Annotated in this window: 93 protein-coding genes, 1 other RNA gene and 1 pseudogene (1 of these 95 running past the window's edge); 52 read left to right on the top strand and 43 right to left on the bottom strand. The window is 65.4% G+C overall.

The window, feature by feature from the left end; genetic code table 11:
* Positions 1-126: 126 nt before the first annotated feature.
* Genes AC58D2_RS04695 through AC58D2_RS04685 form a run of 3 tightly spaced genes read right to left on the bottom strand, consistent with a single transcriptional unit; the run spans position 127 to position 1,773 of the window.
* Complete coding sequence (locus AC58D2_RS04695) at positions 127-537, bottom strand: DUF2141 domain-containing protein (RefSeq protein ID WP_497387813.1); 411 nt, start codon at positions 535-537, stop codon at positions 127-129.
* Positions 482-1,243: a sterol desaturase family protein gene (locus AC58D2_RS04690; protein ID WP_497387811.1), complete on the bottom strand. Its 762-nt coding sequence runs from the start codon at positions 1,241-1,243 to the stop codon at positions 482-484. The genes AC58D2_RS04695 and AC58D2_RS04690 overlap by 56 nt, the downstream gene beginning before the upstream one ends.
* The gene (locus tag AC58D2_RS04685) at positions 1,240-1,773 is read right to left on the bottom strand and encodes a GNAT family N-acetyltransferase (protein WP_497387809.1); all 534 of its coding nucleotides are present in this window, start codon (positions 1,771-1,773) and stop codon (positions 1,240-1,242) included. Before AC58D2_RS04685 ends, AC58D2_RS04690 begins: the two co-directional genes overlap by 4 nt.
* Positions 1,774-1,959: 186 nt before the next feature.
* Here AC58D2_RS04685 and crtY point away from each other — a divergent pair, with 186 nt between their 5' ends.
* The 7 genes from crtY to AC58D2_RS04650 are packed head-to-tail and all read left to right on the top strand — an operon-like array spanning position 1,960 to position 7,437.
* Positions 1,960-3,117, top strand: coding sequence for a lycopene beta-cyclase CrtY (gene crtY / locus AC58D2_RS04680; RefSeq protein ID WP_497387807.1), 1,158 nt, complete (start codon positions 1,960-1,962; stop codon positions 3,115-3,117).
* Positions 3,114-4,592, top strand: coding sequence for a phytoene desaturase (locus AC58D2_RS04675; protein ID WP_497387805.1), 1,479 nt, complete (start codon positions 3,114-3,116; stop codon positions 4,590-4,592). Before crtY ends, AC58D2_RS04675 begins: the two co-directional genes overlap by 4 nt.
* An 11-nt stretch (positions 4,593-4,603) precedes the next feature.
* Positions 4,604-4,795, top strand: coding sequence for a hypothetical protein (locus AC58D2_RS04670; RefSeq protein WP_497387803.1), 192 nt, complete (start codon positions 4,604-4,606; stop codon positions 4,793-4,795).
* Positions 4,796-4,797: 2 nt separating this feature from the next.
* A complete protein-coding gene (locus AC58D2_RS04665; protein WP_497387801.1) occupies positions 4,798-5,379 on the top strand; it encodes an LOG family protein in 582 nt (193 codons plus the stop codon).
* On the top strand, positions 5,379-6,350 hold the full coding sequence (locus tag AC58D2_RS04660; protein ID WP_497387799.1) for a phytoene/squalene synthase family protein: 972 nt from the start codon (positions 5,379-5,381) through the stop codon (positions 6,348-6,350). The genes AC58D2_RS04665 and AC58D2_RS04660 overlap by 1 nt, the downstream gene beginning before the upstream one ends.
* Positions 6,347-6,919: a nicotinamide riboside transporter PnuC gene (gene pnuC, locus AC58D2_RS04655; RefSeq protein ID WP_497387797.1), complete on the top strand. Its 573-nt coding sequence runs from the start codon at positions 6,347-6,349 to the stop codon at positions 6,917-6,919. Before AC58D2_RS04660 ends, pnuC begins: the two co-directional genes overlap by 4 nt.
* Positions 6,916-7,437 carry an AAA family ATPase gene (locus AC58D2_RS04650; RefSeq protein ID WP_497387795.1) on the top strand — a complete coding sequence of 174 codons (522 nt, stop codon included), beginning with the start codon at positions 6,916-6,918 and terminating at the stop codon, positions 7,435-7,437. The genes pnuC and AC58D2_RS04650 overlap by 4 nt, the downstream gene beginning before the upstream one ends.
* A gap of 34 nt (positions 7,438-7,471) precedes the next feature.
* Here the strand turns inward: AC58D2_RS04650 and AC58D2_RS04645 are convergent, their stop codons facing one another.
* The gene (locus AC58D2_RS04645) at positions 7,472-8,551 is read right to left on the bottom strand and encodes a DUF2332 domain-containing protein (RefSeq protein ID WP_497387793.1); all 1,080 of its coding nucleotides are present in this window, start codon (positions 8,549-8,551) and stop codon (positions 7,472-7,474) included.
* A gap of 38 nt (positions 8,552-8,589) precedes the next feature.
* Between AC58D2_RS04645 and hisG the strand changes: the two genes are divergently transcribed.
* From hisG to AC58D2_RS04605, 8 genes are all read left to right on the top strand, one after another.
* Positions 8,590-9,252, top strand: a complete 663-nt coding sequence (gene hisG / locus AC58D2_RS04640) for an ATP phosphoribosyltransferase (RefSeq protein ID WP_497387882.1) — start codon at positions 8,590-8,592, stop codon at positions 9,250-9,252.
* Entirely contained in the window at positions 9,239-10,543 is a 1,305-nt protein-coding gene (gene hisD, locus AC58D2_RS04635) for a histidinol dehydrogenase (protein WP_497387791.1), read from the top strand. The genes hisG and hisD overlap by 14 nt, the downstream gene beginning before the upstream one ends.
* 107 nt (positions 10,544-10,650) lie before the next feature.
* Positions 10,651-11,097, top strand: a complete 447-nt coding sequence (gene nusB, locus AC58D2_RS04630; RefSeq protein ID WP_497387789.1) for a transcription antitermination factor NusB — start codon at positions 10,651-10,653, stop codon at positions 11,095-11,097.
* Positions 11,098-11,267: 170 nt separating this feature from the next.
* A complete protein-coding gene (gene thiL, locus AC58D2_RS04625) occupies positions 11,268-12,200 on the top strand; it encodes a thiamine-phosphate kinase (protein ID WP_497387787.1) in 933 nt (310 codons plus the stop codon).
* A 182-nt stretch (positions 12,201-12,382) separates the two neighbouring features.
* Complete coding sequence (locus tag AC58D2_RS04620; RefSeq protein ID WP_497387785.1) at positions 12,383-14,563, top strand: sodium-translocating pyrophosphatase; 2,181 nt, start codon at positions 12,383-12,385, stop codon at positions 14,561-14,563.
* Positions 14,564-14,905: 342 nt separating this feature from the next.
* The gene (gene msrA / locus AC58D2_RS04615; RefSeq protein ID WP_497387880.1) at positions 14,906-15,574 is read left to right on the top strand and encodes a peptide-methionine (S)-S-oxide reductase MsrA; all 669 of its coding nucleotides are present in this window, start codon (positions 14,906-14,908) and stop codon (positions 15,572-15,574) included.
* Positions 15,575-15,707: 133 nt separating this feature from the next.
* Positions 15,708-16,850, top strand: a complete 1,143-nt coding sequence (locus AC58D2_RS04610; RefSeq protein WP_497387783.1) for a serine hydrolase — start codon at positions 15,708-15,710, stop codon at positions 16,848-16,850.
* A gap of 9 nt (positions 16,851-16,859) precedes the next feature.
* Positions 16,860-17,171, top strand: coding sequence for a hypothetical protein (locus AC58D2_RS04605; protein WP_497387782.1), 312 nt, complete (start codon positions 16,860-16,862; stop codon positions 17,169-17,171).
* Between the two features lie 5 nt (positions 17,172-17,176).
* Here AC58D2_RS04605 and AC58D2_RS04600 read toward each other — a convergent pair whose 3' ends face one another.
* Complete coding sequence (locus AC58D2_RS04600; RefSeq protein ID WP_497387780.1) at positions 17,177-17,401, bottom strand: hypothetical protein; 225 nt, start codon at positions 17,399-17,401, stop codon at positions 17,177-17,179.
* Between the two features lie 180 nt (positions 17,402-17,581).
* Between AC58D2_RS04600 and AC58D2_RS04595 the strand changes: the two genes are divergently transcribed.
* On the top strand, positions 17,582-18,751 hold the full coding sequence (locus AC58D2_RS04595) for a DUF481 domain-containing protein (protein ID WP_497387778.1): 1,170 nt from the start codon (positions 17,582-17,584) through the stop codon (positions 18,749-18,751).
* Here the strand turns inward: AC58D2_RS04595 and AC58D2_RS04590 are convergent.
* From AC58D2_RS04590 to AC58D2_RS04570, 5 genes are all read right to left on the bottom strand, one after another.
* On the bottom strand, positions 18,748-19,203 hold the full coding sequence (locus AC58D2_RS04590) for a VOC family protein (protein ID WP_497387776.1): 456 nt from the start codon (positions 19,201-19,203) through the stop codon (positions 18,748-18,750). The genes AC58D2_RS04595 and AC58D2_RS04590 overlap by 4 nt on opposite strands.
* 23 nt (positions 19,204-19,226) lie before the next feature.
* Positions 19,227-19,721 carry a hypothetical protein gene (locus AC58D2_RS04585; RefSeq protein WP_497387774.1) on the bottom strand — a complete coding sequence of 165 codons (495 nt, stop codon included), beginning with the start codon at positions 19,719-19,721 and terminating at the stop codon, positions 19,227-19,229.
* Positions 19,722-19,814: 93 nt separating this feature from the next.
* Entirely contained in the window at positions 19,815-21,338 is a 1,524-nt protein-coding gene (locus tag AC58D2_RS04580) for a fumarate hydratase (protein ID WP_497387772.1), read from the bottom strand.
* A 102-nt stretch (positions 21,339-21,440) separates the two neighbouring features.
* Positions 21,441-21,905, bottom strand: coding sequence for a Fur family transcriptional regulator (locus AC58D2_RS04575; RefSeq protein ID WP_497387770.1), 465 nt, complete (start codon positions 21,903-21,905; stop codon positions 21,441-21,443).
* Between the two features lie 90 nt (positions 21,906-21,995).
* The gene (locus AC58D2_RS04570; RefSeq protein ID WP_497387769.1) at positions 21,996-22,427 is read right to left on the bottom strand and encodes a MerC domain-containing protein; all 432 of its coding nucleotides are present in this window, start codon (positions 22,425-22,427) and stop codon (positions 21,996-21,998) included.
* Between the two features lie 285 nt (positions 22,428-22,712).
* Here AC58D2_RS04570 and AC58D2_RS04565 point away from each other — a divergent pair, with 285 nt between their 5' ends.
* The 3 genes from AC58D2_RS04565 (at position 22,713) to AC58D2_RS04555 (ending at position 29,306) form a co-directional block, all read left to right on the top strand.
* Entirely contained in the window at positions 22,713-25,748 is a 3,036-nt protein-coding gene (locus tag AC58D2_RS04565) for a TonB-dependent receptor (protein WP_497387767.1), read from the top strand.
* Between the two features lie 227 nt (positions 25,749-25,975).
* Positions 25,976-26,536: a PraA/PraB family alkane oxidation protein activator gene (locus AC58D2_RS04560; protein ID WP_497387765.1), complete on the top strand. Its 561-nt coding sequence runs from the start codon at positions 25,976-25,978 to the stop codon at positions 26,534-26,536.
* A gap of 175 nt (positions 26,537-26,711) precedes the next feature.
* Positions 26,712-29,306, top strand: a complete 2,595-nt coding sequence (locus tag AC58D2_RS04555; protein ID WP_497387763.1) for a hypothetical protein — start codon at positions 26,712-26,714, stop codon at positions 29,304-29,306.
* A gap of 27 nt (positions 29,307-29,333) precedes the next feature.
* Here the strand turns inward: AC58D2_RS04555 and AC58D2_RS04550 are convergent, their stop codons facing one another.
* Positions 29,334-29,960 carry a TetR/AcrR family transcriptional regulator gene (locus AC58D2_RS04550; protein ID WP_497387762.1) on the bottom strand — a complete coding sequence of 209 codons (627 nt, stop codon included), beginning with the start codon at positions 29,958-29,960 and terminating at the stop codon, positions 29,334-29,336.
* Between the two features lie 202 nt (positions 29,961-30,162).
* On the opposite strand from AC58D2_RS04550, the gene AC58D2_RS04545 reads away from it, so the two are divergent.
* Positions 30,163-31,014 (top strand): metal-dependent hydrolase, encoded by an 852-nt coding sequence (locus tag AC58D2_RS04545; RefSeq protein WP_497387760.1) that lies wholly within the window; start codon positions 30,163-30,165, stop codon positions 31,012-31,014.
* On the top strand, positions 31,011-31,439 hold the full coding sequence (locus tag AC58D2_RS04540; RefSeq protein WP_497387758.1) for a DUF2147 domain-containing protein: 429 nt from the start codon (positions 31,011-31,013) through the stop codon (positions 31,437-31,439). Before AC58D2_RS04545 ends, AC58D2_RS04540 begins: the two co-directional genes overlap by 4 nt.
* Before the next feature lie 2 nt (positions 31,440-31,441).
* Here the strand turns inward: AC58D2_RS04540 and AC58D2_RS04535 are convergent, their stop codons facing one another.
* Genes AC58D2_RS04535 through AC58D2_RS04520 form a run of 4 tightly spaced genes read right to left on the bottom strand, consistent with a single transcriptional unit; the run spans position 31,442 to position 34,071 of the window.
* A complete protein-coding gene (locus AC58D2_RS04535) occupies positions 31,442-32,131 on the bottom strand; it encodes a TPM domain-containing protein (RefSeq protein ID WP_497387756.1) in 690 nt (229 codons plus the stop codon).
* 11 nt (positions 32,132-32,142) lie between these two features.
* Positions 32,143-32,964, bottom strand: a complete 822-nt coding sequence (locus AC58D2_RS04530; RefSeq protein WP_497387754.1) for a TPM domain-containing protein — start codon at positions 32,962-32,964, stop codon at positions 32,143-32,145.
* Positions 32,961-33,473: a TPM domain-containing protein gene (locus AC58D2_RS04525; protein ID WP_497387752.1), complete on the bottom strand. Its 513-nt coding sequence runs from the start codon at positions 33,471-33,473 to the stop codon at positions 32,961-32,963. The genes AC58D2_RS04530 and AC58D2_RS04525 overlap by 4 nt, the downstream gene beginning before the upstream one ends.
* Position 33,474: 1 nt before the next feature.
* Complete coding sequence (locus tag AC58D2_RS04520) at positions 33,475-34,071, bottom strand: LemA family protein (protein WP_497387750.1); 597 nt, start codon at positions 34,069-34,071, stop codon at positions 33,475-33,477.
* 122 nt (positions 34,072-34,193) lie between these two features.
* Here AC58D2_RS04520 and mscL point away from each other — a divergent pair, with 122 nt between their 5' ends.
* The 3 genes from mscL to AC58D2_RS04505 all read left to right on the top strand — a co-directional run bounded on the left by mscL (position 34,194) and on the right by AC58D2_RS04505 (position 38,144).
* Positions 34,194-34,625, top strand: coding sequence for a large conductance mechanosensitive channel protein MscL (mscL, locus tag AC58D2_RS04515; RefSeq protein WP_497387748.1), 432 nt, complete (start codon positions 34,194-34,196; stop codon positions 34,623-34,625).
* A gap of 60 nt (positions 34,626-34,685) precedes the next feature.
* Positions 34,686-35,040: a transfer-messenger RNA gene (ssrA, locus tag AC58D2_RS04510) on the top strand.
* Between the two features lie 302 nt (positions 35,041-35,342).
* Entirely contained in the window at positions 35,343-38,144 is a 2,802-nt protein-coding gene (locus AC58D2_RS04505; RefSeq protein ID WP_497387746.1) for a TonB-dependent receptor, read from the top strand.
* Between the two features lie 75 nt (positions 38,145-38,219).
* Here AC58D2_RS04505 and AC58D2_RS04500 read toward each other — a convergent pair whose 3' ends face one another.
* The 6 genes from AC58D2_RS04500 to AC58D2_RS04475 form a co-directional block, all read right to left on the bottom strand.
* Positions 38,220-38,498 carry a hypothetical protein gene (locus tag AC58D2_RS04500; RefSeq protein ID WP_497387744.1) on the bottom strand — a complete coding sequence of 93 codons (279 nt, stop codon included), beginning with the start codon at positions 38,496-38,498 and terminating at the stop codon, positions 38,220-38,222.
* Positions 38,499-38,572: 74 nt separating this feature from the next.
* Entirely contained in the window at positions 38,573-40,168 is a 1,596-nt protein-coding gene (locus AC58D2_RS04495) for an acyl-CoA dehydrogenase family protein (RefSeq protein ID WP_497387742.1), read from the bottom strand.
* 142 nt (positions 40,169-40,310) lie between these two features.
* On the bottom strand, positions 40,311-41,525 hold the full coding sequence (locus AC58D2_RS04490) for an acetyl-CoA C-acetyltransferase (protein ID WP_497387740.1): 1,215 nt from the start codon (positions 41,523-41,525) through the stop codon (positions 40,311-40,313).
* A 160-nt stretch (positions 41,526-41,685) separates the two neighbouring features.
* Positions 41,686-42,882: a CoA transferase gene (locus AC58D2_RS04485; protein WP_497387738.1), complete on the bottom strand. Its 1,197-nt coding sequence runs from the start codon at positions 42,880-42,882 to the stop codon at positions 41,686-41,688.
* 123 nt (positions 42,883-43,005) lie between these two features.
* Positions 43,006-44,175 carry an acyl-CoA dehydrogenase family protein gene (locus tag AC58D2_RS04480; protein WP_497387736.1) on the bottom strand — a complete coding sequence of 390 codons (1,170 nt, stop codon included), beginning with the start codon at positions 44,173-44,175 and terminating at the stop codon, positions 43,006-43,008.
* A 10-nt stretch (positions 44,176-44,185) separates the two neighbouring features.
* Positions 44,186-45,103: an SDR family NAD(P)-dependent oxidoreductase gene (locus tag AC58D2_RS04475; RefSeq protein WP_497387734.1), complete on the bottom strand. Its 918-nt coding sequence runs from the start codon at positions 45,101-45,103 to the stop codon at positions 44,186-44,188.
* A 103-nt stretch (positions 45,104-45,206) separates the two neighbouring features.
* Here AC58D2_RS04475 and AC58D2_RS04470 point away from each other — a divergent pair, with 103 nt between their 5' ends.
* Positions 45,207-45,950 (top strand): helix-turn-helix domain-containing protein, encoded by a 744-nt coding sequence (locus AC58D2_RS04470; protein ID WP_497387732.1) that lies wholly within the window; start codon positions 45,207-45,209, stop codon positions 45,948-45,950.
* Here the strand turns inward: AC58D2_RS04470 and AC58D2_RS04465 are convergent.
* The gene (locus AC58D2_RS04465; RefSeq protein ID WP_497387730.1) at positions 45,947-46,507 is read right to left on the bottom strand and encodes a peroxiredoxin; all 561 of its coding nucleotides are present in this window, start codon (positions 46,505-46,507) and stop codon (positions 45,947-45,949) included. The genes AC58D2_RS04470 and AC58D2_RS04465 overlap by 4 nt on opposite strands.
* Before the next feature lie 267 nt (positions 46,508-46,774).
* Between AC58D2_RS04465 and AC58D2_RS04460 the strand changes: the two genes are divergently transcribed.
* The 12 genes and pseudogenes from AC58D2_RS04460 (at position 46,775) to AC58D2_RS04405 (ending at position 63,000) form a co-directional block, all read left to right on the top strand.
* The gene (locus AC58D2_RS04460) at positions 46,775-48,064 is read left to right on the top strand and encodes a tetratricopeptide repeat protein (RefSeq protein ID WP_497387728.1); all 1,290 of its coding nucleotides are present in this window, start codon (positions 46,775-46,777) and stop codon (positions 48,062-48,064) included.
* 30 nt (positions 48,065-48,094) lie between these two features.
* A complete protein-coding gene (locus AC58D2_RS04455) occupies positions 48,095-52,738 on the top strand; it encodes a hypothetical protein (protein ID WP_497387726.1) in 4,644 nt (1,547 codons plus the stop codon).
* A 111-nt stretch (positions 52,739-52,849) separates the two neighbouring features.
* A complete protein-coding gene (locus AC58D2_RS04450; protein WP_497387724.1) occupies positions 52,850-53,731 on the top strand; it encodes an SH3 domain-containing protein in 882 nt (293 codons plus the stop codon).
* Positions 53,732-53,810: 79 nt separating this feature from the next.
* Entirely contained in the window at positions 53,811-54,497 is a 687-nt protein-coding gene (locus tag AC58D2_RS04445) for a response regulator transcription factor (protein WP_497387722.1), read from the top strand.
* Positions 54,498-54,583: 86 nt separating this feature from the next.
* The gene (locus AC58D2_RS04440) at positions 54,584-55,840 is read left to right on the top strand and encodes a sensor histidine kinase (protein ID WP_497387720.1); all 1,257 of its coding nucleotides are present in this window, start codon (positions 54,584-54,586) and stop codon (positions 55,838-55,840) included.
* Entirely contained in the window at positions 55,837-56,412 is a 576-nt protein-coding gene (locus AC58D2_RS04435; protein WP_497387718.1) for a hypothetical protein, read from the top strand. The genes AC58D2_RS04440 and AC58D2_RS04435 overlap by 4 nt, the downstream gene beginning before the upstream one ends.
* Positions 56,413-56,435: 23 nt before the next feature.
* A complete protein-coding gene (locus AC58D2_RS04430) occupies positions 56,436-59,270 on the top strand; it encodes a CHAT domain-containing protein (RefSeq protein ID WP_497387716.1) in 2,835 nt (944 codons plus the stop codon).
* A 158-nt stretch (positions 59,271-59,428) separates the two neighbouring features.
* Positions 59,429-59,602: a DUF1328 family protein gene (locus AC58D2_RS04425; RefSeq protein ID WP_497387714.1), complete on the top strand. Its 174-nt coding sequence runs from the start codon at positions 59,429-59,431 to the stop codon at positions 59,600-59,602.
* Between the two features lie 157 nt (positions 59,603-59,759).
* Positions 59,760-60,344, top strand: a complete 585-nt coding sequence (locus AC58D2_RS04420; RefSeq protein WP_497387712.1) for a superoxide dismutase family protein — start codon at positions 59,760-59,762, stop codon at positions 60,342-60,344.
* A gap of 105 nt (positions 60,345-60,449) precedes the next feature.
* Positions 60,450-60,722, top strand: coding sequence for a YrhK family protein (locus AC58D2_RS04415; protein WP_497387710.1), 273 nt, complete (start codon positions 60,450-60,452; stop codon positions 60,720-60,722).
* A 104-nt stretch (positions 60,723-60,826) separates the two neighbouring features.
* On the top strand, positions 60,827-61,576 hold the full coding sequence (locus tag AC58D2_RS04410; RefSeq protein WP_497387708.1) for a hypothetical protein: 750 nt from the start codon (positions 60,827-60,829) through the stop codon (positions 61,574-61,576).
* Positions 61,531-63,000, top strand: a pseudogene (locus tag AC58D2_RS04405) (glycoside hydrolase family 97 catalytic domain-containing protein). The gene AC58D2_RS04410 and the pseudogene AC58D2_RS04405 overlap by 46 nt, the downstream one beginning before the upstream one ends.
* A gap of 123 nt (positions 63,001-63,123) precedes the next feature.
* Here the strand turns inward: AC58D2_RS04405 and AC58D2_RS04400 are convergent.
* Positions 63,124-64,806 carry a sulfatase-like hydrolase/transferase gene (locus tag AC58D2_RS04400; RefSeq protein ID WP_497387706.1) on the bottom strand — a complete coding sequence of 561 codons (1,683 nt, stop codon included), beginning with the start codon at positions 64,804-64,806 and terminating at the stop codon, positions 63,124-63,126.
* Positions 64,807-64,997: 191 nt separating this feature from the next.
* On the opposite strand from AC58D2_RS04400, the gene AC58D2_RS04395 reads away from it, so the two are divergent.
* Entirely contained in the window at positions 64,998-65,996 is a 999-nt protein-coding gene (locus AC58D2_RS04395) for a glycoside hydrolase family 43 protein (protein ID WP_497387704.1), read from the top strand.
* Between the two features lie 62 nt (positions 65,997-66,058).
* Here AC58D2_RS04395 and AC58D2_RS04390 read toward each other — a convergent pair whose 3' ends face one another.
* From AC58D2_RS04390 to AC58D2_RS04370, 5 genes are all read right to left on the bottom strand, one after another.
* Positions 66,059-68,794, bottom strand: coding sequence for a TonB-dependent receptor (locus AC58D2_RS04390; protein ID WP_497387702.1), 2,736 nt, complete (start codon positions 68,792-68,794; stop codon positions 66,059-66,061).
* Between the two features lie 112 nt (positions 68,795-68,906).
* Complete coding sequence (locus AC58D2_RS04385; protein WP_497387700.1) at positions 68,907-69,872, bottom strand: formylglycine-generating enzyme family protein; 966 nt, start codon at positions 69,870-69,872, stop codon at positions 68,907-68,909.
* 6 nt (positions 69,873-69,878) lie between these two features.
* Complete coding sequence (locus AC58D2_RS04380) at positions 69,879-71,825, bottom strand: glycoside hydrolase family 2 protein (RefSeq protein WP_497387698.1); 1,947 nt, start codon at positions 71,823-71,825, stop codon at positions 69,879-69,881.
* An 84-nt stretch (positions 71,826-71,909) separates the two neighbouring features.
* Complete coding sequence (locus AC58D2_RS04375; protein ID WP_497387696.1) at positions 71,910-73,373, bottom strand: sulfatase-like hydrolase/transferase; 1,464 nt, start codon at positions 73,371-73,373, stop codon at positions 71,910-71,912.
* Positions 73,374-73,401: 28 nt separating this feature from the next.
* A complete protein-coding gene (locus AC58D2_RS04370; protein WP_497387694.1) occupies positions 73,402-74,034 on the bottom strand; it encodes a 2-dehydro-3-deoxy-6-phosphogalactonate aldolase in 633 nt (210 codons plus the stop codon).
* 143 nt (positions 74,035-74,177) lie between these two features.
* On the opposite strand from AC58D2_RS04370, the gene AC58D2_RS04365 reads away from it, so the two are divergent.
* Complete coding sequence (locus tag AC58D2_RS04365) at positions 74,178-75,911, top strand: arylsulfatase (RefSeq protein ID WP_497387692.1); 1,734 nt, start codon at positions 74,178-74,180, stop codon at positions 75,909-75,911.
* A gap of 121 nt (positions 75,912-76,032) precedes the next feature.
* Here AC58D2_RS04365 and AC58D2_RS04360 read toward each other — a convergent pair whose 3' ends face one another.
* From AC58D2_RS04360 to AC58D2_RS04350, 3 genes are all read right to left on the bottom strand, one after another.
* A complete protein-coding gene (locus AC58D2_RS04360) occupies positions 76,033-78,825 on the bottom strand; it encodes a TonB-dependent receptor (protein WP_497387690.1) in 2,793 nt (930 codons plus the stop codon).
* A gap of 205 nt (positions 78,826-79,030) precedes the next feature.
* The gene (locus AC58D2_RS04355; RefSeq protein ID WP_497387878.1) at positions 79,031-79,909 is read right to left on the bottom strand and encodes a 2-dehydro-3-deoxygalactonokinase; all 879 of its coding nucleotides are present in this window, start codon (positions 79,907-79,909) and stop codon (positions 79,031-79,033) included.
* Positions 79,900-81,522, bottom strand: a complete 1,623-nt coding sequence (locus tag AC58D2_RS04350; RefSeq protein ID WP_497387688.1) for a sodium/sugar symporter — start codon at positions 81,520-81,522, stop codon at positions 79,900-79,902. Before AC58D2_RS04350 ends, AC58D2_RS04355 begins: the two co-directional genes overlap by 10 nt.
* Positions 81,523-81,663: 141 nt before the next feature.
* On the opposite strand from AC58D2_RS04350, the gene AC58D2_RS04345 reads away from it, so the two are divergent.
* Positions 81,664-82,389 carry a FadR/GntR family transcriptional regulator gene (locus AC58D2_RS04345; RefSeq protein WP_497387686.1) on the top strand — a complete coding sequence of 242 codons (726 nt, stop codon included), beginning with the start codon at positions 81,664-81,666 and terminating at the stop codon, positions 82,387-82,389.
* A gap of 10 nt (positions 82,390-82,399) precedes the next feature.
* Here the strand turns inward: AC58D2_RS04345 and AC58D2_RS04340 are convergent, their stop codons facing one another.
* From AC58D2_RS04340 to AC58D2_RS04320, 5 genes are read right to left on the bottom strand one after another with little or no spacing between them, the layout of a single operon-like run.
* Entirely contained in the window at positions 82,400-83,347 is a 948-nt protein-coding gene (locus AC58D2_RS04340) for a family 43 glycosylhydrolase (protein WP_497387684.1), read from the bottom strand.
* Positions 83,344-84,486, bottom strand: coding sequence for a glycoside hydrolase 5 family protein (locus AC58D2_RS04335; RefSeq protein ID WP_497387682.1), 1,143 nt, complete (start codon positions 84,484-84,486; stop codon positions 83,344-83,346). The genes AC58D2_RS04340 and AC58D2_RS04335 overlap by 4 nt, the downstream gene beginning before the upstream one ends.
* Complete coding sequence (locus tag AC58D2_RS04330) at positions 84,483-85,667, bottom strand: aldose epimerase family protein (protein WP_497387680.1); 1,185 nt, start codon at positions 85,665-85,667, stop codon at positions 84,483-84,485. The genes AC58D2_RS04335 and AC58D2_RS04330 overlap by 4 nt, the downstream gene beginning before the upstream one ends.
* 14 nt (positions 85,668-85,681) lie before the next feature.
* Entirely contained in the window at positions 85,682-86,536 is an 855-nt protein-coding gene (locus AC58D2_RS04325) for an SMP-30/gluconolactonase/LRE family protein (RefSeq protein ID WP_497387678.1), read from the bottom strand.
* Positions 86,536-88,338, bottom strand: a complete 1,803-nt coding sequence (locus AC58D2_RS04320; protein WP_497387676.1) for an IlvD/Edd family dehydratase — start codon at positions 88,336-88,338, stop codon at positions 86,536-86,538. The genes AC58D2_RS04325 and AC58D2_RS04320 overlap by 1 nt, the downstream gene beginning before the upstream one ends.
* Before the next feature lie 129 nt (positions 88,339-88,467).
* Between AC58D2_RS04320 and AC58D2_RS04315 the strand changes: the two genes are divergently transcribed.
* Positions 88,468-89,385 (top strand): Gfo/Idh/MocA family protein, encoded by a 918-nt coding sequence (locus tag AC58D2_RS04315; RefSeq protein WP_497387674.1) that lies wholly within the window; start codon positions 88,468-88,470, stop codon positions 89,383-89,385.
* Between the two features lie 47 nt (positions 89,386-89,432).
* A complete protein-coding gene (locus tag AC58D2_RS04310) occupies positions 89,433-90,851 on the top strand; it encodes a sulfatase family protein (protein ID WP_497387672.1) in 1,419 nt (472 codons plus the stop codon).
* Between the two features lie 15 nt (positions 90,852-90,866).
* Here the strand turns inward: AC58D2_RS04310 and AC58D2_RS04305 are convergent, their stop codons facing one another.
* Positions 90,867-92,675 (bottom strand): sensor domain-containing diguanylate cyclase, encoded by a 1,809-nt coding sequence (locus AC58D2_RS04305; protein WP_497387670.1) that lies wholly within the window; start codon positions 92,673-92,675, stop codon positions 90,867-90,869.
* Positions 92,676-92,745: 70 nt separating this feature from the next.
* Entirely contained in the window at positions 92,746-93,786 is a 1,041-nt protein-coding gene (locus AC58D2_RS04300; RefSeq protein WP_497387668.1) for a rod shape-determining protein, read from the bottom strand.
* A 356-nt stretch (positions 93,787-94,142) separates the two neighbouring features.
* Between AC58D2_RS04300 and AC58D2_RS04295 the strand changes: the two genes are divergently transcribed.
* Positions 94,143-96,758, top strand: a complete 2,616-nt coding sequence (locus AC58D2_RS04295; protein ID WP_497387666.1) for a TonB-dependent receptor — start codon at positions 94,143-94,145, stop codon at positions 96,756-96,758.
* Between the two features lie 229 nt (positions 96,759-96,987).
* On the opposite strand, the gene AC58D2_RS04290 is transcribed toward AC58D2_RS04295, so the two are convergent.
* Positions 96,988-99,954, bottom strand: coding sequence for a TonB-dependent receptor (locus AC58D2_RS04290; protein WP_497387664.1), 2,967 nt, complete (start codon positions 99,952-99,954; stop codon positions 96,988-96,990).
* 411 nt (positions 99,955-100,365) lie between these two features.
* On the opposite strand from AC58D2_RS04290, the gene folE reads away from it, so the two are divergent.
* Positions 100,366-100,992, top strand: coding sequence for a GTP cyclohydrolase I FolE (gene folE / locus AC58D2_RS04285; RefSeq protein ID WP_497387662.1), 627 nt, complete (start codon positions 100,366-100,368; stop codon positions 100,990-100,992).
* A gap of 634 nt (positions 100,993-101,626) precedes the next feature.
* Here folE and rplI read toward each other — a convergent pair.
* From rplI to AC58D2_RS04265, 4 genes are all read right to left on the bottom strand, one after another.
* Positions 101,627-102,268: a 50S ribosomal protein L9 gene (rplI, locus tag AC58D2_RS04280; RefSeq protein ID WP_497387660.1), complete on the bottom strand. Its 642-nt coding sequence runs from the start codon at positions 102,266-102,268 to the stop codon at positions 101,627-101,629.
* Between the two features lie 13 nt (positions 102,269-102,281).
* Complete coding sequence (gene rpsR, locus AC58D2_RS04275) at positions 102,282-102,506, bottom strand: 30S ribosomal protein S18 (protein ID WP_089217216.1); 225 nt, start codon at positions 102,504-102,506, stop codon at positions 102,282-102,284.
* Positions 102,507-102,518: 12 nt separating this feature from the next.
* Positions 102,519-102,884, bottom strand: coding sequence for a 30S ribosomal protein S6 (gene rpsF, locus AC58D2_RS04270; RefSeq protein WP_497387658.1), 366 nt, complete (start codon positions 102,882-102,884; stop codon positions 102,519-102,521).
* 157 nt (positions 102,885-103,041) lie between these two features.
* Entirely contained in the window at positions 103,042-104,430 is a 1,389-nt protein-coding gene (locus AC58D2_RS04265; protein ID WP_497387656.1) for a Mur ligase family protein, read from the bottom strand.
* 171 nt (positions 104,431-104,601) lie between these two features.
* Between AC58D2_RS04265 and AC58D2_RS04260 the strand changes: the two genes are divergently transcribed.
* The 8 genes from AC58D2_RS04260 to AC58D2_RS04225 all read left to right on the top strand — a co-directional run.
* Positions 104,602-105,429: an LD-carboxypeptidase gene (locus AC58D2_RS04260; RefSeq protein WP_497387654.1), complete on the top strand. Its 828-nt coding sequence runs from the start codon at positions 104,602-104,604 to the stop codon at positions 105,427-105,429.
* 128 nt (positions 105,430-105,557) lie between these two features.
* Positions 105,558-106,496: an ACP S-malonyltransferase gene (fabD, locus tag AC58D2_RS04255; RefSeq protein ID WP_497387652.1), complete on the top strand. Its 939-nt coding sequence runs from the start codon at positions 105,558-105,560 to the stop codon at positions 106,494-106,496.
* 68 nt (positions 106,497-106,564) lie between these two features.
* Positions 106,565-106,981 carry a GxxExxY protein gene (locus AC58D2_RS04250; protein WP_497387650.1) on the top strand — a complete coding sequence of 139 codons (417 nt, stop codon included), beginning with the start codon at positions 106,565-106,567 and terminating at the stop codon, positions 106,979-106,981.
* Positions 106,982-106,998: 17 nt separating this feature from the next.
* The gene (gene fabG, locus AC58D2_RS04245; protein WP_497387648.1) at positions 106,999-107,742 is read left to right on the top strand and encodes a 3-oxoacyl-[acyl-carrier-protein] reductase; all 744 of its coding nucleotides are present in this window, start codon (positions 106,999-107,001) and stop codon (positions 107,740-107,742) included.
* 25 nt (positions 107,743-107,767) lie between these two features.
* Entirely contained in the window at positions 107,768-108,310 is a 543-nt protein-coding gene (locus AC58D2_RS04240; RefSeq protein ID WP_497387646.1) for a hypothetical protein, read from the top strand.
* A gap of 106 nt (positions 108,311-108,416) precedes the next feature.
* The gene (locus AC58D2_RS04235) at positions 108,417-109,397 is read left to right on the top strand and encodes a cysteine synthase A (protein WP_497387644.1); all 981 of its coding nucleotides are present in this window, start codon (positions 108,417-108,419) and stop codon (positions 109,395-109,397) included.
* Complete coding sequence (locus tag AC58D2_RS04230; RefSeq protein WP_497387642.1) at positions 109,394-109,795, top strand: hypothetical protein; 402 nt, start codon at positions 109,394-109,396, stop codon at positions 109,793-109,795. The genes AC58D2_RS04235 and AC58D2_RS04230 overlap by 4 nt, the downstream gene beginning before the upstream one ends.
* On the top strand, positions 109,792-110,633 hold the 5' portion of the coding sequence (locus tag AC58D2_RS04225) for a Gldg family protein (protein WP_497387640.1). It continues 298 nt past the right edge of the window; 842 of the gene's 1,140 nt are visible here — the first part of the coding sequence; its start codon is at positions 109,792-109,794; its stop codon lies off the right edge, out of view. Before AC58D2_RS04230 ends, AC58D2_RS04225 begins: the two co-directional genes overlap by 4 nt.

The raw sequence follows: 110,633 nt of genomic DNA, 5'->3' as shown, positions 1-110,633 counted from the left end.
CGCAAGGCCGCGGGACCCCACCCGCTGCGACTAGCGAACGAGTTCGCAAGTCTCGCTGCCCTCCCCTGAAGGGGAGGGCGTGATTTTGCCCGAACGTCCGCTCCCCGCTCCGCCGCTACCGTGCCCCTAAAGCATATATTTCATCTTGATCGCCTGTTGCACCTCGCCGGTCACCGCGAAACTCGCCGCCTTGAAGCTCGGCGGGCCGGTGGTGATCGCGGGGTTGCGCGAAAAGCCGAAGCCTTCGCGCGGCAGGAACAGCATCTTGTCCATCCGGTTGTTGCCGTTTTCGTCGTGGACGATCGCGATCGCATAGGTTCCGTTCGCGGGGGCGGGGATGGCGAAATTCGCCGCGTCGGCGGCCTTGACCGCCATGCGGACCGATGCCTTGTCCTTGCTGCAATCGGGAAAGGCGCGGGGGCTGGTCGTCAGGCAGACGAGGATCTGTCCCTTGGTGCTGCGCAGCCCGGTGACGCTGACGTCAACGCTCGCCGGCGGTGCGCTCGCGGCGGCGCCCAGCAGCGGCAAAATCGCCAAGCCCAAGATCGGTGCCGCAAAGCCTGTCCCAGACGCGGAAATAGAGGCCATAATTCCCCCGATAGGCGGCATGATGCCGCTCATGATGTGTTGCCGTTATCAGCCAGCGTCCTGCCGGTCCATGAACGAGTGCGCGCGGAAACATCTCCCACCCCATATGATTGCCGACCCCCATGACCGTCATGATCGCCAGCACGAGGCCGAGCACCGCGACGTGGATCGGGATCAGAAAGACCAGCGCCGGGATCACGACCGCGCCGGTCACCGCTTCGATCGGGTGAAAGCTCATCGCCGCCCACGCGGTCGGCGGCCGGCTTTCGTGATGCACGGCATGCGCGATGCGGAAACACGCCGGGCGGTGCATCAGCCGGTGGGTCCAGTAGAACCATGTGTCGTGCAGCAACAGATAGGCGAACAGGCTGACCGGCAGATACCAGAGCGGCCAGGCGCCGACGTCGTCATAGATGCGCGTCCAGCCATGCGCCTGCCACCCCCAGGCGACGATGCCCGCGGGAACGCCGTAGATGGCGGCGCTCGCGAGGCTCCATCCGATTTCGCGCCGCATCTGGCGTTCGAGCCCGCGATAGAGGCCGGGCTGCCGGAGCCGCGTGGCGAAGGCAAAGGCGCCGCTGGTCAGCAGGTAGCGGACCCCGACGATCGCGGTCATCGCAAGCGCCGATAGCGCAATGGCGATCGTCGCGCTCATGCCGGGGGTGTCGCGCTGCCTTCGCCCAGCGCGCGCTGCATGAAGACGGTGTCGAGCCAGCGGCCATGTTTCCAGCCGGTCGCGGCGAGACGGCCGGCGTCGGTAAAGCCGCACGCGGCATGGACCGCGATCGATCCCGGTTCGGCACCGCCGATTACCGCGATCATCGTTCGGAACCCGGCGTCCTCGGCCGCCGCAAGCAGGGCGCGCAGCAGCGCGCGGCCGATCCCGCGCCGCTGGGCGTGCGGGGCGATGTAGATGCTGTCTTCGCACGTCCAGTCATAGGCGGGACGCATCCGGAACTGTCCGGCATAGGCATAGCCCGCAACCCCGGCTTCTTCGTCGCGCGCGACGAGGAAGGGCCAGCCGCGTGCGCGATAGTCTGCGATCATTGCTGCGGTCGCCGCGACGCTGCGCGGTTCGGTGTCGTAGGTCGCGGTCCCGCGCGTGACGTGATGCGCGTAGATGGAGGCGATCGCCTTTGCGTCGTCGACGGTCGCGGCTTCGATGCGGGGTAGGGGGCCGGGCATCGGAAGATTCTGCCGGAAGCGCGGCGGTTTGTCATCTGAAACTCCGCTCGTGCCGGGCGTGTCGAAACGCCGTTCCGCCTCTTTCGTCCGAAGAATCGAACGGTCCTTCGACAAGCTCGGGACGAGCGGCGTGAAAAGGAAGGCAATTGGCTTCCCCGCCGCGTCTTGCTCGGCTAGGCACGGCCGATGACCGACGCCCTCTCTTCGCGCTGCGACATCGCCATCGTCGGCGGTGGCCTGGCCGGCGGGCTCGCCGCGCTGGCGCTCGCGGCGAAGCGGCCCGATCTCGACGTGCGGCTGATCGAACCCGGCCCCGTCGGCGGCAACCATGTCTGGTCCTTCTTCGATGCCGACATCGCGCGCGGCGACCGCTGGCTCGTTGCGCCGCTCGTCCGGCATCACTGGTCCGCCTATGACGTCCGCTTCCCCGCTTACGCCCGGACGCTGCGCATGGGGTATAAAAGCATCACCGGCGAAGCGCTGGCCGATGCGGTCGCGGCGGCGCTGCCCGCGGGGCACCTAGTCGCCGACCGCGCGCTCCACGTCGCGCCCGACCATGTGCTGCTCGCCGCGGGCGGGCGGCTCGATGCGCGCCATGTGATCGATGCGCGCGGGGCGGGCAATCTGTCGGCGCTGACCTGCGGCTGGCAGAAATTCGTCGGACAGGCGCTCAGCGTCAAGGGCGGCCACGGGCTGACCGAACCGGTGGTGATGGACGCCACAGTCGAACAGCTGGACGGCTATCGTTTCGTCTATCTGTTGCCGTTCGATGCCGAGACGATCTTCGTCGAGGACACTTATTACAGCGACGACCCCGATCTCGACGTTCCGGCGATCCGCGATCGCATCCGGGCCTATGCCGCGGCGCAGGGCTGGAAAGTGAAGAAGGCGGCGTCGCGCGAGGAAACCGGCGTCCTGCCCGTGGTGATCGCGGGCGATTTCGACCGATATTGGCCCCCGTCGGACCGGACCGCGCGCATCGGCGTGCGGTCGGGCGCGTTTCACGCGACCACCGGCTATTCCTTGCCCGACGCCGTGCGGACGGCCTGCGCGCTTCCCGGGCTGATCGGTCCCGATCTGCCCGCCCGGTTGCGCGCGCGCGCGGCCGACAGCTGGCGCCGGCAGCGTTTCTATCGCATGTTGTCGGCGATGCTGTTCCGGGCGGCCGATCCGGCGATGCGCTATCGGATTTTCGAGCGATTCTATCGCCTGCGCGCGGGTCTTGTCGCGCGTTTCTATGCCGGACGGTCGCGGGGCGGCGACAAGCTGCGCCTGCTGTCGGGCAAGCCGCCGGTGCCCATCGGCCGCGCGATCGCGGCGCTCCGGAGCTTCGACTGGAAATGACCCGACGCGCCATCGTCATCGGCGCCGGCTTCGGCGGTCTCGCGCTTGCGATACGCCTCCAGTCGGCGGGGGTGAAGACCATCGTCGTCGAGGCGCGCGACAAGCCCGGCGGCCGGGCATATCACTGGAAACAGGACGGCTTCACCTTCGATGCGGGGCCGACGGTGATCACCGACCCGCCGTGCCTCGATGCGCTGTGGGAGCTCAGCGGACAGGACAGGGCCGCCGATGTCGAGCTGGTCCCGGTCGCACCCTTCTATCGCCTCGACTGGCCCGACGGGTCCACCTTCGACTATTCGAACGACGAAGCCGCGCTGCGTGCAGGGATCGAACGGCTGAACCCCGCCGATGTCGCGGGCTACGAACGCTTTCTCGACTATTCCAGGGGCGTGTACGAGGAAGGCTATGTCAAGCTCGGTTCGACGGCCTTCCTCGATTTCGCCTCGATGCTCCGCGCCGCGCCGTCGCTGATGAAATATCGCGCATGGCGCAGCGTCTATTCGGTCGTCTCTTCCTATGTGAAGGACGAACGGCTGCGGCAGGCGCTGTCGTTCCACACCTTGCTCGTCGGTGGCAACCCGATGACGACGAGCGGCATCTATGCGCTGATCCACACGATCGAGAAGGACGGTGGCGTCTGGTTCGCGCGCGGGGGGACCAACGCCCTCGTGAAAGCCATGGTCGCCCTGTTCGAACGGCTCGGCGGTACCCTGCGCCTCGGCGATCCGGCGGTGCGGATCGAAACCGACGGCGACCGCGCGACCGGCGTCGTCACGGCAAGCGGCTGGCGCGGAGAGGCCGACAGCGTCGCGTGCAACAGCGACCTGATGCACAGCTATCGCGACCTGCTGGCGGGGCATCCGCGCGGTCCCGGCGCGGCACGACGCCTTGCGCGCAAGCGGTGGTCGCCATCGCTCTTCGTCGTGCATTTCGGGGTGAAGGGCGACTATCCCGACATCGCGCACCACAGCATCCTCTTTGGCCCGCGCTACAAGGGCCTGCTCGACGACATTTACCGCGGCGGCGTCGTCCCCGACGATTTTTCGCTCTATCTGCACCACCCGAGCGCTACCGATCCCGGCATGGCACCGCCGGGGCATGCCAGCCTCTACGCGCTCGCGCCGGTCGCGCATCTCGGCAAGGCGCAGGCCGACTGGGACGGCGATTTCGGCGCCCGCTTTGCCGACGCGATCCTGGACGAAGTCGAGCGGCGCGTGCTTCCCGGGCTGCGTGCGAACCTCGTCACCCGCTTTCACTATACGCCCGCCGACTTCGGCCGCGACCTTGCGGCGCATCTCGGCAGCGCGTTCAGCCTCGAGCCCGTCCTGTGGCAGAGCGCCTGGTTCCGGGCGCATAATCGCGACGATGTGCTTTCGAACCTTTACTTCGTCGGCGCGGGCACCCATCCCGGCGCCGGTATTCCGGGTGTCGTCGGCAGCGCCAAGGCGACGGCGGACTTGATGTTGGCAAATTGAAGGAGAAGGTGATGGCGTTTTTTCAATACACCAACGGCCGCGTGGAAGTTATGGTACAAGAAGGTGATATGCTTACCAACGAAGAAGCGTCATTGATTGCGCTGATCGGCGTGTCGGACACCCTGGAGGAAATATCAAATCATCTCAGCGGGATATCGTTCGCGCTCAACGATGGCGAATTGAAGGTTCATAGAACTCAATGACAATGAAACGCCTCGCCGTCTATTGCGGGTCCGCGACCCCGGAAGATCCCGTCTATATCGAAACCGCGCGCCTCGTCGGCCGAACGCTCGCCGAACGCGGCATCGGCGTCGTCTATGGCGGCGGCCGGCTGGGCCTGATGGGCGCCGTCGCCGATTCGGCGCTGGCGGCCGGGGGAGAGGTGATCGGCGTGATTCCCGACGCGCTGGTCGGAACCGAGGTCGCGCACCGCGGCTGCACCGAACTCCACGTCGTTTCGGGGATGCACGAGCGCAAGCGGATGTTCACAGACCTGTCCGACGGATTCCTGACCATTCCCGGCGGCGTCGGGACGATGGACGAATTGTGGGAAGCGATCAGCTGGGCGCAGCTCGGCTATCATGCCAAGCCGGTCGGATTGCTCAACGCCGCGGGCTTCTACAACGACCTGATCGCGTTCAACCGGCGGATGATCGAGGTCGGCTTCATCCGGCCCGCCCATGCGGGAATCATGATCGTCGATGCCGGCATCGACGAACTGCTCGACAAGATGGCGGAGTATCAACCGCACGAGCCCATCTTCGCGATGAAGGCCGACGACCTCTGATGCCGGAGCCGGGGGGCTATGACGCGCCGGCCCTTCACGGCTTCGCGCACGACAGCATCGCGCGCGGATCGCGCAGCTTTGCGCTCGCGAGCCAGCTCTTCGACCGGCTGACGCGCGAGCGGGTCTGGCTGCTCTATGCCTGGTGCCGCGCCGCCGACGATCTTGTCGACGGACAGGATCATGGCGGCACGATGGCCGGGGGGCATGATGCCCATGCCGCGCTCGCCCGCATCCGCGCCTTGACCGACCGTGCCTTTGCGGGCGAGCCGACGGGCGAACCCGCATTCGACGCGCTCGGCCTCCTGCTCGCCGACGTCGCGATCCCGCGCGCGGTGATCGACGACATCATCGCCGGTTTCGAACTCGACGCCGACGACTGGCGACCGCGCAGCGAGGCCGACCTGCTGCGCTATTGCTACCACGTCGCGGGGGCGGTCGGGGTGGCGATGGCGCTGGTGATGGGAATCGACCCGGCGGACGAGCGCACGCTCGACCGGGCTTCGGACCTCGGCATAGCCTTCCAGCTCGCCAATATCGCGCGCGACGTGGCAGAGGATGCCGCCGCCGACCGCTGCTATCTTCCGGTCGACTGGCTCGTCGAACTCGACATTCCACCCGGCCAGCACATGCACCCCCGGTATCGCGGGCGGCTCAGCGTGATGGCGGGCTGGCTCGCCGAGATGGCGGAGGAATATGAAGCGTCGGCGCGCTGGGGCGCGCGCAAACTCCGTCCGCGCAGCCGCTGGGCGGTGCTGGCGGCGATGGGAATCTATGGCGACATCGCGCGCGCCGTGCGCCGCCGGGGCGACCATGCGTGGGACCATCGCACCGCGACGTCGATCGTCGCCAAATTGGGGTGGGTCGCGCGCGCCGGCTGGTCGGTTCTGCGCCGCCCGCCGCTACGACGGATCGATCGCGACGGCCTGTGGACGCGCCCGCGCGCCGGACCCCCCGCCGGAATCGCCGGATGAGCCAGCTCGAATGGCTGGCGGCGGCGCTCGTCCTCGTCAACGTCGCGCTCGTCGCGCTGCGCAGCGTCTGGAACTATCCCTTCGCGCTCGTCGCCGTCAGCCTCTATGCGATCGTCTTCTATGACGCGCGGCTGTACAGCGACATGCTGCTTCAGGGCTTCTTCTTCGCGCTCAACCTTTATGGCTGGGCGAACTGGCTGCGCGCCCGCGATGCCGCGGGAATCCCCGTCGGCTGGATGGCCGCGCGCGACCGGCGGGTGTGGGGCGCGCTTACGCTTGCCGCGTGGATAGCGTGGAGCATGGCGATGCACCGCTACACCGATGCCGCGGCGCCGTGGATCGACGGCGCGATCGCGATGATCAGCATCACCGCCCAGTGGTTGCTGGCGCGGCGGCGCGTCGAAAGCTGGTATCTGTGGATCCTGGTCGACTTGATTGCGGTGCCGCTGTTCGCCTGGCGCGGCCTCTATGCGACGAGCGCCGTCTACGTCGTCCTGCTCGGGCTTTCCATCGACGGCTTGCTCCAGTGGCGGCGCGCGGCGGCCGGCCGGCCGGCGGTCGCGGCATGACGCGCCACATCTGCCTGCACGGTGCCGAAAGTACGGGAAAGTCGACCCTTGCCCCGCGCCTTGCCGCGCGGCTTGGCGGTATCGTCGTGCCCGAATATGGCCGGACCTATTGCGAGGATCATGGCACCGACCTTGATGCCGATGACCTTCTCGCGATTTTCGAGGGGCATGTCGCCGCGACCCGCGCGGCCTGCGCGCAAGCGCCTGCCTGGCTGATTTCGGATACCGACCCGCTGATGACACAGGCGTGGGCGGTGATGCTGCTCGGCCGCCGCCTTCCCGAAATCGACGCCTGGGCCGACGTCGCCGACCTCTATCTGGTTCCCGCGATGGACCTGCCGTGGGAAGAGGATGGCACCCGCCTGTTCGGCAGCGACCTTGCCCGGCGTCAGTTCATGGATGTTGCGCTCGGCGAACTCGACCGCCGCAAACTTCCCTGGGCATGGGTCGAAGGCGAAGGGCAGGCCCGGATCGACAATGCGTTCGCGGCGATCGGGGCGGCGGGGCTGCATCGATAGCCGAAGGGGCCCGGCGCGGCATCCGCGCCCGGCCTTACACGATCCATTCGATCCAGGCGCCGTGCGGATGCGAATGGGCAAGCGTGAGTGGCTCCCCGCCACCGGGCCAGTACCGAACGACGAGTTCGTGCCGGTGCAGCGTGCGGTTGGCCTCCAGCGCGATCCACGCGAGCGGGCGGGCCGCGGTGGCGCGCGCGCCCGCTGCTTCCATCGCCGCGGTGACGCGCGCCTGCTGGGCGGCGGGGACATATTGCCACACGATCGAGTGCATCAGCACGCGGGTCGTCCCTGTCGCTTGCGGCTTTGCCAGCTCGGCCTCGACGAAATCGGCCGCGGTCATCCGGACGAGGTCGGGCGGGTCGGCTTCGGCCGCGGCAATCGCGGCCTCCAGGCGGCCGAACCGCACGTGATGCTCGGGCCAGATATAGGCTTTCAGGCGGAGCGCCTGCGCCGGGTCGGCCAGGTCGACGGGTGCGACGTCGCAGCCCCTGGTGCCGGCGAAGCCGATCCGGTGCTGGGGCGGGTGGCGACCGCGCCAATCGGGGGTAAAGCTCATCGCGCCCGGCTGCGGCCCGACCTGCACCCCCGCCAGATCGTAATGGTAGCGATCGAGCATCAGGTTGATCCCGGCGCTCGATCCGATTTCCAGGCATTCGAATTGCGGGGGCAGGCCCTGGTCGGCAAGCCACAGCATCGCGGCGACGAAGTTCGCCGAGCGTCCGGCCTCGTTCGTCTGCGGCGGGCCGTCGAGCCACGGCAGCAGGGCCGCGTCGTGGCGCCGCACCACCCCCGCGACGACGGCGGCGTCGTTGATATCCTCGGCATCGGCATAGATCGGCGCGAGTTCGGGGGCCTCGCCCGAAAGATGCAGTGCGTGGAGCCCTCCGGCGGCCCGCAGCGGCAGCGCATCGGCGAGCGGCGCGCCGTCCCAGGCCGCGATGCGGCGAGCAAATTCGCTTGCCGGTTGTTCGAGAAGCCTCGCCAGCGCGGCGACGATCCGCGCGGTCACGGGCGCCTCGGAGCTGCGGCAATAGGCGACCTGGTTGGCAAAGGCGGTGCCGACCGCCGCCGATCCCGTTTCGGCCATGTCGACAAACTGGTACCGGTCGCTCATTGCCCTTTCTCCTTCTGGCGCTTATGTGCGCCTCGCTTATGCCCGAACCGATCATCTTTGCCATCCCGAAGGGACGCATCCTCGACGAGGCGCTGCCGCTGCTCGCGGCCGCCGGGATCGAGCCTGCGCCGGATTTCTTCGACAAGAAGAGCCGCGCGCTGGTGTTCGGGACGAACCGGCCGCATATTTCGCTGATCCGCGTGCGCGCCTTCGACGTCGCGACGTTCGTCGCGCATGGCGCGGCGCAGCTCGGTATCGTCGGGTCCGACGTCGTCGACGAGTTCGATTATTCGGAGCTGTACGCGCCGGTCGACCTGGGCATCGGCCATTGCCGCCTGTCGCTCGCGGGGCCGGCAGGCAGCGCGCCGCCGGGGCTTGGGGAGAGCCATATCCGCGTGGCCACCAAATATCCCGCGACGACCCGCCGCTGGTTCGAGGGTCAGGGCATCCAGGCCGAGTGCATCAAGCTGAACGGCGCAATGGAGATTGCCCCGAAGCTGGGTCTTGCGTCGCATATCGTCGATCTCGTCTCGACCGGGCGCACGCTGGTCGAGAATGCGCTCGAAGAGCAAAAGATCATCAGCGAGGTGTCGGCGCGGCTGATCGTCAACCGCGCGGCGTTCAAGCTGCGTTCGGCCGAGGTGCCGGCGCTCGTCGAGCGCTTCCGCGAAATCGTGGGGCAGGGCGATGCGGCGGCTTGACGCTTCGGCGCCCGGCTTTGCGGCCGATTTCGACGCGCTGGTGAGCGACCGGCGCGAGAGCGCATCCGACGTCTCGGCCGACGTCGCCGCGATCGTCGCGCGCGTGAAGGCCGAGGGCGACGCAGCGCTCGCCGATTACACCGCCAAGTTCGACCGTTTCGATCTCGACGCGAGCGGCTGGCGCATCTCTGGCGAGGATTGCGCGGCGGCTTATGCGGCGCTAGCGCCCGAACTTCGCGACGCGCTCGACCTCGCCGCGACGCGCATCCGTGCCTATCATGCCGCGCAATTGCCCGAGGACCGCGACTATCGTGACGCGGCGGGTGCGCGGCTCGGGGCGCGCTGGCGGGCGGTCGATGCGGCGGGCGTCTATGTCCCCGGCGGGCGCGCCGCCTATCCCTCGTCGGTGCTGATGAACATCCTGCCCGCGAAGGTTGCCGGGGTCGAGCGCATCGTGATGGTCACCCCGACGCCGGGCGGCGAGGTCAATCCGGTCGTCATGGCGGCGGCACATATCGGCGGGGTCGACGAGATCTGGCGCGTCGGCGGCGCGCAGGCGATCGCCGCGCTCGCCTATGGCACCGACCGGATCGTGCCGGTCGACGTCGTGACCGGCCCCGGCAATGCGTGGGTCGCCGAAGCGAAGCGCCAGCTCTATGGCGTCGTCGGCATCGACATGGTCGCAGGGCCAAGCGAGATCGTCGTCGTTGCGGACAGCAGGAACGAACCGCGCGTCATCGCCGCCGACCTCTTGAGCCAGGCCGAGCACGACCCGACGAGCCAGTCGATCCTGTTCACCGACGACGGCGATTTCGCCGACGCCGTTGCCGCGGCGGTAGAGCATCAGATTCCTAATCTGACGACCAAAGAGACTATGCGGGTAAGTTGGGATACTAACGGGGCGATCATCGTCGTGCCGCGCCTCGCCGATGCGATTCCGCTGTGCGACCGGCTGGCGCCCGAGCATCTCGAACTCGCGGTCGACGCGGCGGAGGCCGATGCGTTGTTCGCCGAGGTCCGCCACGCAGGCTCGGTCTTTCTCGGCCGCCAGACCCCCGAGGCGATCGGCGATTATGTCGCCGGTCCCAACCACGTCCTTCCCACCGGACGCCGCGCGCGCTTTTCGAGCGGGCTGTCGGTCACCGACTTCATGAAGCGCACCAGCTTCCTCGCGCTCGATCGTGCCAGCCTCGCCGCGATCGGACCCGCCGCGGTCGCGCTCGCCGGGGCCGAGGGGCTTCCCGCCCACGCGCTCAGCGTCCAGAACAGATTGCAGAAAACAGACCTTTGACCCCGTTCGTCATTCCGGCGAAGGTCGGAATCCCGCCGGTACCTCCCGATGCGAGGTCGAGATCCCCGGCCTTCGCCGGGATGACGATTTGAGATAAAGCGAAAGCCATGAACAAACGCGCCCAATCCCGTTCCGCCGCCCGCCTTGCCGCCGTGCAGGCGCTCTATCAGCACGAGATGGAGGGCACGCCCGTCGCGCAGCTGATTCACGAGTTCCACCAGCACCGCATCGGCGCGATCATCGAGGACGCCGAATATGCGGAAGCCGACGTTCCCTTCTTCGACGATATCGTGAAGGGTACGCTCGCGCGGCAGGAAGAGCTCGACGCCGCGATCGTCGCGCGGCTCGCGAGCGGCTGGACGATGGACCGGCTCGATCGCACGATGAAGGCGATCCTGCGCGCGGGTGCATACGAACTCCTCGCGCGCGGCGACGTGCCGGTCGGCGCGGTGGTCAGCGAATATGTCGATGTGGCGAAGGCGTTTTTCGACGGGCGCGAGGCGGGGTTTGCGAACGGCCTGCTCGACGCGATCGGCAAGGATGTGCGAAAATAGGGGCTGATCCTCCCTGTCGCGCAGCGATGGGGAGGTGGCAGCGCGCAGCGCTGACGGAGGGGCTGAGCGCGAAGCGCTCGCTTGCGCTCGCCGCCCCTCCACCATGCTGCGCATGGTCCCCCTCCCCATAGCCTGCGGCCACGGGGAGGATCGGCAAACGGAGTTTGGGTTTGAACGAAGCCGATTTCATCGCCCGCTTGCGCGGCATCGCGATCGATCCGGCGGCGCGCGGGCTTGCCGACGATGCGGCGGTGCTCGATGGGCTGGTGCTTACGCACGACATGATCGTGGAGGGCGTTCATTTCCTGCCCGACGAAGCCCCGCAGGATGTCGCTTGGAAGCTCGTCGCCGTGAACCTCTCCGATCTTGCCGCGAAGGGCGCGGCGCCGGTCGGCGTGCTCCTCGGCTACAGTCTGACCGGCGACACCGGCTGGGACGAGGCGTTCGCCGCCGGGCTCGAGGTCGCGCTGCGCCGTTTCGGAGTGCCGCTGCTCGGCGGCGATACGGTGCGCGTACCCGCCGGAGCGCCGCGCAGCTTCGGACTGACCGCGCTCGGCCGCGCGCCCGGCAGCGGCGTGCCCGCGCGCAGCGGCGCACGTCCGGGCGACCAGCTATGGGTCACGGGCACGATCGGAAACGCCGGCGTCGGCCTCGCGATGCGGTTGGGCGAGATCGAGCCGAACGAAACCTGCCTGGCCGCCTATTGCCGTCCGCAGCCGCAGATGACGCTGGGACAGGCGCTGGTGCCGCATGTCCATGCGATGATGGATGTCTCCGACGGCTTGCTGATCGATGCCGAGCGCATGGCGGGGGCGAGCGGGTGCCAGTTCACGCTGATGCTGGAAGCGGTACCGCTCTCCGCCGCGCTGCTCGCGGTGCGCGCCGACGTGCTCGACACGCGGCTCGCGGCCGCGACCGCGGGCGACGACTATCAACTGCTCTTTGCCGCGGACCCGGGCGAGGCGGACACCATCCTGACGATCGCCGAAGGTCTGAACATGGCCGTCACCGCGGTCGGTCATGCCGGGGTCGGCGACGGGCTGGTGCTGATCCACCGCGCGCGCCGCGTCGCGCTGCCCGATCGCCTGGGTTTCACGCATTGATGTTAAAACCGGCGGAATTCCGAAGAAAAACCGGGGTTGCCCTGCGCCGCCATTCTTCCCATAACTCGGCGTCCAAAATTTGGGGCGGTCGCATCAGGGAGAGAGCGAACCGGCAACAATAAGTCGGACGTGCTCGACTGCTACGCTGTGACCCCTCGTCAATGGGGAAGGAACAGACACGCATGAATCCGGTCTTGATCGCGATAGCGTGCGGCCTTTTGGCCGTGCTCTATGGATTCATTACCTCGCGGCAGGTGCTCGGCGCCTCGGCGGGGAATGAAAAAATGCAGGAAATCGCCGCCGCCATCCAGGAAGGCGCACAGGCTTATCTGAAACGTCAATACAGCACGATCGCCATCGTCGGCGTCGTTGTCGCGGTCATCGTCGCCTGGGCGCTCGGCCCGGTTTCGGCGGCCGGTTTCGTCATCGGGTCGATCCTTTCGGGCGTCGCGGGATTCATCGGCATGAATATCTCGGTGCGGTCGAACGTACGCACCGCCGCAGCTGCGCAGAAAGGGCTGCAATCGGGCCTGACGCTGGCGTTTCGCGCCGGCGCGATCACCGGCCTGCTGGTCGCCGGCCTGGCGCTGCTCGCGATCTCGGTTTTCTATTGGGTGCTGACGACGCAGATGGGCAAGACGGTGGGCGGCGACGATCGCACGGTCGTCGACGGGCTCGTCGCGCTGGCGTTCGGCGCCTCGCTGATCTCGATATTCGCGCGTCTCGGCGGCGGCATCTTCACCAAGGCCGCCGACGTCGGCGCCGACCTGGTCGGCAAGGTCGAGGCGGGCATTCCGGAGGACGATCCGCGCAACCCCGCGGTGATCGCCGATAACGTCGGCGACAATGTCGGCGACTGCGCCGGCATGGCCGCCGATTTGTTCGAAACCTATGTCGTCACCGTCGGCGCGACGATGGTGCTGACCGCGCTGCTGCTCAAGGGCGCCGGCGAGATGCTGCCAGGACTGATGGCCTTGCCGCTGCTGATCGGCGGTGTGTGCATCGTCACTTCGATCATCGGCACCTATTTCGTCCGCCTCGGCGGGTCGAACAACGTCATGGGCGCGATGTACAAGGGCTTTCTTGTCTCCGCCGTGCTTGCCGTGCCGGCCATTCTCGCCGCGATCCATTATACGCTCGGCGGTTTTGATACGGTGATCGGCGGCGCGCTCGTCGATGCGGGCGAAGCGACCGCGATCGGCGGGCAAGTGGTCGCGGCCGAAGGCGTTTCCGAAGTCGTCGGCGGTTTCACCGGCATGGACCTCTTCTGGTGTTCGCTGCTCGGGCTCGTCATCACCGGCCTGATCATCTGGATCACCGAATATTACACCGGCACCAACTTCCGCCCGGTGCGCTCGATCGCCAAGGCGTCGGAAACGGGCCACGGGACCAATGTGATCCAGGGCCTTGCCATCAGCCTCGAGGCGACGGCGCTGCCGACGCTGGTGATCGTCGCGGGGATCATCATCGCCTATCAGCTCGCAGGGCTGATCGGTATCGCCTATGGCGCGACCGCGATGCTGGCGCTTGCGGGGATGGTCGTTGCGCTCGATGCCTATGGTCCGGTAACCGACAATGCCGGCGGCATCGCCGAAATGGCCGGACTCGACGACAGTGTGCGCGAAAAGACCGACCTGCTCGACGCGGTGGGCAACACGACGAAGGCGGTGACCAAAGGCTATGCGATCGGTTCGGCGGGGCTCGCAGCGCTGGTGCTGTTTGCCGCGTACACCACCGACCTCAGGGAATTCTTCCCCGACCTGACGGTCAATTTCAGTCTCGAGAACCCCTATGTCATCGTCGGGCTGCTGCTCGGCGCGCTCTTGCCCTATCTCTTCGGGGCGATGGGCATGACCGCGGTCGGCCGCGCGGCGGGCGATGTGGTCAAGGACGTGCGCGAGCAGTTCGCGAACGACCCCGGCATCATGGCGGGCACGTCGAAGCCCCAATATGCGCGCACGGTCGACCTTGTCACCAAGGCGGCGATCAAGGAAATGATCGTCCCCTCGCTGCTGCCGGTGCTCGCGCCGATCGTCGTCTATTTCGTGATCTCGGCGGTTGCGGGTCAGGAGAACGGCTTTGCCGCGCTCGGCGCCCTGCTGCTCGGCGTGATCGTCGGCGGCTTGTTCGTCGCGCTCTCGATGACGTCGGGCGGCGGCGCGTGGGACAATGCCAAAAAATATATCGAGGACGGCAATCACGGCGGCAAGGGCAGCGAAGCCCACAAGGCGGCCGTGACGGGCGACACCGTCGGCGATCCTTACAAGGATACCGCGGGTCCGGCCGTCAACCCGATGATCAAGATCACCAACATCGTCGCATTGCTGCTGCTCGCGGCGCTGGCGGGACACGCCGTCGGCTGACCCCGCCCTCGGGTGGCAACGAAGCCCCGCCGGAGCGATCCGGCGGGGCTTTTCGTGTGTGGAGGATGCACGGTCGCGATGAACGCCGGACGACCGGCCGGTTCACGCGAAAGTAAGCCTTTGCTGCTAGACGTGATCGCCGTCACTGCGCAGATGGTCGGGGCGTGCCATGGCCAGTGTAACCGGGATGCGATGTGTCCCGAATGACAGGCTATGAACGAAAGAGGCTATCATGCTCGCCATGCTCCGCTCCGACTGGCTCCCGACCATGCTCACCGGCTTTGCCATCGGCACGCTGTTCGTCGTGCTGAGGGCGCAGGACATTCCGCTGCCGCTGTGAGGCTGCGCCGCGGCCTTGCCGCCTTGCTTGGCGCCGCCGCCCTTGCCGGCTGCGCACCCGCGGCGCAGGCCGAAAGCGTCGTCAAGCTGCCCGCGGCGGCGGTCGACCCCGCGGTGAAATCCGGCCGCGCGACCGCCATCCTGGCCGGCGGCTGTTTCTGGGGCGTCGAAGGCGTTTTTTCCAACGTGAAAGGCGTGATCGCGGTCGAATCGGGCTATCACGGCGGAAGCAAGGCGACCGCCAGCTACGATCGCACCTCGACCGGCACGACCGGCCATGCCGAATCGGTCCGCATCACCTATGATCCCCGCGTCGTCAGCTATGGCGACCTGCTGCGCATCCTGTTCTCGGTTGTGGCCGACCCGACCCTGAAGAACCGGCAGGGCCCCGACAGCGGGACCCAATATCGGGCGGCGATCGTCCCGCTCGACGCGGTGCAGCGCCGGGTCGCGACCGCCTATCTCGCGCAGATCGGCAAGGGCAGCTATTTCGCCCGGCCGATCGTCGCGCGCGTCGAGGGGTACAAGGGATTTTACCCCGCCGAAGCCTATCACCAGGACTTCATGCAGCGGCATCCCGGCCACGCCTATATCGTTCGCTGGGACGCGCCGAAGCTCGCGGCCTTCAAGCGGCTCTATCCCGCCATGGTCCGCGCGACGCCCGCGCCATAAGGCGCCGGTTCCGCTGCTCGTCGCGCGGGCAGAATCGTTCGTCGCAAATCGCTGGCCCGCACGCCTGCCGTGCGGGACGACGGGCCCCGACCGACAAGGTCGGGGAGACGAGACGACTGCGTTCGGGGTTGTGATGACGATTGATGTTTCGGGCAGGCGACTGCTCGCCGTGACGACAAGTGCGCTGATGCTGGCCGGGTGCGTCGGCAGCAGCATGATTCCGCCCGCGCCGCAGGCGGGGACGGCGCCGCGCGCGGCGGCGCGCCCGGCAACGGTGCCGATCGGCACCCCGGTTCGCACCGTTCCGCCGCCGGCCCCGGCGAATGTCGTCGATCCGGGTTTCCAGCGCCCGCCGGCGGGGCTTGAGGCGCGCATCCACAGCCTGTGGCAAAGCTTTCCCGGCAAGACCGGCATCGCCGTCCAGCGGATCGACGGCGACTGGGCCTTTTCGGAGCGCGGCGACCAGCTATTTCCCCAGCAAAGCGTGTCGAAACTGTGGGTGACGCTGACGGTGCTCGACGCGATCGACCGCGGCGAGTTGAGCTTTGACCGCAAGGTGGAGATCGGACCCGAGGATCTGACGCTGTTCCACCAGCCGCTCGCGGCGCGGGTGCGCAGCCAGGGTGCGGTGACGATGACGGTGCGCGACCTTATCGAAACCGCGATCACGCACAGCGACAACACCGCCAACGACAGCCTGCTGCGCACCGTCGGCGGACCGGAGGCCGTGCGCAGCTTCATCGCGCGCAAGGATCTGGGATCGATCCGTTTCGGACCGGGCGAGCGGCTGTTGCAGAGCGGTACCGCGGGACTGAAGTGGCAGCAGGCCTATTCCTCGGGCTATGCCTTTCAAAAGGCGCGCGCCGAACTGCCCGACTGGGTCCGGCAAAAGGCGATGGATTCCTACCTTGCCGATCCGCCCGATGGCGCGAGCCCCGCGGCGATCGCCCGCGCGCTGACGCGGCTGGCGCGCGGCGAATTGCTCTCGGCCGAATCGACCAAATATGTGCTCGGCGTGATGAGCCGGACCCACAGCGGGCCAAAACGGCTGAAGGCCGGGCTGCCCGGGGGCTGGGCGTTCATGCACAAGACCGGTACCGGACAGGATTACAAGGGCATGACCGCGGGCTATAACGACATCGGCATTGCGACCGCTCCCGACGGCACGCGCTATGCCATCGTCGTATTGCTGGGCACCACCACATCGACCATCCCGAAACGCATGGCGCTGATGCAGGCGGTTTCGGGCGCGGTCGCCGAATTCCACGGACGATAGGATCGCGATATGCAGCGCGCGGCGCTCTTGCTCTTTCTGGTGCCGCTGGCGCTTGCCGGCTGCGCGACCCCGGAGACGCGGCTGCGCAACGGCCTGGCGGAGGCGGGCCTGTCCGATGCGATGGCGTCGTGCATGGCCGAACGGATGGTCGACCGGCTTTCGCTGGTGCAGCTTCGCCGCATCGCCTCGCTCGGCAGCTTGAAGGATCGGCGGATCGCCGATCTGACGCTGACGCAGTTCCTGCACAAGGTTCGCGCGTTGAAGGACCCTGAAATCCTGGCGGTTTCGACGAGTTCGGCGGCGGTCTGCGCGCTGCATTAGGGGCGTCAGTCGCCGCGATGCCTGATCCAGCTGAAGGCCATCGCATTGAAGATGGTATAGAGGCCATAGAGCATCAGGCCGGTGAACCAGTTTTTCGTGGCGATCGCCATCGCGCCGACGAGGAGCAGATATTCGAAGACATAGGTGATGTGCGGCCCGACCCGTTCGGCCAGCGGCCTGACCATCTGCTGTACCAGCGGGTCGTCGCTCTCCATGAAAGCCCGGTGCATCGCGAAATTGCCGACTCCAGCGCAAAAAATGGCAAAAAGGGCGATCAGCATAGGTTTGCACATGGGGGGTTAAGGGTGGAAATGCCAGTGGCTTTGCGCCTATGACCGGTGCCGGGGGGAGGCGAAGCCCCTCTATCCGATCGAAAATCCTCACCTCCTCCCCGGCGAAGGACCCGTTCGATGAATAAATTTGTGCGCCTGTCGGCTCTCACGCTCCCTCTCGTGGCGGGGGCCTCGCCCCTGTGGGCGCAGGGCGCGGCGCCGACCGTGTCGCCGATGCTGATCCCGGCGGTCGTCCCGTCGCTGGTTCCCGAAATCGTTCCCCGGCCGCTTCCCAACCCCGTCCGCGCGATGATCGCGGCGGCGCTCGAGGGCGGCAAGAAGAGCGAGGTCGAAACGGTGGTATCGCTCGCCAAGGCGACCAATCCGCGCTCGATCGGCGACATCGATGCGATGCTTGCCGCCGACGAAGCAAAACGGAACGGCGGGTTACAGGCCGATCCCGACCCGGTCCGCGATATGCTGGCCGCCGCGATGGTGAGCAAGAAGGACGGCGATGTCGAGGCGGTGGGCAAGCTCGCAAAGAAGGCGACCCCCGACAAGAGCGCCGAGATCGACGCGCTGCTGACCGACTATCGCCAGAAGCGCGCCGCGGAAAAGCGCGCCGCCGCCGCCGCCGAGCGCGAACGGCTTGCCCGCGCGAAATTCTGGGAGAATTGGAAGGGCGAGGGACAGATCGGCGCGTCGCAGGCGACCGGGAACACCGACTCGGTCGGGCTCAGCCTGGGGGTCGCGCTGACGCGCAAGGGGCTCAACTGGAACAACCGGGTGATGGCGCAGGCCGATTACCAGCGCACCAACGGCAAGACGACCACCGAGAAATTCATCGGCGAATATGAACCGCAATACCGGCTCAACGACCGCACCTTCGTCTATGGTCTCGGCCGCTGGGAGCGCGACCGGATGCAGGGTTTCGATGCGCGCTGGAATCTGTCGGGCGGGCTCGGCTACAAGGTGATCGACGGCAAGGCGATGACGCTGAACCTGAAGGCCGGACCGGCCTGGCGCCGGACGAACTTCGTCGTCGAACCCGACGACAGCGAACTGACCGGACTGGCGGGCGTCGACTTTGGCTGGCAATTGTCGCCGGCGCTGAAGCTGACGTCGACCGCATCGACGATCGTCGGCGAAACGACGACGTCGACCAGCTCGCTGACCGCGCTCAATGCCAAGCTGTCGGGCGCGCTCACCGCCCGCATCGCCTATCTGGCGGCCTATGACACGCACCCGGCGCCGGGGGTCGAAAAGCTCGACACGCTGACGCGCTTCACCCTCGTCTATGGCTTTTAGTCGAAGACGTCGGCGCCGCCGATCTCCTGTCCTTCGGCGAGCAGGCCGGCGCCGGGGACGTGGTTGAATTCGATGCGGATGCCGTCGGGATCCTCGAACAGGATCGAATAATAGCCGGGCGCCCACGGCTCCTCCTGCGGTCCGTGGACGAAGGCGATGTCGCCCCGATCCTTCAAAAAGGCATAGAGGCGATCGACCGCGTCGCGATCGCGCATCCGGAAGCAGGCATGGTGCAATCCCGGCGCGCCCTGGTCGAAGCGTTTGCCGGCGTTGTCCGGACTGCCGGTGCGGATGCCGATCGCCGTGCGCCCACCGACGCCGTAAAGCATTGCATCGCTGTCGAGCACCAGCTTGAGCCCGAGGTAGCGGATGACGTCGCGCCAGAAGGTCGTCGAACGCCGAAAATCGCCGGCGGTCAGGATGACGTGCGCGACGCCGTTCAAGTCCGACATGGGCGTTTCCTCCTTCTGGTGCGTCATTCCTGCCCGATCGCCGGACGCGCGTCGAGTTCGTGCTTCAGGAAGGCCAGGATGCGGTCGCCGTCCCCGCTCTGGTCAGGGGTCAGGCGAAAGACGAGAGCGCCGATCGCCATCATCAGGATCGGGATACCGGCGAACGCCATGCCGAACATCAACATGTTCGGCACCGCCGCCGCGACGGCGATGCCGACGACGACGAAGACCGACAGGAAACCGAACCAGAGAAGCGGGAAATATTTGGCCATCGCCGGTGCGCCCACTGCGCCGGTGATCCTGGTGCCGCCGCGACAGGCCGTCATGTCGGCGGTCAGCACCGGCGACAGGCTGCTGCGGAAGTTTCGCCGGACGTACCGCAGCATCATCTTATACTGCGTGCCGCCGCCATAGACGCGGGCCTTCGCGTCCGTCATCGGGTCGTCCATGATCGCCTTGAGCTTGCGGGCGATCGCCTCGGGCGGAAGCGGGGAGTAAAGGTCCACCGGTTGCTTCATCGATAACGCCTTGTCCTTTCGCGCGTCATCCCGCCTCGGACATTCCGGACCGCGCGGGTAACAGAAGGAGTCGCACAGCGACGTCGCCGGATATCACGCCCTTTCCAGCAGCCCCTCGTCCTTGATCCGCTTTTGCCAGATTTTCGGCGCGTTGACGTGGACATTCTGGCCTTCGCTGTCGACCGCGACGGTGACGGGGAAATCCTTGACCTCGAATTCGTAGATCGCTTCCATGCCGAGGTCGGCGAAGCCGACGACCTTGCTGCCCTTGATCGCGCGCGCGACGAGATAGGCGGCGCCCCCGACCGCCATCAGATAGGCGCTCTTGTGCTTGGCGATCGCCTGCGTCGCGGCGGGGCCGCGTTCGGCCTTGCCGACACAGGCGAGCAGGCCCTGTTCGAGCATCATGTCCATGAACTTGTCCATGCGCGTCGCGGTGGTGGGGCCGGCGGGACCGACGATTTCCTCGCCGACCGGGTCGACCGGACCGACATAGTAGATCACCCGGCCCTTGAACTCGACCGGCAGTTCTTCACCCTTGGCGAGCATGTCGGCGATGCGCTTGTGCGCGGCGTCGCGGCCGGTGAGCATCTTGCCATTGAGGAGGATACGGTCGCCCTGTTTCCAGCTCGCGACGACCTCGGGCGTCAACGTGTCGAGGTCGACGCGCTTCGCGGCGCTGTCGGGCGCCCAGTCGATCTGCGGATAGTCGGCGAGCACCGGCGGCTCTAGGAAGGCGGGGCCGCTGCCGTCGAGCGTGACATGCGCGTGGCGCGTCGCGGCGCAATTGGGGATCATCGCGACGGGTTTCGACGCGGCGTGGGTCGGCCAGTCCTTGATCTTGATGTCGAGCACGGTGGCGAGGCCGCCGAGCCCCTGCGCCCCGATGCCGAGCGCGTTGACCTTTTCATACAGCTCGATGCGCAGCTCCTCGAGCGGCGAGGCCGGGCCGCGCGCCAGCAGTTCGGTCATGTCGATCGGATCCATCAGCGATTGCTTGGCGAGCAGCATCGCCTTTTCGGCGGTGCCGCCGATACCGATGCCCAGCATTCCCGGCGGGCACCAGCCGGCGCCCATCTGCGGCACCATGTCGAGGACCCAGTCGACGATCGAGTCCGACGGATTGAGCATCTTGAACTTCGACTTGTTTTCGCTGCCGCCGCCCTTGGCCGCGACGTCGATATGCACCTTGTCGCCGGGCACCATCTCGACGTTGAGTACCGACGGGGTGTTGTCCTTTGTGTTGACGCGGCTGAACGCCGGGTCGGCGAGGATCGAGGCGCGCAGCTTGTTGTCGGGGTGCAGATAGGCCTTGCGCACGCCTTCATCGACGACCTGTTGCAGGCTGCGCGGACTGTCGAGGCGGCAGTCCATGCCCCATTTGACGAAGACGGTGACGATGCCCGTGTCCTGGCAGATCGGGCGGTGCCCCTCGGCGCATAGGCGGCTGTTCGACAGGATTTGCGCCATCGCGTCCTTCGCGGCGGGCGACACTTCGCGCTCATACGCTGCGCCGAGCGCGCGGATATAGTCCATCGGGTGAAAATAGCTGATGTACTGGAGCGCGTCGGCGACCGTTTCGATCAGGTCGTCCTCGCGAATGATGACGGTGTTCATATGCAGCCCTCTTGCCCGTGTTTCGGATTCGGGGCTTCCCCTAGACCCGCTGGGGGGCCACGAAAAGGGGGCTTGCCGGGCGGCGGGCCGGTCCGTGCGTCGCTATTGGCACTCGGCGCATTTGCCGCGCACTTCGATCACCGGGCGTTCGGCCGAAAAGCCGGTCGCTTCGGCCGCGGCGCGCACCCCGCCGGCGAGCGTGTCGTCGTCGACATGCACGGCGCTGCCGCAGCTGTCGCAGATCAGGAAGATACAGTCGTGCAGGCAGCCGGGGTGGCTGTTCGCAACGAAGGCGTTGGCGCTCTCGACCCGGCGGACGAGGTTGTTGGCGACGAACAGGTCGAGGATGCGATAGACGCTGTTCGGGGCGACCCGCTTGCCACGCTTCTGCGATACGATGTCGGCGATTTCATAGGCGCTCGCGGGCTTGCCGATTTCGGCGACCGCGTCGAAGATTTCGGCGCGCATGCCGGTCCAGGCCTCGCCCGCCTTTTCCAGCGTATCCTGGGCCGCGCGCGCGAGCGACGCGCCGCTGGCTTCGACATGCTGGTGCTGGTGCTTGCCCATTGGCCTGTCCTCTGTGCGCCGGACCCGAACGGCCGACGCGGGCATAATGTAGGCTTTCCTGTTCGGCGCCGCAAGGCGCGGGGGCGACGCTCAGTGCGTCGCGCGGCGGTTGAGGTCGTGGCCGAGCGCGACCACCGCGACGCCGATCATCGTCGCGATCACTTCGCTGCCGTCGTGCGGCCGCGCCAGCGCGCCGGCCATGATGCCGAGCCCGAAGCTGCCCACCGCAAAGGGCATCATGTAGCCGTGGCTCAAGACGCCGGCGAGCAGCGTCACCAGCGCAAAGCCGATCGCGATGACCAGGCCGACCTCGTGGAACAGGGGATTGTGCAGCGCCCCGCCGAGCGAGGCGACCGATGCGAAAAAGATCGTGCTCGCAAGACAGTGGACAAGGCACAGCCCCGACAGTCCCATCGCGAGTTGATCGCCGGAAAGGGCGGTGAGCGGCCGCGAATCGCGCGCAGCCCGAACGATCGCGCCGAGGCGCGTCGGGGCAGGGGCGGGGATGGCGACGTCGGTCACCCGATTCTCCGTTGGCCGTTGGACGGCGACGATATGGCATAACATGAAGAAGGTTACAACATAACATTGCATCTTCGGTGGCCCCGGCTGCGCGCGCGCCGCGCGGGCCGCCCATACTGTTCGGACAGGGTCCTCCCCGGCATATTGACATTTGCAACAATGTTTATTGATATTGACATCAATGTGAACATCGGCCAGCTTCGGATCAGGAGAATGCTCCGGCCGGTATCGGCACATAACAGGGGAGAGGATATGCGGACTGTCGGGTTTGCGCGTGCGCCGCGCATGATCAGCCTTTTTGCCTTGGGGACCGCGCTGGCGACGCCGGCAATGGCGCAGGACGGTGGCGAGGCAACGCCGCGCGGCGCCGCCGACGACGACAATGTCATCATCGTTACCGCGCAAAAGCGCGAAGAGGCGATCATCGACGTGCCGATCGCGATGACCGCGCTGTCGGCGCAGGCCCTCGACGATCGCAAGATAGAGGGCGGTTCGGAACTGCTGCGGGCGATCCCGAACGTCAATTTCTCGAAAAGCAACTTCAGCATGTATAATTTCTCGATCCGCGGGATCGGGACCAAGGCGATTTCCGCATCGAGCGACCCGGCGGTGGCGGTGAGCTTCAACAACACACCGCTCGTGCGCAACCGCCTGTTCGAATCGGAATTTTTCGATCTCGAACGGGTCGAAGTGCTGCGCGGACCCCAGGGAACGCTGTACGGTCGCAATGCGACGGCCGGGGTCGTCAACGTGATTCCGGCGCTGCCCAAGTCCGAATTCGAGGCAATGGCCAAGGGCGAGGTCGGCAGCTTCGATACCAGGCGGCTGAGCGGAATGCTGAACCTGCCGCTTGGCGAGACGCTGGGCGTGCGCGTGGCGGGCGCGTGGACGAAGCGCGACGGCTTCGACTATAATTCCTTCACCCAAAAGCGCGTCAATGGCCGCGACCTGTGGTCGACCCGCGCGACCGTGCAATGGGAACCCAGCGATCGGTTCCGCGCGAATGTGATATGGCAGCATTTCGAAGAGGACGACAATCGCTCGCGTACCGGCAAGCAGCTTTGCACCAACGACCCGGGCCCATCGATGATCGGCGACATCGAGGTGACCGATCCGGTGCTGCGCGGGCGCATGAGTCAGGGGTGCCTGCCCGGCTCGCTCTATGACGACGCCGCCTATGGCGTCCCGAACGGCGGCAGCCTGGTCTATCTGACGATCCCCAGCGGTATTTCGCTAGGCTATGAGCCGCTTCCGGGGGGACGGCGGGGGCCGGTCGTCAATGTGACCAATACCAACGATCCCTATCAGGGGCTGACCCAGTCGCGCGATCTGCGGGAAATCTCGACCAGCTACGACCCGCGGTTCCGCGCCAAAAACGACGTGGTTCAGCTGAACCTCGAATTCCAGCCGTCGGACGGGCTGACCTTCGTGTCGCAAACCGCCTACGCGCGCGACCGCTATTTCTCGACCCAGGATTATAGCCGGTTCGTTTCGGTGCCGCTGTTCAACGATTCGACCCAGCCGCTGGTCGACGTCCGCGGCAATCCGCTCGATACCGATACCTATCCGGGACCGACCCCCGGCGGGGTCTTCTGCGATCCTCAGCTCGGATGTTCGGACCGCATGGTGTCCGCCGACCTCAGCCAGTCGCGTAATCGGCAATGGTCGCAGGAAATTCGCCTCCAGTCCGATTTCGAAGGGCCGGTGAATTTCAACGTCGGCGCCAATTATCTCGACTTCAAATCGCAAGATAATTACTATGTTTTCAATAACATGTTCACGCTCATCGCCGACTGGTTCTACAGCAAGGTGCCCTCGGCGGGCTATCCGGAATCGGGGCAGAATGCGACGTTGCCGTGCGAGCTTGGTTATGAAGGGCGCGAATGCGTCTATGTCGATCCCAACCCGATCGGCAGCCTGAACGACCAGGGGCATAATTATTTCCTCAGCCAGAACGGGGTGCGGATCAAAAGCTGGGCCGCGTTCGGGGAGGTCTATTGGAATATCGGCGACACTCTGAAGCTGACGCTCGGCGGCCGCTACACCCGGGACAAGAAGGTGTCGGACCAGATCCCCAGCCAGCTTTTGCTCGGTGGCGGGACCGAGACCGACATACCCGGCGGGATCACCGGCGGCCGCGTCAACAGCGGCTATCCCGCGCTCGCCGACATCCGGCAGAAATGGAGCAAATTTACCGGCCGCGCGGTGCTCGACTGGAAACCCGATCTGGCCTTCACCGACGATACGCTCGTCTATCTGTCGGCATCGCGCGGATACAAGGGCGGCGGCACCAATCCGCCACGCGTCGATTTCAATCCCGACGTCGTGCAATATCAGTTCCTGCCGCAGACCTTTCGGCCCGAATATCTGAACGCGTTCGAGATCGGCACCAAGAACAGCTTCGATGGCGGGCGCTTCATCCTGAATGCCAACGCCTTCTTCTACGACTACAAGGATTACCAGGTATCGCAGATCGTCGACCGCATCGCGTTCAACGAGAATTTCGACGCGACGAGCTGGGGACTTGAATTCGAGGCCGCATGGCGCCCTTCGCGTGCCTTCCGTCTCGACGCCAACGTCGGCTATCTGCGCACGCGGCTTGCGAAGGGATCGCAGTCGATCGACGTGATGAACCGGACCCAGGGCAATGACGACTGGGTCGTGCTGCGTCCGTGGCTCCAGGTGCCGTCGAACTGTATCGCGCCGCGCGCGTTCGTCGAAAAGGTGCTGCAGGGTTTCGCCGGCTTGCAGCCGCTGGCGCTCTCGGCGCTGTGCGCGGGGTCGAACCGCATCGGCAATTTCGATCCGACGGCGACCCCGGGACAGGTTCCTTTCTGGGCCTTTTACGGTTTTACCTACGATCCGCTCGCCCCGTATAATCCCGAAACGGTGGGGCTGAACATCGAGGATGGCGGAAGCGGGGCCCCCAATGGAGGGCGCGGCTTTTATGCCGATCTTGGCGGGAACGAACTGCCCAACGCGCCGCGCTGGACGGTCAATGTCGGGGCCCAATATACATTTTTCATCGAGGACGGGGATTGGGAACTGACGCTGCGCGGCGATTATTATCGCCAGGCGAAAAGCTATGCGCGCATCTATAATACCGCTTACGACCGGCTGAAGGCCTGGGACAATGTCAATCTCGCGGTGACCCTGACGCGTCCGGAATCCGAGCTCGCATTCCAGCTCTATGTGAAGAATCTGTTCGACGATGCGCCGATCACCGACTTCTTCACCAACAGCGACGACACCGGTCTGACAACCAATGTCTTCACGCTCGACCCCCGGATTATCGGGTTCAGCGTCACCAAGAGCTTTTGACGAGCCGCATCTGCCATGGGGACGCCCGGGGATTCCTCTCACTCCGGCGATGGCGGGCACCCGGACTCCTCCATAACGGAGGAGTCCGGGAAATGTGCCGAATAACCCTTTGATTAACATCCGGTTAGGTTTGAATGTCAATTGACATTGACATCAATGTCATAAAAGTTGGGCGGGTCGGGCAACAGGGTCCGGCTTCACCAAAATATCGAACCGGGAGACAAGAGATGAAAAAGGCAATTGCATATCTGGCCGGGTCGGTCGCGCTGGTCGCGTCACAGGCCGCCGCCGCCGCCGACTATATCACCCCCGAGGCGCCCTATGTGTTCGAAGGCGTCGTCGCGGTCAGCAAGGGCATTTCGCTCGACTGCGATACGACGCTGACGGTCAGCGGACCGAACGATTCGGCCGATACCAGTCCGGCGTTCGATCATACCGACGTCGCGAACACGAGCGCCAATATCTCGCTTGCCGGCGGTACGCTCGGGCTTTGCGCCTCGGTGAACGTCGCCTCGATTTCGGCGGGCGACATCACCTATGACAGCTCCGGGCTGTCGGGCGGCACCTTCACGCTTCACGACGTTTTCGTGACCACGATCACGCCCGGAAATTGCGAGGGCGACATCACCGGAACGTGGGATGAATCGGCGCAAACGCTGACCGTGTCGGGCACGTTGCCCGCGGTAAGCGGATCGGACTGCACGATGAACGGTACGCTCGATCTGGTTTCGCCGTCGTCGGTCGACGTCAACGACTCGCTCGATTCGGATCATAATCCCAATCACTGAGCGGGGCCGCGGCCAGCCTTGCCATGTCCGCTTCGGATGAATGGCAAGCCGGGGACGGGCGCACGGTATCGTGCGTCCGTCTCCTCGCATTTCACACGCGCTCGAAAATGGGTGAACGGCGACGGGGACCGGGATGCCGTGCCCCGTCGCGCTTTGACACCCAACGGACAATCCCTTGGACCGAAACCGCGCTCCTCCAGACGATGCCAATCCGGCCCGGTCGCGGCTGTCGTGCCGTTTGCTGGCGCCTTGCATCCTCCTGATCTGCTGGCCCGGCGCGGCCGGGGCGTGGAGCGGGAACGAAGGCGAGAAGGCAGCTGTCGCGGCGTCGCCGGCGCCGCGCGAGGACGGCCCGCGGCGGGACGATATCGTGGTGACAGCGCCCGAGTTCGGCAGCGCCGAGGTCGCTGCCGAAACGGCGTTCGGCGAAGACGAGATTGCGGGCTATGGCGCCGACAGCATCGGCGAACTCGTCTCCCGCTTGGGACCGCTGCTCGGCGGCGACGAAGAGGGGCCCGTCATCCTGGTGAACGGGGTCGAGATCGGATATGATCGGTCGATACTCAATTATCCCGCGGAAGCGCTCCATCGCCTCGATCTCTTGCGACCTGAGGCCGCGGCGCAATATGGCCAGCCGGCGGGTCGGCGGGTCGTAAACCTCGTGCTCAAGAAATCCTTCGTCAGTCGCCAGGCCGAGGTCGCGATGAACGGCGCGACCGCTGGTGGTCAATATGGCGGCGAACTGACGATCGGCCAGACGGCGATTGCGGGCACGACCCGTTGGAATATTCAGGCGCGGATCAGGGCCGACAGCGCCTTGCTGAAGAGCGCGCGGCGAGTGCCGCAGGACGCGGAGCCGGTCGATCTGGCCGGGCATGTCGCCGGGTTCGACGGCCGGGAGATCGACCCGGCGCTCAGCGCGGCGGCGGGCCGGGTCGTGACCGCTGCGGCGATTCCCCATGCGGCATTGCAGGGCATGCCGACGCTCGCCGATTTCGCCGCCACCGCTCCCGTCGAGCACGGCCGCGATCCGGGCGACTTCGAAACCCTGCGGCCCAGCCGGCGTACCTTGTCGGCGACGCTCGGGGTCAGCCGGCCGCTCGGCCCTTTCACCGCCTCGTTCAGCCTCGATGCCACCGCGAACCGCCGTGCCAGCCTGCGCGGTGTTCCGATGCAATCGTTCGTGTTGCCCGGGGCGAGCCCCTGGTCGCCTTTCGCCGATGACGTGCTGCTCGTGCGCCCCGCGGCGGGCGGGGCGCCGCTGCGAAACGAGAGCGGGTCCGATTCGCTGGGCTTGTCGCTGACCCTGTCGGGGCGCTTCCACGGCTGGCGGGTCAATATGTCGGGCAATTATGCGCGGACCTGGGCGCGGAACCGGCTCGATCGGGAAGACGGCAGCGACGCCGCGCAGGCGTTGATCGGGGCGGGAGACCCGTCGTTCAACCCCTATGAAGACTGGGGCGATCGCTTCCGGCGCAGGCAGCGCAGCCGCTCGAACAGCGAAAGTGCCGGTCTGCGGTTCAATGTGCTGCGATCGCTCGTCACGCTCCCGGCCGGGGATGCGACGGCCAATATGTCGTTCAATGCCAGCCAGAGCCGAACCGACTACCGGACATTCGACGAATCGGCCGACGCGGTCGACGCGGACCGGCGCCGGCGCAGGGAGGCCGGAGGCCGCCTGGCGTTCAGCCTGCCCGTATCGCGCCGCGGCAAGGCCGGGCTCGCGCCGCTGGGCGACCTTGTGCTCGAAGTATCAGCGGGGGGGCAGCTGTCGTCGGGCACGCGGCTTCGTACACGCTATGGCGGCAGCCTGACCTGGTCCCCGGTCGACGCGGTGGAGTTTCGCGGCTCGTTCGAGCAGGAACAGGTCGTTGCATCTGCCGAACAACTTGGCGCCCCGCGCGTCGAAACGGTCAATCGCATCTATGATTTCGGGCGTCGGGAGGTGGCCGAGCCGATCTGGATTACCGGCGGGAACCCGCGGCTTCGCGACGGCAGTCGGCGCACGCTTTCGCTTGGGCTGCAATTGCGTCCGCTTGCCGACCGTTCGCTGATTTTCAACGTCGCGTATCGCGCGCATCGGGGGAGGGACGGCATTGCGCCGTTTCCGGAGCTGACGCCGGCGATCGAAGCGGCGTTCCCGGATCGGGTGACGCGCGATGGGGCGGGGCGGCTCGTTGCGGTCGACGCGCGTGCGATCAACCTGGCGTCGACCCGCGATGCCGAACTTGCCTCGAGCATCATCCTGCGTCTGCCAGGTAGCCGGCAGCCGCGCGGTCGGGGCGCGGCGCGCGAGCGGCGGCGTCCGCCGCTTCGCGTTTCGCTGTCGCTCAATCATAGCTGGCGGCTCGAGAACAGCGTACGGACCCGCGCCGGGGCGCCGTCGATCGACCGGCTCTCCGACACCGGTCAGGCGCGTCATTTCCTGTCGTTTCAAGCCACGGTCGGCAGAAAGGGCATGGGCGCGGAGATCAAGGGAAGCTGGAGCAGCCCGGCGCGCGTCAGGGGCCCGGACGAAGCCACGTCCTATCGCTATCGTGCGCCGCTTCTCGTCTCGGTGGGCCTGTTCGTCGAGCCCGAGCATATTTGGGACAGCGCCGGGCGATCGGCGTGGCTCAGGGACGTGAAAGTGTCGCTCGATATCGACAATGTTCTCGACGATTACCGCCGCGCAACCCTATCGAACGGAGAAACCGCACCCGGATACAGTCGCGACGAGGTCGATCCGCTTGGGCGTACGATCGAGTTGACCTTGCGCAAACGCTTCTAGAGGCCCGGCTCCGATAGCGGCGATCGATCAGGCAGCGGCCGGTGGAATGCCCGACGGAATCAGGAACAGCGGCAGGATGCGGGCGATCAGGTCGCGCATCGCATCCTCGTCCTGGCCCAGCATATCGCGGATATAGGGGCCGATCACCGCATCCCCGAATGCGCTGACCGCCATTATCAGGACGGCGGACCGGACGCGTTCGGGCGCGGCCTCGTCGTTCGACTGGCCGACGATCGCGTCGACGAGGTCGGCGACGGCCTTGCGAACCGGTTCGAGATGCTTGACGTCACCCGACAGGATGATCCACGCGGCAAGGGGCCCCGCGCCGCCCTTGTCGAAGGCGTCGAACACCCGATCGGCGACGACGCGCGGCGCGGCCGCGTCGGTCTTGAGCATCTCGACGACATGGTCGAGCGCGACCGTCAGGTCGTTGATCATCGATCCCATCAAGGCCGACTGCAGGCTCGCCGCCGACCCGAAATGGTGCAGCACATTGGCGTGCGACATGCCGATTTCGTCGCCGATATTCGCAAGCGTCACCGCCCCCGGCCCGCCCTTCAGCAGCAGCCGTCGGGCCGCGGCGAGTCCCTCTTCGCGTACTTCGGCGCCCAGTCGCTTGCGGCGCTTCGGGCGCGGTGGCGCGTCCTTGTCCATAATCCGTCCTCGCGGCTGTCCCACCCCACATGGGTCCGTCGTCATGGCCCTTAGCGCAAAGCGCCGCCTTGTCACAATTATCTCTGCATCCGGCTCGTCGCGCCACGCGGTCGAAAGCAACGGAAAACGAACGCTTGCATGCGCCGCTCTCTGCTTATATATACATTGATGTCAATGTAATTTCGTAAGGAGGAGATAGCCGATGTCCGCCGTGCAGACACCGCGCGACCTGACAATCGAAAAGCGCGATATGAAATTCGGTCGCACACATGCCACTCCGCGCTGGTGGCATGGGGGCGATCCCGGCCGGACGGCGTTCTTCAACGCCCTGTCGTCGACCTTTCCGGTGGGCGAAAAATTCTTCATGACCGCGGTGCGGCATTACCGCGGGGGAACGTCGGAGCCGCTGCGCGGCCAGATCGACGACTTCCTGTATCAGGAGTCCATGCATTCGCGTGAGCATGTGGTGTTCAACCGTCATGCGCAAGACGCCGGCTACGACATCGCCCCCCTCGAGGAGCGTGCCCGGCGGACGATCGCATGGGTCAAGCGCCGCGCGCCGCTGCAACAGCTTGCGGCGACGTGCGCGCTCGAACATTTCACAGCGACGCTCGCGCACGATGCCCTGGCCGATCCCGAGCATCTCGCCGGTGCCACCGAAGAGGCGGCCCGGTTGTGGCGCTGGCATGCGATCGAGGAAATCGAGCACAAGGCGGTGGCGTTCGATACCTGGCTGCACGCGACCCGCCATATCTCGCCCTTTCGGCGGTGGTTGAAGCGCAGTCTGGTCATGTGCGTGACGACGATGCGCTTCCATTACGTTATCTTTCGCAACACCGCCGATCTGCTCCGCCAGGACGGTCGCAACGATTTTGCGACCTGGCGCAAATTGCTCGCCTATCTTTATGGCCGACCGGGAACGATGCGGCTCCTGCTGCGCGGCGTCTTTGTCTATATGCGTCCGGGTTTTCACCCCTGGCAGGTGGACGACCGCGCGCTCGTCGAGCATTCGCTGGCGGCGCTCGACGCGGCCCAGGCGGGGGTCGCAGCATGATCCGCCGCGTCGCATCGGCCCTGTCGGTCGCCGCGCTTTTCGGTCTGTCGGTACCCGCGCATGCGTCCGACATCACGGGCCTGTGGGCCACGGGCAGCGAAGGCGGCCGCGTTCAAATCTATCGCTGCGGCGGCGAACTGTGCGGGAAGGTCGTCGATGCGGCGCGGCTGCGCGGCAATCCGGACTTGCGCGACCTGCGCAATTCGAACCCCGAACTGCGCCAGCGGCGCATCAAGGGGCTCGTCGTGCTGCGGGGCTTCACGGGCGGTCCGCGCGAATGGAGGGGCGGACCGGTGTACGATCCCGAAACCGGCGACGGAGCCTCGCGCGGCTATCTGAAGCTGCTGCCGGGGGGCAAGCTCGAACTCAAGGGATGCGTCGCCTTCTTCTGCCGTACCAAGGTCTGGACGCGCGTGAGCGGCTAGGGTCAGAGCTCGATCAGGCGGTCGGGCAATTCGTTCGGATTGCCCGCGCTCTTGGGGAAATGCTCGGCGAGGACGACGCCCATGCGCGTCACCGCTTCGGCCATGCCGGCGCCGGGTTCACCCGCCCGGATGCGGTCGATCAACGCTTCCATCGCCTCGCCCCATACCGCGGCCGACACCTTGGACGCGATCGCCTCGTCGGCGACGATATCGGCGCGATGTTCCTTCAGACTGACATAGAGCAGCACCCCGGTGCGGCCCATCGTCTTGGCCTCGGCGCCCACCTTGAACAGGTCGATCGCGCGGGCGCGGACGCGGCCCGCCTTGATCGCACGGGGCGTAAGGGCAAGCCGCAGCGGGCGCCACAACAGGATCAGCCAAACGCCGATCCATTTGAGCACGCCAAAGGCGACCACCGTTCCGAGCCACTCGTTCGCCGTCGGGGCATGGCCCCAGCTGCCGGTCAGCCGGTCGTAGAGTCCCTGGTAGAAGTCGGGGAACAGCGCGACCACCGACATGGCGAGAAAGGCCGCGATGCTCGCCCATACGAGCGCGACATCGTCATAGTCGTTCGATTGCCGCGCGACCACCGTGACGATCTCGCCATCGGTGCCCTTTTCGGCCGCCGCGACCGCGTCGGTCACGCGGCGGTGGTCGGCGTCGCTGACGTGGCTGACTTTCCTGAGTGCCATGCGCTTGCTCCCTACCAGCCGCCCGACGCGCCGCCGCCGCCGAAGCTGCCGCCGCCGCCCGAAAAACCGCCGAAGCCGCCGCCACCGCCGCCGCCCCAGCCACCGCCGCCCCAGGACGATCCCCCGCCGCTGCCGCCGCCCCAATGGTCGTCGCCCCAGATGATGATCGGTGCGCCGCCCCACGGGCGATGCCTGCGGTGCCGCTTTCCGCGCCGACCAAAGGCGGTGAGCATCGGCAGGATGAAGAAGAAAAAGACGATGAAGCCCAGGAAGAACAGCCCGCCGATATTGCCGTCGTCGGCGCGGTCGCGCGCTTCGGCGTCGGCTGCCTGCGCCCGCGCTGCGGCTTGCTCCGGCGGAAGCTGGATCTGCTCGGCAATCGCGTCGACCCCGGCCTGAATGCCGCCGGGATAGTCGCCCGCCTTGAATTTCGGGGTCACGTCGTTGCGGATGATTCGCCCCGACAGCGCGTCGGTCAGCACCGGTTCGAGGCCATAGCCGACCGAGATGTTCATCCGCCGCTCGTTCGGCGCGATCAGGAAGACGACGCCATCGTTTTCCGCCTTGCCGCCGATCCCCCATGCGCGGCCCAGCTTGTACCCATAGTCGCCGATGTCGTTGCCATCGAGGCTGGTCACCGTCGCGACGACAAGCTGGTGCCCGCTGGTCTTTTCCAACTGGGCAAGCTGGGCGGTCAGGCTGGCTTCCTTGTCGGCGGGAATGATGTCCGCCTGATCGACGACGCGGCCGGTGAGCTTGGGGAAATCCTGCGCCGCTGCGGGAGCCGCGATGGCGGCGATACCTAGGGCCCAGCCAAACAGCAGCGCCTTCATGGCGCTTCTCCGGTCTGTGCCGCGATTGCTTCGATGCCTTCGGACAGGCCCCCCGCATAATCGCGGCTTGCGAAGTGTGGCGTCATTTTATGCACAATTTCCAGGGCCTTGTCGTCGGTCAAAATCTTCTCCATCCCAAGGCCTGTCGCGATCCGCATCTTTCGTTCTGAAGGGGCGATCAGGATGACGATCCCATCGTCATGACCTTTGCGACCAATTCCCCACCGGTCGCCGAGACACGTGCCGAAATTATCGACCGACGTTCCGTTGAGGCTTGGCGTCGTCGCAATAACCATCTGATGCTTCGTTACTCCCTCATAGCGTGCAAGCCGATCCGCCAAACGCGCCCTTGCAGTTTCATCAAGAATATCGGCTGCGTCCGTGACGCGGCCTTTGAGTGCCATTTGCGGGACGCCATCGCAGGCGGCGCTTTCACGCACCGGTTCCGCCTTGCACCCGCTTGCGATCAGCAGGATCGCGAGCGGCGCTACAAGGGCGAGGCGCTTCACCCTATTGTCCGAAGTCGACCTTGGGCGCCTCGTTGGCGTTGGGGCTGGTCGCCTTGTACGGGGTCATCGGCTTCGCGCCGTGGACGATCTTCGCGCCGATGATGTCGGGGAAGGTGCGGATGGTCGTATTATAATCCTGCACCGCCATGTTGTAATCCTGGATCGACACGTTGATGCGGTTCTCGGTCCCCTCGAGCTGGGTCATCAGGTCGGCGAAGCGCGCCTGGCTCTTGAGGTCGGGATATTTTTCGACCGTGACGAGCAGGCGTCCCAGGGCGCTCGATACATTGCCCTGCGCTTGCTGGAATGCCTGGACCTTTGCCGGGTCTTCGAGGTCGTCGGTCGACAGCTTGATCTGCGTCGCGGATGCGCGCGCCTGGATCACGCCTTCCAGCGTCGATTGTTCGATCTGTGCGGCACCCTTTGCCGTTTCGACCAGATTGGGGATCAGGTCGGCGCGGCGTTGATAGGCGGCTTCGACATTCGCCCATTTCGCCTTCGCGGCTTCTTCCTTGGTGGGGACGCTGTTGATGCCGCAGGCGGACAGCGAAACGGCCGCGACCGGCACGATCATCCAGCGGGCGGAACGAAAGCTCATGTGTCAGTCTCCCTCCAGCGGCGTTTTGCCGCAACAAGACAGTAGATAGGATAGCACTTGCCTTTGCGCAATCGTGACGGCACCACAGGGCCTTCGTCAACCACCGTCCGGGGAGCAGCAAGATGCTGGCAGAGTTCAAGGAATTCATCGCGAAGGGCAATGTCATGGACCTCGCGGTCGGGGTCATCATCGGCGGCGCCTTTGCCACGATCACCAAATCGCTGACCGAAGACATCATCATGCCCATCGTCGGCGCGATCTTTGGCGGGGCCGATTTTTCCAACATGTATATCCGCCTCGGCCCGCTGCCCGATGGGGTCGAGGCCGGCGATTACGCCGCGCTGAAGGAGGCCGGGGTCGCGATGTTCGGCTATGGCGCCTTCATCACCGCGGTGATCAATTTCCTGATTCTTGCCTTCATCGTCTTCCTGATCGTGCGTGCCGTGAACCGGATGACCCGCAAGCAGGAGGCCGAAGAGGTCGCGGCGGCACCTGCCGGGCCGACCGAAGTCGAACTGCTGGCCGAAATTCGCGACGAACTGCGCAGGAAGTAGCCGGCTTTCCGGCCAGCGCCGGATCGAACCGACATCGACAGGCGATAAAAGCCCGCTCGCGCTCTTTCCATGCGCGGGCGGGCTCCCTATATGAAGGGTGCCGGTTTCGGCCGGCTATGAGGATAAATGGTGTCGTGGAATAGACACAGCGGACCCGGGGGCAGTACCCGGCGGCTCCACCACAAACCCGCGTTTTCGAATGAAGACGCGGGGTTCTGACGGGGCCGAACCAGGATCGACGTGTGTTCAAAGACGATGTTTTCTTCCGGGCTGAGTAACCCGTTCAAGGCTCAAACCTATAAGTGCTAACGATAACGAAGCACTCGCTCTTGCTGCCTAACCGATAAGCCTCACGGCCGAAGGTTAGACAAATAGAACGCGGTTCGGACCGAACCGGGCAACAGAATCGGATACCAGCGGCTGGGGACGAGCCGGGCAACAGAATCGTCCCACCTTCCATCCAGAGATATAGGGATCGGGGATGGCCCCGGCCATGCGGTTCGATCGCGCGCGCGGAAAGAAATATATCCGCCTTTGCGCGCCCCGCCCCATATCCGCGACCTCCGTCAAGTCCCTGAAATGCTGCGCTGCGGTATCGCCGCATCGCCCATGTCATCGAAACGACATCGAGGCGTCACGATAATGTCAATCGTGCGACGCCATCGTGTCACCGACCATCCCTAGCGAGCCGGCCATCGACTTTCTCAGGGGGCTTTCATGACCAAAAGATTCGGCATCGCGCGCGGCCTGGCATTGCTACTGGCCGGAACATCCTTCGCCACCCTTGCGCAGGCGGGCGAACTGGCGGGCAATGTCGCCGACGCGTCGGGCACGCGCTCGCTGCAGGCGGCGAACGTCCGCATCGTCGAGCTGGGCCGCGCCACGACGACCGATCGCGACGGCAGCTACAGCTTCGGCGATGTCCCCGCGGGCACCTATACGCTTGAGACCACCTATGTCGGCGCCGACCCGGTGCGCCAGAGTGTCGAGGTTCCCGAAACCGGGCGCGTCACGGTCAACGTCGCGCTGTCGGGTGCCGGCGGCGGCGACGAGATCCTGGTCATCGGACAGGCGGCGAACCAGGCGAGCGCGCTGTCGCGCCAGCGCGCCGCGGACGGCGTATCCTCGGTGCTGACGCGCGACGCGATCGGCCAGTTCCCCGACCAGAATGTCGCCGAATCGCTGCGCCGCGTCCCCGGCGTCAACATCCTCGACGACCAGGGCGAGGGGCGCTTCGTGTCGGTTCGCGGGCTCGACCCCGAACTCAACGCCGCGTCGGTCAACGGCGTGCGCCTTCCGGCACCCGAAAGCGATGTTCGGTCGGTGGCGCTCGACGTCATCAGCAGCGACATCATCGAATCGATCGAGATCAAGAAGTCGCTGACCCCCGACATGGACGCCGATACGATCGGCGCCTCGATCGAGATCAACACGGTGAGCGCCTTCGACCGCAAGAAGGACCTGCTCGCCGCGAAGATCGAGGGCAGCTACAACGATCTGACCGAAAGCCTGTCGCCCAAGGGCAGCTTCGATTTCTCGAAAAAGCTCAGCGACAATTTCGGCGTTGCCGGCGGGCTCAGCTTCTATCGGCGCAAGTTCGCGACCAACAACCAGGAAGTCGACGGTTGGGACATGACCGACGACGGCCTCGTCTATGCCGACACCGTCGAGTATCGCGACTATGACGTCGAACGGAAGCGGATCAGCGGTTCGCTCTCGTTCGACTTCCGGCCCAGCGATTCGACGACGCTCTATGCGCGGGGTCTGTACAGCCAGTTCGACGACCAGGAATATCGCCGCCGCCTGACCTTCGAGATGGAGGAAGGCCCGAGCGGCGGGACCGCCGATGCGGTCGCTTTCTCGTCGGAGGACGAGGATCAGGAAATTTCGGTCCAGCGCGACCTGAAGGACCGGTTCGAGCGCCAGCGCATCCGCAGCATCACGCTGGGCGGCAAGACCGAAACCGAGCTGTGGAAGGTCGATTATTCGGCAAGCTGGGCGAAATCGAGCGAGACCGAGCATGGTTCGATCGATCCGGTGAAATTCGAGCGCGTGTTCGAGAATGGCGACGATTTCGGCGTCTCGTTCAACTATGCGCGCGACAAGCTGGTTCCCTATACGATCACCGGCGGACAGGCCGCTTTCCTCGATCCGAACGAATATGAATTCGACAAGGTCGAGCGGACGACGCTGTCGAATTCGCAGGATCGCGAATATGCGTTGAAAGTCGATGTAGCACGCAGCTTCCCGGCGGCGAACGGCGAGTTTACCGTCCAGGCCGGCGGCAAGGCGCGGTGGCGCAAGAAGAGCTACGATGCCGACATCGACGTGTTCGAACTGGCCGACGGCGTCGATTTTACGCTCGGCATGCACGATCTGCTTGGACCGCAGGACTATGACCTTGCGATCATCGAGCCGGCGCTCGCCAAAAAATCCTTCCGCAAATATTTCGCGGGCAACCTCGGAGATTTCGAACTCGACGACGGCGACACGTTCGAATCGTCGAACGTTTCCGACTACAGCGTCCGTGAGGACGTCACCGCCGGCTATCTGCTCGGGCGATGGGACAGCGCGCAGGTGCGCGTGATCGGCGGCGTGCGGATGGAGCACACCAGGAACGACATCCGCGGCAACGAGGTGATCCTCGAGGACGAGACGGTCGCGCCACTCCGGTTCAAGCGCAGTTACACCGACTGGCTGCCCAGCCTGACCGTCCGCTACGAACCCATCCACAATCTGGTGTTCCGCGCCGCGGGCTCGCGCAGCCTGGTGCGGCCCAAATTGTCCAAGCTCGCACCGAATGTGGTAATCGACGACGACGAGGGCGAGATCGGCAATCCGTTCCTGAAGCCGTACAAGGCATGGAACGTCGACCTGTCGGCCGAATATTATTTCGCGGGCAACGGCGCGATTTCGGGCGGCGTCTTCTGGAAGGACGTGAAGGACTATATCGTCGACATCACCCAGTTCGACACCAGTTACAACGGCATCGACCTTGACGAGCTGACGACCGCGACGAATGGCGAAAGTGCGAAGATCAAAGGGATAGAACTGAGCTATAGCCAGATTTTCAGCATGTTGCCGGCGCCGTTCGACGGGCTGCTGCTCCAGCTTAACTATACCTATACCGATGCCAGCGGAAAGCTCGTTAGCTATGACGAGGACGATAATCCCTATCTGCGGACCATCGGCCTGCCGGCATCGTCGAAGCACACGTTCAACACGGTGATCGGCTATGAAAAGGGGCCGCTGTCGCTGCGGGCGGCGGGCACCTATCGCAGCAAATATCTCGACGAAGCGGGTGGCGCGGCAGAGGAAGACCGGATCGTCGCCGACCAGTTCAAGCTCGACCTGTCGGCCAAATATCGCATCACGCCGGGGGTCCGCGTCTTCGCCGAATGGATCAACGTCACCGACGCGCCCTATTTTGCCTATCAGCAGTACGAGGGTCGCCGTCGCCTGCTGCAATATGAGGATTACAGCTGGACCGCGAAGTTCGGCATCTCGGCCAATTTCTGATCGCTCCCCCTCCCGAGCGTTTCTGGACGGTCGCCGCAGTCCCTTGCGGCGGCCGTCCTTTTTTCGGGGCCGCGTTCAGTAAGCGGGCGGATCGCTGGCGGGGAAGGATTCGTCACTGGCTTCGTCGACCGTGTCCCAGTCGCGCGGTTCGCCGTCGCGCATGCCTTCGGGACCCGACGAGCGCGTCTGGATGAAATTTTCGGGATCGGTCTCTCGCGCCGCAAAGGCCGCGCCATGATCGCCGCCCGGATCGCGACGGCGCCGGCGCCACAGCGCGAGCAAACCGGTGCCTGCGGCGGCCGCGGCCGCGAGCGCGGGAAGGGCGAGGGGGAAACGGCGAAGGCGGTGCGGCATGATCATGTCCCTTTCGCTGATGAAACGGCGAAGGCCCGTCATGGGTTCCGCGCGATCGACGGACCCGTGCGGCGTCAGTTGCGCCCCGCCGTCAGTCCGCGCGCGATCACCTGTGCCTGGATTTCGGCCGCGCCCTCGAAGATGTTGAGGATGCGCGCGTCGCACAGGATGCGGCTGATTTCATATTCGAGCGCATAGCCGTTGCCGCCGTGGATCTGGAGCGCGGCGTCGGCGTTGGACCAGGCGGCGCGCGCGCCGAGCAGCTTCGCCATGCCGGCCTCGATATCGCAGCGCTTGCCCTTATCTTTGGCCCGCGCGGCGGCGTAGGAGAGTTCGCGCGCCGTGACGAAATCGACAAGGCTCATCGCGAGCTTGTCGGCGACGCGCGGGAAATGGACGATCGCCTTTCCGAACTGCCTGCGGGCCAGCGCATAATCGAGCCCGAGTTCGAGTGCGCGGCGCGCGACGCCGACGGCGCGCGCGGCGGTCTGGATTCGCGCTCCCTCGAAGGTGCGCATGAGCTGCTTGAAGCCTTGTCCTTCCTCCCCGCCGAGCAACGCGTCGGCAGGCGCGGTCATGCCATCGAATTGCAACGCATATTCGCGCATCCCGCGATAGCCGAGAACCTCGATCTCGCTGCCGCTCATGCCGGCGGCGGGAAACGGCGTGCCGTCGGTTCCGCGCGGCTTGGGGACAAGCAGCATCGACAGTCCGGCATACCCCTTTGCGTCGGGCAGCGTCCGGGCAAGCAAGGTCATCAGGTCCGACCGGCTGGCGTGGGTGATCCAGGTCTTTGCACCGTCGATCGTCCAGTGATCGCCGTCGCGCCGGGCGCGGGTCTGGAGCGAGCCGAGGTCCGATCCGACATCGGGTTCGGTAAAGACCGCCGTGGGCAGGATCTCGCCGCTCGCTATTTTCGGCAGCCATTCGGCCTTTTGCGCGTCGGTGCCGCCCATCGCGATCAACTCTCCGGCGATTTCCGACCGGGTGCCGAGCGACCCTGCGCCGATCCAGCCGCGCGACAGTTCCTCGGTAACGATGCACATCACGAGCTTGCCGAGCCCGAGCCCGCCATAGGCTTCGGGAATGCACACGCCGAAGGTGCCAAGTTCGGCCATCGCCGCCACGGTCGCGTCGGGGATCAGCGCATTGGCGAGGTGCCAGCCGTGCGCGTCGGGAACGATCGCGGCGTCGGTGAAGCGGCGATATTGCGCGCGGATCGCGTCGAGGTCGGCGTCGTGCAGCGTCTCGCTCGGCCACTGGCCGTCGGCGAGCGCAGCGGCGACCGCGGCGCGGGTGGCGGCGTGGTCGGTGTCGAGCAGGCCGGAGCAGGCATCGCCCAGCGTGCGGGCGGCGGCGGTCAGGCCGAGATCGGCGGGGCGGAATATCTCGTTCTGCCCCATCGGGAGGCCACCGGTGAGCTGGCCGATGCCTTCGGCGAAGGCGAGGGTGGCGATCTTCGCGTCGAGCGGATTGGCGCCTTGCTCTGCGTCGAGCCAGTCGAGCGTCGCTTCGAGCGCGGCGACGGTCGTCGCGACCCACGCGAAGCCATGTGCCGCGCGCTGCTCGCGGTCGATCGGGTTGACCGCCAGTCGTTCGGCAAGCGCGGCTTGCGCGGCGGCGCGATAGGCCTGTGCGGCGGTGAGTGCGTTGCTCAGATCGGCGCGCATTTCTGACAATCCGTTCGTGCTGAGCGTGTCGAAGCACCGTCTTTCTTGAGCGGCACTAAACAGCAGGACGGCCCTTCGACAAGCTCAGGGCGAACGGCTTTTTCTTGAGAGGCCGATCCGATGTTCATCGGTCGCATGTCCCTCAAACCGCACGCTCGAAAATCGCCGCGATCCCCTGGCCACCGCCGATGCACATCGTCTCGAGGCCGTAGCGCCCGTCCCTGCGGACGAGTTCGCGCGTCAGATTGGCAAGGATGCGCCCGCCGGTCGCGCCGATCGGATGGCCGAGCGAAATACCCGAGCCGTTGACGTTGAGGATGTCATTGCGGCTGTCGTCGTCGGACCAGCCCCAACCCTTGAGCACCGCGAGCACCTGCGGCGCGAAGGCTTCGTTGAGTTCGACGAGGTCGATATCGCCCCAGCCGAGGCCATTGCGCGCGAAGAGGCGTTCGACCGCGGGGACGGGACCGATGCCCATGCGGCTCGGATCGCAGCCCGCGGCGGCCGAGCTGTGATACCAGGCGATCGGGGTGAGACCGAGTTCGTCCAATTTGTCTTCGGCGACGACGAGGCACGCCGCGGCGGCGTCATTCTGCTGGCTCGCATTGCCCGCGGTGACGACTCCGCCTTCGAGCGCGCGCAGCTTGCCAAGCGATTCCATCGTCGCGTCGGCACGATAACCCTCGTCATGGGCGAAGACGATCGGATCGCCCTTGCGCTGTGGCACGTTGACCGGGACGAGTTCGTCGTCGAACAGCCCCTTCTCCCACGCCGCGGCGGCGCGCTGGTGGCTGCGCACCGCATAGGCGTCGGCGGCCTCGCGGGTGATGCCATAATCCTTCGCCAGATTCTCGGCGGTCTCGATCATGCCCGAAATGACGCCGAAGCGTTCGACTGGCTGAGACATCAGCCGTCCCCGCGTCAGTCGGTCGTGGAGCGTCAGATTGCCGGCGCGGACGCCCTTGCGGATGTCGGTCGAATAATGCTCGACGTTCGACATCGATTCGACGCCGCCGGCGACGACGACGTCGGACATTCCAGTCTGCACCATCATCGCCGCATTGACGACCGCTTGCAGCCCCGACCCGCAGCGCCGGTCGAGCTGGTATCCGGGCACTTCGAGCGGCAGGCCGGCGGCGAGCCACGACCAGTGGCCGATCGCGGGCGCCTCGCCATTGCCATAGCCCTGCGAAAAGACGACGTCATCGACGCACGCGGGGTCGATCTGCGTGCGCTCGACCAGCGCTTTCAGGATCACCGCGCCCAGCTCGCCGGCGGTGAGCGGCGACAGGGTGCCGCCGAACTTGCCGACGGCGGTACGGATCGGGGCGACGATGGCGGCGCGGCGAAGGGTCATGTCATTCTCCAACATTTGTCAGTCATAAGCTTGTGTGCCCCCGCGAAGGCGGGGGCCCATCATCCGACCCTCGTGTTCCAAACCAACGACTAGGGAGCGGCGAGAGCGCCGGTGATGGACCCCCGCCTTCGCGGGGGCACACGGAGAGACGAAGGGCAATTTAGCCGACACCGACGACCCCCGCGTCGATCAGGCGGGCGATCTCGCCCGACGGCAGCGCGAGCCTTTCGCTGAGCACTTCCTCGCTGTGCTGGCCGTTGCGCGGCGCGGGGCGGGGGGCCTGGCGCTCCATCTGCGGCACGGTCGCAAAGGCGCCCGCGGCGGGGTAGGCAAAGCCGCTCGGATTGTCGGCGGCGCCGAAGATCGGATTGTCCGCGACGAGCGCCGGGTCGTTCGCCGCGTCGAGCATTGTGCGATAGGGCGAGTGGACGATCCCGCCTGCGTCGAACGCGGCGGCGAGATCGGCATGGTCGCGCGCCGCGATCGCCTGCTCGAACAAGGGATAGAGCGCGTCGCGATGGTCAAAGCGCAGCCCGTCGTCCTTCGCGAAGCTGACGCCGCGCGAGGCCTCGATGCTGGTGATCGAGTCACCGAGATTAAGCGCGGCGATCAAGTTCGCCCACTGGCGCGGGGTCACGACGACGATCATCGTCCGCACCCCGTCGCGCGTCACGAAATCGCGCCCGAACAGGCCGTAGACGGCGTTGCCGAGCCGCGGCCGGTTCTCGCCCGTATAGAGCACTTCGGCGATCCCGCCCATGTTGGCGACGGTGCCGATCGCGACGTCGGAAAGCGGCAGGCGAACCTCGCCGCCTTCGCCTGTCGCGCTGCGCCGCTGGACCGCCGCGAGCAGCGCAAAGGCAGCATAGGCGCCGGTGAGCAGGTCCCACGCGGGGAGAACATGGTTGACCGGTTCGGGACCGGGTCCGGTGAGCATCGGATAGCCCACCGAATTGTTCACCGTATAGTCGAGCGCGGGCGACCCGTCGGCCCAGCCCATCACGCGCACGGTGATCAGGTCGGGGCACCCTTCGGCCAATGTCTCGTGCGACAGGAAGCCGCCGACCGGGAAGTTGGTGACAAACTGTCCGGTCGCGCGCACGAGCGCCTGCAACAGTTCGCGCCCCTCGGGCCGCGAGAGATCGAGCGCGACCGACTTTTTCGCGCGGTTGAGATTTTCCCAATAGAGCGAGTTGTCCTCCGCGGTGACCGGCCAGCGCCGGAAATCGGGGCCGCCGCCGATCTGATCGACGCGGATCACCTCGGCGCCGAACTGCGCGAGATAGAGCCCGGCGGTGGGCGAGGCGACGAAGGACGACGCTTCGATGACGGAGAGGCCTGAGAGGAGCTTATACATCGAACCCAAGCCCCCCGTTCGTCATCCCGGCGAAGGCCGGGATCTCGCCGGTGCATTCAAACGCTACGGCGAGATCCCGGCCTTCGCCGGGAGGACGATAAATGGGAAAGTGGGCTTCCATCCTCAGTTCGCAGCCGCAAACTCGCGCAGCATGTGCTTCGCGATCTGGAGCTGCAGGATCTGGGTCGTGCCTTCGTAGATGCGATAGATGCGCGCATCGCGAAAGAAACGCTCGGCGTCATATTCGGCGAGATAGCCCGCGCCGCCATAGACCTGGACGCAGGCGTCGACGACGCGGCCGCACATTTCGCTGGCGAAGACCTTGAACGCCGCGGCTTTGCGCAGGACAGTCTCGCCCGCGTCGGCGCGGCGCGTGACGTCCTCCATCATGCATTCGGCGGCGTAGATGTCGATCTCGCTCTGCGCGAGCATCTGCTGGATGAGCTGGAAATTGGCGATCGGTTCGCCGAACGCCTTGCGCTCGGTCGCGTAGCGCACGGCGCTGTCGAGCGCGCGGCGGGCATAGGCGGTCGCGGCGGCTCCCACCGACATGCGGCCATTGTCGAGGCTCATCATCGCATAGGCGAACCCCTTGCCGAGTTCGCCACCGAGCAGCGCCTCGCCCCCGACGCGGACGTCGTCCATCACCACGTCGGCGATGTGGCTGCCCGACTGGCCCATCTTCTTGTCCGACTTGCCGATCGACACGCCGGGGGCATCCATCGGCACGATGAAGGCCGAGACATGGGCGTTCTTCGGCAGATTCTCCTTGCTCGTCCGCGCCATGATCAGACCGACCTTCGCGAAGGGCGAGTTGGTGATGTAGCGTTTGGTGCCGCTCAGCACCCAGCCATTGTCGGTCTGCGTGGCGGTGGTCTGGAGCCCCGCCGAATCCGATCCCGATCCGGGCTCGGTCAGCCCGAAGCAGGCGATCTCGCCCGCCGCGACGCGGGGCAGCCACTCGGCCTTCTGCGCCTCGGTCCCGCCATTCTTGAGCGCGGATGTGAACATGCCGATGTTGATCGAGATGATCGATCGGAACGCCGGCATCGCATAGCTGAGCGTATGGATCGTCTTGATATACTGGCTGACATTCATCCCCGCGCCGCCATATTCCTCCGGGATCGTCAGGCCGAACAGGCCCATGTCGCGCATTTCGGACAGGATATCGTCGGGAATCGCGTCGCTTTCGATGATCTCCTTCTCGGCGGGGAGAAGGCGCTCGCGCACATAGCGTTCGAGCTGCTCGATGAACTGGTCGAAGACGTCGGCGTCCATGCCGGGGTTGCTCATGGCCTGTTCCTCAAATCGGATCGTAGGGAAAGACATGCGCCGACACCTCGTCGGCGCGCGCGAAGGCGGGGCGGAAGGCGGGGATCAGCTCGTCGGCGATCGCCTCGGCGGTCCAGCCTTCGAGCTTCGCCATCGAGCGGACGGGACGCGGTTTCGAGAAGAGCAGGATCTCGTTCTTGCGGACGCTGAAGATCTGGTTCGTCACATCCTGCGACAGGTCGGAGGCGAGATAGGCGACGAGCGGCGCGATCTTGTCTGCCGACATTTCCTGGAGCCGTTTGACGCGCTCCTGCTCGGCGGGGGTCGTCGCGGGGATCGAGCTGGTCATGCGGCTCCAGGCGAAGGGCGCGATGCAGTTCGAGCGTACCCCGACGCGCGCCATGTCGAGCGCGATCGACTGCGACAGCGCTACGACGCCCAGCTTCGCGGCCGAATAATTGGCCTGGCCGATATTGCCGATCAGCCCGCTGGTCGAGGTGAAGTGGATGAAGCTGCCCGACTGCTGCTCGCGAAAATAGGGTGTCGCGGCTTTCGAAACGTTGAAGACGCCGGTCAGGTTGACCTCGATAACGCTCTTCCAGTCTTCATAGCTCATCTTGTGCCAGATGGTGTCGCGCAGGATGCCGGCATTGTTCACCACCGCATCGATACGGCCGAACTTGGCCACCGCATCCTCGATGATGCTCGCCGCCTCTTTCGGATCGGCGACATTGCCGAAATTGGCGATCGCCTTGCCGCCTGCCGCGATGATGTCGCTGGCAGTCGTCTCGGCCGGGGCCGCATCGCCGCCGTCGCCGGCCTGCGCCACCCCGGGGTCGTTGACCACCACCGCCGCGCCTTCGGCGGCGCAATGCAGCGCGAGTTCGCGTCCGATTCCGCGTCCTGCGCCGGTGATCGCGACCACCTTGCCGTCCAGACATTTGCCCATGGGCACTCTCCCGTCGAATCAATCGATAGCGCGATAGGAGGAGCTCCGCATCATTTCAACATTGAGAATTGATTTTTCACATATATGAAAATAGGGGAGGCGTATGACTGGTCCCGTCCGCTCCGTGTCCCAGGCTTTCGCCATTCTCCGCGTGCTCGGCGATGCGGGTCCGCTGTCGCTGTCGGACGTCGCGCGGATCGTGGGGCTCAGCCCATCGAGCTGCCTCAACCTGCTCAGAACGCTGGTGGGCGAGGGCGCGCTCGAACGCGAGGCCGGGTCGAAAGCATACAGGCTCGCGCCCGCCTGGCAGGAGGCCGCCCTGTGGCGCGGGGACGGCACGGCGCGACTGGTCGCGCGCGCGCGGCCGTCGATGGCGCGCTTTGCACAGCAGTCGGAGGCGGCGGTGGGGCTGTGGAAAATCGTTTCGCGCGAGCGGATGCAGCTCGCCGCGCACGCCGAAAGCGACGCCGGGATGCGGCTGCGTCTCGCCGACGACCAGCGCCAGCCGCTTGGCGGCGGAGCCGCCGGGCGCGCGATCGCTGCGGCGCAAGCGGTCGACGACCTCGAACTCGCGCGGCGCTTTGCACCGGTGCGCTGGCAGGCACAGCTCGCCTTCGACACCTATGCGCGGCAGGTAAAGGACGCGTCGTCGCGTGGCTTCGCCATCGACGAAGGCTTTGCGCATCGCGGCGTCGTCACCGTGGCGACCGGGCTTGTCGACATCGATCCGGGCTTCTGCCTGTCGGCGTCGATCGTCGCGGGGTCGCGCAGCGCCGACGAGATCGACCGGCTGGGGGCCGACCTGATCCGCCTGCGCGGCGCGCTATCCGAAAGCGACCGGCTCTAGCGGTGCGCGGCCTTCCAGGCGCGCACCGCCGCCATCGTCTTTTCGATATGCGCCTGCGGTTTGCGGTCGGTATAGCTCAACAGGATCGTCCCGTCGGGCGCGATCACGAAGGATGTCCGGTCGGACAACATGCGGTTGCCCGCGCCCTGCATGACCGTATCATATTTGACGGCGACCTTTGCGCCCGGGTCGGCGGCGACGGCGAACTTGTCGCGGCATTCGGACTTTGAAAATTCGGCGACGCGGTCGATGTTGCCGGCGGTGACGCCGATGACGCGCGCACCCAGCTTGTTAAAGTCGCTGGTCGCTTCGGCAAACAGATGCGCCTCGATCGTGCAGCCGGGCGTAAAGGCGGCCGGGAAGAAATAGAGGACGACCGGCCCCTTGCCCAGCACCTGTTTCAGCGACAGGCTGAACGGCTTTCCGCCCTGCGCGGCGTTTAGCGTGAAGTCCGGTGCCTTGGCGCCCTGTTGCAAAGCCGCCATGCCCTGCATCGGGACCGATGCCAGCAACAGGCCGAGGCCGAGCGATAATCCAATCTTTTTCCGGTTCGTCATCTGCCATCCTTTCAGCCCGGGCCGATCGCGGGCGCCGCGCACGATATCCTAACACCGATTATTCGCGGTTGCGGCGAAAAAGTTGCACGTAACGAACGGGCTGGCGAAAAATTCCGTAGCAGCCGTGCTCGTCCCTTCTGCCCGCGCCGGTTCGTCGTATCGGCAGGGCCTGTCAGCCTTTGTCATCATTAGGACGATCATCGTCAAACGACAAAGGCACGTCGCCGGCCATAGATCGATTGTGACGCAATGATCGATGGGTGGGGCATGACGAAACGATTTTGGAGCAGCGGCGCGGCGATTGCACTGGGACTGGCGGCGTCGCTCGGCGCCACCGACGGGCAGGCGCAAGAACAGTCCGGCGCTGCGGGCTATGACCAGCTTGCCGCACAAACCGGCGAGCGCGCGGGCGATCCCGACTTCGACTATCGCCTGGGCATCGCCGCGCTCGATGCCGGTCATTATGGCGAAGCGGTCCTCGCCTTTCAGCGGGTGCTGGCGGTCCAGCCGGACAATGCCCCGGCGCGGGCCGAGCTCGCCCGCGCCTATGCGCTCGCCGGCGATATCGATACCGCGCGGCAGGAGTTCGCGACGGTCGTCGACGACCCCAGCCTGCCCGATCCGGTGCGCCAGCGCTTCACCGGCTTCGTACGCCAGTTCGATAAACAGATCGCGGGTGGCGGGTCCGATATCTCGGGTTTCGTCGACGCCCGCATCGGGCACGACAGCAATGTCAACGCGGCGACGGACCTGACCACGATCGTCATTCCGCTGTTCAGCTTTCTCGGCCCTGGTACGCTCGGTCCGGGCGCGGTTGCACAGGATGACGAATTTTACGAGATCCAGGGCGGCGTTTCGGCCGTGACCGCAATCGGACGGCAGGACCGCCTGTTCGCCAGCGCGCTCGCCAACTGGCGTGACAATTTCGACAGCCGCGCCTTCGACCAGGCCGCGCTCACCGGCACCGCCGGCTATGCCCACAGCTTTGCGGACCGCGACGTGCTGTCCCTGTCGGGGCAGGTCCAGAAATTCTGGCTTGGCCACGATGGGTATCGCACCTCCTATGGCGCGATCGCACAATATACGCGGACGCTGGACGGCGGGCGCGCGTTGACGCTGTCGGCGCAGTGGAGCCGGCTCGACTATGACGGCGCGCCGCTGCGCGATGCCGATCGTTATGCCGTGGGTATCGGATATGTCACGCGATCGGTCGCGGCGAACCTGACCGGCGGCAAGGAGGAAACCCGCCGGCAGGCCGGCGATGCCGAATCCAACTGGTTTGCGGGGGCCAATGTCGGCGGCGAATTTCCGGTCGCCGGCCGCGTGGCGATCGTTGCCGGGGCGGCCTTCGATCTGCGTCGGTACGACCAGCCCGATCCCCTGTTCCTGACGAAGCGTCACGATGAACGCATCGACCTGACGGCGGGGGTGAAGGTCGCGCTGACCGACAACCTCTTCTTTCAGCCGCGCGCGACCTGGACGCGTAACTGGAGCAACATCGCGCTCTACGACTATGATCGCTGGACCGTTTCGGCCGGCCTTCGCCTCGAATTCTGATCCGCCTGATCCCTGGGGAGAGACCACGCCATGACCGTCAATCACAAACTTCGCCTCGGCACCGCGCTGATGGTCAGCGCCTCGAGCGTGTCGCTCGCAATGCCTGCGCTCGCCGCCGACGTGCTGTTCTCGTCGAAAGGCGACCGGGCGCTCTCGATCGGAGAGCGGGTCCATCAACTCGATGGGCTCAGGCAGGTGCGGCTCGATAGCGGAGCGACGGTGTCGGTGCTCGACGCGGCGGATTACCGGATCAACGCCGATGGCTCGGTCGATCTTTATGCCGGAGCCCTGACCGTCGCGGGTGGTGAGGATGAAACGACGGTGCGAATGCCCGATGGCGTCGAAGGACGCGTCACGGGACGCGGATCGGCGGCGAGTTTCAGCGTCGCGGCGGACGGCACCGGCCGTGGCCATGTGATGACCGGACGGGCGACTGTCGGGCGCGCCGGCGAAGCGCGCCGGTTCGATGCCGGCGAAATGTTCGCTTTTGCGCCCGGCAAGCGCCCCGAACAGACGGTCGCCAACGGCGCCCAGCCGACGCCCGGCGCGTCGCGGGGGGACGTCGCGGCGATGGCCGAAGGCGGACCGGCCGCTGCGGCGGCGAACGGTCTGCCCGTGACGCTCGGCAATGCGCTCGCGGCGGCGGGCGCGTCGAGCGACATATTGGCGGCGGCGCGCCGCGTCGATGCGGCAGCGGCCAATCCGGCGATCGAAACCTTCCCGAGCGGCGATCTGGCGCTGCTGGTCGCGAACGCGGGCGGCGTGGCGCAGGCCTTTGGCGGCGCGCCTTTCCCCGAAGCCCAGGCCGACATCGTGCGAACCTATCTGGCGTGGCTTGCCGGGGGCGGATCGGGGGCCGGCTTCCTGTCCGCCTATGCCGGCTTCCTGACCGATTATCTCGACCTGCTGCGCTCGGGCGCGGCGCCGTCGAGCTTCGGCGATGCGCGCTTGGGCGATATCGCGGCCTTCCTGGCCTATAGCGAGCGGACGGGCGCGCTCGCCCGGCTCGGCACCAGCGATCGCCTGTTGGCCGACGCCTATCTGGCCTTTCTGAAGGACGGCGGGAATCCCGACCTGTTCGCCGGTCGCTTCGTGGACCTGGCCCGGGCCTATTTCGCGTTCGTTCGCGCCGGCGGCGATCCCGCCGATTTCACCGGGGCGAGAGCCGACACGATCGGGCGCTACGTCGCGTTCCTCGCCGACAGCGGCCTGGCACAGCAGCTCGGCGCGAGCGATCGCGCCCTGCTCGACGCCTATCTGGCAAGCGGCGGCCTGGCCTTTGCCGGGCAATATCGCGCGGCCCTTGGCGACTATTACGCCTGGCTCGCAAGCGGCCGGCTGCCCGGCGACTACGGCGCGCTCGATGCCGCGACGCTGCGGGCGTATCTCGAAACCCTGTCGCGTACCGGCTTGCTCGCCACGGTCGCCGGCGATCAAGCGGCCTTCTTCACCGCCTATCTCGACTGGTTGCGCGGCGGCGGCGCGCCCGACGCGTTCGCCGGCCTGCCCGCGAATGTGTTTGCCGGCTATGCGGGCAGGCTCGACGCCTATTTCGCATGGCTGGCCGCAGGCAATCTGCCCTCGGCCTATGACGGCGCCGACATCGCGCAGTTGCAGGGCTTCATCGCGCAACTCCAGTCGGCGGGCGCACTCGACCGCTTCCTCGGCGAGCGGGCCGATTTCTTTGCGGCCTATCTTGCGTTCGTCCAGGGCGGAGGACAGGCCGACGCCTTTGCGGGCCTCAATGCCAATATTTTCGCGGGCTATGCCCAGGCGCTCTCGGCCTATTACGACTATCTGGAAAACGGCGGGGTGCCGTCGGCCTATGGTGCGCTGACCCAGGCGCAGGTGCGCGCCTATCTCGCCGCGCTCGACCGCGCGGGGGCCAGCGCGTCCTTCCTCGCGGATCTTTCCGACTTCTATGCCGGATATTTCGCCTTCGTCGCGGGCGGCGGCAATCCCGATCAATATGCCGGGCTGCCGGTCCCGCCCGATTATCCCGCCTTTGCCGCGGCGCTCAACGCCTATGCCGCCTTCCTCGCGGGTGGCGGATTGCCCGCCGATTACGATGCGCAGACACTGGCGACGCTCCAGATCTATATCGACGCGATCGCCGCGTCGGGACAGCTTGCCGATCTGCTCGGCGACAATGCCGACCTGCTCGATGCCTATTTCGCGTGGATTGCCGGGGGCGGATCGCCCAACGGGTTCAGCGGCCTGCCGGTCTATGCCGATTATGTTTCTGCCCTGAACGCCTATTATGCGTTTCTCGCCAGCGGCGGCCTGCCGGCGGATTACGGTGCGCTGACCCCCGCGCAGGTTCGCGCCTATCTCGCCGCGCTCAACACCGCCGGCGGCCTGGCGGCCTTCGCCGATCTCGACGGATTCTTCGCGCCCTATTACGCCTATTTGGCGGGCGGCGGCGACCCGGCGAGCTACGCCGAGCTGCCGGTGTACGACGGCTATGTCGCGGCGTTGAACGCCTATTACGCCTATCTCGCCGGCGGCGGGCTCCCCGGTGCCTATGGCGCGTTGACGCAGGAACAGGTCGCGGCCTATCTCGCCGCCCTGAACGCTGCCGGCGGCTTTGCGGCGCATGGCGATCTCGATGCCTTTTTCGGCGATTATTACGCCTTCCTCGCGAGCGGCGGCGATCCAGCGGATTATGCCCGGCTGCCGGTCTATGCCGGTTGGCTACAGGCGGTGCAGGCCTATTACGCCTTCCTGCTCGGCGGCGGCGTTCCGTCCGAATATGGCGCGCTGACCCCCGAACAGGTCAAAACCTATCTGGCTGCGCTCGACCGGACGGGCATTCTCGACGACCGGCTTTCCGGCGCGACGCTCCAGTTCCTGACCGACTATCTCGCCTGGCTCGAAACGGGGAGCGATCCCGACCAGTTCGCCGGACTGCCCGGCAATAGCGGCGGGCCGGACACGCCGGATAATCCGGCCTATGCGGGCGGTTTCCCCAGCGGCGTCAGCGGCGCGCGGGCCTATGCCGTCAACGCCGGCGTATCCTATCAGGCCTCGGCAACGCCGCAGCTCGATGCGAACGGGGTGCTGACCGATGCCGGCGACCTTGCCATCGGCACCGCGCAGGCGGTCGATGTCGGCGGCGATGCCGCGGTGGTTGTCGGTCGCTATGTCGACGGCGCGGCGCGATTCCGGGGCGGCACCGTCAACGCCGCACCCGGCGGCGGCGTGCCGTGGGTCGTGACGGCGCCCGTCGCCGCGCCGCTGCCGACCAGCGGCACGATCGATTATGAGGTGCTCGCGGCGACCAGACCGGTCTTTTCGTCGGGCCGTGCGGCGCCGGGCAGTTTCGATGCCAATCTGACGATCGGCTTCGGTCCCTCATCGCTCGCCTATGGGTTCGACGGCACGATCGTCATGCCCGAAGACGGCGGCGACGTCCGCTATGATTTCGCCTCGGAAGGGCGCGATACCGGCGCGCTGGTCGACACGTTCACCATCAACCCCGTGTTCAACATGAATGGCAAGATGACCGGCAGCGGCGACGCCTGTTCGAGCGACAATTGCCTGATCCTCTTCTACGGCGGCTTCGGCGGTTCGGAAGAGCGGCTCGGCATGACGTATCAGACCGTCGACAATCCCAATTTCCGGTCCGCCGAACGCATCCAGGGCACCGTGGCCTTCGCCGCCACCGGAGAAGCGGGGAGCGGGAATGGCGACGGTGGCGATCCGGTTCTGGCCGCCAGCGACGGCGTGGCGCCGACCGGGGCCGCGGGCAATGTGTTCGCGTTCCAGGGCGCGGGTGGTGGTGGTCAGGGGAGCGCGACGAGCATGACCGTGACCGACGGCCTGCTCACCGACGCGACCGCTTCGTTCGCGGCCGTGGCCTACACGCCAAATTCGGCAAGTACCGTCGAAAAGGGAGGCGATCAGGGCCGCATCGGCTGGTCGCGGATCGCTAATGTTCCCGTCGGCTATCGCGGCGGGACGGGCCAATCCTTCACCGCGACCGCCTATCCCGGCCAGTCCTGGCATACATTCTGGGGCGCGCCGGCGGTCAACCTTCCGGTCAGCGGGCTCGTCACCTACGATCTGATCGGTGCCACCACCCCGACGCAGTCCAATGCGCGGCCCGGCACCGGCAGCTTTGCGGGCAATTTCGCCGTCGATTTTGCGACGCTGGAGGCCGGGCTGGAAGGGCGTCTGTCGTTCGAGGGCGAGACGTATAGCTTTGCGAGCAGCGGCGGTGTCGCGGATCCGTCGATGGCAATCCGTGACGACGGGGCCGGGGGCATGCGCTTCAACGAAAATCTGGCGACCAGCACGAGCGCGGGGGCGAGTGTCGCGCGCGGCACCTATGTGCAGGGTTTCCTGGCGGGTGACGGCGCAACGCACGCTGGCATCACCTATTCGGTGCGGGTCGCGTCGAGCAACGCGATACAGGGCGCCGCGACCTTCCGCGCGCAGCCGACGGTGAACAACAATCCCTATGCGACGGCGCCTGGCGCGCTGATCGCTTCGTCCGGGGAAGGCGGCGAATGGGGACGGTGGTCCGTGCCGGTGCCGGGCGACGCCCCGACCGACGGAATGCCGATGGCCTCCGCTCCGGCAAGCGCGGTGCGCGGCGGAATCGACCGCGACGCCCAGCGGCTGAAAGCCGAAGCCCTGCTCGGCGGGCTCGTCACCTTTCCGCAAAAATAGGGGCGGGAGGCGTCCCTAACGGGCTTTGTCATCTCGATGACGGGCTTGGTGTGTGGGCCGGGGCGAGCGGGCACGGCATGGTCATTCCCGGCACAGACATGGGAGGGCCACATGAACAAGTCGATTATTGCGCTGACCACGACCGCGCTTTTCGCCGGCATCGCGACACCCGCCGTCGCGGCGGAAAAGGACGAGGTCACGCTCAACAAATGCGATCGCAGCTATGGAACGATCGCGGTAGTGGAAGGCGATACGCAGGGCTGGTCGGACTATGGTCTGGGCTCGCCGCGCGAGCTGATCAATTCGCTCGCGATCGAATCGGGATGCTTCACGCCGCACAACGCGGCAGCCGGCACGCCCGCCGACTTCCTGATGAATGTCGTGGCCGGCGATTCCGAAGAGGTCGACAAATCGGTCGAGATGGCGAAATCGGCCGCTGTCGAGGGGCTGGTCCGCTCGGGCGCGGCGGGAAGCATCGTGTCCAAGGTTCCGGTCGGCGGCGCCCTGCTCGGCATGTTCGGCGGTCTGGGCGGCAAGAAGAAGCGCGTCGCGGCCGGGATCAAGCTGTTGAGCCCGGCGACCGGCCAGGCGGTCGTTACCGGCACCGGCGAGGTGCGCAAGACGTCGATCAGCTTCGGCGGCAACGATGGATGGACCGCCGGTGCGAACGCGGCAGGCTATGGCGCGAGCAAGGATGGCAAGATGCTCGTCGAAGCCTTTGTCAAGGCGTTCAACGCGGTGTCGGCGCAGGGCGCCACGCTTGCATCGTTGCCGGTCGCCCGGGCCGCGGCGCCGGCGGCATCTGCCACGCCCGAGGCAACCGTTGCGATCGACACGGTGATGCGGGCGACCCCCGCCGCCGATGGCGCGTCGGTTCGTTCGCTGCGCGCCGGGACAGATGTGGTTCCGACCGGAAATCGCAACGGCCTGTTCATCGAAGTGAAGGACGGCTACGGGACCCAGGGTTGGGTGTCGGTCGAAGACCTTGGCTGAGAACCCGGCTTGCCCCGGCCCGGCGGCTATGCCACAAGGGCCGGGGTCGCATATCCGGGGGGATGATTGCGCCAACATCATGGAAACGCTGAAAATCCTTTATGTCGAGGATGATCAACGCGCCGCGAGCGAGGTCCAGGAAATGGCCGCGGGGCGCGGCGATATCGTCGTGTGGGAAAACAGCGGGTCGGGCGGCCTGCTGCGCGCGGGGATGGAGAAATTCGACGTCATCATCCTCGACCGCATGCTCGGCGACCTCGACGGGCTGACGATCCTGAAGCGGCTGCGCGAAAGCGGGGTCGGGACCCCGGTCCTGATGCTTTCGGCGCTCGGCCGGACCACCGACCGCGCCGAAGGTCTCGACGCCGGCGCCGACGATTATCTCGCCAAGCCTTTCGAGGCGCAGGAACTGCTCGCGCGGCTGCGCGCGCTACACCGCCGCGCGGTGGGCCGCGAACATAGCGCCGTCATCCTCTATGGTGCCTTCGAATGCCATGTGAAGGCGCGCACGGCATTCCGCGACAACCGTCACCTGTCGCTCAGCCCGCGCGAATTCGAACTGTTTCGCTATTTCATGGAAAATGCGGGCGAGGTCGTGACGCGCGAGATGCTGTTGCAGGATGTCTGGAACATGTCCTTCGACCCGCAAACCAACGTCGTCGACGTCAATGTGGGTCGGATGCGGCGCAAGCTGGAGGACGGGTTCAAATCTCCGGCGCTCGAAACCATCTGGGGCTCGGGCTATCGCCTGCTGGACGGGAGGTAGCGATCGCTTCGCGCCGCTCCATCTTTTCCCGCCTCGTCGCCGTCGCGATCCTGTTTTCGATCGCGCTGGTCGTGGGGCTGTGGGCGATGACCGACCAGACGATCCGGTCGACGCTTGACGCATCGGCGCGCAAGGCGGTGGATGTCGATCTTGCCGGGCTGGCGGACATCCATGCGACGAGCGGCCCCGACGAACTCAAGCGTCGGATCGCCGACAGGCTTGCGATCACCCCGCGCGATGGCAGCGCGCCGCATTATATGCTCACCGATGCCGGCGGCGCCGTGCTGGCGGGCGATATCCGTCGCTGGCCCGAACTCGACCCTTCGGTTTCGGAAAGCGGGGCGATCACGGTCGGCGAAGGCACGAGCGCCTATGCGCGGGCGACCCGGCTCGCGCCCGATCTCCAGTTGCTCGTGGCCCGGGAAACCGCGGACAATGGCGCGCTGCGCCAGCATGTCGCCATCGTGTTTCTGGGCGGCGGGGCGCTGTTCGTTCTTATTGTCGGCGCTCTCGGCAAGCTGGCCGCCGGGCGGTTGCACTGGCGGATTCAGCGGATCAACGATGCCTTTCGCGAATCCGACGACGACCGCCTGATCGCGATGCGGCCCCGCGGACGTAGCGACGAAATCGACGAACTGACCGGCCATAGCGCAGCGGCGCTGGCGCGGCAGAAACGGTTGGTGGAGGCCTATCGCGATACGTCGGACCAGATCGCGCACGAAATCCGCACCCCGCTGATGCATCTCGACGGCCGCTTGACCAAGGCGCTGGCGGCCGATCCGGGAGAAGGGGTCGCCACGCGGCTGCTCGACGGCCGTGCCGACATCAAGCGGCTCGTCGCGATGCTCGAATCGCTGCTCGACATAGCGGCGAGCAAGGCGCGGCAAGGCGACCGTCATGGGCTGAAACGGTTCGATCTCAGCGAAATGGCAACCCGGATATGCGAGCTTTATGCCGACAGCGCCGAGGAATCGGGCCATTTGTTTACCTGGGACATCGCCCCCGGCATCCGCTTCGATGGAGAGGAGATGCAGCTTACCCAGCTTGTCACCAACCTGCTCGACAATGCGTTCAAATATGTGCCGAGCGGCGGTTCGGTACACCTCTCGCTTGCCGCCGGGCCGGTGCTGACCGTCGCCGACGACGGGCCGGGGATAAGCGAAGTCGATCGCGAGAAGGTCTTTCGCCGCTTCTATCGCAGTCCGGGCGATGCCGCCGGTTCCCCCGGCAGCGGGCTGGGCCTCGCCCTCGCAAAGGCGATCGCCGAACGCCACGATCTGTCCATCGCCGTGGCGCCGTCCGAACGGGGCGCGACATTCGTCGTGAGGGCAAGGGAGGCATGATGAAGGACACGGCTTCGCTCGGTCTGGGGCTATCGCTGATGCTGCTTGCGGGCTGCGCGGTGCCGCGCGCTACGGAAGTGACTCCCGCGCCAGCCTCTCTTGCGAGCGGGCTGGCGCGGGACATGGCGGCGGCCGACGCGGCATTCGAGGCACGCGACACCGACGCGCTCGCCAAAGCCCTGCACCGGATCGATCGCCGCAACCCCCGCGCCATCGACGATCAAGCGGCCGATCCGGTGGCGCGCTGGCGAAGCGCGGTGCCCGACATCGATCCGCCGGTTCGGGGCCGGGCTCTAGGTCCCGGATATGTCCGCGGCACGCTTGCGCCCGGCGCGGCAAGGAGTCTGGACCAGCTGTTCCTGTCGGGCGAGGCGGCGACGGTCGCGGCCACATCGCGTCCGCAGAAGAATTTGCGGCTGAAAATCTTTGACGGTGCGGGCCAGGTGGTTTGCGATCGATCGCCGGCGCATGTCGGCGACTGTCGCTTCACCCCCGTTTTCACGCAGCGCTACCGGATCGAACTCGTCAACGGCGGGGGCGGCATGGCGCAATATTATCTGGTGGTCGACTAGGGTTCCGGCTTTGGGAGGGGCGAATGATGAAGAGGGCATCGTACCGCGCGGCGCGGGCAGGGCTGTTGGCGGCGGCGCTGTCGTGCAGCGCCGTCTGTCACGCCCAGCAGGCGCCGGTCGACCGCACGCGACTCGACGATCTGATCGCGCAGTTCGACGCGGCCGAACCCGACGCCGATCCGGCAGGCTATCGCGCGCTTGCCGACCGGGCGTTCGCCGAAGCGCGACGCCTGTATCCGCCGCGCCATCCGGAAATCGCGGCCCGCGAACTCTATGTCGGGATGGCGCTGGCGGTGGCAGGCGACATGGACGCCGCGCTCGGTATCGTCGACCGCGTCCTTCCGGTTCTGGAGAGCGAGGCCGCCTATCGCGGCAGCTGGCGCAACGCGTTGAGCACCCGCGCCTATATCCTCAATTTCAAGGGGGAGCATGACGCGGCGCTCGCGATCAACGAGCGGCTGATTGCCGACTATGAGGCCTATCCGAACGGACGGAACGAGCGCGACTATGCGACCAACCTGTCCAACCTTGCGGCCTCCTATCTCGAGCATGGGCGGCTCGACGACGCGCTGGCGCGCAACGGCCAGGCGATCGATATCGCCCTGACGCTCGATCCCGTTCCGTCGGACGTTGCGATCTGGAATGCCAATCGCGTCGTCTATCTCTATTCGGCCGGCCGTACCGAAGAGGCGGTTGCCAACGCGCGCGATGCGATCGCCCGCGTTGGCGGCGCGATTGGCGCCGACCATCCGATGATGGCCAATCTCTATGCCAATCTCGGCGCAATCCTGCTGCGCGTGAACCGCCCGCACGACGCGATGCCGATGATCCGCCGTGCCTATGAGCTGACCGAACGGGCGAACGGCGGACCCAACCAGAACAGCGCGGCGATGCGCGTTCAGTTCGCGCAGGCCCTGATCCGCGCGGGGCGCGATGCCGATGCCATCGCTTTCCTCGATGCCGCGACTCCGATCATCGACGCCCAACTCGGCGCACAGAGCGATCGCGCGCTGGTCGCCCGCGACACGCGGCTGATCGCCTTGTTGAACAGCGGCCGGGCTGCGGAAGCGGAGCCGTTGGCCCGCGATCTGCTCGAGATTCGCGATGCGCGCCTGCCCGAAGGGCATCGCGACCGCGCCAATGCCCGCGACAACCTGGCAAAGGCGGCGTTTGCCAACGCCGACTGGCCCGTCGCCGAAAGCGCGGCGGGACAGGCGGTCTCGCTGCGCAATCGGATGCTGCCGCCCGACCATCCCGACCTGTTGCTGGCCCGCGCGATGCTGTTGCGGGTGCAGGACCGCGCCGGCACGGTCGCTGAACCGGACCTGATCGCGCGGGCGCGCGACCTGTTCAGATCGCTGACGCTAAACGCCAATCTCGCGCGCGGATCGGCGCAAGCCGAGCGTCAGCGGCCTGCCTATGGCTGGCTCGCCGAGCTGTTAGCCCGGCACGGCGCCATCGGGGATGCCTTCGAGGCGCAGCAATGGGCCGCGCGAACCAGCCTCGACGACGCGCTCGCGATCGTCGAAAGCGAACGAGCCGCCGCGTCCGAGCCGGCCTTTGCCGAAGCCGTTGGCAAGCGCCGCCAACTGCTTGCGGAACGGCAGGGGATCGAGGCGCGGCTCGACGCCAATCTGATGCGTCCCGATGGCGCCTTCGACCTGTCCGCCGTCACCCGCGATCTCGACGCCAATCGCCGGGCGATCGCGGTGCTTGACGCCTCGCTGCGCGCCGACCAGCGGGCACGGCTGTTTTTCGCGCCGTCGACCCTGGCGCAGTTCACTGAAGCGACCCCGCCGGCTACCGCGTCGGCGATGTTTACCGATATTGGCGATGCGTGGCTGGCGACGCTGGCGAGCGGCGCGCGGGCAATGCAATATCTGGTCGCCGACGGTGCGGGCGTGGATGGGCTTGTGGCCCGGTTGCGCGCCGCGATCGACGGTGGGGACGATTTCGACGCCGCTGCGGCCAAGGCGCTGTACGAGCGATTGTTCCCGGGCGACGCCACCGCTTCGTTGCACGGGATGAAGACGCTGGCCGTGGTTGCCAACGGCTCGCTCGACGCCTTGCCGTTCGGAATGCTTATGCCTGGTGGTCCGGCAGGCGAGTTCCTGATCGACCGCATGGCGATCGAGCGGATGATTCGGGCGCCCAATGGGGCAAGCCGCGAAGGCGCCAGCGACGCGGCCGGCGCGCTCGTCGCGCTTGGCGGGGTCGAGGGCCGGCGCGTCGGAACGGCACTCGCGATGCGCTCCGGCAGCGCCGCGCGCGCGATCGACGACCTGCCCGACCTGCCCGATGCGGAGCGCGAACTGGGCGCGCTTGCAAAGGCATTGGGCAGCGAAGGCGCGCATCTGCTGATCGGCGATCGCGCGACCAAAGCGGGCCTTCGGGCCGCGCGAGTCCAACCCGGATCGATCCTCGCGTTCGCGACTCATGGTTTGTTGCCCGGCGAATTCGACGGGCTCGACGAGCCAGCGCTGCTGCTGACGCCGAAGGACGGCGACGACGGGCTCCTGAAACCCAGCGAGATCGGCGCGCTGAGCCTGCCGGCGCAACTGGTGATCCTGTCGGCGTGCAATAGCGCCGGAGCGTCCGGGGCCGACCGGCCGCAGCTTTCGGGCCTTGTCCAGGGTTTTTTCCTGGCCGGCAGCGGCCAGGTGATGGCGAGCCACTGGGTCGTTCGCGATGACGTCGCGCGCCGGCTGTCCGTCGGTACGGTGAGGGGGCTGCGCATCGGCAAGGCGCCGGCCGACGCGCTGCGCGATGCGATCATGTCCGTACGCAAGGGATCGGACGGCGAGCCAGGGATCGACCAGCCGGCGCTGTGGGCGCCGTTCGAGCTCTTCTCGGGCTAGGATCGGAAACCCCGCACCGGTTCTACCGGGACCGGGAGGGTGGATCCGCCGGCGTTGCCGTGCGGAACGATCGACAGGGATCGTTCGTTCAAAGCCATGCCGGGTGCAGGAGCATCGACGATGCCCCTCCGCGCCCGGCGACTTGAAAGGAAAACGCCATGTTCAAATGGGCATTGATATTTGCCGCCATCGCCCTTGTTGCGGCGATCCTGGGATTTTCGGGCGTCGCCGGCGCCGCCGCCGGTATCGCGAAGATTCTGTTCTTCGTCGGCTTGGCCCTCGTCGTCCTGTTTCTGGTTCTCGGCTCCGCGGCGGCCAAAAAACTGAGCTGATCGCATCGGCGGCGCGACGCACGCCGTTCCGATACGGCGATGCGGCGCTGCCGACCCCGGAATATAATTTCCGTTCCGAGCTGTGGACCGAAGCTTGCGGGAACGTCGTTTCGATTGGGCGGTTGATGGACTGTCTGAAACCAAACGGGAGCTTGAGATGAAGAGTCTGTACCTGATGTCCGCTGCTGCGTCGCTGCTGCTCGCCGGTTGCGGTTCGCCGGACGCCGCAAACGACGATGTGGCCGCTTCGCAATCGGCTGACACCACGACAATGGGCACGATGCCGGCGGAGGCCGGCGCGACTCAGAGCGCGGTCGCGATGTTGCAGACCGCCGACGGCAAGCCCGCGGGCCGGGCCACGGCGACCGCCGCCGACGGAGGCGTCGCGGTGTCCCTTGCCGTAGAGGGCCTGCCCGCCGGAAAGCATGGCGCGCATGTGCATACGACTGGAAAATGCGACGCACCGAAGTTCGAAACCGCCGGCGGTCACTGGAACCCGACTCAGGCGAAACACGGTCTCGAAGACCCCGCCGGGCAGCATGCCGGCGATATGCCGAACCTCGTCGTGGGCGAGGATGGACGCGGCACGCTTTCCTATCAGCTGGAGGGCGCGACCTTCGCAGGCCTGCTCGACAGCGACGGGTCGGCGATCGTCATTCATGCCGGGGCCGACGACCAGAAGACCGACCCGTCGGGCGACAGCGGTGCGCGCATCGCGTGCGGTGTGTTCAAGGCGGAATAGGTCGGCCGGCTGGCGCCCGCCGCATCGTCGCGGCGTGTGCCCCCGGGGCACGCCTTCCCTAATTGCAAAGCCTGTCCGGCCTACCTGCCGGACATCGGGAGACCCATGTTCAAAAGCTTCGTGCGAAATTACCCCTATATCCATCTTGGACTTGGCCTTGTCGGCAACATGCTGTTCTTCGTCGGCTCCATCCTGTTCCTCGACCGCTTTTCCGCCTGGCACCACGCCGCGATCCTGATGTTCATCGTCGGGTCGGCGGGCATGCTGTTGGGCGCGATCGGGAAGGCGGTGACCGAACTCGAAGCGGCTAGGCGGGATCGGGGGTCAGCCTACCGCGGCAGCGCAGACCCCCCGCGCAGCCACGCCCCCGGCGGATGATCTGCGTAAAGTTGGAGCAAAAGCCGGGCGTGGCGGAACAGCGCGGAGGCGCGGCGCGTACTGTCGCCATGATGCCGCAGAATCCTGCCTTTGCCCTATCGGTCATGCCGCTGCTTCTGCTCGCGGCCTGCCATGAACCGGACGAGCAACAGGCACCGCGGCATGTTGCGGAGCAGCGCGTCAACGGGGCGGGGAAAGGCCCGCTTGCTCGATCCTCCCCGACTTCGGCGGCGACCGGTCAAGAGGCGCGCGCCGCCGGGCGCGGCGGCGCCGCTGATCCGTCGCCGCGGTCCTGTGCTGCCGAGCGTGGGGCAAACAGCGTCGACCGTCTCGTCCAGGCGTGCCTTCGCGTATCGCCGGCAACGCGGCCGCCCTGCAATGCCGCCAACAGCTGCGCGATGATCGAGGACGAGATTGCGCGAAGCTGCGCGCTCCTTGGCGACGATGCGGGGCACGTCGAGGCATGCCGGGTTCGGGCGGGCAGCCGTCAGGCGGCGCTCGATGTCATCGGGCGATATTATGCCGCGCTCGATGCGCGGGATTTCGGGACGGCCTGGGCACAATGGGGTGCCGACGGCAGGCCCGGCCAGAGCTTTGAAGAATTCCGCGCCGGGTTTGCGAAGACGCGGTCCACACGGGTCTCGATCGGTCAGGCGGGGGATGCCGAAGGCGCGGCGGGCTCGCTCTATATCGAGGTGCCGGTTACGGTCGACGCAACGCTTGCATCAGGGCGACGCCAGCGTTTCAGGGGCCATTATGTATTGCGGCGCGTGAACGGCGTCGATGGCGCCAGCGCCGAGCAATTGCGGTGGCATATCGACGCTGCACGACTGCAAGCGGTGCTCGTCGAATAGCCGGCGGGGTCGCCGCGCCGCTCGTCGATTTTCCTTCGATGTTGCTGGAAGGCAATGGTGCGGGCGGGTATCGCGCATGGCTGATGCCGTGGCCCGACGGGACGCTCGCCAGAAAGACGGGGCCGTTCACGACGCCGTGGCGCACCGTCCTCGTGGGCGACAGCCCCGCCGCGCTCGCCGACAGCCGTATCACGCTGAACCTCAACGAACCGAGTAGGCTTCCCGACGTTGCGCGGTGGTTCAAGCCGGGGAAATATGTCGGGATCTGGTGGGAAATGCACCTTGAAAAATCGACGTGGGGCAGCGGGCCGAAACATGGCGCGAATACCGCCAATGTGAAGAGATACATCGATTTCGCGGCCAAATACGGCTTCGACGGCGTGCTCGTCGAAGGCTGGAACGAGGGGTGGGACGGCGACTGGATTGCGAACGGCGACAAGTTCAGTTTTACCAAGGCCTATCCCGATTTCGACATGGACGAAGTGGCCCGTTACGACAGGTCTAAAGGCGTGAGGCTGATCGGCCACAATGAAACCGGCGGAGCCATCGAGAATTACGAGCGTCAACTCGATGCGGCGTTGAAGCTTTATGACGAACATGATGTGCGGATCATCAAGACGGGATATGTCAAACCGAGCGGGACAATCGTCGACGCTCGCGGCGGCCAGCAATGGTTCGCCGGCCAATACGCCGTCCGCCACCATCTCGATGTCGTCAAGCGCGCGGCCAAGCATCATATCGCGATCGACACGCATGAGCCTGTCAAGGACACGGGGCTGCGCCGCACGTGGCCGAACTGGGTCAGCCGCGAAGGCGCGCGCGGACAGGAATTCAACGCCTGGGGCGACCCGACGAACCCTCCCGATCATATGACGATCCTGCCCTTTACGCGGCTGCTCGCCGGGCCGATGGACTTCACCCCGGGGATTTTCGATATAGCGCGTGGCGACAAGCCGCTGGCGCGCCGGGTTCAGTCGACGCTGGCGACGCAACTGGCCGAATATGTGGTGGTCTATTCGCCGATCCAGATGGCGGCCGACCTGCCCGAAAACTATGAGGCGCGACCCGATGCCTTCCGGTTCATCCGGGATGTGCCGACCGACTGGGAGACCTCCCGGACGCTGCAAGGCGCGATCGGCGACTATGTCGTCGTCGCCCGGCAGCAGCGCGGCCAGGGGGACTGGTATCTGGGGGCTATCACGGATGAGGAAGCCCGCACGCTCGATTAGCCGCTCCGTTTCCTGACGCCGGGCAAACGCTATGAAGCGACGATCTATGCCGATGGGCCGGGCGCCGACTATCGCACGAACCCGGCGGCCTTGGCGATCGAAACGCGCTCGGTGACCAGCGCCGACGACCTGACGCTGAAACTGGCCCCCGGCGGCGGCGTGGCGATCCGCTTCCGCCTGCTCCCAGCGAAATGATTCCGGTGCCGCCGCCCCGCCGGCTTGGTTCGCCGGGCGCTGGAATTGTTCCGGGCGATGCTGAAACGCCCCTCCCCTGAAGGGGAGGGGCTTGAAAATGCATCGATCAAAACCGGAAAAACTCTAAGGAATATAGGCGATCGGGGGGACGCCGTGGCGATAGGGGGCGTACCAATTGTGGGCGCCCGGCCATTTCGTCTGGTATTTCTTGAACTGTGGCCCGGTCGGCAGGCTGTCTTCGTTGCGGATCGTCCACATCAGCAATTCGGCCATGAGCGCGGCCTGCTCGGTCGCGACTTCGGGCCTGCCGAACAAATTGTCGAGCTCGCAGGGGTCGCGAGCAAGGTCATAGAGCTGGCCATATCCCATCATGTCATAGATCAGCTTCCACCGGTCCATCCGCACCATCTTCTGATTGCCGCTTTGGGTCACCATGTTGAGTTCATCGAACCCGTCATCCTTGCGCCCCGCCACGTCGGGCGGAATCGCATCGCCCGCTTCATAATAGAGCCCGCCCAGCCCGGCTTCGGCATAGATGCTGCGAAACTCGACCTCTGGATAGGGTTGCCCTTCCAATAGGGGGCGCAGGCTTCGTCCCTGGACGCCGTGCGGGATCGGGGCGCCCATGAATTCGCACAGCGTCGGCATCAGGTCGGCCATCGATACGAACGGCTTTTCCCCGATACCGGGCGTCGCCTCGATGCCGGCGCCATGCCAGACCATGGGAATGTGGACGAGGGTTTCGGGCAGGCCGACACCTTTGCGGCCGAGACCATATTTCATCAGATAGTCGCCGTGATCGGACACGCGCACGATGATCGTGTCGCGCATCAGGTCCCTGGCCTCCAGATGATCGACGAGACGTTTCACCTGGTCGTCGATCAATTTCAGCTGCCCCAGATAGTTGGAAATATAGCGCCGGGTCAGCCTGTCGGTATCGGGTTCGCCGAACAGTTCGAGCTGGTGGAGCCATTTGGCGCGAAAGCCAAGGCGATCGAGCGCCTCGAGCCCGGCGCAAGGCTCGGGCAGCGCATCGGGCGGGAACATGTCCCAATAGGGGGCGGGCACCTGTTCGGGGTTATGCGGTTCCGCGATCGAGACCTGCATGAAGAACGGGGACGCCGCCGCCTGGTCGATGAACTCCATCGCGTCGGTGACGATGCGATAGGGAAATTGCGCCTCGACGGGGAAGGGGGTCGCCTCCTGCGCGACATTGAAGCTCAGCGCCTGAATCCATTTTTCATAGGCGGCGAGCATCGCCTTGTCGCCGTTGGTCTTGTCGCCCTTTTCATGGTTGTAGAAGCGCCAGAAATCGACCTTGGGGCCCGGCTTCATATAGGTGTGGTTCTTGCCGACCAGCGCAGTGCGATAGCCGCGCGCCTTTGCGACGTCATAGAGGTCTTGTTCGTAAAAGGCGGCGTCGGCCTGGAAATTCATGCGGACGCGGTGGGCGCCAGGCCAGCGGCCCGTCAGCATCGACGTGCGGCTGGGTGTGCAGGCGGGCATCGTGCAATAGGCGCGCTGAAAATCGACCCCGCCGGCAGCAAGACGGTCCATCGTCGGCATCGTATCGAACGGATAGCCCGACCGCTTGGTGAGGCCCGCCGGGTTCTGGTCGGTGATCAACAGGATGATGTTCGGCGGACGCCCGCCGCGCGCGGCGGCCCCGCCTGGCCGGCCTTCGGCCGCGGCGGCCGGCGCCGCCATCAGTTCGCGGCCGCCGATCGCTGCGACGATCGCGCCGCTTGATGCGTGACGCAGGAAATCGCGCCGCTGGATCTGTTCGCGATCGTCTGTCCCGGCCATGCGCGTTGTTCCTCTCTGCCTGATCGACGCCGGATCGGTTCCCGACAAGGGACTTGCGTATTGGCGCCTATATTATAGGATAAATATGTGTTATTGGGTCGAGGAGCGAAGTTCAAGTGATAGTTGGAAACATTCTGCAACGGCAGACGAGGTGCGCGCGCGCGCTCGCTTTCATCGGCGCGGCCTTGGCGATGAGCGCATGCGTGGGGGCGCAAGGGGGCGCAGCGAATTCGGCGGCCGCAGCCGATGGCGCGAGCGACAGCTTTACCAATCCCCTCCTGCCCTCGGGCCCCGATCCGTGGGTCACGCAGGTCGACGGGATCTATTATTACACCAACACGCTTCGCAACCGCATCGCGCTCTGGCGCACCGACAATATCGGGCATCTGGCGAGCGCCGAGCATCGCACGGTGTGGACGCCGCCCGCAACGGGGCCGAACGCCCACCTGATTTGGGCGCCCGAACTGCATCGGATCGACGGTAAATGGTTCATCTATTATTCGGCCACCGCGAGCGGGTTCAACGACGACAAGCATCGCAGCGTTTTCGTGCTCGAGAATGACGGCGACGATCCGTTGACCGGGGAATGGATCGACCGCGGGCGCGTCAACACCGCCCACAGCGGCATCGACGGCACGGTCTTTTCCTATGGCGGCAAACGCTATTTCGCCTATTCGCCCTATCTGGGGCCGATCAGCGGGCTCGCGATCGCCGAGATGGCGAATCCGTGGACGCTGAAAGGCGAGGAGCGCGTGATCGCGCGCGCCGACCGTCCGTGGGAGATGCAGGGCGGTCGGAGCATCGTCGAGGGTCCCGAATTTCTTTTGGGCCCCAAGGGCGATCTCTTTCTTACCTATTCGGCAAGCGCCTGCTGGTCGGACGACTATGCGCTCGGCATGCTCCATGCCGCACCGGGGGCGGACCCGCTCGACCCTGCGGCCTGGACCAAGCTGCCGCAACCGGTCTTCAAACGCGGCAACGGCGTTTATGCCACGGGCCACAATGGATTTTTCAAATCCCCCGATGGCAAGGAAGACTGGATCATCTATCACGCCAACCCCGAACCGGGCATGAAATGCACGCTGAAACGTGCGCCGCATATCCAGCGCTTTGGCTGGACCGCACAGGGCTGGCCCCAATTCGGCGCGCCGGTGGGCGAGGGGATGCCGCTGCCCGTGCCGTCCGAATAGGGGCGCACATCAGAAAGGCCGCGGAGACGCCCGCGGCCTTTCCATCTTCCGCCTCCTGGGCGTCAGAAGTTGAAACGCAGTCCGACGCGATAGACGCTTTCCAGAAAGCGCGTCTGGAACGGATAGATATCGCCCTCGGCATTGAACTGACGGTGATTGGTCGCGGCCGTGCCCAATATGTTGGACGCGTTGAAGCTGACCGAGAAATTCCGGGTCGGATGCAGCGTCGCCGCGAAATCGAGCGTACCGCGTCCGTCCTCGATCAGGGGCAGCACGGGACCCAGCCCGCCGATCCCGGGATCGTTGAGCTGCTGATAATTCACGATGAACTTCGAGCGGTAATTATAGGCGAGGCGGAGCGAAAGCCCCTTGGTTTCATAGAAGCCGACGAGGTTGTAGATATGGCTCGATACGCCTGCGATCTTCTGTTGCCCGGGAAGGGACGCGGCATATTCCTCGGGCAGCTCGGACGAGTGATCGATATAGGTGTAATTGGCCTGGACGCCGAAATCGTGCAGCCAGGTCGGCAGCCACCGCGCATCGAGCAATGTCGTGACGGCGGCCTCGACGCCCTGGATCTTTCCCTTGCCGCCATTGTCGGGGCGCGTGATGCGCAGCCGGCGATATTCGGGATCGTCGACCTCGACCGTGAAGTTGGAGATAAAGCCCTTTACGTCGCGGCGGAACAGTCCGACCGTCAGCGCGGTCGAACGGGCGGGAAAATATTCGAACGAGACGTCATAGTTGGTCGATTCGATCGGATCGAGGTCGGCGTTGCCGCCTGACGCCGTGCGGACGCAGTCCGGATTGTCGGGGCCGTTTTCGGGAAATGCCGGGTCGACCACGCAGGAGGATGGCGGCAGCCCGATCGTCAGGGTCGGGTTCAACTGTCCGAACCCCGGGCGCGTGCGCGTCTTGGTAAAGGCGAGGCGAAGCTGGAAATCGCGCGCCGGACGCAGCCGCGCACTGACATTCGGCAGGAAATCGGTGTAGCCGTTCGACCGCGAGATCGGGGTTTCGGTGACGATATCGTCGCCGCCATCGGGATCGGGCAGCGTCTCGCGCGCATAGCCGCTGATGCGGTCTTCGGTGCGCACCGCGCGTACCCCGACAAGACCGTCGACCGGAAAGCCGACGTCGAAGGCGTAGCGCGCCTGGATATAGCCCGCATAATCCTTTTCATTGGCCTGATAGGTAGGCTCGCCGAACTCGGGCGTCGACAGCGTCGTCAGCTCGCGCAGATAATCGAGATTGTCGATGAGCGACTTGCGCGTGGGAACCAGGAAGACGCGCAGCGATTCGGCGTCGTCATTGCGAAAGCCCGGCGTCAGCGTCTGATATTCGAGCGGCAGGGCGGTGTAGAAGGTGCCCGGCGGTGCGATATGGTTCTGGTCGTAATTATACCGGAATGCGTCGTGGTCGCTGAAGCGCAGGCCGAATTGCAGCTTGTCGATCAGCGGGCTCGACAGCTGATACTCGCCGTCGATACGCGCCTGGATGCCATGCCGGCCCGACTTCGACCCCGTCTCGGCAAGGCCGACCATCCGATAGTTGGCCGGATCGAACAGGTCGAAGTTGGACAGGGTGACGGTCGGACCGCCTTCGCCGTCGTCGGTGTCGAAATCGAAATGCTTGTCCGGGGCGCCGCGCAGCATGAAATTGAGGCGGCTGTTGGTCAAGGTATAGGTCGAGTCGGTGTAGGCAAGGTCGCCGGATAGCGACAGCGCCGCTTGCTTCCACTTGAATCCGCCACCGATTTGATAGGTGTTCGTATCGGCATCGACGACGAGCTGGCCGCCGGTGGGAAAGGCGCCTCCGCGCGTATCCATGCTCTTTACGAGATCGGAGTCGGGATGGAATTCGACGTTGGGGATTCCCGCCGCGCCGCCGACGGTCACCTGCAAGTTGCGGCCCTCGCCACGGTTGCGGAAGCCCTGCCAGATGCCGTCGACATAAAGCTCGAGATCCCGGTTCGGCCGCCATTGGACAGCGAAGTTCGCCGACGGCCGGGTGCGCTTCGCCACCGCATAGTTGGTATTGACGAAATTGGGATATCGAATGGGGTCGGGATAGGCCGCGAGCTGGCGGCTTCCGATCGCCAGCGCATTGTTGCGCGTCGAATCGATATAGCTGGCCTGCGCATAGGAGCCGTTCACCAGGACGCCGATCTCGCCGATCGACGTGTCCCACCGCTTGCTGATCAACAGATGGCCCTCGGCGGTCAGATCCTGCGACTGGTACCAGTGCACTCCAGAAATGCCGCCGAAAATCCGATCGCGCTTGAAGTCGAGCGGCTTGCGCGAGCGCACATCGACGAGCCCCGCTATGCCCGGTTCGATCAGGTTGGCGGTCGACGATTTATAGACGTCGAGCCGCGAGATGCTGCCCGACGGAAATATCTGAAGGTTCATCGAGCGCCCGTCGGCGATGAAGATATCGCGCCCGTTGAAGGTCGTCGAGAAATCGGGAAGGCCGCGAATGCGAACCCCGGCCGCTTCGCCCTGCGCGCGATCGACCTGCAGGCCGGTGATGCGCGCGGCCGATTCCGCGGCGGTGATATCGGGGAGCTTTCCGATGTCCTCTGCGACGATCGAATCGACGATCGCATCCGAATTGCGCTTGATCGACTGGGCGCTTGCCAGGCTGCGCCGAATGGCGGTGACGACGATTTCGTCGGTGCCCGGCTCCGCGACGACCGCGTCGTCGTTGCGAGCCTGATTCTGCGCCATCGCCGGCGCCGATGCCATGATTCCACAGCCGAGCACCGACACGGTACCCAGCAACCAAATCTTTTGCATGATCTCCCCCCATCTGCTTTGCTATTAAATAGCATTTATCAGATTTATAGAGGTTTGCAACCCGCTGGCCGGAAAAAGGGCCGATATCTGCGGGAAAATTCTCTTTTAACAGCTATTTGCGGACCACGCATCGGAACCCGATATGGCTCGTCGCGCTGTCGATCTGTTGCGCATGACGGGCCGCGGGGCGGTAACGCTGGCAATAATTGGGGGCGCATAGATGCGATCCGCCCTTCAGTACCTTGCGGCCGATTCGGACGTTCGGCATCGCCGCGTCGTAACTTTGCGCGCGGGTGGCGCCGCGCGGATTGGGAATCGCGCAACATGGCGATTTCGCTTTTGCCGCCTGCGGGGCCGCATACCAGTCGCGCGTCCACTCCCAGACATTGCCGATCATGTCGGACAGGCCATATCCGTTGGCAGGAAAGCTGCCTGTCGGGGTGGTACGATACCGGCCGTCGGCTTTCGTCGTCGAGACCGGGAACATGCCCTGCCAATAGTTGGCCAGGATCGCGCCGCCCGGTGCGAGTTCGTCCCCCCAGGCATAATCCTGCCCGTCGACGCCGCCGCGCGCGGCATATTCCCATTCGGCCTCGGTCGGCAGCGCCTTGCCCGCCCACTTCGCATAGGCTTCCGCATCGCCATAGGCGACGTGGACGACGGGATGGTCCTCGATCCCGTCGATCGAACTGTCCGGCCCGGTGGGATGGCGCCAGTATGCGCCTTCGACGAACTCCCACCACCAGGAAGGATCGTCGAGCGGAACGAGCGTCGACGTCGGCTGGAAGACGAGCGATCCCGGTGCAACGCCGTCGAGGTCGGCGTCGGGGTAAAGCGCCGGATCGGGTGGCAGTTCGGCGAGGGTGCGATATCCCGTTGCATCGACGAATGCCGCGAAGTCGGCATTCGTCACCGGTCGCTCGTCGATCCGGAAACTGTCGACCTTGATCCGGCGCACCGGGGCTTCCTCAGGATAGAAATGGTCCGACCCCATCGCAAAGCTGCCCCCCTCGATGCGCCGCATATCCGCGAAAGACGGCGCGGCGTCGGGGGACGGTCGATGCGAGGGGGCGGGCATGTCGGGTCAGTCCTTGTCGGGAAACAGCGGCGCGGCCATCGCCTTCCATTCGGCCGGCGGCAGCTTCGATACGGCGCGGTCATAGGTCAGCAGGCCGTTCAGTTCACCCTCGACGTCGCTGGTCTGGGTATAGACCGCCGCGGCGAGGCCGTCCTGCCGGTATTGCCGGACGATCTCGTCGAACTTCGTGCGATAGCGCGAGCGGAAATCCGCGGTGTCGGTCGCGATCTGATAAAGGCGCTGATCCCGGTCCGGGAACCACAAATGCCCCGGCTCGGCCAGGCCGATGCCGCCATATTCGCCGATCACCCGCACGCGCGCGCCGCTGTCCCTGGGGACCAGCGGGATTTCGTCATACGTATGGATGTCGTACACGTCCGACACGCCGCCTGCGACATCGTACCAGCCGCTCGTCGCATCGACCAGGCGGCTGGGATCCATCGCCTTGGCAAGCCCGGCGACGGTGCGCGCGCCATATTGTCCCCAACCCTCGTTGTTGGTGACCCACATCACGATCGAGGGGAAGGACCGCAGCGCGCCGATGACCTCTGCCATTTCGAGCTGGTACTGGGCCATCGCGCGCGACGTGAACACCGCCTCGCGGTCGCTGGGGCGGCGCACCGCCTGGTCCTCGAAACCGCCCGAGGGCATGTCCTGCCAGATCAGCATGCCGAGGCGGTCGGCGTCGTAATAATAGCGCGCCGGTTCGACCTTGATATGTTTCCGCAGCATGTTGAACCCGGCCTTTTTCAGGAACACCATGTCGCTCTTCGCCGCATCCTCCGACGGTGGGGTCAACAGGCCGTCGGGCCACCAGCCCTGATCGAGAACGCCGTTCTGGAACAGCGGCTTGTTGTTCAGCAGCAACGCCGGATGCCCGGTAGCGGCGTTCTTGCCGACCGAGATTTTGCGCATTCCGAAATAGCTTTTGACGATATCGCCGCCTTGCGCCGCCGGCGTTGCCGCCGCATAGGCAGCGCGTTCCTTGGGCGACAGCGGCGCGGGGCGCGGTTTGGGCGCTGCAACGCTCACGATCTCGGCGGTCAGGTCATACAGGAACGGATCGTCGGGCGACCACAAGCGCGCGTCGGGGATGGCCAGTTCGGCGCTGCGATTGCCGCGAATGATCGTCGATGCGACCGGCTTGCCGTCCTTTAGCGCGGTCACCCGCACCGCATCGGTGGGCCGCGTTTCGGCGCTCAGCGCCACATCGACCCTGACCGTCCCGCGATCGATGTCCGGCGTCGCGCGCACCTCCTTGATATAGAGATCGGGCACGGGCTCCAGCCACACGGTCTGCCAGATGCCGCTGACCGCGGTATACCAGATGCCGTGCGGGTCTAGCCGCTGTTTGCCGCGCGGCTGATCGCCGGTCGAGGTGGGGTCGGCGACCTGCACGACCAGCTCGTTCGCGCCCGCGTGCAGATAGTCCGTGACATCGAAATCGAACGGGTCGGAGCCGCCGCGGTGGCTGCCGACGAGCGCACCGTTGACCCAGATCGTCGCCTCGAAATCGACCGCGCCGAAATGAAGCAGCGTCCGCTTGCCCGACCAGTCGGCGGGGACGGTGAAATCGCGCCGGTACCAGATACGATCGTCGGGGGTGACGGTGCGCGCGACCCCCGACAGCCGCGATTCGACCGCGAAGGGCACCAGGATCTTGCCGTCCATCTGCTTGGGCTGCGGTGCGGTCGCCTTGACGATGGCATAGTCCCACAGCCCGTTCAGATTCTGCCATGCGTCCCGCGTCATCTGTGGCCGAGGATAGCTGCGCCAGGCGTTTTCGGGTGTGACCTTGCGACCCCATTCGGTGATGATCGGGCCGACATAGGCACGGCCTTCATCGCTCTGCGACGGGCCTGCCGCCGTCCCGGATGTCTGGGCAAGGGACGCTGGTGCTTGCAGGGCCATGCAGAGCGCCGTCATGCCGGTAAGTAAGCCGATCCTGTTCACAAAAAATCCTCCCGCTGGTTGCGCGGCCTGTTCTGCGCGCGTCGATATGGTTCCCAATAATGCCGCGCTGCGGTCCCGCCCCGTTCAACGGGGCAGGCTGGCGAGCCAGGCCTTGAGTTTCGCAAGCATCCGGTCCCGTCGCGCCGGCTCGCGCTCGGCAAGATCGGTCGCTTCGACCGGATCGCGCGCGACGTTGTAAAGCTCCGCATCGGCGCCGCCGTCGTTCGCGAGCAGCTTCCAGTCGCCGTCGCGTATCGCGAAGCGCGGCGAGACGTCGCGCGGCGCGTGCGGCCTGGCGACGACGGGATATCCCTCGCGGCCGAAGGCCCAGAAAAGCGGCGGGCGCGCGGCAATCGGGGTCCCGGCCAGCGCCGGCGACAGATCGATGCCGACGCTCCCTGCCGGGACATCGGCACCGACGATCGCGGCAATGGTGGGCAGCAGGTCGACCCCCTGCGCGACCGTGGTCGCATCGCGGGCCCCGGCTTTGACATGGCCGCGCCAATAGGCGATCAGCGGCTGGCGGATGCCGCCTTCGTACAGGCTGAACTTGCGGCCGCGCAGTCCGGTGGTGCTGCCCGGCGCCGTTTCGCCGCGTTCATAATAGCGCGACAGCGAGGACGGGCCATTGTCCGAGGTGACGAGGACCAGCGTGTTGTCGAGCTCGCCCATCTGGTCGAGGCGGTCGAAAAGCCGTCCCAGGGTGCGGTCCATCTTCACAAGCGATGCGAGCATCCGGTCGTCGTCGGAGGATTCGCCCTGGCCCATCACGTCCGAAAGGCTTTCGTCGTCGGGCGCCCAGGGATCGTGAATGTCGTTGAGCCACAGGTTGACGAACCAGGGCTCGTCCGAATGCTGGGCGACGAAGTCGACCGTCATGTCGCAATAGAGGCCGGTGAGCTTCGTCTTGATCTCCCAGAACCGCGGGCCGTTGCCGAGCGCGTCCGACTGCTCGGCGAGGAAGCGTTCCTGATCGGAGACGAGGACGCGCGGGCCAAGACCTTCGAACGTCGTGAAGCTCCGGTCGAAACCATAAGCGGTGGGCCGCGGCGCGTCGCCGATGTCGCGGCCGCCGCCCAAATGCCATTTGCCGATATGCGCGGTCGCATAGCCGGAATGGTCGAGCAGCCGCGCGATCGTCGGCAATTTCGGATCGAGCCAGTCGGCCTGCCCCAGCTCGGCGTTGCGCTTGCGATTTGCAGTGATCGCAACAAAGCCCGCACTAGCCGGGTACCGCCCCGTCAAAAGGCCGGCCCGCGACGACGAACAGATCGGAGCGGGGTCATAGAATTGGGTGAACAGCACGCCTTCGCGCGCGATCCGGTCGAGGTTCGGCGTCTGGACCTTCCTGTTCCCCATCACCGACAGGTCGCCGAACCCCATGTCGTCGACGAGCACGAACAGGATGTTCGGACGGCGTTCCGCCGGAGCAGGGGAGGACGCCGGAGACGTCGGCGAGAGCGCGGCGGCGGGCGGGACGACGGCGACGGCTGCGAGCGTCATCGCGGCGGCGGTCATCAGGGTGCGGACGAGCGGGCGCGCGGTCATCGGTCGGTTTTCTCGCGACATTTCGGGATCAGCCGTGCCACGCTTGCACAAAGTCGGCGGCCCGTACGCCGACGTCGGCAGCACCGAGGCCCGGTTGGTAGAGAGCCGATCCGAGCCCGAATCCGGCAGCGCCGGCCGCGCGCCACGGCTGCATCGTGTCGGGGGCGATCCCGCCGACCGGCAGGAGCCGCGTCCCCGACGGGAGGACGGCGTGCATCGCCTTGACGACGGCGGGATGCGAGGCTTCGGCGGGGAATAGTTTAAGCGCGGTCGCGCCGGCTTCGAGCGCGGCAAAAGCCTCGCTCGGCGTCGCGATGCCGGGAAGCGAGACGAGGTTGCGCGTCGCGGTTTCGGCGACGACGGCGGGGTTCATGTTCGGCGAAATGATCATGCGTCCGCCCGCGGCCTCGACCGCGACGACATCGTCGATGCTCAGCACTGTGCCGGCGCCGACGACGGCGCGCCCGGCGCAAGCCTTGGCGAGCCGCGCGATGCTGTCGAGCGGGTCGGGCGAGTTGAGCGGAACCTCTATGAGCGTAAATCCCGCGCCGACCAGCGCTTCGCCGATATCAGTCACTTCGTCGGGCTTTACTCCGCGCAGGATCGCGATCAGCGGGCAGCGCGCGAAGGCCGCATCAAAATCCGTGACGGGCTGAACCATGCGAATCCCTCTCTTGTGACCGTAGACCGGCAAGGCAATAAGATAAGATTGATATGATCAATGTTGCAATCGAAATATTTTACGTTACGCCTTTGGCCTTGCGAAGGTCCGCCAACGCGGCGGCGCAATTGGGAGACGAGGATATGGCAAGCCGCAACCCGGGTCGATTGATGCTGCGCGTCGGCGGCATGGCGTCCGCATGGGCGCTGGCGCTGGTTCCCTTGGCACCGGGGCTGGCGCAGGCCCCGGGCGCCCAGCCGGCGCCCGCAGCGAAGCCACGCCCGACCCGGCCCAATATTGTCGTCATCCTGCTCGACGATGTCGGCTTTTCGGATATCGGGGCCTTTGGCAGCGAAATTCCGACGCCCAACATCGACGCCCTTGCGAAGAACGGGCTGGCTTTCACGCAATTCTATAACACGGCGCGGTGCAGTCCCTCGCGTGCGTCGCTGCTTACCGGAACCTATCCGCATCAGGCGGGTCTCGGCCATCTCGAGGGGGTCGAGGTGCCGGGATCGCAGGGGCTGAAGAGCCGGCTGATGGACCGCGTCGTCACGCTGGCCGAGGTGGCTAAGTCGGCGGGCTATTACACTGCGATGGCGGGAAAATGGCATGTCGGCATCTCGCGCGGGGTCGGGCCGTGGAACCGCGGCTTCGATCATTCCTTCACCTCGCCCTTCGGTGCGATCTATTACCGCGACCAGCCACAGCGCAACGCGACCTATGTATATATCGACGGCCGCAAGGTGAGTTCGACCTCGCCGGAGGTGGGGCAGGGCAATTGGTATTCGTCGGACCTTTTCGTCGATTGGCAGACCAAATTCTTTCATCAGGCCGAGAGCGAGCAAAAACCCTTTTTCCTCTATATGCCCTTCGTCGCCGCGCATTTCCCGCTGATGGCGCCCCAGGCCGAGGTCGCGAAGTTTAAGGGGCGCTATCGCGACGGATGGGACGCGGTGCGGCGAGCGCGGTTCGAACGCCAGAAGGCGCTTGGTATCATCGCCCCGGATACTGAATTGCCCCCGCCGCTCGTGAACACATACGACTGGAACAGGTTGACCGAAGCGGACAAGGATCGGTTCGATACGATCATGGCGGTTTATGCCGCGACCGTCAGCCGCGCCGACCGCGCGATCGGTACGCTGGTCGACCGGCTTCGGCAGGCGGGCGAACTCGACAACACGCTGATCCTCTTCATGAGCGACAACGGCGGCAATGCCGAAAGCGGCCCCGACGGGCGGCTCGAAGGGAAGGGACGGCCCGGCGGGTCGAAATCGGTGGTGTGGGCCGGCATGAACTGGGCGACGCTGCAGAACACGCCCTTCCAATATTTCAAACATTTCACCGAGGAAGGCGGCATTGCGACGCCGCTGATCGCGCATTGGCCACGCGGCATCGATCCGGCGCTGCGCGGGACGCTGGTCCGCGATCCGGGGCATTTGATCGACATAATGCCGACGCTGGTGGACGTCAGCGGCGCAACCTATCCGACGACATTCAACGGGCACGACATCATCCCGATGCAGGGCCGTTCGATGGTTCCCGCCTTTTCGGGCGAGGCACTTCATCGGTCCCAGCCGATCTTCTGGGAACATGAGGGCAATCGCGCGGTGCGCGACGGTAAGTGGAAGCTCGTCGCGCGGTTTCAAAAGCCGTGGCAACTCTTCGACATGACGACCGACCGCACCGAGATGCACGATCTTGCCGCCAGCCAGCCCGGACGGGTCGAGGCGATGGCCCGCCAATGGGACGAATGGGCGTCGCGCAGCTATGTCGATCCGTGGAAGAACGCCTACGACCGCAATCTCAAAGGGCGCGAGCGTCGGAATTGGGGCGGCGCCAACGCGGTCGACCGGCCTTATGCCTCGCGACCCTGAGCGCCACCGCATTCGCAGGGGCTGACCGGACGCTCAGCCCTTGCGCCGACGCTGGAAAAAGGAAGCCCGGCCGGTCCGCATCGGAGCGCAGACCGGCCGGGCTCTTACATGGCGGCCCGTCCTAGAATTTGATCCGCGCGCCGATGGTGTAGACGGTCTCGTCTCCGTTGAGCTGGAACACCACCTTTTCATTGCCCCAATAGCTCGACGTTTTGTTGCGCAGGATGTTGGTGCCGCCGATGTCGAGCCTCAGCGCCTCCGTCACGTCATATCCGATGCTGAAGTCGAGCCGTCCGGCAGGACGGATGTACGACAGGAAGACCGGCAAATAGGCTTCGTCGACGCGGTCGGCATCATAGGGACGAACCGCGACGCCGCCCGTGTTGTCGGCGTTGATATATTTGGAGCGATAGGTCCAGATCAGCCGGCCACTGAGGCCCGCCTTGTCGTAGAGCAGGCCTGCCGTGTAATTATATTTGGACACCCCGACGAGCGGATTGCCCGACAGGCGATCCTCGCCCTTTACCTCGGAATCGGCGAGCGTGAACGCTCCCTGCACGCCGAAACCGGACAGCGCGCCGGGCAGGAAGTCGAAGAAATATTGCGCACTGACTTCAATGCCTTTCAGGTCGACCGAACCGACGTTGCGCGGGCTGGATATCAGGTAATTGTCGCCGTTGATCAGTTCCTGGGTGTTGGAGGTGACGACGCGATCCTTGATCGAGCGATAATAGCCGGTGACCGCGACATAGCCGCTGTCGAAATAATATTCGGCGGTCAGGTCGATGCTGTCCGATTTTTGTGGCCTCAGATCGGGATTGCCGCGACTGCCGTTGTTGATCAGGAACACATTGCCGACGACGGTCAGGGACTCGGTCGGGTTGAGCGAACCGAAATCGGGCCTCCGCATCGAGCGCGAATAGGTCAGGCGAGTCTGGAAGGATCCCGGAAATTTGAGCCGCGCAGTCGCTGCGGGCAGGATGTCGACATCGGATCTCTTGGCAATCACGGGGCTATAGGTGTCGCTGTTGCCGACCCGTTCGAAGCCCGAGATCGTGCGATCGGTCTTTACGACGCGCGTACCCACCACCCCGTCGAGGGTCAGCGCCCCGATCGGGATTTCGTAGCTTCCTTCCAGATAGGCGGCGTACGTCTCTTCGCTGGCGTTGAACTCCTTGGTCGGATCATAGGCGGGCTGTTCTAGCGGCAAGCCGAACAGGTCGCGCAGTTCGTTGCGACCGCGTTCCGAACGCAGATAGGCCGGATTGACGCCCAGAAACGCCTGGCCGCCATTGAGACGCGGCGCGACGCCTATGATTCCCAAAAAGTCGGGGGACAGCGGCAGCGAGGATATCAGCCTGGCATTCGCTTCGCTGGGCGTGCCGATATTGCCGAAGCCGATCGACTGAACGGTATTGGTCTGGCGAACCTCCTGGAATCGGGCCTTGCGCCGCGCATAGCGGACGCCTCCGCGCAGCTTGGTCAGCAGTCCGTCCAGTTCATATTCGCTGTCGACGCGCGCCTGGAACAGGCTGCCCTGTCCCGCCGAAAAATTCTGGTTGATCGAATTGCGCAGCGAGACATTGTCCGAACTGAGCGGAATCGACGGATCGATCGTGAAGGACGGGCCGTTGTCGTCGTCGAGCACGACGAAGATCGATGGCACGCGCTGTCCGACTTCGGCGTTGAAATTCTCCGTGACAGAGCGCGACGTCTGATAGGCGACGTCCAACTTGATGTGGCCGCGATCCTGTTCGAAATCGAATCCGCCCGCGATCATCTTGTTGCGCTGCGTCACCTCCTCCGAAGACGAATTCTGATTGATCACGACATTGTTGAAGCGCGCGCTCTTGAGCTCGCACATATGCTGGACCGTGAAGGGCTGAAGCGTGACACTGCCGTCGGAATCGGTGACGAGCTGCGGATTGGTGCCGTTGGCGTTCACCCGGGCATCGATGCAATAGTCACCCACCGTGACGTCCGAGATCTGCGAATTGTTGGTAAAGGGCTGCGGGTTGAATCCCGCAAAGCCCGTCGTGCTGTTGAAATAGGTATAGAGGCCGTCGGCATAGAATTGCAGCGACGGTGTCGCCTGCCACTGGAGCGCCGCATTGATCTGCGCGCGTTCGACATCGCCGACGTCGGGCATGTTGCGCAGGACCTGGGGCACCATGATTCCCGTCGTAGCGAGCGGATTGCCGCCAGCGTAGCGGCGCTCGCCCAGATTGGTCACGCTGCGAAGGTTTTTCGACTGCGACCATGTCGCGTTGATCAGCGCGCCGATTTCGCCGATCGACGTGTCGGTCTTGCCCGCGGCAAGGATGCCGAGTTGGGGGTTGGCGGCTCCGACGACCGTTGCGTAATTCTGTCGCGCGGTCAGGACCAGCGTCGGATCGCGGAATTGAAAGGGGCGGTTGAGACGCAGGTCGAGCGCGCCGGCGACGCCGCCTTCGATCTGGTCCGCGGTCTGCGACTTGAAGGCGTCGATCCGCGCGAGCGCTTCGGCGGGGACATCTTTCAGATCGAAGCCGCGGCCCGTCGTCGTGATGACCTCGCGGCCGTTCACGGTCGTCAGAATGTCGGTCAGGCCGCGAATACGCACCGTCGAGAGTTCGTTGTTGCGATCATTCTGGACCTGGATGCCGGGAACGCGTTGCAGCGCGGCGGCGACGGTCGGATCGGGCAGCTTTCCGATATCGGTCGCGACGATCGAGTCGACCACCTGCACCGCATCGCGCTTTACCTCGGCTGCGCGTTCGAGCGACTGGCGCACGCCGGTAACGATGATTTCGTCGGGTCCGGCCTCCGCAGCCGGTGCGGCTTCGGGTCCCGGCGTCGCGACCTCTTGTGCCGCTACCGGCAATGACACGAACAATGCCGTCGTCGATACGGCGCCGAGCAATGCAAAACGCATGATCCTCTCCTCCCTTGTTGCTTTACACGGCTGTTCCGCGCCGAGTCATAACATAAATATTATAAAACTGAGAAATGGCAATGATTATTGCTTGGCGCGCGATGGGGTGCGCCGCCAGCGGGGCAGGCGGCGGATCGATGCATTTGGATGGAAGCGGTCGACCGTCGCCCGCCGCTATGGCGAGCCGCGGTGGTCGAAAGTCCGGTCAGCCGAGGCGCCGTGCGACGGCGATAATTCCAGCGACGAAGGCGGCGTGGCTGTCGACGATCGTGGCAGACCGGCCCTGCGCCTCGACGGCGGCGCCATAAAGGCTGCCGAGCATCGGGTCGGCGAGGATGTGGATGGCGCGGTGTGCGTTTTCGTGAAGACGCACGGCGACATCGTTGCCGATCAGCACGCCACTGGCATAGGAAGCGGCGTCGGCATCGTCGCGCAAGCCGAGCATCTTCGCGGCGCGAATGCTGAACAAGGTCGCGGTCAGATCGCGGCGAGCGCCCTCCGCAAGTCCTTCGCGAAAGGCCTGGCCCAGTTCGACTTCGCCGCCAAGCTGCGCGGCGAGCAGTCCGTGACGGCGGAGGAGGGCGAACAGTTCGCCGGTCATCGTGGTGACGAATCCGGTTACGCGACCGTCTTCGAGTTGGGCCCATTTGCAATGCGTACCCGGTTGCGCGAGCAGCGCATCGGCAGGAACCAGTCCGCTTTCGGCGGCGCCGAGTAGTTGAACCTCCTCCCCGCGCATCACGTCGGGGCGCCGGTCCGCGATCGTCGACAGGCCGGGCACGATTGCCGTGCGGTCGTCGATGAACAGCAGGGCCTTCGCGACGTCCGCCAATCCAGCCGGAACCGGGACATAAGGCGCCATCTGCCAGCCGATATTCGACCCCGCCATGCCCGCGAGCAACATTGGAAGGTCACCGAGCCGGTTGCGGATCCCGGCAACCTCCGCGGGGAAGTCTTGGGTGGATGTTACGCCGCGATCGTCGCGTTCAGTGTGGACTACGCGACCGCCGTCGATCAGGAAGACGCGCCGGTTCGTCGTCCCCCAGTCGATGGCCAGAAAGGCGCCGGCGAAGCTCACCACCAGGTCGCATAGAGCGCGATCAGGATCAGGACGATGATCGCCGCCGCGATGTTGAAGCCGGTGGTGGTGCGGAAACTGACGCCCTCCATGCTGATGAGGTTGCTTGCGGTGGGCGCGGGGCGGGCCAGCGAGACGACGACTGCGAGCGCGAGCGAGGCGAAGAAGACGATGCTCATCCGGTTCATGAACGGCACGGCATTGAGCGCGGCGGAACCGCCCCAGTCGGCCGGGAACCAGAAGACGAAGCTGAGCAGCACCGATGCGACCGCCCCGGTCAGCGCGCCGGCCTCGGTCGCGCGCTTCCAGAACAGGCCGAGCAGGAAGATCACCGTGATGCCGGGGGTAACGAAGCCCGAAAATTCCTGGATATATTGAAAGGCCTGGTCGAGGCTGCCGAGCAGCGGGCGCGCGGTCGCCATCGCGAGGACGATCGACACCGCGGCGGCGATACGGCCGACGAGCACGAGGTGCCGTTCATGGGCATCGGTGCCCGCCGCGTCTTCCGCACGGCTCTGAACGCCCTTGCGCTTGGCATAGAGGTCGAGGGTGAAGATGGTCGCGATCGAATTGATCTTCGACGCGGTCGACGCGATGATCGCGGCGATCAGCGCGGCGAAGACGAGGCCGAGCAGGCCGGTGGGAAGCAGCGCCATCATCGTCGGATAGGCCTGGTCCGGCTTGGCGAGGTCGGGCGCGAGGACGACCGCCGCGATACCGGGGAGCACGATGATGATCGGCATCACAAGCTTCAGGAAACCGGCGAAGATCACGCCCTTTTGCGCTTCCGGCAGGCTCTTTGCCGCAAGCGCGCGCTGGATGATATACTGGTTGAATCCCCAATAGCTGAGGTTCGCGATCCACATGCCGCCGACCAGCACCGCGATGCCGGGCAAATCCTTGTAATAGGGGCTGTCGGGCGAAAGGATCATGTCGAAATGGTCGGGCGCGCGGCGGGTCAGTTCGGCGAAGCCGCCGAGGACGCCCGCGTCGCCGCCGATCTTGCCGAGCGTCAACCACGCGATCACCAGCCCACCAAGCACGAGCAGGGTGACCTGGACGATGTCGGTGAGCGCAACCGCCTTCAACCCGCCGCGAAGCTGGTAGAGGAGGGCAAAGGCGCCGAGCCCGACAAGCGCGACGTCCTGGTTCACGCCCGCAACCTGCGTCACCGCGATCGAACCGAGCCAGATGATGGAGGTGAGATTGACGAAGATATAGAGCGCGAGCCAGAAGATCGCCATGACCGTGCGGATCGTCGGCCCGAACCGTTGTTCGAGGAACTGCGGCATCGTATAGATTTTGTTGGCGAGGAAGATCGGAAGGAACCATTTGCCGACGATCAGCAACGTCGCCGCCGCCATCCATTCATAGGATGCGATGGCAAGCCCGATCGCATAGCCCGAACCCGACATGCCGACGATTTGTTCGGCCGAAATATTGGCCGCGATCAGCGAGGCGCCGATCGCCCACCAGGGCAGGTTCTTCGAGGCCAGAAAATAATCGCTCGAATCCTTTTGATGTCCGGCTTTCTCGCGGCTGACCCATTGCGCGAGCCCGAAAATGCCGATGGCATAGAGGATCACGACGATCAGATCGATTTGCGACAAATTGGACATCCATTCCCTCCCGGAAGGCCGAGTCATCCCCGGCATCGTGATGTTCGTTTATCTTATTAATTAGACTTGTCTAGTGCATCGTTCAGATTAACAATATCATTCGACTGCGCTATGCGCGTCGTAAAGAAAGGTTTGGTGCCCGTGGAACAATCGCTTTTTGCGCAGGGGGACGCGCCCGCCTCGCTCGGACGAAATCTCACCTATGGCCTGCTCGACAATCTGGGGCGCGCGATCGTCACCGGGCGCTATGACGAGGAGGCCTTTCCGACCGAGGCCGAACTTGCCAAGCGCCACGGCGTCAGCCGGTCGGTGACGCGCGAGGCGGTGAAGATGCTGACCGCGAAGGGACTGCTTAGTGCGCGCCCGCGCCAGGGAACGGTGGTCCAGCCGACTTCGTCGTGGAACCTGTTCGACACCGACGTTCTTCGCTGGCTGCTCGAACGCCAGTTCTCGGTCGAGCTGCTGAAGCAATTCAACCAGCTTCGCGTCGCGATCGAGCCCGAAGCCGCGGCGCTCGCAGCCCAATTCGCGCGGCCCGAGGAGCTTGAGAAGATCAACGAAGGGCTGGAACGGATGGCCGCGGCGGAACGCGGCGCCGACGATACGCTGGAAGCGGACATCGCCTTCCACGTCGCGATCCTGCGCGCGTCGAACAATCCCTTCTATGCCCAGTTTCGCGACGTCGTGAGCACCGCGCTACGGACGTCGATCCGCTTTACGAACCGGATCAAGGGGCGCACGGCGAGCGTGGTCGACCATGCGGCGGTGCGCGACGCGATTGCGGCGCGCGACCCCGAAGCGGCGCGCCGGGCGATGCGCCACATCATCGGCGACGTCTTGACGCTGATCGACGACGCCGAGGCCTGACGCAGAGTCCCTAACGCATCGTCACGGGAACGATCGTGCCGTCGGCGCGATAGGCGATCGGCTGTACCACCACGCGCCGCCGGCCGCTGTACGGACCGGCGCCGCTTTTGCCTTCCCAGCGGTGATAGGCGATGTACCACCGGCCGTCGCGCGGATCGTGCAGGAAGGCATGATGGCCCGGTCCCTTGAAGCGGGCGTCGCTGGCGAGGATGCGGCCGCGCCATGTCCACGGACCGGTCGGCGAGGGCGCGGTCGCATAATGGACCTGGTAGGCGTCGGTGCGAAAGCTGCCCGATGAATAGGACAGGTAATAGGTGCCGCCGCGTTCGTGCATGAACGCGCCTTCGGTGAAGTGCGGTGGCGTATCGACCGGCACTTCGCGATCGATCGTCACCATGTCGGGTTTCAGGGTCCAGACGCGCAACGTCGCGCCCGCACTGCCGCCGGCATAGAGGTAAGCGGTCCCGCTCGCCGGATCGACGAAAACCGCGGGATCGATCGCCTCGAACCCGTTGCCGCCCGTGACGAGCGGACGACCGCTGTCGGTGCACGGCCCCGCCAGCGTGGTGCAGGTCGCGACCCCGATGCGGCTCGGCGTGGGATTCTGGGGCCCCACCGCGAAATAGAGATAATGGTGGCCGCGGGCCGTGACCATGTCGGGCGCCCACAGGGCGTGGCGGGGGGCGCCGTCGTCGTCGATCCAGTCGATCGCGTCGCGCCGGATCAGTTCGGCGCCCTCGGTCCAGTTGCGCAAATCGTCGGAGGTCCAGACGTGCAGGCTGGCGCCGCCATCGGAACCGGTCGGATAGATATAATATCGGTCCTGCGCCGCCTCTATGTCCGGGTCGGCCCCCTCGAACGACAGCGGAGCCGGCGGGACAGCGGTCGCTGCCGCCGTACCCGCCGCCCCGATCAGCGCGGCGACGAGGAGCGAGCGCGCCGTCGGCCCGATCGTCATTCGCTCTTCGCCGGCGGGACGACGCCCTTTGGCGCAGCCGCAAGACGCTTGATCAGGTCGACTTCGGCCTGGCGATAGGGGGTGCCGTCACCGCGGAAGACCTCGTGGAACCAGATCGTCGGCTCGTCCCATGTATAGGGCTTTTTCCAGCTGTCCCACGGCAGGCGGGTCTGCGTCTTGCCGTCGACGAAGCCCCAATTATACATGCCGATATTATATTTCTTGCCGAGCGGCAGCGTCCCATCGAAGGTCGATCCGTTGCCGCGCGCCATATATTCGGTGCAAAGCGCCGGCCGGCCATAGCTCGCAATCTGTCTTGCGCGCTTTTCAAAGGTTTCCGGCCAGCTGTAGTCGTGGAAGCTGTTGATATCGGACTGCCCAAGCTGGGTCCTCTCGACCGCGTCGAGCTTGTCCGCCCGGTCCCAGTGCTGGCCGATCCAGACGCCGGAGGTCAGCGGTTGGCTCGGGTCGACACTGCGCGCCCATTCGTAAACCTGCGGCAGCAGGAGGGCGACATATTTGTTTTTGTCCGGAATATGATCGTAGTTGCCGCCGCCCTTGTTGTTGGGCTCGTTCCACACATCCCAGACGAGGACGCGCGGATCGTCGGCAAACGTGCCGACGATATCCTTCACATAGGCCTCGAGCTTGCCATATTGGCTGGCGTCCTTCAGCCGTGCCTCGCCGGGAGCCTGCACCCAGCGCGAGTTGTGGACGCCGGGGATCGGCGGGGTCTGCGGTCCATAGACGGGGTTGGGGTCCCAGACGCTGTCGAACAGCACGAACATGATCTTGATGTCGTGCTTGTCGGCGATGGCAAGGAACCGGACGATGCGCTTCTTGAAACCCTCGGCGTCCTTTTCCCACACCAGATTGTGCAGGAACACGCGCATCGTGTTCATGCCGATGTCGTGGGCCCAGCCCAGTTCCTTGTCGATCGTCGCGGGATCGAAGCTGTCGGCCTGCCACATCTCCAGCTCGTTGACCGCGGTCGCCGGCGTATAGTTCGCGCCGACGAGCCAGGGCTGCTGTGCATACCAGGCGTTGGCGGCCTCCTTGGTCCATTGATCGCGGGCTTCGGCGGGGGTCGCTGCAACCGCCAGGGCGGCCGCGGCGAGCATGAGCGAGCGGCGGATCATTGCGCTGCCGCCTTCCGGCGCCCGTGCCGCCGCGGCGCGGCGTCGCGCACGGTAAAGCGATAGGTCATCGTGTTGCGATAGGTCTGTCCGGGTTCGAGCTGCGCACTCGGAAATCCCTTTTGATTCGGCGCGTCGGGGAAATTCTGCGGCTCGAGCACGATCGCGTCGCCCATGCGATAGATTTTTTTCGCCTTTCCATAGCTGGTCGCGTCGAAGAAATTGCCCGAATAGAATTGCACCCCCGGCTGGTTCGACCACAATTCGAAGCCGCGGCCCGACCCGGGCGCGTAAACGCGGGCCATCAACTGCTGCTGTTTCGGCGGCGTGCGGCTGACCACCCAATTATGATCGTAGCCGCGGCCGAAGACGATCTGTTCGTCCGACGCGTCGCGCACCCGCTTGCCGACAGGGGTCGGGCGCCGGAAGTCGAAGACGGTGCCTTCGACGGGGCGGAACTCGCCGGTCGGGATCGCGCCGGCGTCGGTCGGCAGATAGGCGTCGGCGGGAATCATCAGCAAATGCCCCATCGCGCCGAGCGACGATCCTTCGCCGAGCAGATCCCAATAGCTGTGGTTGGTGATGTTCACGACGGTCGTCTTGTCGGTCGTCGCGCTATAGTCGATCGTCAGGTTGTTCGCATCGTCGAGCGAATAGGTGGCGAGCACCGTCATCGTCCCGGGATAGCCCTGGTCGCCGTCGCGACTGACATAGCGCAGCGTGACCGAAGCCGCCGGTCCCTCCTTGACCGACACGACCTCCCACAGGACCTTGTCGAACCCCCTGGTGCCCCCGTGCAGCGCGTTCTCGCCATTGTTGACCGGTGTCTGATAGGTTTTGCCGTCGATCGTGAAGCGCCCGCGGGCGAGGCGGTTGGCAAATCGGCCCACGGTGCTGCCGAAATATTGCGGTTTCTGTTCATAGGCGGCGATGGTGTCGTAGCCGAGCGCGACGTCCGCGAGCTGGCCGTCGCGGTCGGGCAGGATCATCGACTGCAAGGTGGCGCCATAAGCGATCACCGTCGCCGACGTCCCCTGATCGTTGCGGAGCGTCACCGCCGGCACTTCGCGGCCGTCGGACAGCGTTCCGAAGCTGGATTGCTTGGCGGTCGCTGCATGGGCTGCGCCCGTTATCAGCGAGGCCGCAAGCGCACCCGACGCCAATATGGTGCGGTTTTTCGACATGATCCTTCTCCCTATCAGCCGCGATACATTGCGGTCGGCCGGCCACGGCAGCCGGGATCGACCTCGAACAAGGCCCCGCCGAGCGGTTCGTCGACATCGACCGCGGCGGAGGTTACGAACATCCGGTCGAGACCGGGGCCCGCGAACGTACAACTCGTGATCTGGCTCGCGGGGAGGGCGATCGACCGTTCGCGCCGCCCTTCGGGGTCGAAGCGCGTCACGCAGCCGGCGCCCCAGCATGCCACCCATAGCCCGCCGTCGGCGTCGAAGGTCATCCCGTCGGGATTGCCCCATCCGGGCTCGAACCGGATGAAGGGTGCGCGCGGCCCCAGGCTGCCGTCGTCGCGGATGTCGAAGCGGAAGATGGTCGCGAGCGCGGTGTCGGTATGGAGCAGGAAGGGCTGAGACGCGTCGATCGCGGGGCCGTTGGCGATGGTGTAGGGCGTGTCGACCCGGACGATGCTGCCGTCGACATCGATGCGGTGGAAACTGCCGCTGGGGCGTTCGCAACCGATGTCCATCGACCCGGCCCAGATGCGACCCTGCGCATCGGCCTTGGCGTCGTTGAGCCGGTTGCCCGGATCGGCGGCATCGACCGTGCCGATCAGTTCGCGGCGCCCCGAGGCAAGGTCGAGCCGCACGACGCTGCGGCCGATGCCCGCGACGAAGCCGCCCGCTTCGCGCTCGAGGATCCACGCCGCGAAATCGGGCTGCGGGTAGCTGGCGATACGCTCGTCGTCGAGGGACAGCCTGTGAATGCGCCGCCCCAGAATGTCGGTCCAGAACAGCGCGTTCTCGCGCGACGACCACAGCGGGCCTTCGCCGAGCCGATCGCGCGCGTCGCGTCCTATCGCCCGGACCTGATCCATCAGTGGCTGTCGCGCGGCAGGCCGCGGGTCTGGGCGATGCGTTGATATTTGACCGCGAGTTCGATCACGGCGCCGCCGCCGAACTGGCCGGTGATGTCGCGATGGATTTCCTGCCAGGGCGTCTGGGCTTCCGGAACATAGTCGGGCGTTCCCGCCAGCGCGGCACGGCGGCGATCGAGTTCGGCGTCGTCGACGAGCATGTCGGCGCTGCGCTTTCCCAGATCGATGCGGATGCGATCGCCGGTCTGCACGAGCGCCAGGCCCCCGCCGACTGCGGCTTCGGGCGCCGCGTTCAGGATCGAAGGGCTGCCGCTCGTTCCCGACTGCCGACCGTCGCCGATACAGGGAAGCGCGTGAACCCCGGTGCGGATCAGCGCCGCGGGGGGACGCATGTTCACCACCTCGGCACCGCCCGGATAGCCGATCGGCCCGGCGCCGCGCATGATCAGGATCGAATTCTGGTCGGCGCCGAGCGCGGGGTCGTCGATGCGCCGGTGATAATCCTCGGGCCCGTCGAAGACGATCGCAACGCCCTCGAACGCGTCGGGATCGTCGGCATTGTTCAGATAGCGCGCGCGGAATTCGGGCGAGATCACGCTCAGCTTCATTACCGCATTGTCAAACAGGTTGCCCGAAAGGACGGTCAGCCCGGCCGCAGGCTTCAGCGGTTCGGCCAGCGGGCGGATCACGTTGCGGTCGAGCGTGTCGGCTTCGCCGATGTTGGCGGCGACGCTCTGTCCGTTCGCGGTCGGCGCCTCGCCGTCGATCAGCCCGGCGCGCAGCAATTGGCCCATCACCGCTGGGACGCCGCCGGCGCGATAGAAATCTTCGGCGAGATAGCTACCCGCGGGCTGGAGGTTTACGATCAGCGGGACGTCGGCGCCATGCCCTTCCCAATCGGCCAGCGTCAGGTCGACGCCGATATGGCGGGCGATCGCGTTGAGGTGGATCGGCGCATTGGTCGATCCGCCGATCGCCGAATTGACGCGGATCGCGTTCAGGAAGGCGGCGCGCGTCAATATGTCGCTCGGCTTGCGGTCGGCGCGGACCATTTCCACGATCTGGAGCCCGGTGCGATAGGCGCATTCCTGGCGGTCGCGATAGGGGGCGGGGATCGCCGCCGACCCAGGGAGCGACAGGCCGAGCGCTTCGGTCAGCGAGTTCATCGTCGTCGCGGTGCCCATCGTGTTGCACCAGCCGGTCGACGGCGCCGACGAGGCGACGAGTTCGATGAACTCCTTATAGTCGATTTCGCCCGCCGCGAGCATCTCGCGGGCTTTCCAGACGATGGTGCCCGATCCGGTCCGCTCGCCCTTGAACCATCCGTTGAGCATCGGCCCGACCGACAGCGCGATCGAGGGAATGTTCACTGTGGCTGCCGCCATCAGACAGGCGGGGGTGGTCTTGTCGCACCCGATGGTCAGCACGACGCCGTCCATCGGATAGCCGTGGATTGCCTCGACAAGGCTCAGATACTGAAGGTTGCGGTCGATCCCGGCGGTCGGGCGTTTGCCGGTTTCCTGAATTGGGTGGGTCGGAAATTCGAGCGCGATGCCGCCCGCATCGCGGATTCCGTCGCGAACGCGTTTCGCGAGTTCCAGGTGATGCCGGTTGCACGGCGTCAGGTCGCTGCCGGTCTGGGCAATCCCGATCACCGGTCGCCCCGACTGAAGTTCGTCGAGGCTGATGCCGTAGTTCAGATACCGCTCGATGTAGAGCGCGGTCATGTCGGGATTGTCGGGATTGTCGAACCAAGCCTGCGACCGGAGCGTGCGCGCGGGTTCCTGTTTGGCGTCCTTCAAGCGTGTCGACCTTTCCCTGCCCGCGCGCGGTTCGTCGGCGCGGCGTTCGTTACTGACTAAAGCCGTTGATAGAATCCATTTTGCCGGATAGAAAGCATATATATCGTATAAAAAGCCGAAAGGGAGAAAATGATCAGGCTCGGACTCGTCGGAATCGGCAAAATTGCGCGCGATCAGCATATCCCGGCGCTGACGTCGGGCGGCGAATTCGAGCTTGCCGCGACCGCAAGCCGGAACGGCCGCGTCGACGGAATCGACGGTTATCCGTCCGTCGAATCGATGCTGGAGGCGCGCGCCGATATCGAAGCGGTCTCGCTCTGCACCCCTCCCGACGGTCGATTCGAACAGGCGATGCACGTGATTCGCGCGGGCCGTCACCTGATGCTCGAAAAGCCGCCGGCCGCGACCGTGTCGGAAGCCGAAACGCTCGCTCGTGCCGCGCGGGAGCACGGGGTCAGCCTGTTCGCGACCTGGCATTCGCGCGAAGCCGCCGAGGTCGATGCCGCTCGCGATTGGCTCGCGACCCGCCGGATCGACGCGATACGCATCCGCTGGATGGAAAACATCCAGCAATGGCATCCCGGACAGGAATGGATCCTGGCGGCGGGCGGCTTTGGCGTTTTCGACCCCGGCATCAATGCGCTGTCGATCGCGACGCATATCCTGCCGCGCCCGATCACCGTGCTGGCCGCTGACCTCGACATTCCCGAAAATCGCGCCTGTCCGATCGCCGCGGCGATCCGTTTCCGCAGCGGCGATGCGACGGGCGATGCGCGGTTCGACTTCCTCCAGACCGGTCGGCAGACCTGGGATATCGAAGTCGACACCGACGCCGGGACGCTCCGCCTCGCGATGGGAGGCAGCATCCTTCATCTGCCGGGCGAGCCGGCGCGCGAGGGCGCGAACGAGGAATATCCACGTCTCTATCGCCGCTTTGCCGAGCTGGTGCAGACGGGGGAGAGCGACGTCGATCTTCGTCCACTGCACCTTGTCGCCGATGCGTTCCTGATCGGCGAGCGCCGGATCGCGGCCCCGTTCGCGTTCTGATTCAGCCTTGCCGCATCGTCCATATTGTTTGTTTGGGGAGCTTTGAAATGTCGAACATCACGCGCCGCATGACGCTTTTCGGATCGGTCGCGCTGGCCGCCTCGGTTGTCGGGTCCCTGCCCGCCGCCGCCCAGGACGGTGGCGATCCGGCGCGGCCGAACATGGTGATCTTCCTGGCCGACGACCTCAGCTATGCCGATGTCGGGGCGAATGGCGATCAAAATGTGCGAACGCCCGCTTTCGATCGCTTGGCCTCGCAGGGGATGAGCTTCGATCGCGCATTCGTCGCCTCGCCCGCCTGCGCGCCGAGCCGCGCGGCGATGCTGACCGGGCTGATGCCTGCGCGCAACGGAGCGGAAGCCAATCACGACCGCGCCAACGCCGCGATCCGCAAATTGCCCTCCTATCTTCAGGAGCAGGGTTATGAAGTCGTCGCCTTTGGCAAGGTCGCGCACTACAAGCACACGGGCACCTATGGGTTCGATTATTATGCCAACGACACGTTTCACGACCACAAGGCGATCCCCGCCGCGGTCGAATGGCTGAAGGCGCGCAAGGACAAGCGGCCGCTCGCCCTGTTCGTCGGCACCAACTGGCCGCACGTCCCCTGGCCGAAGACGACCGAAGACTATGATGCGAAGGGCCTTACGCTACCGCCCAAGACGATCGACACGCCGATCACCCGCGATGCCCGCGCGCGTTTCTATGCCGCGGTGACGCGAATGGACCAGGATCTTGCCGCGACGATGGATGCGGTCGATTCGGTTCTAGGCGACAACACCTTCGTCCTCTATTCGGCCGATCACGGGACCCAGTGGCCGTTCGGCAAATGGAATCTTTATGACAGCGGAACGCGCGTACCGATGGTGGTGCGCTGGAAAGGGCATGTAAAGGCGGGTGGCCGCACCGACGCGATGGTGAGCTGGATCGACATCCTGCCGACGATGGTCCAGCTCGCGGGCGGCAAGACACCCGACGGGATCGATGGCCGATCCTTTTCGAGCCTGTTCGGAGTCGGGCGACAGGACGCCGGGCGGAGCGAAATTTTCACGACGCACAACAACGACGGCCGGGTCAACGTCTATCCGATGCGCAGCATTCGGACCGACCGCTGGAAATATATCGAAAATCTCCATCCCGACTGGACGTACACGACGCATATCGACCTGAAGGTGATGCGGACCGATTCGGGGGCCTATTTCCCGTCCTGGCGCGAGGCGGCGGCAAAGGATCCCAAGGCGAAGGCTATCGTCGACGCCTATTACAAGCGACCGGCCGAGGAACTGTACGATCTGTCGGTCGATCCCGACGAAACGGTCAATCTGGCCGCCGATCCGCGCTATGCCGACACCCTCCGCGACTTGCGCGCCCGGCTGGCGAGCTGGCGCAAGGCGCAAGGCGACAGCGGCAAGGTGCCGGTGGCACCGCGTTTCGAACGCGGGCCGATGGACGGGGAGGGCGACTGACCGGGCGGGCATGGATCAGGCCGGGGACGAACCGCGCGCCTGGGCCATTTCGACCCGGTCGCGGCCGTGGGTCTTGGCGCGCAGCAAGGCAGCGTCGGCGGTGCGGACCAGCCGGTCGAGGGAGCAATGGTCGGGCGCGATCGCGGCGCCGATCGAGACGGTGACGGGCGGCATGTCGAGCGAGACGTGCGAGAAATCGAGCGCCGCCACACGAGCCCGCACCTCCTCGGCGCGATCCTGAACCTGCGTGGCCGACAATTCGGGCAGGAGGATCAGGAATTCCTCGCCGCCATAGCGAAAGGCGAGGCCGTCCTCGCGCGTGATATTGGCGAGCAACTGGCCGATCGCGCGCAGCACCGCATCGCCGGTTTCGTGACCGTGGACGTCGTTCAGGCGCTTGAAGTGGTCGACGTCGAGCATCAGGCAACCGAGCGGGCGGTCGAGCCGCTCGGCCTGCGCGATCTGCTGGTCTAGGATGAACCCCAGCTGGCGGCGATTGGCGAGCCCGGTCAGTGGGTCGGCCATCGCCATATCGCGGAGCGTGTCGCGCAATTGCAGATTGGCGATTGCAAGTCCGATATTCTCTGCGAGCATGTCGAGATAGAGGTCGAGCACCGCGGCGCGTGCCCTTTCGCCGCCGGGAATTTCGAAATAAAGCAGCCCCAGCGTTTCGCGTTGCGCGGTCAGCGGCAGACAAATCGTATCGACGGGGGCATCATCCGCCGCCCGCTCGACATGATCGCACGGAACGTCGACGCTGTCCCCCGCCGGCCGGTGCATCAACCCGCGCCGCAGCGCCCAGCACGACAGCGCGGAAAACTCGGCCGCCGAATGAACCGGCCCCAGCCAGCCGCAGGCCTCGACGACGATATTGCGATCCCTGTCGAGCAGATAGAGGCGGCCGGGAAGGCCGGGCGCGATCTCCGGGACGAAACGCTGCACCACCTCTTTCAGGTCGCGCAGCGTATCGCAGCCCTGCATCCGCTGGGTCATGCGCGACAGCAGGTCGCGCATCGTCCGGTCCGCGTCGCGCTCGGCCTCGAGCCGTTGGCGCTCGAGCCCGTTCTCGCGGAAGATGCGGATCGCTTGGGCCATGTCGCCGATTTCGTCGATATGCTGGATGTCGGGCGGTTCGGCTGCGAAATCCTGCACCGCGAGCCGGTTGACGACATCGCTCAGCTTCACGACCGGATGCAGGACGCGCTGCTTGAAGACGAAATAAAGGACGAAGAGGACGAGGAGCGCGGTGAGCGCAAGCACGACCTCAGAGATGCGCTTCCAGATACGCGCGATGTTCGTGGCACTCGCCAGCTGCGCCTCGATCCGGCCGTCGAGCTGATCCTCGAAGCGCCGCACCTCGATTTCCGAGCGGTCGAGTTGTCGTTCATATTCGGGGCCGAACAGCAGCTGCCGCGCCTTGTCGCCATTGCCCTTCTGATAGGCGGCCAGCGCCTCTTCCTGCTCGTCGTGGAGCAGGTCGGCGAGCGCCATGCCCTGCTTCAGCGCGTCCAGTTCCGATGCGGTCGCCCCGGCGTCGCCGATGTGACGGACCCGAGCCTCGACGTCCTTCAGATCCTTTACCGCGCTGTGATAGGCGGCGAGGTAGATCGGGTCGCCGGTGTTCACATATTGGCGTGCCCGGTCGCTGAGCGCATAGACATCGGCCCCGATTTCGGACGTCGCCCGGTCGAGGACATAGCGTTGTTCGACCGCTTCGCGTTCACGCTCCTGCGCATTCGACGCGAGGATCATCGTGGCGCTCGAAACGAGCGTCAGGACGACCGTGGCGCCATATGCCCAGTTGGTGATGGTTGCGAGGCGCATGCGGAAGCCTAGCTAGCCGATCATTGGGATGAAGTTAACGCGCGTCTTGCCGAAACCTGCTCGCGCCCGGTCAGGCGGGCATCAATATGCCTTCATAGACCCGGTCCTCGAAGGCGACACCCGCACCCATCGCGACGCAGATCAGCGCGTCTTCGGCGACCCGCACCGACAGGCCGGTCGCCTCGGCGATCGCCTGATCCATCCGGCGAAGCAGTGCGCCGCCGCCGGTGAGCGTGATGCCCTCGTCGATGATGTCGGCCGCAAGCTCCGGCGGCGTACGCTCGAGTGCCATGCGCACCGCGCCGATAATCTGCCCGACCGGCTCGGAAAGCGCCTCGGCGACCTCGGCCTCGGACACCTCGACTTCTGACGGGCGGCCGTTCACGAGGTCGCGGCCCTTTACCGCCATGATCGTACCGGTCCCCTGTGGCGGAACCGCGCTGCCGATCGTCAGCTTCACCCGCTCGGCGGTCATTTCGCCGATCATCATATTATGCTTGCGACGAATGTGCGACGCGATCATCTCGTCCATCTTGTCGCCCCCGATACGGATCGAGCCGCTGTAGGCGACCCCACCGAGCGAGAGGACCGCGACCTCGGTCGTTCCGCCGCCGATATCGATGACCATCGCACCGCGCGGTTCGGTCACGGGCAGGCCGGCGCCGATCGCCGCAGCCAGCGGCTCCTCGATCAGCCGTACGCCGAGCGCGCCGGCGTTGGCGGCAGCGTCGCGGATCGCGCGTCGCTCGACCATCGTCGAACTCGACGGGACGCAAACGACGACATTGCTCCGCCGCCGAAGCCGGCTCGAGCCGCCGAGCGCCTTTTCGATGAAATGCTTGAGCATCTGTTCGGCGATCTCGATATCGGCGATCACGCCGTCGCGCAGCGGGCGAAGCGCCTGGATATTGGTCGGCGTCTTGCCCATCATCAGCTTCGCGTCATTGCCGACGACCTTGACATGCCGGACGCCGTCGCGGGTTTCGAGGGCGATGACCGAGGGTTCGTTGAGGACAATGCCTTTGCCGCGGACGTAGATGACGGTGTTCACGGTGCCGAGATCGATGGCGATGTCGTGCGCGCTGGACGCGAAACGGTCGAAGAAGCTCATGGACGAAAGCGGGCTTTCAATTTGCGTTGACGGGGGTGACCTGATGTCCGGCATGTTGGTTGCGGCGTCCGGCGTCAATTACGGCGCAGGCTGGACCGTTGGTTTACCGCGCCTGACCGAGTTTGCGCGGTTTCGGACGTCGGGGCCGGAATCGCGGCCATTTGACGCGGCCGACGTCGCATGTGTCGCTCCGGCCGTCACAAACTGTTGCTATTTAGCCACTAATTTGGCGAAAACGCCGCGAACGCGTCGGGGCTGCGTTGACGCATCGGGCGGCGTCGTTACAGCGGCCGGTTACCGGCCGAGTATCCCCTCCTTAGGCCACAGGGCCAAGCTCGCCGGGTTGGAGAGAGATGATGACCGTGCGCAACATTTTGTTGGGCGCCACGATGCTGTGCGCCGCCACCGCCCCCGCCCATGCCTTTGCCCAGGACGCCGCGCCCGCCGACGATACGGCCGCGCCCGCGACGAACGACTATGGCAATGATATCATCGTGACCGCGTCGAAGCGGTCGCAGACGCTGCAGGATACGCCCGTTGCCGTGTCGGTGACGTCGGCCGCCGACCTGGAGAATGCCCAGATCCGCGACCTGATCGACCTGCAATCGTCGGTGCCCAGCCTGCGCGTCAGCCAGCTTCAGTCGAGTGCGAATACCAATTTCGTCATCCGCGGCTTCGGCAACGGCGCCAACAACGCCGGGATCGAGCCCTCGGTCGGCGTGTTCATCGACGGCGTCTATCGGTCGCGCTCGGCCGCCCAGATCGGCGACCTGCCGAATGTCGAGCGTGTCGAAGTGCTGCGCGGGCCGCAGTCGACGCTGTTCGGCAAGAATGCGTCGGCGGGCGTGATCAGCATCATCACGCAAAAGCCGCAGTTCGACTTCGGCGGTTCGCTCGAGGCGAGCTATGGCAATTACGACGCGATCGTCGTCAAGGGCGACATCACCGGGCCGATCAGCGATACCATCGCCTTTTCGCTCGGCGGCAATTTCAACCGCCGCGACGGCTATGCCCGCGACCTGAACCTGGACACCGACGTCAACGATCGCAACCGCTGGGGCGTGCGCGGCCAGCTGCTCTTTGAACCGAGCGATGCGCTGTCGATCCGCCTGATCGGCGATTACGACAAGATCGACGAAAATTGCTGCATCGCGGGCAATGTCATCGCGGGGCCGACGGTCGCCATCACCGACTTCCTCGTCGGCGGCCCCAGCGTCGACCGGAACAATCCCTTCTCGTACGACGTCTACAACAACTTCCTGTCGTCGAACGAGATCGAGAATTATGGCGGTTCGGCCCAGATCGACTATGACCTGGGCAATATGGCGCTGACGTCGATCACCGCCTATCGTCAGGTTCGTGCGAAAACCAATCAGGACTCGGACTTCACCGCGGCCGACCTGATCGGGGAGAACAGCCAGGACCTCGCGATCGACACCTTTACGCAGGAAGTGCGCCTGGCGTCCGATTTCGACGGTCCGGTCAACTTCCTGATCGGTGGCTATTATTTCAACGAAAAGATCGACCAGAAGAACGCGCTGCTCTTCGGCGACGATTTCCGCGACTATGGCAACGCGCTGATCCAGCAGGCAAGCGGCGGTGCGCTCGACGTTCCGACACTCGAAGGCACGCTCGGTACCCTAGAAGGCGACCCGACCAAATATGTCGACACCTTCTTCCACGCCAGCGACGGCTTCGACGAGGCGTACAAGCTCAAGAACACGAGCTGGTCGATCTTCGGCACCGTCGATTTCGAGATCAGCGACCGGCTGACCTTCACCGCGGGCGCCAACTATACGCAGGACCGCAAGCGCTTCTCGACCGACGTCGTCAGCAGCGATACCTTCTCGGCGATCGACCTCGACGCACCGCAATATGCGCCGTTCCGCAACCAGCTGTTGCTTGGCGGCGCGTTGCAGCAGGCGGGCGTCGATCCGACCAACGTCGCGGCGGTCACCGCGTTCGCGACCAACCCGGCCACCGCGCCGATCTATCAGCAGTTCGTCGCCTATGCGAACGCGAACCAGAACAACCCCGATGCCAACCCGCTCGGCGGCCTGCGCGCGTTCCAGTTCCTGCCGCCGTTCCTCAACGTCCCGAACGCGGTCGAGCCGGGCAAGACGCACGACAAGGATCTCGCGTGGAGCGCGCGCCTCGCGTACGAGCTGACCGATACGGTCAACGTCTATGCGACCTATGCGACGGGCTTCAAGGCCAGCTCGATCAACCTGTCGCGCGACAGCCGTCCGCTCGCATCGGACCTGCCGGCGATCGAGGCGGCGGGGCTGACGACGCCGAACCTCGTCGGCGGCTCGCGCTTCGCCGGACCCGAGGAATCGGAAGTCTATGAAATCGGTCTGAAGGGCCAGTGGTCGGTGGCCGCCGCGAACGTCGCGGTGTTCAAGCAGTCGATCAAGGGGTTCCAGTCGAACATCTTCACCGGCACCGGCTTCGCGCTCGCCAATGCGGGCAAGCAGTCGACCTGGGGTGTCGAATTCGACGGGTCGGTGCGGCCCGTCGAAGGTCTCAACCTGACCCTCGCCGTCACCTGGCTCGATCCGAAATACGACAGCTTCGTCAATTCGTCGTTCGGCGATATTTCGGGCACCAAGCCGTCGACGATCCCCGACCTGTCGGCGTCGATGGGCGCGACCTATACCGCCCAGGTCGGCAACGGAAACCGTGCGATCTTCCACGTCGACTATCTCTATGAAAGCCCGACGCGCCTGGTCGACGGGCTCCAGGGTTTCCCGGCCGGCTTCTCGGACCAGTTCAAGCGCGAAGTGAACCAGCTCAATGCCTCGTTCACCTTCGCTCTCGACAACGGGCTCGAGCTTGGCGTGTGGGGCCGCAACCTGACCAACGCGCAATATCTGACGACGATTTTCCCCGCCGTCGCGCAGTCGGGCAGCATCTCGGGCTATCCCAGCCAGCCGCGGACCTATGGCGTGACCGGCCGCTTCAAATTCTGATCGAAAGGCGCAGGGCGGTAGCGCCCACCGACTTTTGAAATAGGTGTGTCCCCGCGAAGGCGGGGACCCGTTTCCAGCCGATAATATTTCGAACGGACGAGAATGGACTCCCGCCTTCGCGGGAGCACATGGATCTTCGGCGGGAAAGCCAACCTGCGCTCCGGAAAAAGAAAACCCCGGCTTCTCGATCGAGAAGCCGGGGTGTTTTTTGGCGCGAAGCCGGATCGCGTCAGAAACGCACACCCGCCGCGATGCCGTAGCGGCGCGGTTCGAGGGTGAAGATGTTGGTGTAGTTCCCCGACGACTGGTCGGTGATGTAAGCGCCAGTAACGCTGTTCGCATCGAAGATGTTCTGGATGAACCCCTTCACGAACCATTTGTCATCGGCACCATTGAGCTGAATCTGCGCGTTCACCTGAGCATAACCTTTGATCTTGTTGATCGCGCCGTTGAAAATGCTGCCATAGCTGTCGCCGGTGTAGGCGAGGTCGAAGCGCGGGACGAGCGTCATGTCGCTGTTGCCCAGGTGCGCCGTGTACTGCACACCCGCGCTGAACTTGTAGTTCGGCGCTTGCGGCAGCTTGTTGCCCTTCAGGTTTACGGGAATGCCAGCGGAAAGAACCTGAATTCCGTTGGGATCGAATGCAAGCGCGGTCGGCGTGGGGTCCCCCGTTACCGGATCAACCGCCGACGCTGCAAGAACCGAGCAGATGCCGAAAGCGCCGGTCGATGCGATGCCGCCATTTTCGGGGAAGGGTGTCGTGGGTTGCAGTCCGGCACCCGTCGACAGATTAATGCCGTTATTGACCGCATTGACGAAGCCATTGCTGCCCGCCGCATTGCCGGCGGTTCCCGGGGCAACTGCGCAGTTCGCGCCGTTGCTGAGATCCTTGATGATCACGGCGTCAGCCCGTCCGCCGCCGAAGTCGCGCGGATTGCTGGTGAATTTGTCGGTTGTCACCTTGGTATGCAGATAGCTGAAACCGAGATTGATCAGCCAGTCGGGGTCGGGACGCACTACGCCTTCGATTTCGGCGCCATAGATATCGGCGTCCACATTGTCGTTGACGGCGGTACGGGCCACGATCTTGCTGAGCTGCAGATCCTTGTACTTGTAATAGAATGCGGTCAGGTTGAGTTGCAGCTTTCCGTTGTCGAACGCGTTTTTCGAGCCGATTTCGAATGCGTCGACCTGCTCCGGCGCAAAGGATTCCGGGACTTCGAACACGGGTTGGAGCGGTGGGTTGATGCCACCCGATTTATATCCCCGCGAGTAGGACGCGTAGAGGAGATTGTCCTCTGTGACCTTGAAATCGACGACGGCGCGACCGGTCCATTCGCTGAATTTCACGGTGCGCGTCTGGATGATCTGATTGCCGGGTGTGCCCGGATCGGCGTCATAGGTCCCGACGAAGGGTGAATCGAAGGCCGTACCGGTTTGGCCGAAGGGCACGAGGAAGCTCGCCAGCGTCGATCGGGCGAGTACGGTCTTCTTGTCGTTGTTGTAGCGCAGCCCGAGAGTCAGCTTCAGCCGATCGTTCACCTCGAAATAGGTTTCGCCGAAGATGCCGTAGGACTTAATCTTCAGATCGTCGGTGTTGTTGCGAAAGAAGGGCGTCCCAAGAAACGAGGGCGGCAGGCCATTAGCGTAGGCATTGAATGCCCCTAGAATGCCGGTCAGATAGTCGATCGGAAAGGCATTTACATAATAGCTGTTCTCGGTGAGATGATAATCGGCGTAAATCCCGCCAAGCAGGAAGTTGAAGGGACCGTCGAGGTCGCTCGAGAGGATGCTCTCGACCGACCAGCTACTATTGTACTGGTTGGAGCGGTCGAACTGTAGCGATTGATCCGAACAGATGCTGTTGCCTCCGAAGCTGCCGAAGCCGGTTTCTTCGGGCAACGACGTACACAGCTTGCCGTCCGGTCCGTCGGGGATCAACGCCGCCGCGACGGGAGCCAGATAGGTCGAGATGCCCGGAATCGCACCGTCTAGGGCGCCTTCGGCACCCAGCTGCAGGTAGTTCAGCGCACTCTGATAGAGGGATCGATCCCCGATATTGCTGTTATAGTCTTGAGAGGCGTCGACCTTGACCTTTTGATACTGCCCCGAAACTTGCAACGACACGGGGCCGAAATTATGCTCGATCTGCCCCTGAAGGATCAATTCGCTGGTGAAATAGCTCGGTGTATAGGCGGTCGAGATCGAACGCGGGTCGTCGGAAATCGATGTGTTGGCATAGACGTCGGGTCCATAGACGCTGCCGAGCGCAAAGATTTCCGGAATACCCTGGATCGCCAGAAACTCCCGTGACGTCAGCGCCGCGGTGAAGGTCGCATTGCCATTGAACGGCGAATTGTCGAGCCGCGTGTTCAGACAGCCGAGGATGCCGGTCGGGTCGCGCTGACATTGTTGTTTCTGGATGCGGGTGCGCTGGTCCTTCTCGCGGAAATAAGACCCCATCAGGTCGATCGTCGTGTCGGGTGTCGGCTCCCAGCGGAACGAGCCGCGAACCGAATAGAGATCGCGGTCGTCGATACGCGTGCCGAGATAGGTGTTCTTCGTATAGCCGTCGCGATTGAGGTAAATGCCCGCGACGCGGATGCCCGCGGTCTCGCCAAGGGGGATGTTGACCATCGCCTTGCCCTTGATCGAATCATAATTGCCATATTCGGCTTCGGCCGAGGCTTCGAACGCGCCGAGCCTGGGCTTAGCGGTGATGACGTTGACCACGCCCGAGGTCGCGTTGCGGCCGAACAGCGTGCCCTGCGGGCCGCGCAGCACTTCGACGCGTTCGAGGTCGAAGAATTCGGTTTCGAACAGGCGGGTCGAAAACAGCGGATCGCCGTTCAGGTGGATCGCGGTCGCGCTGTCGCAGGTCGTGCCGACGCACAGGTCGCCGATGCCGCGAATGGTGAAGCTCGCGCCGGTGAAGTTGGTCTTGGTAAAGGTGACGTTCGGCAGCGTCAGCTGCAGATCCGACGGGGTCTTGATCTGCTGGGCCTCGAGCGCCTCCGACGAGAAGGCGCTGACCGCGATCGGCACGTCCTGCAGGCGTTCCGACTGGCGCTGCGCGGTGACGACGATTTCGCCACCGAACGCGTCCCGTCCCGTGTCATCGCTGTCCTGCGCGAAAGCCGGCGTCGCCACCGTCATCGCGAGAATCGACGAACCGATCAGAGCGTTGAACTTCATCAATATCCTCCCTGTTTCGACCCCGCGGGTGCGGGGCCGCCCAAATGGTCAATTTGTGGTAAGGGAAGGGGCTTCGACCACGCATGGCAAAGGGCACCGGGCCGAACCGACCGAGTGCCACGGGATATCCCTCTTGCCAGCTGTGCTGGTCATCGTCCTCTCCCACCGGCGTCGGGGAAAACGCCGGCCTCTCCGGATTACGGCCCGCTTGGGCGAGCTCTGTAAGGCCCTAAAGGTGCGCCGAGTTGACGAAAGCGTCAAGTCACTTGTTTCGATAGCGAAGCAGTCAAAAAATCGCGGGAGTCCTAGGGCTGGAAAAGGTCCGATTCCGCAACGTAAACTTGTCGGAGCCATGAAATTTCTTGCCGGCGCGGGCTTGCGCATCGGGCCTTGCGGGCCGAAATGTGCGGCATGAAAGCAACAGTGAAGGCGGGGGACATGACGCAGGATGTCGAAGTGGGACCGGACGGCAAGGTCGTCGTTCCGGATCATGTCGCGGCGGCGGTCCGGACGTTGATCGAATGGGCCGGCGACGATCCGGCGCGCGAAGGGCTGCGCGACACGCCGAAGCGCGTCGCGCGCGCGTGGAAGGAATATTGCCAGGGCTATGGCGAGGACCCGTCGGTGCATCTGTCGCGCACCTTCGAGGAGGTCGGCGGCTATGACGAGGTCGTCCTGCTGCGCGACATTCCGTTCCAGTCGCACTGCGAACATCATATGGCGCCGATCACCGGAAAGGCCTCGATCGCCTATCTGCCCAGGGACCGCGTCGTCGGCATATCGAAGCTCGCCCGCGTCCTGAACGGCTATGCCCGCCGCCTGCAGGTCCAGGAGCGGCTGACGGCGGAGGTCGCCCAGTGCATCTGGGACAATCTCCAGCCCCACGGCGTCGCCGTCGTGATCGACGCGCAGCATGGCTGCATGACCGGTCGCGGCGTCCGCACACCCGGCGTCGGCATGGTCACCAGCCGCCTGCTCGGATGCTTCCTCGAAGACGAACGCAGCCGCAAGGAGGTGCTCAGCCTGATGGGCTATTGAGCGGCGGCTTTCGGCCGGTTGCGGACATATTCTTTATCGTCACCCCGGACTTGATCCGGGGTCCATTAGGTGCAGCGTCGGGGGGAGTGGGTCCCGGATCAAGCCTGTCCTGAGCTTGTCGCAGGGTCCGGGATGTCGAATGCCCGTGAACGACCGGTTGTGGCCGCTTACCAACGTCATCCCGGCGAAGGCCGGGATCTCACCCTAACGGATTTACGCACCGGCGAGATCCCGGCCTTCGCCGGGATGACGGATAGGGGACAGTCCGCTTCCCACCCCGTTTCCGCCATCGAAAAAAACGCTGTCCTACATAGCTCGGCTGTGTCAGCCTTCGTCCCGGCTCTTTCGACAGGTGGATAGAAGCGGTCACGGCCCGGTTTGCGGATGCGGGCGGGAGCCGGCGCGGCGTGGTCGCCGAACGCGGCCCATCGGCGGCTGCACAAGGCTGAACTTTACTGAACTTTGAAACGATGACGCGGACCCGGCCCGCGACACCCGAAGACGGCAAGAGCAACGGGCCACCCCGAAGCCGACATGCAGCCGCGATGCGTCTTCACGTAATGCCGGCGCATAAGAAAAGGCCCCGGAGCATTGCGCCGGGGCCTCTCTTTTCTCTGCAAGCAAGCGAAGTGGCTTACGCCTCTTCGTCTTCCTCGCTCGCCTCGCCCTCGGCGGGAGCCTCTTCGGCAGCGGCTTCCGACGGGGGCGTGCCCTCTTCGAATTCGTCTTCGCTGTCGGGTTCGAGCGCCGCGGCGGCCATGGCCGCCTGTTCTTCCTCGAACATCGCGGCGATGACGTCGATGCCGTCCTTCTGCATCTCGGCCTCGTCGGGCGAACGCGCGACGTTGACGCTGACGGTCACTGCAACCTCGGGGTGCAGCTTGACCTTGACGTCGAACAGGCCGAGCGACTTGATCGGGCGTTCGAGCTCGATCATCGCCTTGGTGACGTTTTCCACGCCATCCTCGGCGAGCGCGTCGACGATGTCGCGCACCGAAACCGAACCGTAAAGCTGGCCGGTGTTCGACGCCTGGCGGATCAGGACGATCTGCTGGCCGTCGAAATCCTTGGCGCGGCCTTCGGCCGAGGTACGGCGTTCGGCGTTGTCGGCCTCGATCTTCGCGCGGTTCGCTTCGAACAGCTTGCGATTGGCTTCGTTCGCGCGCAGCGCCTTGTTGTTGGGCAACAGGAAGTTGCGGGCAAAGCCGTTCTTGACGGTGACGACGTCGCCGATACCGCCCAGTTTCTCGATACGTTCGAGCAGGATGATTTCCATGTCGCTGCCCTCCTTACTTCACGATGTAGGGGAGCAGGCCGATGTGGCGCGCGCGCTTGATCGCGCGGGCCAGCTCACGCTGCTTCTTGGTGGACACCGCGGTGATCCGCGACGGGACGATCTTGCCGCGCTCCGACAGGTAACCCTGGAGCAGGCGGACGTCCTTGTAATCGATGACCGGTGCGTCCTTCGCGCTGAAGGGGCAGGTCTTGCGGCGGCGGAAAAAGGGTCGTGCCATGATTGCTGCTCCTTAATTGTCGCTGTCGCTGTCGCGGCCGCGACCGCCGCGGCGTTCCTGCTTGCGCATCATCACCGACGGACCCTTTTCGAGTTCGTCGACGCGGATCGTCATCCAGCGGATGATGTCTTCGTTGATCGCAGCCTGGCGCTCGATCTCGGCAATGGCTTCGCCCGGCGCTTCGACCGAGACCATCGCATAATGACCCTTGCGGTTCTTCTGGATCTTGTAGGCGAGCTGCTTGAGGCCCCAGGTTTCGGTCTTGTGGATCGAACCCTTGTGATCGGTGACGATCGTGGCGACATTTTCCGCCAGCGCATCGACCTGAGCCTGGCTCAGGTCCTGACGCGCGATAAAGACATGCTCGTAAAACGGCATGGTTGCGCTTCCTTCATTTGGCCGATCGCTGACCTGCGCCAATCGCAGGCCCCTCCGGCTGTCGTCCCGCTTTGCTTGTTGGTGCAAAGCAAACGGGGCGACAGGCACGTGGCCTCGCCCCGAATGGACCGCGCCTATACAGAGTCGCGCGGCGAAATCAAGCGGAACCGGGCAGTTTTTCCAGCAATTCGCGCCCGAACTCGGTCAGCGTATCGTCGCGCGCGCCGAGGATCAGGATGCGATCGCCCGGCTTTGCCTCGTCGAGCATCGCCGCGCCGCACGCCGCGCGGGTCGTCAGGTGGACGGCGTCGCCGCCGCCGGCGACGATGTCGGCGACCAGCGCCTCGCTGCCGATACTGCGGTCGACGGTGCCGCCGAAATAGACGGGGTCGCACACGAACAGCATGTCGTCGGTGCGCAGCCCCCTGGCAAAGGCTGCTGCGAGTTCCTTGCCCATCTGCCGAAGCGGTCCATAGCCGTGCGGTTGAAAGAAGATCAGCGCACGGCCGGGCAATTCGGCGACCGCGGCGAGCGTCGCGGCAACCTTGTCCGGGTTGTGCGCGAAATCGTCGATCACCGTCACGCCGCCTGCCTGCCCGAGAATTTCATAGCGCCGCGCGAGCCCCGCGAAATCGGCGAGCGCCGCCGCCGAGCGCGCGACCGGGATATTGACCGCGCGCGCCGCGGCGATCGCGGCGAGCGCGTTCATCGCATTGTGGTGCCCCGGCATCCGCAGCCGGACTTCGTGCCGGTCGCCTGCGAAATGAACCGTGAAGCGGCAGCCGTCGGGCAGCGGCTCGAAATCGGTCCCGCGCACCGCGGCGGCGTCCGAGAACCCGAAATGCATCACATTGTCGCCGGCGAGCAGCGGCCTCGATTCGCGGTCGTCGGCGTTGATGATCGCGATCCGCGCCTTGCCGGCGAATTCGCCGAACAGCCGGTGGAGCTCGTCGAGGCTCTTGTGGTCGAGGCTGATGTTGGTGACGACCGCGACATCGGGCTGGTAGAGCGCGATCGAGCCGTCGCTCTCGTCGACCTCGCTGACATAGGTCGCCGCATCGCCGACGAGCGCGCTCGCAAAGGGCATGGCATCGCTCGCGAAATTGCGCATTACCGCACCGTTCATCACGGTCGGCTTGCGTCCGGCACCCTCGAGGATCCATCCGATCATGCCGGTGACGGTCGACTTGCCGCTCGTGCCGCCGATGCCGATCGCCTGCGCCGCGTCGTTGAACAGCGCGGCATTGAGGTCGGCGCGCGTCATGCGCGGCAGATCGAGCGCGTTCGCGGCCGCGACATCGGGCACGCTGTCCTCGACCGCTGCGGATGCGACGAGCGTCTGGCCCGCCGTGAGGCCGCTGCCATCCTGCGGGAAGAGCGCAATGCCGCGCCGTTCGAGCCACTCGAACTTGTCCGCCGAACGTCCCTGGTCGCGGCTGCGATCCGACCCGGCGACCCGCGCGCCCCGCGCCGCGACGATCATCGCCAGCGGCAGCATGCCCGATCCACCGATACCGCAAAAGAAATAGGAATTGTTTTCGGTCATGCCGGCGCGTTATGGGCTTGGCGAAGGGTTTGCAATAAGGGCGGCAAACCCGGAAGGGTGAACGCCGGTTTTCATACATCGTCACCCCGGACTTGATCCGGGGTCCATTCACGCAGCATCGAACGAATGGACCCCGGATCAAGTCCGGGGTGACGGTCAAGGAAGTTAATGATGCGTATCGGAATCGTCGCTCCCTCGACCCCCATCCTGCCCGATGATGCCGAAGCGGTGCGTGCGATCGCCGCGCTCGGCTATCCCGGGGTGGAGCTGGTTTTCGACGAGCAATGTTTCGCGGTTCACGGTCATTTCGCCGGCGAAGAGGGGCATCGCTTCGCGGCGCTCGTCGAAATGGCGAACCGCCCCGACATCGACGCGATCTGGTTCGCGCGCGGCGGCTATGGCGCCTGCCGCATCGCGCAAGAGGCCGTCGCCGCGATGACCGACGTTGCACGGGGCAAGGCGTTTCTCGGCTATTCGGACCAGGGCAATATCCTCGCCTGCCTGTACCGCGAGGGCTTCGATCATGTCGCGCACGGCCCGATGGTCGCCGACGTCCGGCGCGAGGGCGGCGACACGGCGATCGCCCGCGCGCTCGACTGGCTCGTCGCCCGCGATCCCGCGACGTGCGAAGCCGGGCTGGAGCACGGGGCGCGCCATGCGGCGTTCAACCTGATGACGCTGTCGATGCTGCTCGGCACGCCGCTCGAGCCCGATCTGGCCGGCCACATCCTCTTGGTCGAAGAGGTCAGCGAATATCTCTATGCGTTCGACCGCGCCTTTTTCCACATGGCGACCTGCCTCGGTCCGCGCGGATTGACGGGGCTTCGTCTCGGCCGGGTCAGCGCGGTCCCAGAAAACGACCGCCCCTTCGGTATGGACGCCGAAGAGATCGCGCGCGACTGGTGTGCCCGCACCGGCATCGCGTGGCTCGGCCGCGCCGACATCGGGCACGATGCCGCGAACAAGGTCGTGCCCTTCGGCTTGCATCGCGCCGGGTGAGCGAATAGGCGCGAGACCTTTCCGTCGCCCCCGCGAAGGCGGGGGCCGTTGTCGGCTCTGTTCCGGCGATGAAGTCTAAAATTCCAGCGGCCCCCGCCTTCGCGGGGGCGACGATAAGGAACAGGGTTATGCGCGCATTCATCTTTCCGGGTCAGGGCAGCCAGGCGGTCGGCATGGGCAAGGCGCTCGCCGACGCATCGCCGGTCGCGCGCGAGGTTTTCCAGGAGGTCGACGAGGCCTTGGGTCAGCATCTCTTCAAGCTGATGAGTGAGGGCCCCGAAGACCAGCTGATCCTCACTGAAAATGCCCAGCCCGCGATCATGGCGAATGCCGTCGCGACATTGCGCGTGCTGGAAAAGGAGGGCGGCGTGACGCTGGCCGCCAAGGCCGATTATGTCGCGGGCCACAGCCTTGGCGAATATAGTGCGCTGTGCGCCGCCGGCGCCTTCGACCTCGCGACCGCCGCGCGGCTCTTGAAGACGCGTGGACAGGCGATGCAGGCGGCGGTGCCCGTCGGCGTCGGCGCGATGGCGGCGCTGCTCGGCGCCGATATCGACACCGCGCAAAAGCTGGCCGACGCGGCGGCCGAGGGCGAAGTGTGCACGGTCGCAAACGACAATGACCCGTCGCAGGTCGTGATCTCGGGCCACAAGGGCGCGGTCGAGCGCGCGGTCGCAATGGTCAAGGATTATGGAATCAAGCGCGGCGTGCTGCTCCCCGTATCGGCGCCCTTTCACTGCCCGTTGATGCAGGCCGCGGCCGACGCGATGGCCGAGGCGCTGACCGCCAACCCGCCCGCCGCGCCGCTCGTCCCCGTGGTCGCCAATGTGACCGCGGCACCCGTGAGCGACGCCGCCGAAATCCGCGACCTGCTCGTCAGCCAGGTCACCGGCCGCGTCCGCTGGCGCGAGAGCGTCGGCGCGATGGAGCAAATCGGCGTGGCGCAGTTCGTCGAGTTCGGCGGCAAGGTCCTCTCGCCGATGGTCAAGCGCAGCGCGAGCGGCGAGGTCGAAACGGTGAGCCTGATGTCGATGGACGATATCGAGGCGCTGACCGGCGCGCTTTAGAAAATTCGCACCGAGACGTAGATGTCGCAAAAATGGTTCACGCGGAGACGCGGAGACGCGGAGGGATTGTGCGGGATATAGACGTCGTGAGTGGTGACGTGCTCGATTTATCCCTGCGGCTGCATCGGGATTTGGGTCCGGGGCTACTTGAAAGCGTGTATGAGACCGTCCTGGCCGGAAAGCTGGTTGACCTTGGATATCGGGTTGATCGGCAAAAGCCGATCGATATCCTTTTTGAAGGGACTCGATTCGAAGCGGCTTTTCGTATCGATTTGCTGGTCGATAGCCGCCTGCTGGTGGAGATCAAATCGGTCGAACGCCTGAACGCCGCTCACGGCAAACAACTATTGACCTATCTTCGCCTGACCGGGCAATCGGTTGGGCTGCTCGTCAATTTCGGTGGTGCGACGCTAAAGGAAGGCGTGCGCCGTATCGTCAATGACCATAAACCCTCCGCGTCTCCGCGTCTCCGCGTGAACCGGTAAAAATCAGGAGACATTGCATGTTCGACCTCACCGGCATGACCGCCCTCGTTACCGGCGCTTCGGGCGGGATCGGTTCGGCCATCGCGCAGGCGCTCGCGGCGCAGGGGGCGCGGCTCGCGGTTTCGGGTTCCAACGCAGAGAAGCTCGGCGCCTTTCGCGATACGCTCGGCGGCGATCATGTCGCGTTGCCGTGCAATCTCGGCGACGCGGCGGCGGTCGATGCGCTCGTCCCCTCGGCGGTCGAGGCAATGGGCGGCAAGCTCGACATCCTCGTCAATAATGCGGGGGTGACGCGCGACAATCTGATCCTGCGGATGAAGGACGAGGAATGGCTCGACGTCATCCGCATCAACTTGGAGGCCAACTTCCGCCTCGCACGCGCCGCCGCCAAGCCGATGATGAAGGCGCGTTTCGGACGCATCGTCTCGATCACCAGCGTCGTCGGCGCCACGGGCAATCCGGGACAGGCGAACTATGCCGCATCGAAGGCGGGGGTCACCGGCATGACCAAGGCGCTGGCGCAGGAATTGGCGAGCCGCAACGTCACCGTGAACTGCGTCGCGCCCGGCTTTATCGCCACCGCGATGACCGACGTCCTGCCCGACGCGCAAAAGGAGGCGCTGAACCAGCGCATTCCCGCCGGCCGGATGGGCGAGGGTAGCGACATCGCCGCGGCGGTTGTCTATCTGGCATCGAAGGAAGCCGGCTATGTGACCGGACAGACGATCCATGTGAACGGCGGGATGGCGATGCTGTCCTGAGATAATCGATTTTACGGGGGGCAAGATGATGAACAAGGGCTGGATTCTTGGCGCTGCGCTAGCGGCGACTGCCGTGCCGGGGGCGGCGTTCGGACAGGATGGCGCCAAGCTGGATTGTATCCCGGCTGCGGCGGATCGCGATCTGAAGGACCGCATCGGGACAGGGATATCCGACAACCGGGACCCCGAAGCGCAAGAGAGGGCGTTTCGGAAACTCGACCCGATCGTTCGGCGCTGCGCCGCGAAACATGGCGTCGCCGACGCGCTGGCGGAAGATTATTTCAGCTATGGCGTCGCGCGAATCGCCCGCGACTGGCTGATCGCGGAAATCGCGAAGGCCGGCCTTTCGACCGGCCCGGTCGACACGGTGCTCGATTTCGGTGTCCATGGCGCAAATCCGGACCTGGAAAATGGCCTGGACGACGACATGCTCATGTCGATTGTCGCGGCGTATCAAAAGAATGGCGTCGATGTTCAGTCGGTCGACCAGCGCGTTTGGGAACAGGTTGGCGCCTATGCGGGGGTGACCTCGATCTATTGGAACAGCCGATCGAAGCTGATGCGTTGACGGCATCGGCCGCCCTTTGCCGCTGAAAGCCCCCGAATAGCCGCACCATCGCGCGATCAAGCGAAGCTGTCTTGCGGCGCCTTCGGCGGCGTCCTAAATCGTGGGCATGATCATTGCGGAAAACAGCCTGAAGCTGATCGGCAACACGCCGCTGGTGCTGCTCAAAGGGCCGAGCGAGGAAACCGGCTGCGAAATCTGGGGCAAGTGCGAATATGCAAACCCCGGCGGATCGGTGAAGGATCGCGCCGCGCTCTATATCGTCCGCGACGCCGAAGCGAATGGCAGCCTGCGTCCCGGTGGAACGATCGTCGAGGGGACGGCAGGGAATACCGGTATCGGACTTGCGCTGGTCGGCAATGCGCTCGGCTACAAGACGATCATCGTCATGCCCGACAATCAGAGCGCCGAAAAAATGGCGACGATTCGCGCGCTCGGCGCCGAGCTGGTGCTTGTTCCGCCAGCGCCCTTTGCCAATCCGGGGCATTTCGTCCACACCTCGCGCCGGATCGCCGAAGAAACCGACAATGCGATCTGGGCTAACCAGTTCGACAATATCGCCAATCGCAAAGCGCATGTGATGGGCACCGCCGAAGAGATATGGACGCAGATGGAAGGGCGCATCGACGGGTTTACCTGCGCCGCCGGGACCGGCGGGACGATCGCGGGGACGGGGCTGGGCCTGAAGGCGAAGGATGCGGGCATCACGGTGGCGCTCACCGATCCGCACGGCGCGGGCCTCTATAATTACTACAAGTGCGGCGAACTCAAGGCCGAAGGGTCGAGCGTCGCCGAAGGAATTGGCCAGAACCGCATCACCGCCAACCTGGACGGTGCGCCTATCGACACGCAGTTCCGCATTTCCGACGCCGAAGGGCTGGCCGTGGTTCGCCGCCTGCTGGACGCGGAAGGTCTGTGCCTCGGCCTGTCGTCGGGAATCAATGTCGCCGGGGCGATGGCCCTCGCGCGCGAACTCGGCCCCGGCAAGCGCATCGCGACGATCCTGTGCGACAGCGGATTCCGCTATCTGTCGACGCTCTACAATCGCGAATGGCTCGCCAGCAAGGGCCTGGCGGAGGCAACGGCATGAGGGCGGAGGCGAAGCTGGTCGACACGGCGACAGCTGCATCGGCGACGGTGACCCCGGCGGCCACGCCGGCGAACGACACGATGCGCCGCCTCCAAATCGGGATCGCCGGATTGCTCGTGGTGCTGCTGCTCGTCGGGCTGGCCGGACTGATCGGCGATCGTGCGCGCGAAAATGCGGCCAAGGGTGCGGCCACGGCGACCGAGGTGAATATGCCGAGCGAACAGCCCAAGGCGGCGAGCGCGCCGCTCGAGGAACTGGGCGTCCAGCCGGTCTCGAAGGACGAGAATGAGGATATGTCGGTGAAGGTGCCGCAAACCACGCCGACCGTTCCCGACCTGGAGCCCGACCCCGAATTGCAGCGCGCGCGCCAGTCGCAATCCCAATCCAAGCGTCAGTGATTGCGGGGCTGCGCCCGGCCGCGACAGCGGCGCTGGCGCCCACCCTTGCATGGGGCATCGGCGGGCAGGCGTTGCTGGGCCGCATCGATCCGGCGCTTGCATTGCCGACGCTGGCGCTGCCGCTGCTCCTGCTGGCCGCCTGGCAGCGCGGCGAGGCTCGCAAGGCGCGGCTTGGAGCAGCGGGCATGGCACTGCTGCTCTTGCTCGCCGCACAGGCGACGCTTGCGCTCTGGTTATCGGGCCGAACGGGGTGGGGGCAGCTTGTGCTCATCGCGGCGGCGGGGGCCGTCGCCGCCCTGATTGCCGACGTGATCGTGCAAGGTTGCCGGGGGCCGATGCCTCGCTGGGCAGCCGCGGCCGTATATCTGCTCGTCTGGTTCGCCGCCGGACACCTGGCATTGTCGGCGCTCTACACGGAGCGCGCTGGCGCCAGACCGCCGTCCGTCGTCATGCTGACCGGGCTGCCGCTCCGCTGGGCGGGGCAGGGCGGCATGGCAGCGATGGTCGCGCGGGGCGCCGCCGAAGACCCCGCCCTGGCCCGGATCGAAGCGTCGGGGCCTGTGGACCTAGTCGACAGCCTGACGGACCGTGCGGTTCCGGCAGGAGCGACGCTGCTGGTTGCGCACCCGCGTGCGCTTCCCGCGCCGGATCTGGTCGCGATCGACGCGTTCGTTCGCGGCGGCGGACGGGCGGTGATCCTTGCCGATGCGCTCTCGGGATGGCCGGTGCGGTACCCGCTCGGCGATCCGCGCAACCCGCCCGTGACAAGCCTGCTGACCCCCTTGCTCGACCATTGGGGCGTCACGCTCGGCCCGGCCCCGGTGGGCGAGCGCACGGC

Source organism: Sphingopyxis sp. CR5 (genome assembly GCF_059693785.1).
This window is presented reverse-complemented; position numbering and strand designations above follow the sequence as displayed.

What these genes read in the sequence shown, in the direction of transcription:
- AC58D2_RS04690 (WP_497387811.1), bottom strand. Translation starts at nt 1,243, where the DNA reads ATGAGCGCGACGATCGCCATTGCGCTATCGGCGCTTGCGATGACCGCG.
- AC58D2_RS04685 (WP_497387809.1), bottom strand. Translation starts at nt 1,773, where the DNA reads ATGCCCGGCCCCCTACCCCGCATCGAAGCCGCGACCGTCGACGACGCA.
- crtY (WP_497387807.1), top strand. Translation starts at nt 1,960, where the DNA reads ATGACCGACGCCCTCTCTTCGCGCTGCGACATCGCCATCGTCGGCGGT.
- AC58D2_RS04675 (WP_497387805.1), top strand. Translation starts at nt 3,114, where the DNA reads ATGACCCGACGCGCCATCGTCATCGGCGCCGGCTTCGGCGGTCTCGCG.
- AC58D2_RS04670 (WP_497387803.1), top strand. Translation starts at nt 4,604, where the DNA reads ATGGCGTTTTTTCAATACACCAACGGCCGCGTGGAAGTTATGGTACAA.
- AC58D2_RS04665 (WP_497387801.1), top strand. Translation starts at nt 4,798, where the DNA reads ATGAAACGCCTCGCCGTCTATTGCGGGTCCGCGACCCCGGAAGATCCC.
- AC58D2_RS04660 (WP_497387799.1), top strand. Translation starts at nt 5,379, where the DNA reads ATGCCGGAGCCGGGGGGCTATGACGCGCCGGCCCTTCACGGCTTCGCG.
- pnuC (WP_497387797.1), top strand. Translation starts at nt 6,347, where the DNA reads ATGAGCCAGCTCGAATGGCTGGCGGCGGCGCTCGTCCTCGTCAACGTC.
- AC58D2_RS04650 (WP_497387795.1), top strand. Translation starts at nt 6,916, where the DNA reads ATGACGCGCCACATCTGCCTGCACGGTGCCGAAAGTACGGGAAAGTCG.
- AC58D2_RS04645 (WP_497387793.1), bottom strand. Translation starts at nt 8,551, where the DNA reads ATGAGCGACCGGTACCAGTTTGTCGACATGGCCGAAACGGGATCGGCG.
- hisG (WP_497387882.1), top strand. Translation starts at nt 8,590, where the DNA reads ATGCCCGAACCGATCATCTTTGCCATCCCGAAGGGACGCATCCTCGAC.
- hisD (WP_497387791.1), top strand. Translation starts at nt 9,239, where the DNA reads ATGCGGCGGCTTGACGCTTCGGCGCCCGGCTTTGCGGCCGATTTCGAC.
- nusB (WP_497387789.1), top strand. Translation starts at nt 10,651, where the DNA reads ATGAACAAACGCGCCCAATCCCGTTCCGCCGCCCGCCTTGCCGCCGTG.
- AC58D2_RS04620 (WP_497387785.1), top strand. Translation starts at nt 12,383, where the DNA reads ATGAATCCGGTCTTGATCGCGATAGCGTGCGGCCTTTTGGCCGTGCTC.
- AC58D2_RS04610 (WP_497387783.1), top strand. Translation starts at nt 15,708, where the DNA reads ATGACGATTGATGTTTCGGGCAGGCGACTGCTCGCCGTGACGACAAGT.
- AC58D2_RS04605 (WP_497387782.1), top strand. Translation starts at nt 16,860, where the DNA reads ATGCAGCGCGCGGCGCTCTTGCTCTTTCTGGTGCCGCTGGCGCTTGCC.
- AC58D2_RS04600 (WP_497387780.1), bottom strand. Translation starts at nt 17,401, where the DNA reads ATGCACCGGGCTTTCATGGAGAGCGACGACCCGCTGGTACAGCAGATG.
- AC58D2_RS04595 (WP_497387778.1), top strand. Translation starts at nt 17,582, where the DNA reads ATGAATAAATTTGTGCGCCTGTCGGCTCTCACGCTCCCTCTCGTGGCG.
- AC58D2_RS04590 (WP_497387776.1), bottom strand. Translation starts at nt 19,203, where the DNA reads ATGTCGGACTTGAACGGCGTCGCGCACGTCATCCTGACCGCCGGCGAT.
- AC58D2_RS04585 (WP_497387774.1), bottom strand. Translation starts at nt 19,721, where the DNA reads ATGAAGCAACCGGTGGACCTTTACTCCCCGCTTCCGCCCGAGGCGATC.
- AC58D2_RS04580 (WP_497387772.1), bottom strand. Translation starts at nt 21,338, where the DNA reads ATGAACACCGTCATCATTCGCGAGGACGACCTGATCGAAACGGTCGCC.
- AC58D2_RS04575 (WP_497387770.1), bottom strand. Translation starts at nt 21,905, where the DNA reads ATGGGCAAGCACCAGCACCAGCATGTCGAAGCCAGCGGCGCGTCGCTC.
- AC58D2_RS04565 (WP_497387767.1), top strand. Translation starts at nt 22,713, where the DNA reads ATGATCAGCCTTTTTGCCTTGGGGACCGCGCTGGCGACGCCGGCAATG.
- AC58D2_RS04560 (WP_497387765.1), top strand. Translation starts at nt 25,976, where the DNA reads ATGAAAAAGGCAATTGCATATCTGGCCGGGTCGGTCGCGCTGGTCGCG.
- AC58D2_RS04550 (WP_497387762.1), bottom strand. Translation starts at nt 29,960, where the DNA reads ATGGACAAGGACGCGCCACCGCGCCCGAAGCGCCGCAAGCGACTGGGC.
- AC58D2_RS04545 (WP_497387760.1), top strand. Translation starts at nt 30,163, where the DNA reads ATGTCCGCCGTGCAGACACCGCGCGACCTGACAATCGAAAAGCGCGAT.
- AC58D2_RS04540 (WP_497387758.1), top strand. Translation starts at nt 31,011, where the DNA reads ATGATCCGCCGCGTCGCATCGGCCCTGTCGGTCGCCGCGCTTTTCGGT.
- AC58D2_RS04535 (WP_497387756.1), bottom strand. Translation starts at nt 32,131, where the DNA reads ATGGCACTCAGGAAAGTCAGCCACGTCAGCGACGCCGACCACCGCCGC.
- AC58D2_RS04530 (WP_497387754.1), bottom strand. Translation starts at nt 32,964, where the DNA reads ATGAAGGCGCTGCTGTTTGGCTGGGCCCTAGGTATCGCCGCCATCGCG.
- AC58D2_RS04520 (WP_497387750.1), bottom strand. Translation starts at nt 34,071, where the DNA reads ATGAGCTTTCGTTCCGCCCGCTGGATGATCGTGCCGGTCGCGGCCGTT.
- mscL (WP_497387748.1), top strand. Translation starts at nt 34,194, where the DNA reads ATGCTGGCAGAGTTCAAGGAATTCATCGCGAAGGGCAATGTCATGGAC.
- AC58D2_RS04505 (WP_497387746.1), top strand. Translation starts at nt 35,343, where the DNA reads ATGACCAAAAGATTCGGCATCGCGCGCGGCCTGGCATTGCTACTGGCC.
- AC58D2_RS04500 (WP_497387744.1), bottom strand. Translation starts at nt 38,498, where the DNA reads ATGCCGCACCGCCTTCGCCGTTTCCCCCTCGCCCTTCCCGCGCTCGCG.
- AC58D2_RS04495 (WP_497387742.1), bottom strand. Translation starts at nt 40,168, where the DNA reads ATGCGCGCCGATCTGAGCAACGCACTCACCGCCGCACAGGCCTATCGC.
- AC58D2_RS04490 (WP_497387740.1), bottom strand. Translation starts at nt 41,525, where the DNA reads ATGACCCTTCGCCGCGCCGCCATCGTCGCCCCGATCCGTACCGCCGTC.
- AC58D2_RS04485 (WP_497387738.1), bottom strand. Translation starts at nt 42,882, where the DNA reads ATGTATAAGCTCCTCTCAGGCCTCTCCGTCATCGAAGCGTCGTCCTTC.
- AC58D2_RS04480 (WP_497387736.1), bottom strand. Translation starts at nt 44,175, where the DNA reads ATGAGCAACCCCGGCATGGACGCCGACGTCTTCGACCAGTTCATCGAG.
- AC58D2_RS04475 (WP_497387734.1), bottom strand. Translation starts at nt 45,103, where the DNA reads ATGGGCAAATGTCTGGACGGCAAGGTGGTCGCGATCACCGGCGCAGGA.
- AC58D2_RS04470 (WP_497387732.1), top strand. Translation starts at nt 45,207, where the DNA reads ATGACTGGTCCCGTCCGCTCCGTGTCCCAGGCTTTCGCCATTCTCCGC.
- AC58D2_RS04465 (WP_497387730.1), bottom strand. Translation starts at nt 46,507, where the DNA reads ATGACGAACCGGAAAAAGATTGGATTATCGCTCGGCCTCGGCCTGTTG.
- AC58D2_RS04460 (WP_497387728.1), top strand. Translation starts at nt 46,775, where the DNA reads ATGACGAAACGATTTTGGAGCAGCGGCGCGGCGATTGCACTGGGACTG.
- AC58D2_RS04455 (WP_497387726.1), top strand. Translation starts at nt 48,095, where the DNA reads ATGACCGTCAATCACAAACTTCGCCTCGGCACCGCGCTGATGGTCAGC.
- AC58D2_RS04450 (WP_497387724.1), top strand. Translation starts at nt 52,850, where the DNA reads ATGAACAAGTCGATTATTGCGCTGACCACGACCGCGCTTTTCGCCGGC.
- AC58D2_RS04445 (WP_497387722.1), top strand. Translation starts at nt 53,811, where the DNA reads ATGGAAACGCTGAAAATCCTTTATGTCGAGGATGATCAACGCGCCGCG.
- AC58D2_RS04440 (WP_497387720.1), top strand. Translation starts at nt 54,584, where the DNA reads ATGACCGACCAGACGATCCGGTCGACGCTTGACGCATCGGCGCGCAAG.
- AC58D2_RS04435 (WP_497387718.1), top strand. Translation starts at nt 55,837, where the DNA reads ATGATGAAGGACACGGCTTCGCTCGGTCTGGGGCTATCGCTGATGCTG.
- AC58D2_RS04430 (WP_497387716.1), top strand. Translation starts at nt 56,436, where the DNA reads ATGATGAAGAGGGCATCGTACCGCGCGGCGCGGGCAGGGCTGTTGGCG.
- AC58D2_RS04425 (WP_497387714.1), top strand. Translation starts at nt 59,429, where the DNA reads ATGTTCAAATGGGCATTGATATTTGCCGCCATCGCCCTTGTTGCGGCG.
- AC58D2_RS04420 (WP_497387712.1), top strand. Translation starts at nt 59,760, where the DNA reads ATGAAGAGTCTGTACCTGATGTCCGCTGCTGCGTCGCTGCTGCTCGCC.
- AC58D2_RS04415 (WP_497387710.1), top strand. Translation starts at nt 60,450, where the DNA reads ATGTTCAAAAGCTTCGTGCGAAATTACCCCTATATCCATCTTGGACTT.
- AC58D2_RS04410 (WP_497387708.1), top strand. Translation starts at nt 60,827, where the DNA reads ATGCCGCTGCTTCTGCTCGCGGCCTGCCATGAACCGGACGAGCAACAG.
- AC58D2_RS04400 (WP_497387706.1), bottom strand. Translation starts at nt 64,806, where the DNA reads ATGGCCGGGACAGACGATCGCGAACAGATCCAGCGGCGCGATTTCCTG.
- AC58D2_RS04395 (WP_497387704.1), top strand. Translation starts at nt 64,998, where the DNA reads ATGAGCGCATGCGTGGGGGCGCAAGGGGGCGCAGCGAATTCGGCGGCC.
- AC58D2_RS04390 (WP_497387702.1), bottom strand. Translation starts at nt 68,794, where the DNA reads ATGCAAAAGATTTGGTTGCTGGGTACCGTGTCGGTGCTCGGCTGTGGA.
- AC58D2_RS04385 (WP_497387700.1), bottom strand. Translation starts at nt 69,872, where the DNA reads ATGCCCGCCCCCTCGCATCGACCGTCCCCCGACGCCGCGCCGTCTTTC.
- AC58D2_RS04375 (WP_497387696.1), bottom strand. Translation starts at nt 73,373, where the DNA reads ATGACCGCGCGCCCGCTCGTCCGCACCCTGATGACCGCCGCCGCGATG.
- AC58D2_RS04370 (WP_497387694.1), bottom strand. Translation starts at nt 74,034, where the DNA reads ATGGTTCAGCCCGTCACGGATTTTGATGCGGCCTTCGCGCGCTGCCCG.
- AC58D2_RS04365 (WP_497387692.1), top strand. Translation starts at nt 74,178, where the DNA reads ATGGCAAGCCGCAACCCGGGTCGATTGATGCTGCGCGTCGGCGGCATG.
- AC58D2_RS04360 (WP_497387690.1), bottom strand. Translation starts at nt 78,825, where the DNA reads ATGCGTTTTGCATTGCTCGGCGCCGTATCGACGACGGCATTGTTCGTG.
- AC58D2_RS04350 (WP_497387688.1), bottom strand. Translation starts at nt 81,522, where the DNA reads ATGTCCAATTTGTCGCAAATCGATCTGATCGTCGTGATCCTCTATGCC.
- AC58D2_RS04340 (WP_497387684.1), bottom strand. Translation starts at nt 83,347, where the DNA reads ATGACGATCGGGCCGACGGCGCGCTCGCTCCTCGTCGCCGCGCTGATC.
- AC58D2_RS04335 (WP_497387682.1), bottom strand. Translation starts at nt 84,486, where the DNA reads ATGATCCGCCGCTCGCTCATGCTCGCCGCGGCCGCCCTGGCGGTTGCA.
- AC58D2_RS04330 (WP_497387680.1), bottom strand. Translation starts at nt 85,667, where the DNA reads ATGTCGAAAAACCGCACCATATTGGCGTCGGGTGCGCTTGCGGCCTCG.
- AC58D2_RS04325 (WP_497387678.1), bottom strand. Translation starts at nt 86,536, where the DNA reads ATGGATCAGGTCCGGGCGATAGGACGCGACGCGCGCGATCGGCTCGGC.
- AC58D2_RS04315 (WP_497387674.1), top strand. Translation starts at nt 88,468, where the DNA reads ATGATCAGGCTCGGACTCGTCGGAATCGGCAAAATTGCGCGCGATCAG.
- AC58D2_RS04310 (WP_497387672.1), top strand. Translation starts at nt 89,433, where the DNA reads ATGTCGAACATCACGCGCCGCATGACGCTTTTCGGATCGGTCGCGCTG.
- AC58D2_RS04305 (WP_497387670.1), bottom strand. Translation starts at nt 92,675, where the DNA reads ATGCGCCTCGCAACCATCACCAACTGGGCATATGGCGCCACGGTCGTC.
- AC58D2_RS04300 (WP_497387668.1), bottom strand. Translation starts at nt 93,786, where the DNA reads ATGAGCTTCTTCGACCGTTTCGCGTCCAGCGCGCACGACATCGCCATC.
- AC58D2_RS04295 (WP_497387666.1), top strand. Translation starts at nt 94,143, where the DNA reads ATGACCGTGCGCAACATTTTGTTGGGCGCCACGATGCTGTGCGCCGCC.
- AC58D2_RS04290 (WP_497387664.1), bottom strand. Translation starts at nt 99,954, where the DNA reads ATGAAGTTCAACGCTCTGATCGGTTCGTCGATTCTCGCGATGACGGTG.
- folE (WP_497387662.1), top strand. Translation starts at nt 100,366, where the DNA reads ATGAAAGCAACAGTGAAGGCGGGGGACATGACGCAGGATGTCGAAGTG.
- rplI (WP_497387660.1), bottom strand. Translation starts at nt 102,268, where the DNA reads ATGGAAATCATCCTGCTCGAACGTATCGAGAAACTGGGCGGTATCGGC.
- rpsR (WP_089217216.1), bottom strand. Translation starts at nt 102,506, where the DNA reads ATGGCACGACCCTTTTTCCGCCGCCGCAAGACCTGCCCCTTCAGCGCG.
- rpsF (WP_497387658.1), bottom strand. Translation starts at nt 102,884, where the DNA reads ATGCCGTTTTACGAGCATGTCTTTATCGCGCGTCAGGACCTGAGCCAG.
- AC58D2_RS04265 (WP_497387656.1), bottom strand. Translation starts at nt 104,430, where the DNA reads ATGACCGAAAACAATTCCTATTTCTTTTGCGGTATCGGTGGATCGGGC.
- AC58D2_RS04260 (WP_497387654.1), top strand. Translation starts at nt 104,602, where the DNA reads ATGCGTATCGGAATCGTCGCTCCCTCGACCCCCATCCTGCCCGATGAT.
- fabD (WP_497387652.1), top strand. Translation starts at nt 105,558, where the DNA reads ATGCGCGCATTCATCTTTCCGGGTCAGGGCAGCCAGGCGGTCGGCATG.
- fabG (WP_497387648.1), top strand. Translation starts at nt 106,999, where the DNA reads ATGTTCGACCTCACCGGCATGACCGCCCTCGTTACCGGCGCTTCGGGC.
- AC58D2_RS04240 (WP_497387646.1), top strand. Translation starts at nt 107,768, where the DNA reads ATGATGAACAAGGGCTGGATTCTTGGCGCTGCGCTAGCGGCGACTGCC.
- AC58D2_RS04235 (WP_497387644.1), top strand. Translation starts at nt 108,417, where the DNA reads ATGATCATTGCGGAAAACAGCCTGAAGCTGATCGGCAACACGCCGCTG.
- AC58D2_RS04230 (WP_497387642.1), top strand. Translation starts at nt 109,394, where the DNA reads ATGAGGGCGGAGGCGAAGCTGGTCGACACGGCGACAGCTGCATCGGCG.